Origin of the sequence: Chryseobacterium carnipullorum (assembly GCF_003815695.1) — a bacterium.
Lineage (GTDB): Bacteria > Bacteroidota > Bacteroidia > Flavobacteriales > Weeksellaceae > Chryseobacterium > Chryseobacterium carnipullorum.
This window is the reverse complement of the sequence record NZ_CP033920.1, coordinates 4,461,671-4,577,013: the sequence shown is the minus strand read 5'-3', so window position 1 is coordinate 4,577,013 and position 115,343 is coordinate 4,461,671. Positions and strand designations below refer to the sequence as shown.

The following is a 115,343-nucleotide window of genomic DNA, read 5'->3' as shown; positions in this document are numbered from 1 at the left end:
CAGGGGCATTTACCTGGGAAAATGTTGGACAGCAAATAGCCAACGGGCTGATCTCCGGTGGTGCTAGTTTCGCGATGGGAATTCTGTTAGATGGTCTTTTTGCCAAAAAAGAGAATATGGGGGATATGTTTCAGAAATTTGCAGACCAGATTGTTGAAAGACTTTCAGTAAAAATGCGGGAGATCGTAGATACTGCATTCTTCAAAGACAATATGCAGGAACTTATTAACCGTTCCAGATCATTGGAAACCCAGTATAGGGCATATCTGCTTGTTGAAGAACAAAATTTACTGGATGATATGGAAGAAGATTCATTTGAAATCAATCAAAAAGCAATGTCTTTACAGATGCCCGCCATTGGTATTTTTTGCATTCAAAAGGTTATACAGATTGCCATATTTGAAGAAAAAAAGAAATTCAACTCTAAATATCATCAGCTGATCGAAGTTGAAATCAATGATGCGGATAAATATATTCAGGATATGCATAGGTTAGCTATTCATAAAATTGATTCCGCATTTGTCTATGACCATAAAACCCAATACGGGATGGATGGTGAGATGGAAGCCAGTTGGGGGAACGTGTATTATGAAGGAAAGCTATTGGGTGTAGTAGACAAATTGGGGAAACATGGGAATCCATTAGATTCTGATGGCAAAAGTTTAGGCACCTACAAGTTTGAAAAATATCAGCAACTTGAAAAAGATATCATCAATCCGGCCAGGCTAATTATTAACAAACTGAAGGAAAATATAGTAAAATAGTCATATTATTATAAACAAAAACCTTAGAATAAATTTTCTAAGGTTCTTTTATTTTCAAATAGAATGGATTGGTATTTTTTAGCTTAATACCTCACATGCGACAATGCAAATCACCCACGGACATCTTTTTATTCCCGGTGGTGGGCAGCATGCTTCGGAGCAACTCAACGCTCCACCATTAATACTCTTCAACTGATCTCTTGAAATTTTCTTATAATTTTTCATAATAAAGTAATTAGGTTAAAATTAAATTTAAGGCTGGTTTCCGCCACCACATCCGTCGTATGGCATGCATTGCCATTTTCCGCTGATCAGGCACAGCTGGCCACCCGGACAGTTGATGCCTCCTTTTATTGCTTTCATTTCCTGTCTTTCGACTTTCTTTAAATTTTTCATATGAATAGGTTTGGTTCTGTTCGAAATTAATAAATTTTTCTCAACTAAAGGAAATAATTCTTAATAAATTTATTTTTAATGATTGGGCTTATGTCATCATAAAAGTTGATAATGCGTTTCAGGAAAGTATTTTGGCTGATTAATTATTCAATAGGAGACCGGTAGAATTATTGATTGAAAAAGTATAAACGACACTCAAAACCATAATCAATTGATTTGTTTTTTTGTGTAATATTGAATGAGATGACCAATTATGTATTTTAATTATCGATTTTCCATATGGTATCATACAGTCTGTTTTACCGTCACTTTATCCACCATAAATTTCATTTCGGTCAGGTGATTTTCTTTGTCAAAGGCCATATCAACTGTTTATTTTTTGTATAAAATTACGTAAAGCTTCAGTATTGATTTAAAAATACCATTTCGTCTGGTATTTATATAAGAAAGAGGGCTGAAAAATAGCCCTCTTTTATTGTTTAGTAATGAGTATCTGAGAATATAGGTTAGTTCCGTAAAAACTGACCAATATCTGCAGAATCAAAAGTAAAAGCAGATTGGTTTTCAGATTTATCTAGTTTTTTACTGATGGTCAGCGCCCATAAAACCAATTCTTTACAGAAGTTCTGATCTTCCACGCTTAATTCTGAAGCATTTTCCTCAACCACGGTTACCAATGGGGTAATGCTGTTGAGTTTAGCATAGAATTCTTCATCTGTATCAGAATAGTTCAGTTCCAGATGGTTTTTATTAAACCATTTGATCAAGTCGGTGTACGGTGTTTTTATCCCTTCTTTTTCCAGTTTGGATATCCTTGGGAATATACTTTCAAACTGGATCATAACTGCCTGGTCAATTAATATTTTCGCGACATAATCTGCGCCTTCCTGCTCACCTTCATACACCAATTCAATTTTTCCTGTAATTGATGGGATAATCGACATAAAATCCAGCAGACGAACCGTTGTTTTTTCAGCATCTGACTCTATCAAACGGAGTTTTGCCGCTGCAACAAGATTTTCCATAGCGCTGATGGTAAGACGTGCACTTACGCCACTTTTAGCATCTACATATTCACTGTCACGGGCTGCAAAAGCCACTTCTTCTAAAAGATCCTTTGCTAAATCTGGAATTTGTATCTGTGAAAGATCTTCAGATGAGATCATCGCTTCCTGTTCTGTAATCTGTCTTGCCAGAGCAATGGTTGGTGGATAGTGGGTGAAAATTTGTGATCCGATTCTGTCTTTCAGCGGGGTCACAATACTTCCTCTGTTGGTATAATCTTCCGGATTCGCGGTGAACACAAACTGAATGTCAAGAGGCATTCTCAACTGAAATCCGCGAATCTGAATATCACCTTCCTGCAGAATATTGAATAGGGAAACCTGAATTCGGGCCTGTAAATCCGGAAGTTCATTCAGAACAAAGATAGAACGGTTGGCACGGGGAATCATCCCGTAATGTAAAACACGCTCGTCAGAATAAGGAAGTTTTAATGTCGCTGCTTTGATCGGGTCTATATCGCCAATTAAATCCGCAACATTCACATCCGGTGTAGCCAGTTTTTCAAAGAAACGGTTCGAGCGGTGTACCCACGAAATCGGAGTTTCATCACCAAGTTCCTCAATAAGATCTCTCGCATATTTTGAAATAGGCTGAAAAGGGCTGTCATTAATTTCAGATCCTTTTACAATCGGCATGTATTCATCTAGAAGGTTCACCATACTTCTCGCAATTCTGGTTTTGGCCTGGCCGCGTAATCCTAAAAGGTTGATATGATGACCGGCAAGAATCGCTTTTTTTAATTGAGGGATGACCGTGTCTTCATATCCCCAAAGCCCTTCAAATACAGGCTCTTTAGCCTTAATCCGGGCAATCAGGTTTGCCTGGATTTCCTGGTTAATGGTTTTGTCGGTATAGCCGGATTTCTTTAATTCTTTAAATGTAATATCGTTTTTCATTTTCTTTTTAAGTACTAATAATTATCTGATGGACTATTGATAAATCTCAAATTTAAAGTCTGTTATCTATTATCTATTATCTATTATCTGACGTCTGTTATCTGACATCTGAAATCTATATCCTCTTTATTCTGTTTTTCTCGTAATCTTCAAAAATCATTTGCCCTAAGCCGGAAAGTCCTGTTAAAAAGGCTTTTCCCTTATTCTGAGCCGTAAAAGCTTCCACAAATTTACGCAGATAAGGATCCTGGGCGATCATAAAGGTTGTGATGGGGATTTTAAGTTTTCGGGCTTGTGCTGCTCTGTTCAGACACTGCGAAACGATCATTTCATCCAGGCCATTACTGTTCATGTAAAATTCTCCGGTAGGAAGTTGAATACAGCTTGGTTTTCCATCTGTAATCATAAAGATCTGTTTGTTGGTATTTCTTTTTCTGCGGAGAATATCCATTGCCAGTTCTAGTCCGGCAACCGTATTGGTATGATAAGGCCCGACTTTTAAATAGGGGAGATCTTTAATTTTTATCGGCCAGGCTTCATTTCCAAAGACAATAATATCGATGGAATCTTTAGGATATTTCCTGTTAATTAATTCTACCAGCGCCATGGCTACTTTTTTGGCGGGAGTGATCCGGTCTTCGCCATATAAAACCATAGAGTGGCTGATGTCAATCATCAGGACGGTGCTCATTTGAGCTTTATGTTTGGTTTCCTCTACAATAAGGTCATCCTCCGTTAGTCGCAAATCAGAAATTCCATTATTGATCTGTGCATTCTTCAGGCTTTCTGTCATATTTACGGTGGACAGATCATCTCCATACTGAAAAGAACGGTTTTCACCATCACGCTCATCACCAACGCCCGTTTTTGTGGTTCGATGATTTCCCATGCCGCTTTTTTTCAGTTTTCCAAAAATCTGATCCAATGCATATTCACGTAAAGCTGCCTCCAGTTTAGCCGTTAATACATTTTTGCCTTTCCCCGCTCCTGAATTACCTTCTTTAGGATCGTCTTCTTCCTTGATATATCCTCTTTTTTTCAGGTCTTCCTCAAAATCCTGAAGCGAATATTCATCGCTGAAAATATCATATTCTTTATCGAGCATATCAAGCCATTCAAAGGCTTCCTCAATATCACCGGAAGTATGGGTAAGCAAATCTTTGAAAACATCAAAGACCCGGTCAAAATGAGAAATATCTTCCGGAATGTGTTTACTGAACGTAAATCCTTTTTGAATATTAAAATCTTTATTTTTCATAAGATGCTGCTGCTGTTATCAGTTAACCTGATTTACTTTATTTAAGCATACAAGTTAGCGAAATATCACATCAGGACCCGCTCAGGAAAATAGAAAATACTAATGACAGCGATATGAAATGACCTATAGCTTCAACGAGCATTAACCAGTGCGGACTTTTCGTAGGGAAGATCATTAAAGACTAGTCAACATAGGCATGGATTTTATTATAAAGAAAACTCCTTGGATTAGTTCTCGTAATCAGTTCCAGCTCATGATCGGTCAGTCTCCCGGCAGTATCTGCCCACATCTGTTTATCACTCTTCTGACTGCGGACTACATAAAAATCGCTGCCATAAAGAATTCTGTCACTGATGCCACTGTCCTTTTTCAGAAGCGATTTTAGCATCGGAAATATTCGGTCATCATGAAGGATATAGCTGATGTCTGCATAAACATTAGGATATTGTAACATCATACTGTAGATAATGGCAAACCAGGTGTTATGACGCCACGAATTTTCCAAAGCCGTAGGAATGAAATTGATTCCTTTACCCTGCGGAGTTGTAAAGCCGTTTTCAGAAAGATAACGGTCACGTTCCATATATTTAGCCCATTCATCTTCGCCACCGAAATGTCCGAAACAAATTTTCAGTTCGCTGAGATTCTTCTTAAGGGGCTCATCCCGGTTCGTATATCCGAATAGTGAATTCAATGCCTCGTCATTATAATGCTCAAGCAACAGTTTCAGATAATATTCGTCCAGCAGGCACAGGTAATTCAGCGGATGGGTAAAATTATTAGAGAAATCACTATTGTTAAGTTCATAGAGTCTTAAAGGTTCCCGCTTTCCTTTTTCTCCCGTAGACTGTAAAAATACAGGATGGCTGTTCCATTCTTTCTTTTTATTTCCGCGATAATAGATGGTGCCTTTAATACAATGATTCAGTACAGGGATTTGGTTTTCACACGCCCATAACATCAGGGGAAGCAGATCTTTGTCAAAAGGATAATAGCCAAGGGCAGGGTAGGTTTTAATTCCTCTGAAATCCTCTTTGATGATACAGTTTTTCATCTCATCAAAATAGGTGCGGTCATCATTGATCCTGCGCGGATCAGCAAAGACAAAGGGAATACAGGTTTTAGATTTGATTCGCTTAAGAGCCTTGAGTTCATTAAGCTGATTCATATAGTTTGATGGAGGTGTACCGGCTTCCATATAATCCATATCCATAGGAAGAACCACGAAACGGCCATCAGAAGGATATTGCTTTTCCAGCATACGGAAGATGGTCATTTGTTTTTTATGAAACGCAAACCTGCCGATACTGATATAACGCTTCAGATAGGCTGAGGTTTCCGATCCCGGTAAAAACCGCAGAAACTGAAACAGACTTCTGGCTATAAAGATCACCAGATTTCGTCCCGATTTACTGAGTACAAAGAGCAGCAGCACAATCAAACACCTTAATATGATCTGTTCAGGCGAAGGCAAAAGAAAAATACGCTGCATAAAAGTACTTAACTCTTCCACATATCCAAACCAGGCATGGTCATTAAATTTATCGGAAAGAGTTCCAAAAAAAAGAATAAGAAGAGTGTCTAAAGTTAAAATCATTCCAATAGGAAAGGTAATATAAGGAACTTTCTGAAGAAACCAGGTGATGCCGAAACGAAGGGATTGCCATTTTTTATAGGGACGCTGATACCTCCATTTGGCCGGAATTTTATAGTACCATCTGAAATACCCTACAATCAGTTTTATAGTCAGTACAAATCCAAGTCCCAGCGGCAAAAGCTTTTTACCAAGAAATGGCGGAATATGTTCCCCGGTAAAGGTGTGGGTATGACAATTAATAAAAGGAGGTCTTTTTTCAGCAGATGAATTTTGCGTATGCAGAGGTGTTTCCGGTAGTGTTGGGATACTCATTATTCAGGGGTGTTCGTTTTGCGCACAATTTACAAACAAATATTCAATCTGAATTCTCTTTTTTATTGTCGTTGTTAAGTCACTGAAAGGGAGTTTTTTTTTTGTCCTAAAATTCGATGGCAGAGGGCTGGCTGTTTTTGAAATGGCGTTTTGATCCTGTCATTTATTGATTTTTCTGAGGGCCTGCAGGAATGAAATCAGGAATATAGGCATGCTCATTCCTCAATATCTGAACTATCATTTTGGGTAGCGATAAAATTTTATAAACCTCCTCTTTCCTGAAGTCATCATTTGTTATTTATAAAACCTAACCAAAAGAGGTGATAGGGGTGGAAAGAGGAGGAGGTAAAGTATCCAGAATGTTGTCGATCATCAGATTGGACATGAGGCCAATCTGCACCAGTGTTATTGATATTATTTTGCTCTAATTCTATTTCTTACTGGGCTTTATCCTCTGAATGTTTTTAAGTTGTTTATATCGGTTGGAAGAAATCTGATCTGGGCAGGCTGTTATTCCATTATTTTTTGCTGCTCCTTGGCTGTCTTAATTCCTGCATTGCCAAAGGAAATTGTGTAATGTGATCAAAAGGATTATTGATATTGTTTTGTTTTCATGCAGTCTGTTTTTTTATCTTTTGTTCCTTAGCGCCAGAGGACAGAACACCAAGAGGAGTCCTTTTTCATACCAAAAAATGCTTTTTCCATTTGGTAATAGTGTTTCTGCTGAGCTTAAAATAAAGAGCGGTTTGAATGTTATTTAAACGGTTAGTCTTCTGATAGTCTAAAATCTGGAGTATCGTAGATTGGTCATAAGAACGGTGTTTCTGATTGGGGATTTTGTCCTTTTCACTGTGGTTTTTGAAAATAATACTGTTGAGTCGGATCACATCCAGTGTGGAGAGGTTTTCCTTTTGCAGTAAAAGGACGCATTCGTTTTTCTTTTCAGGATGCTTGTAGAGAAGGATATCATTGAAAATTCTTTTATAATCCGGGACCGTTATTTTTCGTATTTCTTTATCCATCTGTGTAATGTTGATTTAGGGATCCTGTATTCAGTAATGATCTCCTCTTTAGTCTTTTTTTCAGTACGTACTAATTCTAATATGAATTCGATAATCTCCGGAGTATAAATATTCTTCCGGATGTTGAGCTGAGTCTTATTAACCACTTTACTGGGTGGAGTGGAGGGTGCATATAATATTAAATGCTGCGTATAAATTCTGAAAAAATCATATTCCAGTATTTTACAGAATTGAAGCAAAAGATCGGAGTCTACTGTTTCGGCTTGCAACAGGCTGTTCATATCCTTATCTGTGCAACCCATATCAGCAGAGAGATCAGAAACTTTTATTTGTAATGATTCCATCCGATTTTTTATCAAATCGCCAATATGTATGTTTTTAAAATCCATGAGTATTTTTTATAACCAATTTTCCTCATCTTATTTTAGCAGTATTAATTTTTCATAATCATAGTCATCTCATACTGCCGTGTAGAAAATTTCAGAGAATAGCTGGAAATTGTTGAGATTGAGGGTGCTGCACTTGCTGTATTATGTGAGCAAATTTATAGTATATTTTTTCTGTAACAGTGTTTTTGAGTTACTACAAAATCACTACAAAATGACTACAAGATGGTATTTAGTGTCTGTTTTTACTGTACTTGTGTTTTTTAGACGCTGATACTCTGTATAAATTGATTGATATCTAAATTACTCTGGATTCCCAGTTTCTTTTTCAGCCTGTATTTTTTGGTGTGAACTGTTTTTTCTTCTACATAGGTGTATTTGGCAATCTCTTTGTTGGAGAATCCCAACCTGATCATAGCAGCTAATATGATTTCAGATTTAGAAATGGAAGGATTGATAGCAATGATTCTTTTCGTAAATCCCGGATAGGATTTGTTAAATTCACAGATGAATCTACCTTCACTTTTGAGTAATTCTACGATTTCTGTACTGGTAATACTTTTATATTTTTCCTGGGGAGTATAGCTATTTTGTCGACATTTTAAATAGTGTGATAATAAAATATCATTGATTAATTTATTATTCAGTGCCATTCTTTTGTATTTTCTGTTAGAAAGGGTTGATTTAAAAAGAAAAAGAATGAGATAGTATAGGATGTATGTTGTTGAAATAGTGATGGATAAGAATAATAATAAATGCGGTTCTTTCATACAGTGTCAAAATTTTCGCGAATTTATAGACTTAGGTAAAAAGAACTTGGTAAATGTGTACTACAAAATCACTACATTTTCATTTCTAGACATTATTCCTCAAAATTTTGAATAAAAATATAAAGATCGTGTTCAGATGGCAGCGATATTTTTTTCCTTAAACGGTACTTCTTCATATAGATCGTTTTTGTTTCCACGAAAATGTATTTTGAAATATCTTTACTGCTCATGTCCAGAAAAATATAGGTTGCTAAATACAAATCCGACTTGGTCAGATTTGGGTATTTCTTCAGTAAATTTGAAGTAAATTTGGGGTAATGATCCTGAAATGTCTTAAAATATAAAGGATTATTCGTTTTTACCATCTCAACCAGGGACTGGTTGATCTCTAGTTTTTTATGAGTCAGGATATATTGATTTTCTATCAGTTTTTTGTTAATTCTTTCAATTTTATTTTTTTCTGTCCTGTTTTTGTATAAAATGTAGAAAAACGACAGGCCCACCATAAGAAATGAACCCATTACGAAATAGCTGTTTTTAGATATTTTGGTATGTTCATCATTGACTATTGTTTCAATCACCTGATCCATTGTATTTTTAAAATTAGTGTGAATAGAATCATTAATGATCAAATACTTATTAGAATACAGATGATACTGGGATCGATCATTGGTATTTCTGTAATTCTGCTTAAGTAATAAATAGGTTTCTCTGATGAAATGTTTCCTTTTTAAAGATTCCCATAACCGTAATGAATAATTGCAGTACGCAATGCTTGAATCATAGTTTTTCTTACAGAATAAAATCTTTGCTTTTTGAAGATAAAGGAATGCTTTGTTATCGGGACTAGGATCGATATTCACCATCTTTTCCGACTCCAGAATATAATGATCTGCTGAATCTGTTTTTTTTAATTTCTCAGCATGAAATGTTCCTATCCTGGCAGAGTTCTGAGGGGTTTTGTGTATGGAATGATTCATTTTGAGGTAATAAATCATTGAGTCATATTCTTTTCGTGCTTCAAAAATATCAATCTTATAGGTATTAATCAGGCTTATTTTTTTTGACCTGAGTTTCTGATTCTTGATTTTTCCGGCAAAGTAGTTTCCCTTATTAAGGTAGTAGATAGACTTCGAATACAGACTGCAGTATCTTAGAATTTCACCGTATTCTGTGTAATAGCCCGATAAAAGATAAGGATCATCTATTGAACCCAAGTAAGTTTCTAAAAATTTTAGTTCTTTAAAACTTTGGTCATATTGATCCAGGTCACAATATAATCCGGCGTTCAGCAAGTGTCCGTTAAAAATTCCTTTTTTGTAATTAATTTTTGATGAAGCCTTAATTAAGATTTCGTTATAATGTATCGCATGTAAGAATTCACCTTTTAATCTGTACTCTTTGTTTTTAATGGTGTACAAACTGTCGATTTTTTTTTCAGTAGCTTTTGTAAAAATGAAATAGAATAGGAATAATATTGAAAAAAAAATCTTGTGAGTCACCGCTTTGAGTTTAAGAGTAAAATTATTATAAATTGAGTGAAAAAAAGAATAGTACATTAATGTTTTTATTAATGGATTAATACGATAATTATTTATATTGATTTAGTGAATTATTAGTATATTTATACAGCGAAAATCTACCTATGGTTAATTATTTATTAGTGAAAAATTTGATTGAGTTATCCGAAATTTTTGAAAATCAAAATAAATCAGGGCTCTATGATAATGACATCAATGGTTTTTTAGAATGGACGAATAAAGAATTTAAAACTAAAGTTGCTTCAAAAGTGGAAGAACCGGACTGGGAAGGCAAAGAAGAGGGGAGAACTCCCGAAAGTGTCATTTCCACTTTATTGGTTCATCTTAACAGATATGCCAAAATGTATTCAAAGTCAGCTATTTCCGGTTCAGGTTTTACAACCCAGGAAGACTTTATTTATCTCATCAATCTTAAGGCATTTGGTGCGATGACCAAAACCGAGCTTATCAAAAAGAATATCCATGATAAACCGGTGGGTAACCTTATCATCAACAGGCTGATCAAACAGGGTTGGGTGGAGCAATGCAGCTCCAGCACCGATAAAAGAGCCAAAGTGATAAAAATCACGGAAAAGGGATTGCTTTCACTTGAAAATCAGATGCATAAAATACGCCAGGCTACTCATATCGTAACGGGTGATCTTCACTATTCTGAAAAGATGGAGCTGATTCGAATTTTAGACAAATTAGATAAATTTCACCATCCTATATTTTCCAGAAACATTGATGCCGACCATCTCATCGATAGGGTTTACAGTGAATATCCGGTTGGAAAAAACTGATGACAGGAAATTGTACAGATGCGTCAGTAAAGCACACATAAAAAGGTAAAGAACTTAAGGAGTTCTCTAAAAACCTTTATGCCAGCTGGGTTTTGATACTGTAATATTAAAAGTCTGCATGTTATAGGCAGACTTTTAATAATTGTATTTTTGAAGTCATGAGATAATCAGATTATCCATCTTAATCATTGAGTTCCTGTTATTTTTTACTATTCAGCAGCTCAATAAGTTTTTGAGCAACCGCGATTGAGGATCCCGGGTTTTGTCCGGTAATCAAATGTTCATCCTGTAAAACATAGCTGTGCCAGTCCTCAGTTTTGCTGTATATTCCTCCCAATTTTTTCAATTCGTCTTCTACCAGATAAGGAACGATGTTGGTCAATTGAACAGCTTCTTCTTCTGTATTCGCAAATCCGGTCACTTGCTTTCCTTTCACCAATGGAGATCCGTCCTCGTTTTTTACGAATCTTAGGACTCCGGGAGCATGACAAACGGCTGCTACCGGCTTACCTTTCCTGTAAAAAGCTTCAATCAGAGCAATAGAATTTTTATCATTGGTAAGGTCCCAAAGTGGTCCATGACCTCCAGGATAAAAAACAGCGTCGTAATCTTCTTCATTTACGTCACTAAGTTTCAACGTGTGTGAAAGTTTTTCCTGCAAAGCTTCGTCTGCATCAAAACGTTTGGTTGCTTCTGTCTGAAATTCCGGAAGTTCACTTTTGGGGTCAAGAGGCGGTCTGCCACCCAGTGGTGAAGCCAGGGTAACTTCTGCACCTCCTTCCGTAAGTGCGTAGTAGGGAGCTGCAAATTCTTCTGACCAGAAACCTGTTTTAAGTCCTGTATCACCTAACTGATCGTGTGATGTAAGTACAATAAGTACTTTAAAAATGGCTGTATTCATTATTTTTAATTTTAAAATTGATAGACTATTTTGTATTGGCAGTTACTTTATTGAAAGCAAAAGATACCTATTACTGATGTAGAGAAAAACGTTCCAACTAAATAATATGAATTTTCGTATCCCTCTATTTTTTCCTGTCTGTAAATAACAATACGAAGTTGAGGCAAAAAGAGGAGATTATGGTGTGACCTACATCACTTTACCGGAAGCAGGTGCTTTTTTGTGATATAGATCACTTTTTAGGATTGGTACAGGCGGCTTAAAGTCTCTCTTGAAACTCCCAGATAGGCTGCAATTAACTGTTTGGGAACAAGATGATACAATTCAGGATGTTGCATCATCAATTCTTCATACCGGCTGCGTGCATTATTATTCAAAAGAGAAAGGATTCGTTTTTGTAATCCCACATACCCTCTGTTGGAGCGCCAGCGCAGAAAATGCTCTATTTCATGGATTTCCCTGCAAGCCTTTTCCCTGTCTTCGCTGTAAAGGCACAAGGTATGGGCGTCTGCCACACAATCTACACTGAAAGATGCTTTTTCATCATTGTACAGGGCATTATAATCCGAAGCCCACCACATACGTGTTGCAAACTGGAGAATATGCATTTTCATACTGTCGTTCGTATAAAATGTTTTTAAGCAACCGTCCAGAACAAAATACTCTTGATCTACTTCATCACCTTCCCTGATCAGGGTTTCCCCTTTTTTAAAAGATTGAGGTTTAAACAAAGAAAAGAAATAATCAAACTGCTCATCGGTAAGATCGACGACTTTATTAATATGGGTTCTCAGAATTTCTTTTGCATTCATATGATGATACTATTATACAAATATACTTGATGTTGACATTTGATGGACACATTTCCTGTGATATATGGAAAAATTGTGTTTCGAAATGTAATAAAACTAAGATGGAAATTTCATATCTTTTATCAAAAATCCCTTTACTGAAAGAAATTCTCAGGTTCTATGAATTATGATTAAATAAAGCAAGATAAATTCTCTCTGTTTTATGAGGTATTTGCTATTATAATAAGACAAAAATTACTTTAACTTTGTAATTAAATGATAGAGATCCATTGCTCAGCTTTTGGCAGTGCTGTATGATCATATAAATAAAACTAAGGGCCAACAGACTTAAATAATCAGAAAATTAATTTAGCTGATAAATAGATATGAAAAGTAAATTCTTAAATTTTAAATTGAGGAAGATTGTTCATTACTCATTGATCGCTTGTATTCTATTGATACAGGTTATTATAGCCGTCTTTTTTTATAACGAATTTGTCAATGAAAAGAAACTGAATTTTATCAAAGAGCGACTGGAAGAAAGCAGAGCGTTGGGTGGATTGACGGATGATTCCAGAAAAGATTTCATGGATGCCCAAAATCACCTTCAAAAATACATGATCAGCCAGGATGATAAAGATCTCAAATTATACTTTCAGTCCATGCGAAAGCTTAAAAGCAATTTTGATAAAATAGGCGAATACGAAAGCATAAAACCAAGATTGAAAAGTAAACTGGCTTTACAGGAAAAAGATACGTTGCAGGTTAATAGACTGAAAACATTAATAGATTCTGCTTATCAGTCTTCTCTGAACCCTCCGGCAAAGGTGGATGACAAGCCTTATGAACTTAAAAAATATAAAAATAATTTCGATAATCTGAATATAGAAACCCGTACCTATTCCGATACCATTAAGAAGAAAGGCTTTATGGGACGTTTGAAAGATGCTTTTTCGGGAAAAGTGGAAGTTCAGAAACAAAGTACGGTAATCACCCTGACCAACAATAAAACGGTAGATCTGTCCAACATAAAAACTGAAATGGATAATACCATAAAATCTATGGATAAACATTACTCAGATGAAGTGAGAAAGGTTCAGTCTGATGCTGTGAAACACCAAAGAGATAATGCTCAATTTTACAGTAATTTTAGTAAGTTGTTGGTTTACAGTAATGGACTGATTAATGTCTATGAAAATGCCATCAGAGAATTTAAATCCGAATTGGAGAAAGAATACAACAAGCAAAGTTCAGACAATAATAAATTAAGAAAATATCTGGTCCTGGGATTAATGGTCTTAATGTTCATTGTATCCATTTTGATCATGTATTTTACAAGAATGGCGTTTATTTATGAGTTCAAATTAAATGCAGCCAACGGAGAGATCAAAAAGAGTCTTACTTTTAAAAACAGAATTCTGGGAATGCTGAGCCATGAACTCATGTCGCCGTTGAAAATTATTAATATTTTTATCGATAAGATCAACAGAACGACAACGGATGAGACTACGAAAGACTATCTGAAATCTATCAAATTTACCAATAGCACCTTGCTGATACAATCTAAACAGATTTTAGAATATACGAGAAATCAGGAGACCGAAAATAAATTGATCAATACCGTCTTTAATGTTAAAGATGAAATAAATTCTATTGTTAAAGCCGTTAAGCCTTATATCGAAACCAGAAATAATAAATTTATGGTGACGGACAGAATACCTGAAAACCTGATCGTCAATTCGGATCCTATCAAAATCAACCAGATCTTTATGAACATTCTGGGGAACGCCAACAAGTTTACAGAAAACGGACAAATTGATCTTACCATCGCCACAGAAACGATTGATGATCATAGAATTAAACTGACCGCAACAGTAGCGGATACAGGGGTAGGAATATCAGATTCTGATCTGGAAAAAATCTTTGAACCTTATTATCAGGGAATGATATCCGAAGAAATTGATAATTTTGGCGCAGGTTTGGGATTAAGTTTGTGTAAAGAAATTATAGAACTATTCAACGGTAAAATATCGGTTTCCAGTAAATTACACAAAGGAACAAAAGTAACATTCAGTATTAATTTAAATATCAATAATAATGGGAATTCCAATTGAAAATAAGGAGATCGTATTCCTTTTAGCGGATGATCACAGTATTGTACGCCAGGGGATGGAGATCCTGATTGATGAAATTGTTCCCAATTCCAAAGTATATCATACTTCATCTTTGCTGCAGATTGTAGAACTTGTAAAATCAAAAGAAATTGAAATAGCCATCATTGATGCTCACTTTCCGGACGGCAATAGCCTGCATATTTTACCGGAAATGAAAAATGCAAATCCTCATATTAAAATTTTAGTCTTTACCGGACTTGAAGAAGATCTGCATGTGCTAAAATTTATAAAAGCAGGGGCCAACGGATATGTCAGCAAATTAAGTGAAGAGGAGCAGATCAGACAGGCCATCTCAGATATGGTACACAAAGGCGAGTATTTTTCTGCCGTTTCCCGTAATTTAATGGTACAGTTTGTTCACAATCCTGAATTAATTAATCCTCTTAGCCGCCTGACGAACAGAGAACTGCAGATTGCAGAAATGTATGCCGATGGACTGGGGAATCTTGAAATTGCCAATCAGCTGGACATTAAGCAGAATACCGTCAGTACAATTAAAAAAAATATCTTTGATAAATTGAAAATAGAAAACCTCGTTGAGTTGATTGATTTGGTCAAAACCCATCATAAAATTTAAGTTTTCTAAAGTTCAACCTTTTCCTTCTTTGCCGGATAAATTATAGTGTCGATAAACTTCTAGGCTTTTATCGATATATATCGATGCTTCATGTGGCGTATTTTATTCTGCAATGTTGTTACTTTGTACCAGAAATAAAAACCAAATGAACACCGCACAGGAATTGAAAATACTTTAGTTTTTTTAATCCCTGGCCAACTGAAAAAAGAAGGTAGCTGTAAAGTAACACAGTATAGCTGCTTAAAAACGAAGTGATGAAATTAAAATAAGTGTATCTGTAACCTTGGCCGGACTTCTTGAAAGCCACTCTTAAAAAAACACAAAATTACAATAGAGAAGTCAAATGGGTGGGTAGGTTATTTAATACAGAAAAAAAGGGGTTGTCCAAAAGGGGTAACCTCTTTTTTGTTATAAGAGTTTCTTCGTATTTTATTCAGTCTTTTTTTCGATAAACATCTAGGCTCTTATCGATATATATCGATGCTATTTGTTCGGCAATTAATCAGGTAAAGTTGTTACTTTGTACCAGAAATAAAAACCAAATGAACATCGCACAGGAATTGAAAATACTTTAGTTTTTTTAATCCCTGGCCAACTGAAAAAAGAGAGTAGCTGTAAAGTAACACAGTATGGCTGCTTGAAAACGAAATGATGAAATTAATATAAGTGTATGCATAACCTTGGCCGGACTTCTCGAAAGCCGCTCTTAAAAAAACACAAAATTACGATAGAGAAGTTAAATAGGTTCATAGGTTATTCAATACAGAAAAAAAGGGGTTGTCCAAGAAGGGCAGCTTCTTTTTGTTTTTTAAGAGGGTTTGAAAATTTTCGGGAAAGTTTAAACGATAAATGAAATGACAAGGATGTAAAATTCTGGAATCATTTTTATTGTAAAAACCACATTTCAAAAGAACTTCCTTCTTCCTCTGAATGGTAGATTAGATAACCTCCATGGGCTTCCATAATGCTTTTCGAAAGTGTTAAGCCAATTCCCGAACCTCCGTCTCTTGTTGTAAAAAACGGAAGAAATATTTTATTTTTAATTTCATTCGTAATCCCTGAACCATTATCTGTTAATGTGAGAATAACCCGGTTGTTTTGTGACTTTATGGACGTTTTGATCATCTTTTGTTCCTTTTCAGAGACCGCAAAGATAGCGTTGAGATAAAGGTTGATAAGGCTTCGCTCAATCATTTTCACATCTGCAGAAACAAAATGTTCTTCCAGATCCAAAACCAGCTGAATATTATTCTTTTCAAATTCGTGCTTTAAAAAATTCACTGCAGATTCCGTAATTTTTTTAAGAGAGACATTTCTCAAAATTGGTTTTGGCAGTTCTGCCACCTGACGGTAATTATCAACAAAATTGAGGAGCTCTTTGGATTTTGAAGTGATGATCATCAGACTTTCTTTCATTTCTTCCTGATCTTCCTTACTCACCGTATCCTGATTACTGATGTATTCAAGATTCTGGATAAGACTGTTCACGGGAGTTAATGTATTTAAAAGTTCATGAGAAATCACTTTCATGAGGTTGTTCCAGGCCAGTTTTTCTTTTTGTTCAATGATTTTCTGAACAGATTCTAAAGTGATGATATAGAAACTATGCTGAACATTTTTCACCTGTTTCGTTCTCAAGGAAAAAGATTGCTTTGCATTTTGACGGATGGAAATATCAAGAAAGTCCTGTGAACTTTCATAATTTGTCTCCTCAATAATCCGGTAAAATTCAGGAATTTTACTGGCATACAGTTTCCATGAGTTATATTTTGGAATTTCAAGAATATTCAGGAAGGTAGGATTCACATAAAAGACTTTCCACTCCTTATCTGCTTCTGATAAAATCATCAGACCGATATCCATTTGATCTAAGATACTCTCATATAGTAGTTTATAGGAAGATAGGGAAAGGTGCTCGTTTTTACTCTGATAATATAATTGTACACTGCTGTTTATTAATTCAGAACCTTCTTGTTTGGGAAATAATGAAAAATCTTTTTTGATGATGGATTGAACGATCCTCTCTGTTTTTGCAATTTGAGATAAAAATGAAGAATTTACTAAAAGGATTAAAATTAAAGTCAGGGTAGAAAAAAGAAGCACATTAATCCACTTTTCGATCAGGAAAAAATGATAGCATAAAATTCCACTGGCAATAGCAAGTGATAGGTAAATGAAGCGGAGGTAATTATTTTTACTCATTGAAATCTAAAGATACATCAAATTATAATCCGAATTTTTCCATCCTTCTGTATAAAGCAGCTCTCGAAAGTCCCAGATCTTCAGCAGCCAGAGAGATGTTGCCCTGATGCTTTTTCAATGCTTTTTTAATCAGCATTTCTTCCATTTCTTCAATATTAAGATTGGTGATCGTGCTTTCCTGTTCTTCCAGCTGAGGCATTAACAGCTGAAGATTTTTATCATTGGATAAAATAACACTTCTTTCGATACAGTGGTCCAGTTCGCGGATATTTCCCGGCCAGGGATAATTTTTGAGCTGAGATAAAAGGGTTTCTGATAATTCTAAATTCGGCTTATGGTATTTCTGTTTGTAGCGGTCTAAAAAATAGATCGCAAGTAGATTGATATCTTCCTGTCTTTCCCTCAAAGCCGGAATATTAATTTCCACTGTATTGATTCTGTAGTATAAATCCTGACGAAACCTATTTTCTGCTACCGCTTTTTTCAGATTTTCATTAGTGGCAAAAATAAAACGAACATCCAGTATCCTTTCTTTCGTCTCCCCAATTCTGGAGAGTTTTCTGTTTTGGATCAGGCTCAGCAGTTTAGTCTGGAGCTGAAGCGGCAGATTGCCTATTTCATCCAGAAAAACGGTTCCATTCTGTGTATTTTCTATTTTTCCGGCATAATCCTGATGTGCATCTGTAAATGCTCCCTTTTTATAACCAAATAATTCAGCCTCAAAGAGATTCTCGGAAATACTTCCCAGATCAATATGTACAAAAGGCTCATTTTTCCGGTCGGACTGCTCATGAATAGACTCCGCCAGAACGTATTTTCCCGTCCCGTTTTCACCCAGAAGAAGAATGTTGGCATCTGTAGGAGAGACCTTTTTTATCTGATCAAGGATCTCCTGCATTTTTTGTGAATGACTGTCCAGCTGATACTGATTGCTTTTTTGATGGATATTTTCCCATTGGCTCAGCTTTTTGTTTTTTCGTGAAATATCCACGGCAAGATTGACAGAAGCATACAGTTTTTCATTATTCCATGGTTTGAGGATAAAATCAGACGCTCCTTTTTTTAACCCCTCAATGGCCAGTTCCACTTCACCGTAAGCCGTCATCAGAATGACAGGAAGTTGTGGTTCGAGTGTTTTTATTTCATTCATCCAGTACAGACCATCCTGACCATTTTCAAATCCTTTTCGGAAATTCATATCCAAAACAACAGTATCGATCTGGTGTTCAACGATGAATTTCAGAATTTTTGCGGGATGGCTCAGGCAGCTTACCTCCGTGAAAAATTTCTTCAGCCAAACCCTTGCAGAAAATAAAATATCTTCATTATCATCTACAATCAATATATGAGCTTCTTTTTTACGCATATTATTTTAAAAAAAATTAATTAAACAGAGAACTCATCACACAAAATTAAGGCTTAAGTGTTCATTTTCGCACAAAAAGTGTCCGATAATGAACAGTTTTTACAAACCGTCTTAACGCTTTATTTCAGATTGTCAAAGACTTACAGATTTATAATTTACTGGCATCTGGATTGTGTAATTAATTGTAAGCAAACGAGTTATCTTATTATGGATACGAAAATAGTAAAAAAGAAATCTAAATTGAAAATTGTTTTAGTCGGATTGACAATAATAGTGGCAGGATCACTGTTCAGTCTGTATTTTGTCAAACAAAAAAAAACGTATAATGTTTCAGCGGAAGACATTCAGATGGAAGAAGTCACCCGGGGAAAGTTTGAAGATATGCTGATGCTTACCGCGCAGACCCAATCTCTTAATTCCTCTCTGGTGAATGTTTTGGAAGGAGGAGCCATCAAAGAAATATTTGCCGAAGACGGACAGATTCTGACGAAGGGGCAGCCCATTGCGCAAGTCTATAATCCCAACACAGAATTTAATTATCTGAATCAGGAAACAGGAATCATGCAGCAGATCAGTCAGATGAGAAGTACACTTCTTGAACTTAAAAATCAGGAATTCGCTCAGGACAAAGAACTGTTACAGTCTCAGAATGATTACAATACGGCTTTACAGTCGTTTAATCTACAAAAACGTCTTTATGATGCTCAAATCGGAAAAAAGACAGATTATGATATCAGCCTGCAGAATCTAAATTACCAGAAACAAAGAAAATTAATCGTAGAAAATGGAGCTTTTAATGAAAAAAAATCCAGAAGCTCGCAAATATCTGCGGTGAATTCTTCAATCAGTCAGATGGAGAAGAGTCTTCAGATCCTGCATTCCAATAAAAATAATTTCCTGATCATGGCTCCCGCTTCGGGAAGGCTGTCATCATTTAATGTTTCGATAGGTGAAAACCTGACCACCGGACAGAGTATTGGTAAAATCGATTTGATGGACGGCTATAAATTAGTGGCAAAAGTAGATGAATACTATATCAATAAACTGCAAAACGGAATCAAAGGAAGTCTGGATAACGACAGTAAACAGTATAGCGTGATCATCACTAAAATTTTACCGGAAGTAAAAGACGGACAGTTTTCTGTGGAACTTAACTTTACAGATGTAAAACCACAAAACCTGAAAATAGGGATGACTTTTGGCGTTAAAATGAAACTTTCCGCAGATACCCAAAGTGTCATGGTTCCAAAAGGTAACTTTTATAAAGATACGAACGGAAAATTGATCTTTGTAGTGAAAGGAAATAAAGCAGAAAAAAGAAACATTGTTTTAGGCCGTGAAAATCCTTTATTTTACGAAGTAGTTTCAGGATTAAAAAGCGGGGAAACAGTGATTACATCTGACTATTCAGATATTAAAAAATATGAAATCCTTGAGATTAAAAACAATAAATAATTAACCCTCACCTTTAAATAAGAATCAAAATGATCAATGTTCAGAATCTTTCTAAAATCTACAAAACTGAAGACGTACAGACCAATGCTTTGAATAACATCAGTCTTCATATCAATGAAGGGGAATTTGTAGCCATAATGGGCCCTTCAGGCTGTGGAAAATCTACATTTCTTAATATTCTCGGCTTGCTGGATGATGCCTCTGCAGGTTCTTACAAATTTGCAGATGTGGAAACTGTAAAAGCAGGAGAAAAAAAGAAATCCGCTATCCGAAAGAAAAATATAGGTTTCATTTTCCAGAATTTTAATCTGATCGATGAGCTGAGTGTGTATGAAAATATAGAATTACCATTAATCTACAACGGAGTTTCCTCTTCTGAAAGAAAAAAAAGGGTAGAGGAGATTATGGAGCAAATCAATATCGGTCACCGGGCAAATCATTATCCTCAGCAGCTTTCAGGAGGACAGCAGCAGAGAGCAGCCGTAGCAAGAGCGCTGGTTACGAAACCGCAACTGATTCTTGCCGATGAACCTACCGGAAATCTTGACAGCTCCAATGGAAATGAAGTCATGAATCTTCTCGCAGAACTTCATAGAGAAGGGTCTACCATTATCATGGTAACCCACTCTTCTTATGATGCAGGTTTTGCTTCCAGAATTGTTAATATGAAAGACGGTGAAATATTTAATGAAGAACACGCTTCCCAGAGAAAAGATATTTTTGAAAAAGCGGAAGCTCAGGAAATCCGGTAGTTAGACCATTCTTTAACTCATTATATTGTCAAAAACTAGTAACCGTGGAAGCTCAGCTTCTTTGATGTCAGGTGTATTTTCAACCTGAATACGGTTGGAAATATGCCTTCATCAACTACAAAATTATACGATCATGCTAAATAACTGGCTTAAAATAGCTTTCATCAATTATAAAAAAAACTGGTTGTCTACTGCAATCAATTTATTCGGACTTACGGTAGGTCTTACCGGCTTTATGCTGATTCTGCTGCATTGGAATGATGAAGAATCATTCGAAAAATGGAATCCTAAAAAAGATCAGATTTACTATTTCCAAAGTTACTACAAGACAGATAATTCTTACGGGAATAATATCTCTGTTCCCATGGCAAGACGGGCCAAAGAAGTAATTCCGGGAGTAGAGGATTATGTTTTGTTCAATGGTTCCGGAATAGGACTTAAAATGACGACTAAATACAAAACAGCCTATCAGCAGGAAGGAATGACCGGGACGGAAAGTTTTTTTAACTTCTTTCCTTTCAAATTGGTTTCTGGAACCTATAAAAATGCTTTAAAAGGAGAGGGCGTGATTGCGTTGTCTACTATTGCGGCTAAAAATCTTTTTGGTACCACCAATGCCGCCGGAGAAAGCGTCAAATTTGACGGAAAAAATTATGTCGTTACGGCAGTTTATGAGCTGCCGAAAGATAACAGCCAGATTAAACCGCAGTTTATCATCAACCCGGTACAGCAGATTAAAGATGATGAAAAGAACTGGGGTAATTTCAATTACGGCTGCTTCTTTATGCTTAAAAAAGGAACTAATATTGACGATTTACAACAAAAATTTTTAAAAGAGATTTTTGAGTACAGAGCGAAGCTGGACAAAGATTCCTCCGGAATGACACCTCAGCAATATCTGGATCTCTATGGCCCTACCGGGAGTGTATTTACTCCCCTTGACGAAATAAAGCTTCATGCAAAAGCATCATGGTTTGGAAGCCCTGACTTTAAAACCATCATGATATTGTTTACACTTTCTGTCCTGATTGTTGTTTTATCGGCTATTAACTTTATCAATCTGAAAACCGCGCAGGCTTCTCAACGTGCTAAAGAGATCGGCGTAAGAAAAGCCATTGGAAGTACAAGATCCAATCTGATTGTTCAGTTTTTGATGGAAACCTTTGTGATTTGTATCGCTTCTTATTTGCTTTCACTGGCTTTAACGGAACTTCTATTACCAAGTTTCAACAAGTTTTTTGATAAAGAAATGAAGATGAATGACTGGCATATCTATTTCGATTCTTTCGTGATGGTTATTCTGGTGACATTAATCTCCGGATTGATTCCGGCTATGTATCTGTCCAACTTCAAAGCGATAGAAACCCTCAAAGGAAATTTCGCAAGAAGCAAACATGGAATTTGGCTCAGAAACGGAATTCTGACTTTACAGCTGATTATTTCCTCATTCTTCATTATTGGCGGACTGATTGTCAATCAACAGGTGAAATATATGATGAATAAAGACCTTGGGTACAGCGGTAAGCAGATTTTGATAATTAACTTCAGTGAATCTAATCCAAAATCATGGCTGAAGTATGAAAGACTTAGAACAGAGATGAGCAAAATCCCGGGCGTGGCTGAAGTTTCTTATGGTGAAATAGTTCCCGGAAGCAACAGGTCCAGCAGTTCAAATGTGGATTTTATGGATAAAAGTATTCAGGCTCAGCATGGATCTATGGACTACAATTACCTTCAGTTTATGAATGTAAAACTTAAAAAAGGCCGTTGGCTGGATCCGAATCTTTCATCTGACACCATCAACAATGTGTTGGTTAATGAAGCTTTTGTAAAGAAATTCGGATGGAATGATGACGAAGTTTTTAAGAATGAAATCCGCCCGGGATTTGACACCAAAAAATATAATATTGTAGGCATTGTAAAAGACTTCAATATCAGAAGTTTGAGAACCGCAATAGACCCCGTTATATTTTTTCATTACAAGGAAACAGAATGGAAAAGATTAAATGTCTATAATATTCAGCTTAAAATAAAACCTGATGATATTGACGGTACTGTAAAAAGAATTAAAAAATACTGGTCAGGATCAGTAGAACCTGGATATCCTTTCGACTATTTCTTTGTGGATCAGAAATTTGCCAAAACCTTTGAGAAATACAAGAGACAGCAGACCCTTTTCACCATTCTGAATGCGATGGTACTCATGGTGGCATTACTAGGGTTATTTGCATTGTCTTCACTCATGATCGAACAGAAGCTGAAAGATGTAGCGATTAAAAAGACATTAGGAGCTTCCGATGGAATTTTAATTATGGGGCTGACAAAACAATTCCTATGGATTACCTTAGTGGCTGTTCTTATCAGTATTCCGATCAGTTACTACCTCATGAACGAATGGCTGAAAGATTTTGCTTACCGTATTGATATGCCGGTCTGGCCATTCATGATAAGTCTTGTTGTTCTCCTTGTTTTAACATTTGCAGTAGTGAGTATTAAAGCCTATAAAGCGACAAAAGTAAGTCTTGTGAAGTATCTTAAATATGAATGATATTCATTCTGAGTATTTATTTTTCTTTAAAATCCATTTAAATTAATCTTCTGCATGAAAAATTTTATTTTCATATTTTTTGTCGGGCTATTTCCTGCGCAGCAATCATGGAACCTTCAGCAATGTCTGGATTATGCTGCGGCCAATCATCCGCTGGTAAAACAGGCAACGGTAAACATTAAAAAAAATGATCATCAGATTGCAGCCTCAAAAGGAATGTTATTACCTTCTGTAGAGGCTGGAGTAGATCATAGTTATAGTTTTGGCTCTTCCATTAATCAGTCCAGTAACCAGAGAGAAGTACTCAATACACAATACGACCAGTTAAAAGCTCAGGCCAATATTGAGCTTTTCAACTGGCGGAATTATGTGACTATTTCTCTTTCAAAACTGAACAAAGAAACCAGTTCTTACAGACTTAAGAAGGCTCAGAATGATGTGAAATTGAATGTCATTCAAAACTTTTTCAGCTACCAGAACAGTAAAAGCTGGCTTAATGTTCTGGAAACTCAGATTTCTGGAATGGAAGAGCAAATTAAACGAACAGAAAAAGAAGTGGAAATTGGAAGCCGCTCAAAAAGTGATATCTATGACATAAAAGCCAATTTAGGGACGTTGCAGGAACAATGGGTAACGGCAAAAAATCAACGCGACCTGGCCAAAATTAATCTTCTTAACGCTTTAGCCGTCACTCAGGACTCTGTAGATTTTGTGATGAATAATGAGTCGGCTTTAGCGGAAGAAGACTTTGATTATTCTGATTTTACCAAAAGATTATTAGAAAATAATCCCGCCTACCAGACCGTTCTTGCAGAAATCAAAGCTCAGGAAAAAATGGTAAATCTTGCAGCCTCAGCCTATTTTCCAACCCTTAACGGAAGCTATAGCTGGTCTACTTTTTATAACAAATCTTTAAATAATAATGTTTCTACCATCAGTTTTTCTGACCAGTTGACCCAAAACAAAAACCAGTCGGTGTTTTTTGGACTTACTATTCCTATTTTTAATAAGCTTCAGGTCAAAAACAATGTAGAAGTTGCAAAATTGAATGTCATCAATTCCACTTATGATAAAGAATTGATTGTCAATAATCTGATCCAGACCATTAATTCCATCAAAGCCCAGTTTTTAAATGCTCAGGAAAAGTACGGCCTTTTAGAATCTAATTTTGAAAACCAGAAACTCTCTTTTCAGAAATCAGAGGAAAAATACAAAGAAGGCCTCATGGATGCGTACACCTTCTTTGTGGTGAGAAACAATTGGCTTCAGGCCAATTATAACCTGATCAGCAGTAAAAATGACGTCATTCAGCAAACGGAATTGCTGAAAGTACTGAAAACCGGATTATAAGATCTTGACAAGTTCGATGAGCTGTATAGGTTCACTCATCAGCTCATCCATTTGTACTGCAAAGTTCTTAAAATGAACAGTCTCAATATGGAAGTCAAATGCTGCTTTGTCTCTAAAAGCTTCATGCATATAAAAGGTACCTTCATGATTTTTATCCTCAAAAAGAATATAATAAAGGCATCCCGGTTCGCTTCGTGTAGGATTGATAAGTTCCAGCAAAGCTTCTTTTAATGCCGTTCTTTTTCCTTCTTTAGCTTTTAAAACGGCTGTTGATGTAAATTGTTCGTTGATCATTATATTTTAATTATATTATTAATTGTTTTTTTTGAATCTTCATTTTTTGTAACCACTGCCGGTGAATGCACGAGAATTTCTCTTTCATGGAGGAATCATCGAAGATTTGCCGCGGTGGTTAAAAAAAATTAAAGTACAGGTCTTCTGATTAAAGTTTAATCCTGTAAATAAAATAAGGAGGTTTTCCCTGATCCGATTGTCCGGAAAATGCCGTTGTCGTATTCAGTTGATTCACGGAAATATATAAATAGCCGTCTTGAGAAACCGCTACATTATCCGGCCATTGCAATCTTCCGTCTTTAACGACTTCACTCAATTGTCCGTTAGGATCCAGCTTACTGATGCTGTGTCCGCCAAGATTGGTAATGTAATGATTACCATACTGATCCGTAGCAGCGCCATCACTTACAGGCTTATCTCCAAACTTTTGAATAGCATTACCGATGATCTTGTCATCAGCATTTCCACGGAAAAGCTTTGCAGGAACCTGATACCAGGAAGTACCGTTCATTGATCCAAAGAACAGGGTTTCCCTGTCATGAGAAAGGGTAATGGGATTAACGGCTACACGGGATGGTTTTCCTCCAAAATCGATTACTTTTCCATCAATGATCATATCTACATCTTCGGATTGTAAAGCTTTGTGACCGCTAAACCTTCTTGCTTTTTTCGTTTTCAGGTTCAAAGCGATAATGCCTGGATTAGCAATATCTGCAAGGTAAGCCCATCCATTTTTTTCGTCGATAGCTACGTCCTGCACAAAGCTTCCCTTAGGCGCAATGTCAGCAGGCAATTCAATTTTTTCCGTCACCATATTTTTCTTCAGATCAAAACACCACAGGCGGGTTGTTCCAAGTTCAAGACCCATGTCGATCATCCATAGACGGTTTTCTTTATCTACCGCTACCCCAAGAGGAGTATCGAACTTTTGATGATCTGCCTTACCTCCGTTTTTTTGAAGTTTTTCTGAAGGAAACGGAACTGGCTTACCGTTTACAATTTCTACAAGCTGCTGTTTAGGTGATGCTAAAGGATGAATGGTTGCAAAGACACGCCCGTCGCGGCTTACCGCCACATTTCCAGGCCTCACCTCATTGAACTGCGCAACAATTTCAAGGGGATTTCCCTGTTGCTTAAGATAACTGGCCGTTCCGTCTGTCCAGTCCTTACGCACCGGAGTGAAAAAGTCCAGGTCCTCCGTACCGTCTTCCAGGCAGAAAAACTCATGGGTGATGCCTCCAGGGATGATTAGCACACCGCCAGCTTTGACAATATGTTCTTTGTTATTCATCAAAACCCTTACACTGCCTTTCGTAATATAAGTTACCTGCTCATTAGGGTGCTGATGCGGCGGAACGTGCGCCCCTTTGTCCATTTTCCAGAATGCAAAAGTACTTTCCGCTCCCGAAACCCATTTGCGCTGTAAGCCTTTACCTACCTGCTCCCAGGTTCCTTTATTGAAATCCGTCTGCAGGACTTTTTGCTGTGCAGAGATTACACTGAAGGAAATCAGAGCCAGTGGTAAAAGAATTGATTTTCTTGTCTTCATTAGATTGAACATTTATTTTTTAATTAATTTAATACTGTGCTTTTGCTTCAGAAGTTGTCCAGGTTCTCTGATAGCCTTTATCGTTGCTGTTCGGAAGTATCACTTCGTAAGCATTTTTCTCGTCGAGCTGAACGGTAATTTTTGTATTGGAAAAATTTCCTTCTACCATATGTCCACCGCTCTTTTTATCATCTGATATAAAATGGAAATGAAACGGTGATAAATCCAGACCACCTGCATATCCGGGATTGTAAAAACCTACAAGAGTTCCCCTGATGTTCTGTTTTTTATACAGCGGTCTTGTTTTCATGAAAGAAGCAATACCTGTCGTATCCTTTTCATCTACTTTGATAGCTCCGCCTAAGGTTATACTTGTGAAAGAAGCTTCAACTTTTACGGCATAAAACCGATTGCGGGAAGGTAAAATCTTTAGTAATTTTTGCTGAAAGTCTGCAAAAGTACTGATGTGTTCCATCACAAAGGCCTGATCTTTTCTGAAGAAAGTAAATGAACCGAATGGGACTTTTCTTTGCTCATCCGCCATCTCAACGGAACCGTCAGTCGCTATTCGGAATATATTGCCGTCCAGCGCGATCAGCTCGCCATCCAGAAAATTATAAGTGCCCAATCCGAAGTCTCCTTTTTGTCTGAGTTCCTTCACGGTGACATCACCGGTATACACTCCGTTTCTCATGGCATCCATGGAAGAGTAGTGGTAAATTTTATCTTCAGTCTGCTGTGCATGCAGTGAAACTGAGAACATAGATAACAATGTTATCCTTAATAATGTTTTTGTCATAAATCAAAATGTCTATTTGATGAAGCAAAATTATACTGATTTTTAGCAGATTATTGGTATATTGTTTCTATCTTTTTGTATATTTTTGCCCTGTAGATAAAATGCCATTTGTATGAACCGCGATGTATTATACCAACCTTACAGCATTCACTTTGAAACCTTAGATGTTTTTCCGGAAAAGGAAAGCAGGAAGAATTTTTTTGAACTTGTTTTTATTTTATCTGGAACAGGGCGCCATTGTATTAATAAGCATAGCTTTTCGTATTCAGCCAATCATATGTTTCTGCTGACGCCTCAGGATTGCAGTCAGTTTTGGATCGATAGTACAACTAGATTTTTCTTTCTGCAGTTCAGCAATATCTATTTAACAGACAATCGTATTTCAAAGGAAAATATCAAGAGGCTTGAATTTATTATGGAAAATGCCAATCACAAACCCGGCTGTATTCTAAAAAATCAAAGTGATAAAACCCTCATCCGTCCGATGGTAGAGGCATTGATAAGAGAAGCGGTTAACAGAGATGTTTACCACAGTGATATCACTGCTCAGCTGGTCAATACCCTGATTGTTCTTGTAGCCCGTAATATTGCCAAATACCTGCCTCAGAAAATAGATGAAACTTCCGAGTCACGCATCATCAACATCTTGAATTATATTCAGAGCAATATTTACGAACCCGAAATGATCCGAACGGAAAGTATCAGCAAAGCTTTTGGATTTTCAGAAAATTATCTGGGTAAATATTTCAAAAAACACAGCGGCGAAACCCTGCAGTCATACGTTAATAATTATAAAACCACCCTGATAGAGCATCGGCTGAAACACAGCGACAAAAGAATCAACGAAATTGCAGATGAACTGGGGTTTACGGATGAAAGCCACCTGAATAAATTTTTTAAAGCTCAGCGCGGGAAAAGTCCGAAAGCTTTCAGACTGGAATTTGTAGAACAGTAAACCAGACATTTCAATACCCGTTACAGGGCTGTTTCAGTTGCTTTAATAGGTATTGAAATATCTGGAAAGTTAGTGGGACTGAGAGTAGAATATTTTTATGCAATAAACTGTCCTGACGAAAAGTATTCGGGAAATACCGATGTCAAGGTTTTAAGCATGACATGGGTCGTACAACAGTCCCTAAACTCGCTGTTTTAGAACTATATTATTTATTTTCTTTATCAACTCAGGTTATTTATTTTAAAAGTGGATAATCAGTATAACCTCTTGCGTCTCCACCGCCAAATAAAGTATGCGGATCTGTAATTGAATTGAGTGCAGCATTTTTTTTCACCCTTTCAGGATAATCCGGGTTGGTTAAAAATTTTCTTCCAAATCCTATAAGATCTGCCCAGTCGTTTTGCAGTAACTCTTCACCTTCTTCTGGCGTTTTATTGCCCGTAGCGATAATTGCATTTTTGAATTTCTGTCGTAAGTTTTGTCTGAATGTAATTGGTATAGCGGGAGCATCATCCCAGTCTGCTTCACAAAGGTGAAGATAAGCTATATCCAGTTCATTTAATCTTTCGGTGGCCAGCATAATAGTATCCAGAATCTCAGGATCATCCATATCTTTGAATTTAATAAAAGGAGAAAGTCTTACGCCTGTCTTTTCTTTACCAATAGCACCGGTAACAGCCTGAGTAATTTCAAGCAGGAGTCTGATCCGGTTTTCTTTACTTCCTCCGTATTCATCAGTTCTTTGATTGCTGTTGTTTCGCAGGAACTGATCGATGAGATAACCGTTTGCTCCATGGATCTCCACTCCGTCAAAGCCTGCTTTCATAGCATTGATGGCTCCCTGTTCAAACTCTTTAATCACATTCGCAATATCGGCTTTGCTCATTTCTCTCGGTTTCTCTACGGGGATAAATGTAGCATCACCATTGGGGGCTCCATCAAAAATATACACACTGGTATTGGCCGCAATAATGGGAGAGGGAGCGATGGGCTGTAAACCATTGACTCTTGAAGATGAAACCCTTCCTACATGCCAAAGCTGTAAAAAGATTTTCCCTCCTTTTCTGTGAACTGTTTCGGTAACCTGTTTCCAGCCCTCAACCTGTTCATCGGAATAAATTCCCGGGGTTCTTGAGTATCCCATTCCCTGCATCGAAACTTGTGTAGCTTCGGTGATGATTAATCCTGCTGAAGAACGTTGTCCATAATATTCAGCCATCAGTGTGACTGGAGCGTGACCCGTTACCGATGCACGACTTCTTGTCATGGGTGCCATTACAAATCTGTTTTTAAGTTCAATCGAATTTAACTGATAAGGTTCGAAAATTTTTGTGATCATAAGATTTTGTTGTATACTATTTATTGAACAAAATTGAACATTAAAGGATTAAAGAATGCTGTAAAAAAACATTCTGTTTTTGTAATAATCCATCAATAGATAGATAGATAGATAGATAGATAGATAGATAGATAGATAGATAGATAGATAGATAGATAGATAGATAGATAGATAGATAGATAGATAGATAGATAGATAGATAGATAGATAGATAGATCACTTTACCTGAATTGTTAATGGTGATTATGATCAATTGTTATTTTTTGAATTGAAGTTAAGTCTCTTTTTTATTAAGATATATCTATTGCGCTGTCTTTAAAGAGGATAAAAGATTTCGTCTGTTAAAGCACCTTTCAGGCCGATGAACATTAGAAATAAATACATAATTTCGCACGATGAGAATAGTTTTATTTGCATTGTTATGCTTTCCTCTTTCCTTTTTCTCACAGACGGCGGCAAAAGTAGTTGGGATTTCAGACGGAGACACAATCACGGTTTTATTGGATGGGAATGTTCAAAAAAAGCTTCGGCTGGCAGAGGTAGACTGTCCCGAAAAGAAACAGCCTTTTGGAAAAAATGCCAAACAGTTTACATCAGATCAGGTTTTTGCTAAAAAGATCAGATTTACAGAAACGAAGAAGGACCGCTACGGAAGATCTATAGCGAAAGTCTATTATGATAACGGGAAATATCTTTCAGCTGAAATTATAAAAGCAGGATACGGATGGTGGTATTATAGTTACTCCAAAGATGCAGATCTTGGAAAGATGCAGGAAACAGCCAAAGCCAGAAAGCAAGGTTTATGGCAGGATAAAAAAGCAGTTTCACCCTGGGATTTCAGGAAAGAGCAGCGTGAAAAAGCCAAGGCAAAGAGGCTTCAGAAACAGATGGAACAGCTTTCTGTGATAGACCAGAAATAATCTAAAGCTTGGCAGAATCAGCAGATAATGAGTGGAGAATTTCATGCCATCTTAAAATACACCATTTCGGCGATATATAAAAACAGAAACCGCTGCATAAAGAGCAGCGGTTCCCATATAATAAACATAATAATAAACTAAGATTCTGTCTTCAACAGCCCGAAGCCAGACGTTGCAGGTTCTTTTCCGAAAAGGCATGAAAAAATATTCTGGAACTCATGGATGTATTTGCATCTGATGGAGTTGCCGTATATTTTCAGCCCTTCCATTATTTTTTTAGAACTCAGGTCAAAGTCGTATTTTATAAACGTTTCGGGTCTTTCATAACGAATTCTCTGTTCTGAAATATACGTTCTTAAAAATCCAAATTTTTCAAGCCATTCCTCTGTAATCTGGATTGGTTTGATAGAGTCTGCCGGAACTGAAATACTATGAAAATCATTTTCAATTTTTACAAAATAATCATGGTTTGCCCCATGAAATATTTCAGTAATGGTGTACGTTTGATTTTTGTAATCAACTAAGTTTTTAATTTTAAGATCTGCTGCGTTCATAATATTGTGAGTTAAAAAGGTGTGTGGTCATTTATATACTTGCAAATATTATGCCCAGCATTATAGTAACTCCATTCCGCTTTTGAATATTTTGTTAATTTTTTCCATCAATAATGAATTATATGTTAAAATATTGCAGTTTTTTCTTAAAATTACGATATAATAGAAAATAAGTGTGGTACCTGTGTGGTATTTATTATTTGTTAAATAGTTTTAATATCTTTTAAATCCTGATTTCTGGTGGCCAATATAAATGAAACTACTACAGAAAAAAGCAGAACCGTTATAAAAATAGTCCAGGAAAATGCGTGAAGAATATATCCGGTACCCGTTCCAAGAATGCTGGATCCGAAATAATAAAAGAGCCAGTAGATAGAAGTGGCAGAAGATTTTCCCTGTTTGGCATGTAGCGCTGTCATCTGGCTGGCCATCGTATGAGCTGCAAAAAAAGCCAGGGTAAACAGACCCAGTCCGAAAATAACAACATAAATATTCTCTGAAAGCAACAATACCGTTCCGGACATCATAAATAGTACAGAACCTTTCAGGATAAAATTACGACTGAATTTTTTTGTTAATCTGCTGGTAATCATCGTGCCGAATACTCCGAAAATATACATGAGAAATATAAAGGCAATCACAAAATGACTTAATGAAAAAGGCTGATCTTCCAATCTGAACGTCAGGTAATTGTAGACACTCACGAAAGTACCCATCAGCAAGGCTGCAATAAAGTATAAACGAAGCATGTAGGGATCAGTGAAAAAATGCCCCATCTGTTTTATTTTGAGGGAATAATCTATTTTTTGTGGATGAAAGAATTGAGATTGCGGAAAAAATTTCCAGAAAATAATACCCAATATCAGGCTTTCTACTCCAATGATGAGCACAGCATTTCGCCACCCGAATTCTCCAGCTAATATCGTTGCCATTATTCTTCCGCTCATTCCGCCAATGGTATTGCCACTGAGGTACATGCTGATGGCGAGCGCAACCACAGAAGTATGTACTTCTTCCGTAAGATAAGCAAGCGCAACTGCCGAAACTCCGGATACTACAAACCCTTTTAAAACTCCTGTTGCAATAAGCAGACTGAGACTTGGCATCCATGCTGAGATAATGGTGAGTAAAGCAGATGAGATCAGTGAAAAGATCATCAGATTTTTTCTCGAATAGCTGTCTGCCTTGAACGCAAAAAACAGCAGTCCGGCAGCCATACCAATGGTAGAAGAAGATACCAGCAGGGAACTGTCTCCCGCCGTGGTTTTGAAATACTCTGCCACGGTGGGAAGCAACGGCTGAAAAAGATAAAGCTGCGCAAAAACAGAAAGTCCAGAAAAGAAAATACAAAGTTTTATCAATCGGAAACGTTGGCTTCCTTTTTCCGCTTTTTCAGATAGATTCATGATTTTTTTACAATTAAAAACACTCAGGTTTTTATAGAAATTAAAAGTCTTGTAAAGTTCATGATATTTTTTTAAACATGAAAACGCTTTGCTCGATAAAGTATATTGGCAAAACCAATCATAGAGACATTCTGCTGATGTATTCCGAAGGAGTGGTGCCTTCAATCTGCTTAAAGACCCGGTTGAAAGTAGACTGATTGGAAAATCCGGCTTCAGTGTAGATATACATCAAAGTTATTCTTTCCAGATCATTTTCATCAAGGAGTTTTTTTACACAGTTGATTCTGTACAGATTGAGATAATTATTAAAATTCGGGTAACCTTTGTATCGGATGGCTTTTGAAATATAGCTGCTGTTGATGTTCATTTCTACCGCTAATTTTGAAATATTGAAGCTCACATCCTTATAAAGATGCTTTTCCTTCATCAGGTTTTCAATTTTTTCAAACAGTTCCTCAGAGAAAGTGTCATGCTCCACCAAAGTGGATGCGGTTTTCTCTTCGGTCTGTAATTTTGCTTCTATTTCATTATAGATTTCTACCCGTTTGATCTTATCTTTAAAATAGAGCAGAAGTGCTATTACAGCAACATTGGAGATCACCAGAAAAGTATCACTTATCCTGATATCTTCAGGACTTTGTTTTGGGAAATCAAATGCAAAACTTCTATTGATCAGGTAGCCCATTAAAATATTAAAAAGTACATACAAACTATAAATAAGCACATACTTTCTTGTGAAAAAAACATAAGCTGCCAGTGGAATGGGGATCAGCCACATAAAACTGGCTACCGAATAGTTCCAGAAAGCCAGCATAACATAGAAATTATACAGAGAAGCCAGAATCATATATCCATGCACCAGGATGTCCACAGAATAACTTTTACGGATGATAAGATACGTGTACGTGATAAAAAACATCCCACCGTACAAGTACCACGACATGGTTCTGTAGGGAGTGATAAAGGTAAACTTCAGAGCAAACAAAAAAAGAATGACATTCATTAAGATAATATAATAGTGGATCAGTTCTCTTTTGTACTCTTCAATTCTCTCAGTTTTTATGTTTTTTTTTATTGTCATTTATGTTTAGAGGATCATTATATTTTATTTCTATACCTACATGAGTGGTCAAGTATTAAAAATGACTGGACTAAGTGATTCTTTTTTACTGTTTTCTTGGTATCTATCTTTTGTTTATTATTCTTTACTGATAAAGTTGATTCATTGCGGATCACTTGCGTTACTATTTATTAAAAAAAATCAATGACAATTGAGCTGTCCTGATATAAATTAATGTTTTGACCGTATTTTGTGGTATAAACAAAAGACAAATATAATTAAAAATGAAGAAAGTAAAATGATCTCCTGGACCTGTTTTTACAGGGGGTCTGGTTTAATCTGGTATTCATTAATAGTTATCTGGAATTACTTTGAAGATAATTGTACACGCATGTAATGACATCTATTACAGATCTCTTTTGATGTTAAAAAAAATGTCATTCCAACAATAGAAGCTGACAGATAAAATAAGACGTAAGCAGGCGCCAACCATTTCAGCATTAAAACGGGACTGTATCTTGAAAATACAACATACAGTCCCAATTTTTAGAATATAAAAACTGTTGTGGGATGTCTATCTTAATGCATCATCTCATGCACCTTGATAAGCTCTGCAATGTTGGAAACATTGAGCTTTTTAAAAATCCTCTTTTTATAGGTGCTTACAGTAGACATCTGAATCTCCAGTTTATTCCCGATTTCAAGATTTCCCGTGCCGCTGGCCAGAAGTTTAAAAATCTCATATTCACGGGACGAAAGCTTCTCAGCAGGATTACTTTTTTTATTCTGGATAATAAGCCCAATGAGTTCAGCAGGATAATAATAGCCCTTTTCTATCACAGATCTTACAGCTTCTTTAATTTCTTCTTCACTGCTCTGTTTATTCAGGTAGCCTTCAGCACCTTCCCTGATATACTGGATGGCGACATCTTTGTCATATCTTGAAAATACAAGAATTTTTAAACTTTCCTGTATGCTTTTAAGTTCAGGTATCATTTTTTTGTACTTGGTTCCCTGCATATCAATATCCAGCAGGAGAAGATCACATGGGTGGTTACTTAGATGGTTTTTTACCTGATCATAATTTTCTGCAAAATCTATTTTAAATTGTGGGTAGGCGGAATCTAACACTAAAGCAGTTCCTGCTCTTACTACATAGTGAGCATCAGCAATTAAGATTCTTTCATTCATATAAAATGGTCTTTAATAAGAGTTGTTTCAACGATACTTCCTTTGGGATGGCGGGAGGTAAAATTAATTTTGACAGATGTGAAAACATAGGCAGCATCCGGGCTTTTCCTTTAAAAAAAGGATTTTTAAGCTTTCGATTGTTTAATAGGCTGACGTAGGTATTGATCTGTTCAGAAATAATTTCCGCTCTCGTATCGGTGGTTATTGGGGTTAGTTTTTGTTTGTTTTCGTTGATATAAAGTTTGAACGCTCCATCAGGCATCTTTTGTAGAAATCTGTTGCTTTCGGAAACTTTTTCGGACAAGAAGCCATGACCGTTTTTGACAATGGCCTTTGTGCTGGGGTGCGGTAGTCCGTTGTCAGTAATGGTCCACGTGAAAGGATGACGCTGTATGTAAATGTTTAAAAACAGAATTACAAAAAACAAGGTCCAGGTTTTCATATAGGCATAAATGATCTATGCTTTCCGTTTGATTAGTACGGAGATGTATTAATAATAGTCATTGTACAAGCCGAAGTTCTTTTAAATGTTGGGAATAACTGAATCCATTTCTTTTTCATTAATATTTCTACGTTTTGTGTCTTGTCATTAAACAGATGGGTTCTGAGCTGTAAAAATAGTGATTTTATGCACATAAATTATCATAGTTAAAGATATTTGATATGAATTTTATCTAGTTAAACAAGAGAAATAAACGGAAATTTTTGTAGAAAAAATTCTATATGCTATATAATTTTAATCTACAGATTTTATTTCATCGTTAGTTGAAAGAATTTTATTTCTGAAACCAGTGATGGCCGTAACCTCAATTAACCGGGATATTCTGAAAACAGAGATGCAGGGCCGAAGGAACGATGAACTGTCTTTAGATTTAGGCTTCTCTGTTGAAAATATCAGGTATCTGGCCCCAAATCAGGCTCTATAAACAAAAAACCTCCCAAAAAATGGAAGGTGAATAAAAATTGACTGTATATTGAATAAAAATTGAATCGCTATTTATTGTTTTCAAGCCATTTCAGCCTTCGCTGATCAGGAAGATGCTTTACTTTAAAACCTTCAAAAACTGCCGTGAAACCATTTCCGTCCGGACAGGCGGCCATCAGACCAACCATCACCGGAGTATTATCCTGCAGATAAGCGTTGCGCATCATAGTATAATTTTTATCATCAAAAGAATAAAAAACCTCCACAGCATCAAGTCTCCGTACTGCTTTTATCCATACTGCGGGAGGTGCTTTATCAAGTGCGATCACACTCCAGTCACTGGTTCCGTGCGTAACCACTGTACTCAGGTTATACTTTCCGTCTACAAATTCAATGCCTGCCTTGATGTAGTTTTTCTCATCTGTTCTCAGCATAAGACCCATCTGGTCAAACCTCGCTTTGTAGTTTCCGGTGATCTTTACTTTTGCCTCAAATTCTCCACCATACGTCGTATAGTAAAAAGGCGCATCATCTACAGTGAATCCATAATGGGAAATTCTCCAGTAATCACTCTGCGGAGTGACTGACATCGATAAACTGTTGTTTTTAATTTCCCATTTCTCAGGTTCATTGAACCAGTTCATTTTTTCCAATGTCTGTGCAAAGGTCTTCTGGACCAGGAAAATAGCACAAAAACTTAAAGCCAATTTCTTCATTTCTCTTTAGCTGGGCGTAAATTGTTATTTTAGCAAAAGTAGTATTAAACCCATGTTTCGCCAATACTGATAAATAACCATTTATGGAAATCATAGAAAAACTGAACAGCCGGCTTCTGCATACAACGGCCGGAAAATGCCAGCTGGATATAGAACTGTATAAAAAGAAAGCACTGATGTATGCGCAGATGGAAGGGGCTGTATCCGTATTAAGCGATATGCAGGCTGACAAAAGCTATGTGTATAAATCAAAGGCTGCTCTTGAATTGGGTTTAAGTACAGAACAAAATCCGGCAGAGATCCATTCTATCTGGGAGGAAGAAATCATTAAAAAAATTCATCCCGATGACCGGCTCAAAAAATACATCCATGAAATGCGTTTTTATGAAATGATGGATTCTCTGGATATCGATATCAGAGCAGAGTACTGTGTTCTCTCCAAAATCAGGATGAAAAATAAAGATGATGACTATATTTTGGTAAAACACCGGATGTTCTATATCTATTCTCCAGATAACGGAAAATTGAGATTCACATTCTGTCTTTATCAGTTGGCTCTTGATCGGGCACTTCCTCTGGTTTCCAATTTTATGATTATTAATACAACACGGGGAGAGGTGGTTGTGAAAGACAAACTGGATTATCAAACTATTTTGTCTCCCAGAGAAATTGAAGTACTAAAATATGTTGGTGAAGGCTATGCCAGTAAACAAATCGCCGAATTTCTTTCTATCAGCATTAATACCGTAAGCAGACATCGTCAAAACATCCTTGAAAAACTGAACGTGAAAAATTCAGTGCAGGCATTTAAAGACAGTTTCTATTGATCAGATGATATTGGTAAAAGAAGATCAGAGAACTGGGAATGCGGAATTTGAAAGGGAAATTAGCTTTTATTCAATAAGTTATATTGACTACAAGAGATGCTCTGTTTCATTACAGCAATCCGAAAAGTTCACCATGTTTTTATTATTCTTATCTTTAAATTTATAGATTAATATTTTACGATAAACCAATGAGGATCTGGAAATGAAAAGAAGTGAAGAAATTACCATACAATATTTTGATTTTCTCGAGAAACACATTCAGGATGTAATGTCCGGAAGAGCTCCTGAATTTATGGAACTCAATGAAATTGCCGGTGAGCTTGCTGTGTCCCATAAACACCTTACAGATACCATTAAAAAAGAAAAAGGGCAGCATCCGTGTTATTTTTATGATGAAAAAATCATCAGTGAAGCCAAAGCTATGATTGCAAATTCAGATCAGTCCATTGCAGAAATTGCAAGACTGTTGACGTATGACCCGTCCAACTTCTCCAAATTCTTTAAAAAGATCACCGGGATCACACCGGGACAGTTTAGAAAGAACAGTAAATTATAATCATACAAGTCTCGGTAAGTTTTATTTGGAAATAAAAAAAATATGGGCAATAGTCTTTTTGATACCCGGGAATTTTAGTGAGATTTAAGCCCTTTCAATAAAACCAGAAAATAAGATTTTAGTAATGAGGCGATTGTGGAAAAAATGGCCTTTTTTTTGTGATTTGTTTACCTGTATTTATTTATTGTTATGTTTTTTTTGTTAAATTTAGATTCATTAAAAAAAATAACTAACCATAAAAGCTCAGTGTGAATATATTTATGAAGTTAAATAATTTGATTATCAGATTATAAGGTTAAATGTCTTATATGGTGTATAATATTTAATATAATAGATAGATTTTACAAGCTTTAAATAATCATATATTTGTTTCTTCAAACAACTAATACTAACAACTAACACTAACAATTATTAAGGATGAGTATCAATTTTGAAACAGCAACATTTAAAGATTTTGAGAATATTTCAGACTATGATATTGCTCAAAGAGCGAATTACTTTTATGAATTTCTGGACCATATGAAATCTAAAGGTCACATGAATTACAGACTGAAAAATACCTCAGGAACCAATGCAACATTAAATATCAATATTGCAAACCAAAATAATGAATACGTAAGTTTTGTCTCCAGTGATTATCTGGGATTTACACAGCATCCAAAAGTAAAACAGGCTGCTATTGAAGGGATTGAAAAATACGGAACAGGTACAGGAGCATCACCCCTTATTGGTGGATATTTTGATTACCATAGTGATATAGAAAAAAAGATTGCCGGATTTTTTGGAAGAAATGAAGAAGAAGTTGTACTTTTTACTACCGGATATGCTGCTAATAGTGCTACTTTGCAGATTCTGATGCAGAAAGAAGATATAGCAATCTTAGACATGGGTGTGCATGCCAGCGTACATGAAGGATGTGCTTTTACAAATAAAAAAACATTTCCTCACAATAATTTGGAAGCTTTGGAACACATTTTGAAGGTATGTGAAAATACGTACCGTACCAAACTTGTTATCGTAGATGGAGTATACTCTCAGGAAGGAGATACTTCACGCGCTAGCGAGATATATGCTCTTGTGAAAAAATACAATGCCTATATGATGGTTGATGATGCACATGGTGTAGGAGTGATGGGGAAAACCGGAAGAGGAGCCCTTGAAGATGATCATTTATTAGATAAGGTAGATTTTATAACAGGAACGTCCAGCAAGACTTTTGGTAACCTGGGAGGATATGTGATTGCTAATAAAAAAATAGCATCATTCCTTAAGTTTCAGTCAAGACAGCATATTTTCTCAGTAACACCACCCCCTTCTTCTTTTGGAATTTTAAAAGCAATTGATTTGATTGATGAAGAACCATTCTGGAAAGACAGATTATGGGATAATATCAATTATTTTAAAAAAGGGCTTAATGATTTAGGTTTAGATACCGGCATTACCTGCTCAGCAATTATTCCGGTGAAAATAGGAGATCAGAATAAAATGTGGGATATTGGCAGAATATTGCTTGAAGAAGGAGTATATACAAATCCGATTATGTATCCTGCTGTAGCTAGAAAAGATGCGCGTATAAGAATGACTGTAACAGCGCGGCACAAAAGAGAGCATCTTGATAAAACACTTAATGTTTTTGATGATATAAATAAAAAATTGCATATTGCAAAAAAATAATAAATTATGCCTAGAAAAGTAGTGCAAGGGCCCATTAGGGACAAAGAAAAGACAAAGCAAAAACTGCTCGCAGCAGTTGGTAAAATTTTGAGAGTAAAAGGATACTCTGGTCTGAAGGTAAGTAAGATTGCAGCAGTAGCTGGTTTCGATAAAAAGCTTATCTATGAGTACTTTGGAAGTACCGATAAGCTTATTGATGAGTATATAAAATCTCAGGATTACTGGAGCAAATTCAGACCGGATATTGAAGAAGAAGTGCAGGTGGGTAAAGGTAAAGAATCTTTAATTCAAGGAATTCTTATGCAGTTTGAAAGCCTGAAGAAAAACAAGGAACTACAAAAAATTATTCTTTGGGAGCTTTCTGAAAGTAAGCCTATACTGAAAAATATATTAAAGCAAAGAGAAGAGGTAGCTGCCAATTTATTTGAAAATGTAACAGATCCTTATTTCGGAGAAAATGCGACAAACGTAAGAGCAATGCTAGCCTTGATAGCAGCGGGAGTCTACTATCTGAACTTGTTTCCTGCATACAACGGAACAGAATTCTGTGGTATTGATATGAGAACAGATGAAGGAAGAGGTGAAGTTGAAAAAGTGATCGTTGAGATTATTGAACATTACTACAAAACAAAAAAAGCAAAAGATTAATTATTAAAAGTTTTCCAATTTTACCTAAATTCAGTTTTTGTTGATATTTGAAAACTTTTAATTTTCAGATTAAAACTATATTTCTTATTTTTGACCAATGGAAAATTTTATCGTATCTGCAAGAAAATATCGCCCCCAACAGTTTGACACTGTCGTAGGGCAATCTCATATTACGGATACGCTTGAACACGCTATTGAAGAAAATCAGCTGGCCCAGGCTTTGCTTTTCTGCGGTCCAAGAGGGGTAGGTAAAACTACCTGTGCAAGAATTCTTGCCAGAAAGATCAATGAAAAAGATGGTTCTGTTTCAGAAGACGGCTTCGCCTACAACATCTATGAACTGGATGCGGCGTCCAACAATTCCGTGGATGACATCAGGGAACTGATAGATCAAGTCCGCTTTGCGCCTCAGGTAGGTAAATATAAAGTCTATATTATCGATGAGGTGCACATGCTGTCTTCTGCAGCCTTCAATGCTTTTCTTAAAACACTGGAAGAGCCACCTGCGCACGCCATTTTCATTTTGGCGACGACAGAGAAGCATAAAATAATCCCTACGATTCTGTCACGTTGTCAGATCTATGACTTCAAAAGAATTACCATAGAAGATATTCAGGGACATTTAAGAAACATCGCTCAGAAGGAAAATATCCGGTATGAAGACGATGCGCTTTATCTGATTGCTCAGAAAGCTGACGGTGCTTTAAGGGATGCACTTTCCATTTTCGACCGGCTTTCTACTTTTTCCCAGAAAAATATCACACTGGCCAAAGCTGCCGAAGTTCTCAATATTCTGGATTACGACCAGTACCTCAATATCGTGGACCTGGCCAAAGAGAATAAAATTCCCGAAGTCCTTTTTGCTTTTAATGATATTGTCAAGAAAGGCTTTGATCCCCATATTTTCATTGCAGGATTAGGAAATCATTTCAGAGATCTGATGATGGCACAGAATGCAAGAACAATAGAACTCATTGAAGTCGGGGAGAGGACAAAGGTGAAATTTGTGGAGCAAAGCCAGAAATGGAATGCCCAGCAGCTCATCGACGGCGTTGAAATCTGCAACCATGCGGATATCAATTATAAAAACTCCAAAAACCCAAGACTTACAGTAGAAATTGCTTTGATGCAGCTGTCCTCGCTGACAGCTAATTTAGGCGATACTAAAAAAAAAAGTTCCTAATACTGGCCCCGTTTCTCAGTGAGAAACAGGAATTGAAGATCATCCAGGAAAAAGCTCCTGAGAAAAAAGAAGTCAAAGCAGAAAAACCTGCTCAGGCTGAAATAGTTCAGGAAACTACGGTTAAAACAACCAAGCCGCTGTCAAGACAGGGGATCACTTCAGGCTTTAGCATCAATTCTTTCCTGAACAAGGAAGAGAAAGAAGTGAAAGAGGAAACTGTAGCCGTAAAAACAGAAAGTCTTCCCAAAAACCATTTTACAGAAACAGATCTGCAGATGGAATGGAACCTGATGCTTAAGCAGCTTCAGAAACGAAGTAGTTTCATTTTCAATGCGGTAAAAGCATTTAAACTCGTCAAATCCGGAGAAAATACGATTAAAGTTTTATATCCTTCAGATTCTGCCAAAGTGGAATTTGATAAAATTGCCGGAGAATTCTTTAATCATTTCAAAACAAAGGTTCACAACCATGCCATTGAAGTAGATTACCAGCGCGACTTCGATAGCCTCAAGATTGAAGTCGTTACCAAAAGAAAAATATTCGAAAAATTTATTGAAAAAAATCCGGTTTTAAAGGATCTTGACGATCTGATGAAATTTGATCTGACATAAGTTTTTGTATTTATCTCAATTTTTTTTTGTCAGACTGAGTTTTTTTATATCTTTGTCAAATAATTTTGTGAAAAATAATTTTTTGACAAAAACAAATTAGATTTAAAAAGCTAAATAAACAGAAGTTTCAGAACTCAAGTGGAAAAAGTATTACTCCCATATCTGTCTCATTTTGCACCCGCTAATTACTTTAGCGGTTATTTTAGTTTTTCTGCTTTCTATTATAGAAATTTCAGAACGTATTATCGATTTTATTGGTACTGCTAACTGAATTTCTTTCCAAAAAATACAGGAGGATTAAAGTCCTTTTATTTTCCTGATTCCTTTAAACCATTTTTGAACGGCATTTTTTGAAAAGAATTATAAAGTAAATTTTATAATGAAAGGACTATTGCTGTTAATTTGAAAAATATAAAAAAACAATAAATTTAAAAGTATGAATTTAAACGATGTAAAAAACGAGTGGATCAATGAGCTTTCTCAGCCATTAATGATCGCGGGACCATGCAGTGCGGAAAGTGAAGCTCAGATGCTTGAAACTGCTAAAAGAATAAGAGAAACCAACGCTAATGTCTCTGTTTTCCGTGCAGGAATCTGGAAGCCCCGTACCAAACCAAACGGTTTCGAAGGAGTAGGAGTAATCGGTTTAAACTGGCTGAAAAAAGTAAAAGAAGAATACGGATTTAAGACCGCTACAGAAGTAGCCAATGCTCACCACGTGTTTGCTGCCCTGGAAGCAGATGTAGATGTTCTTTGGATTGGGGCACGTTCCACGGTAAACCCGTTTACCGTTCAGGAAATTGCGATGGCTTTAAGAGGAACAGATAAACCCGTATTTGTGAAAAATCCTGTCAATCCGGATCTTGCTTTATGGATCGGTGCTTTGGAAAGACTTTTAGGACAGGATATTAAAAACCTGGGAGCCATCCACAGAGGATTTTCAACCTACCAGAAAACAAAATACAGAAATAACCCCAACTGGCAGATCGCCCTTGATTTCAAAAGCCAGTTTCCCAATATTCCAATGCTGATCGACCCTTCCCACATCTGTGGAAACAGAACCGGTCTTGCAGACATTACTCAGGAAGCATTAAACGTAGGATACCAGGGAGCCATCATTGAATCGCACTGCAATCCTGATGAAGCATGGAGCGACGCTTCACAGCAGATCACTCCTGAAGTATTGGCAGAACTGATTGGCAACCTGAAAGTAAGGAATTCAGGACTGGCAGGTTTTGATAATGAAATGGGAAGACACAGAACCCTGATCTCTGATCTTGACTTCCAGCTGATCGAACTTCTTTCACAAAGAATGAAGATCTCTGAAAAGATCGGTAAGCTTAAAAAAGAGAACGATATCGCGATCTTCCAGCCTGAAAGATGGAAAGTGATCACAGAATACGCAAATCAAAAAGCCAAGGAAACCGGAATGTCTCATGAATTTATTGAGAAAGTTTTCAAAGCCATTCATGAAGAATCTATTGAAGTACAGAACAGTATTATGATTGACAGACAATAAGTCATACTTTAATACAATAGTTAATAAGCAACAGGGCTTAGGAAATAGGGAAGAGTTTACTCAGATACCGAAATCCTAAGCCCTAATTGCTTATCTTTGCAGCCAATTATCATATGAAAGGAAAAATCATTAAATCTACAGGCAGCTGGTATCAGGTCATGGAATTCGAAACCAATACAATTTTCGAAGCCAGAATCCGCGGCAAATTCAAACTCATCAAGACAAGGCTTACCAATCCGCTTGCTGTAGGAGATTTTGTGGAATTTCAGTTAGAGCAGGATGACGTAGCCTGGATCACCAAAATAGAACCCCGTACGAATTACCTGATCAGAAAATCTGTCAACCTTTCAAAAGAAGCCCATATCATTGCCTCCAATATAGATCTGGCCTGCTTCATCTTTACCCTCAAACATCCGGAAACTTCACTTGGATTCCTGGACAGATTTCTGGCTTGTTGTGAAGCGTATAATATTAAACCTTTGCTCTTATTCAATAAAATTGATGTTCTGAACGAAGAAGAGATAGAGCTTGTTAAGGATATAGAATTCCTTTATCAGGAAATAGGGTATGAGACTTTAGAAACTTCATCCTATTCCAAACTGAACTTCAACCAGCTTCAGGATCTCCTTAAGGATAAAACCTCTGTATTCTTTGGGCATTCAGGATGTGGAAAATCTACATTGGTGAATGCGTTACAGCCCGGATTGAATTTAAAAACTTCTGAAATTTCAGACTCTCACCTGAAGGGAAAACATACGACAACCTTTGCGCAGATGCACTTCTGGGATTTTGGCGGAAATGTTATTGATACACCTGGGGTACGTGAGTTTGCTATGATTGACATTGAAAAAGAAGAAGTACAGCATTATTTCCCTGAGATCTTTAAGAAGAGGGAAGAATGTAAATTTCACAACTGTCTTCATGTCAATGAACCTAAATGTGCCGTTCTTGACGCTCTTGAAACCGGAGAAATTCAGTATTCCCGCTATGCGAACTACATAAAATTGATGGAAGAGGCTGAAGAAGCGACCAGGCAATAGAAATATTCCAAATGTAAAATCGGATTTTAGTAATCTGCCGGATTAAAATGATTAATCTGAGAAATTGTCCTATCCTTATTTAGGGAAAGAACTTTTGTCACATATCCAACCTCTTCCTGTAAGATTTTTGGTCAATCAATTCAAGAGGGATCAGTCGGATCTGAATTCCAATCTTTGAATTTGATTCTGAAAAAATTTTGCTTTTAAAAAAAATCTGGTTTTTTACTCACAAAAATATTTCCACATCTACAATAACTCCACTTTTTGTCTGCGTTTTTTCTGCCAGATAAGTATTTTTTTGTCATTCCGATTTTCCTCAGAAATTAAAACTGAAAAAATAAATTTATTTCATTGATTGAAATAGAAGCAATAGTGTATTAATATGATTTTAATAGGTTTTAAAAATTATCAAATTCGCAATTTATTATTCAGATTATTACAAATAAAAAACCCAGCCGAAGCTGGGTAAAAACTAATAACCATGAAAACTCAAATTAAACATGAGAATCGTAATAGAATTAACAATTTCTGTGCCAAAAATTTTTCTGCCTTTGTTAATAAAAGTTATTTTTATGTTAAAAAAAAATTAAAATAAAAATCAAAGATATTTTTTGTAATTTTGCGCCATTAAAAAAATATACATTTATGTCTAACATTACATTCACTATGATTAAGCCTGATGCAGTAGCAGACGGACATATCGGTGCTATATTAGGTAAGATCGCAGAAGGAGGTTTTAAGATCAAAGCTTTAAAATTAACTCAGCTTACTGTAGCTGACGCTAAAAAATTCTATGAAGTACATGCTGAAAGACCATTTTATGGAGAATTGGTAGAATTCATGAGTTCAGGTCCTATCGTAGCTGCTGTTTTAGAAAAAGACAATGCAGTTGAAGACTTCAGAACATTGATTGGCGCTACCAACCCTGCAGAAGCAGCGGAAGGTACAATCAGAAAAATGTTTGCAAGAAGCATCGGAGAAAATGCGGTTCACGGTTCAGATTCTGACGAGAACGCTCTTATTGAAGCTCAGTTCCATTTTTCAGGAAGAGAGATTTTCTAAGAAAATATCCTTAAAAAATATAAAACCAGAGAATTTTCTCTGGTTTTTTTATGCCAAAATGTCTCGAAATAATATTTTACAGGTTGTTTTCTATAGCCCCAACCTTTTCCCTGTACAATTCTACAGGATCATCAAGCAATATAGCGATTACTGTCATATTTTTGTCAAGCCTTTGCTTTGGAACATCTATATAGATAATTCCAGGCGTGTCACTCCAGTACAGTTTATTATAAATTGAATGACTGATGATAGATCCCTCACCCACAATTCTGATTCTTGAAATATTATTTTTTATTCCTTTTAATGCTATTGGACCTGTAGGAGTTCCTTCTACAAAAAGATAGAGGGTTTTTCTGTCTTTTGACAATGCACTCATTCCAGGGTAATGTCCTGCTGGCAATCCTTTTCCGGTTTCGTATAAAGCTTCCGCATGTTTGCTGATCCATTGCAGGGTTTCAGGATTGGTTTTGGCTGTTTGGGGAATTTTCATGTCCTGTCCGTCGCTGGTAAGACCCGATCCATTCAGAAGATTGTTTCCGCTGTGAAGAAGGTCTGCCATATCATAAGCTGCGATTCTGGTGCTTTTGTTTTCAAGAATAGTCGTGAGAACTTGTCGATCCTTTTTTAAGTTTTCCATCAGGGCAGGAGGATTTTTGAAGACAAGCTCTACTATGGTAACATCCTGATCAAATGAAACCTTAGATAAATCAATGATAACAGTGCCTTCATTGCTAAAACTGAAATTAACTTTAGCATCACGCTCACCAACAATTTTCACCGCATCCGGTTTGTTAGCCAAACCATATACCTTTACGAAATCCTTAGCTTCTTCAAGATACAGGAATATAGATTTTTTGGTTCCTGCGACAGAAGATTTTCCTTTAAAATTCTCAAATGGAAGTCCGCGGGTTGTTCCATAGATGGCTTCTTTGTTTTTTGAGGTCCATCTTCCCAGATTTTTCAAAATTTCAATCTGTTGCTCAGGAAGGGTGCCGTCAGGTTTTGGTCCTATGTCTAGAAGTAAATTTCCTCCCATGCTGATCACATCTGCCAAAGTTCTCACGATCATATTAGGTGTTTTATAATGATGATCATCAGGTTGATATCCCCATGAATCATTCATTGTATAGCAGAGTTCCCAATATTGACTTTGTGGACTTAGGACAGGGATTCCCTGTTCAGGAGTGTCATAATCCCCGTGATTGTTAAGCCTGGAGTTAATGATGATCCCGGGATTGTATTTCTTTAGGATGTCTAATGTTTGAGGAGCTTTCCATTCTGTGGAGGAGTGTTCCCAATCCCCGTCGAACCATAACAGGTCCGGATGATATTGTGAAGAAAGCTCACTTAACTGGGTTTGGTAATAATGGATAAACTGTTCCCATCGCTTCGGATCATTTTTGATTTCGTACCGTTTTTTTGTTCTTGTGTGAATGTCATAATAGGGATGGCTCCAGTCGGGAAGAGAAAAGTAAAGTCCGGTTTTCAGTCCTGAGTTTTTAAGACTGCTGACAAAAGGGGTCAAAACGTCTTTTTTTGCCAAAGAATGAGTGGGTATTGTCACTGCTTTTTCGGCTTTTGAGTTCCAGAGTGAAACGCCGTCATGATGTTTGGTTGTTATTACTGCATACTGAGCGCCAGACTTTTTGATAAGCTCAGTCCATTCATCAGGATGATATCGGGAAGCTGAAAATCCGTTCAGCTGTTTCATGTAATTTTCATGGTTAATGTAATTATTGAAGAACGACCACGATTCAGAAATTCCATCCACCGAGTAGATGCCCCAATGGATAAAGATACCAAGTTTAGCATTTTTAAACCATTCCATTTTGCTGTTGTCAGGTGATTCGGTCTGTGCGTTAATGGTATATGATGATGCTATCAATCCTAAGAAAATGGCTTTGATCAACCTGTTCTTCATGCTCCTTTATAATTTAACGTTAAATATAAATAAAGGATATTACATTTTAGGATAATTAGAGTGATTCTGATTTTTTGTATTAAAATATCAGCAAGAACTTTAAATTTTAAAATGTCCTCTCGTAAATTGTTATATTTTTAGCATAATCATGAATGGAATACTTATTGTAAGTTCCATTAAAAAAAGAATATGAAAATTCCAGCATTAGTAATGGCCAGTTTATTGGCCGTAAGTGTATCGGCACAGACTACAAAACCTGTTAAAAAGGCGAAAAAACCGGCCAGTAAAATAAAGAAAGCAGATTCTCCGAAGTCCATAAAGACTGCTGAAACAAAGTTTGTTCCCAAAAAAGATACGATTCTCAGAACTGGTGGCGGCTGTCCTGCCTGTGGAATGGGATAATTTATGAGTAAGCCTTTATTAGGATTATCAATGATGCCGGAAGCAGATTTTGTTTCCGCGATACTTCCTCTTCTGCAGAATAATTCTGTGGATGTTTTGGAATGGTCTTTTGACACCTTCTATGATGTTAATGAGCCGGAATGGCTTTCGGGATTACTGGATTTTTATGCAGCCAATAACCGGCTTTTGGGACATGGCGTTTATTATTCCCTTTTTGATGCCAGATGGAATGAGAGGCAGGAAATATGGCTTAAAAAATTAAAAAAGGAATGTGCCAATCGAAAATACAATCATATCACCGAACATTTCGGGTTTATGAATACTGAAAATTTTCATCAGGGGGTTCCGTTGCCTGTTCCAATGCATCCCTTAACCCTTCATATTGGAAAAGACAGGCTTAAAAGACTTCAGGATGCTGTTGAAATTCCGGTTGGAGTCGAAAATCTTGCTTTTTCTTTTTCTATAGACGATGTGAAAGAGCAGGGAGTTTTTCTGGATCAACTCGTAGAAGATATTGAAGGTTTTCTTATTTTGGATCTTCATAATATCTACTGTCAGTCATGCAATTTTGGAGTAAGCATGCAGGAAATTATAAAACTGTATCCACTGGAGAAAGTGAAAGAAATCCATCTTTCCGGAGGAAGCTGGCAGGAAAGTGCTTACGCAAAGAAACCAGTCAGGAGAGATACCCATGATGACCGTATTCCCGACGAAATAGTAGAGATGTTGCCTGAAGTATTATCCCAATGTCAAAACCTTGAATATATTGTTATCGAAAGGCTTGGGCATACCTTATGTGCTGAGTCTGATAAGCTTTTCTTTTTTGCTGATTTTAATCGGGTCAAAGAAATTATCAGTAAGTCTGAAGATCGGTCTGAAGATAAGAAAGTTTGGAACAGAAGAATTGGAGTGGATTCGAAACCTGTAGAAGATATGGTGCTTTATGATGAACAGATAAAATTGACAAAGATGCTGTTTGATGAGAGTAGTGTCGCAAAAGTTAAGAATGAAGCGTTTCAGTATTTCAAACCCGAGAACTGGGATGAAGAAATGATCATGACCGCACAGCAAATCATCAAAAAATGGAATCCTTACTAGGATTTTTTTTGTTTTATATCACAAATCAAAATATATGAAAATGACAACGGTATTTTTACTCATTACTGCCGTACTTACGGCTTTGATCGCCGGGCTTTTCTATGCCTACTCATGTTCGGTCGTACTCGGACTGGGAAAACTTTCTGACACCGAATATCTGAAATCTATGCAGAATATTAATCGGGAGATTCTTAATCCCGTATTCTTTATGAGTTTTATGGGAACTGCCGTGTTGCTTCCTGTAACCACTTTTCTGTTCCGTGGTGAGTCATCTGTTTTTATCTTTCTTTTATTGGCTTCTGCTGCTTATCTGATCGGTGTATTTGGGGTGACCATTGTGGGAAATGTTCCTTTAAATGATATGCTGGATAAGTTTGATATCAGCAGTTCGACAGTAGAAGCTATTAAGCAGATGCGTGAAAGTTTTGAAAACAGATGGAATCTTTTGAATACGGTCAGAACGATATTTTCAGTCATAAGTATCGTTTTGGTAATTTGTGCCTGTATCTGGCGCAAAGAATTACCTTAATTATTTCCGGGATTAAGTAGAAATACCTAATGGAGATTCAGTATTTCTACGGATGTGCCGTATGTATTTTTATTTGCAATTTTACGTCAGCAATAACACAAGGAATCTTAAGCATTAAATCTTATAACAAAAAACTAATAACCACATAAGCTCAAATTCCGCAAGAAGAAAGGCAGCCCTCAGGAGTTGCCTTTTTCTCTTTTTTAGTCATTGTATACCATCAAAAATAGGGCAATAACTCATCTTAAAACAGTGTTTTTCCTGATGTTTTACCTCCCGGTTATTTTAATCTTTGTGCCATTAATGATTAAAATTAAAACCAATGAAACATTTAGAAGTTTTTTCTACTTTGAGATCGCTATCTCGTAAAAGTCTTTGTATAGCAATGGCCTTGAATTCAGTATTCTTAATAACAAGCTGCAGTAAGAATGATGATGAATCGATTCCTCAACCTATCGTCTATGCAGAAGAGAATCCATTAGCTAAATATCAGGAAAATGCAGGATTTACAATGACCACTAATTTTATCAATTCAGGAAATTATGAATTTGGTCTCGTGTTTTCACCGAATGTAAAAGGAAAGATCAATGCAATTACACTACGGTTGCCGGATGTAAATCCTGATTTAAAGGTGACAATATGGGATTATACTGCTAAAACGGTGCTGAGGACGGAAATGGTAAATGTGTCAGCTTCAAACACTTTATTCACAAAGGTTATTGCAGAATTAGCTCTGGAGAAAGATAAAAAGTATGTGATTACAATGAATTCCAATGACTGGTATAAAAAGACCAGGCCAGATAATAGTAATGCGGTATATCCAATCACTGCAGGCAATATTAAATTTCTGGAATACCGTTGGCTGAGTACTTCATCCCAGATTTTTCCTACTAATATTTCGCTTAATTACAATGGAGGTGATCTGAGTTTTAATTTTCAGCAGGTAGACTAGTAACCATTGTTTTACTAATAAATCAAAGGCAGCTTATCGGGCTGCCTTTGGTAGGTAAGTACTTGTTAAGTTCTTAGATTTTCAGCAATTCAATCGTTCTTTCCGGACTCTCTGCAGAGAACACTGCATTTCCTGCCACAAGAACATCAGCGCCTGCTTCGAATAGTTTTGAAGCATTTTCAAGATTGACACCACCATCAATTTCGATCAGTGCCGTTGAATTGTTGCTCAGGATAAGATCTTTAGTCTCTGCAATCTTTTTATACGTGTTTTCAATGAATTTCTGTCCTCCAAATCCTGGGTTTACACTCATTAAAAGTACAAGATCTACATCAGCGATGATGTCCTCAAGCATCAATACCGGAGTGGAAGGATTCAAAACTACCCCAGCTTTTGCCCCTCTGCTCTGGATGTGGTGTATCGTTCGGTGAAGGTGCGTGCAAGCTTCATAATGTACAGAAATAAGGTCTGCACCGTGATTGATGAATTCATCTACGTATTTATCCGGCTCAACGATCATTAAATGAACATCTACAAATTTTTTAGCGTGCTGCTGAACGGTCTTCATTACGGGAAAACCAAATGAAATGTTGGGAACGAATCTCCCATCCATCACATCAATGTGGAACCAGTCTGCCTGAGAATTGTTTAGCATTTCAATGTCTCTTTGCAGATTCCCGAAGTCTGCGGATAAAAGGGAAGGAGCGATAAGCTTCGTTTTCATTTTTACTTTTATATTAGATATTTAGAATCAGGAACCAAGAGTCAAGAGCCAATACCCAAGAATCAGGACTTTTTAAAGGTAGGAGACATTTGAATAGCTGCCCATTTACATCTTGTATCTTGGTTCTTGTGTCTTTTCGTCTCTTAATGATACTTCAGTTTCATCTCCGGTTTAATCTTCAGAAGCGTTTCGTAAATCAGTTTGATCACGTTGCCTACGTCTTCTTTAGATACCATTTCTACCGTTGTATGCATATAGCGCAAAGGTAGGGAAATTAGCGCACTTGGTACTCCACCGTTGGAATGGGCGAAAGCATCAGTATCTGTTCCAGTAGCTCTGCTGGCGGCAGCTCTCTGGAAAGGAATTTTCTTGGATTTTGCAGTATCAATGATGAGTTCTCTGATGGTATGATGAATGCTTGGAGCAAAGAAAACCACAGGTCCGTCACCGCACTTTTGGTCACCTTCTTTTTTCTTCTCAATCATTGGGGTAGTGGTATCGTGGGTAACATCTGTTACGATAGCAATATTGGGTTTAATGGTATCTGCGATCATGTCAGCGCCATACAATCCCACTTCTTCCTGTACAGAATTCGTGATATACAGTCCAAAAGGAATCGATTTTTTGTTCTCCTTTAAAAGTCTGGCCACTTCTGCGATCATAAAACCTCCGATTCTGTTGTCCAGTGCTCTGCAGACAAAATATCTGTCATTCATTTCAAAGAATTCGTCTGGGTACGTGATCATACATCCTACATAAATTCCCATTTCCTCCACTTCTTTCTTGGAAATGGCTCCACAATCGATAAAGATATTTTCAATTTTAGGAGTAGGTTCATTCTGATTGGACCGGGTATGAATGGCGGGCCATCCGAATACGCCTTTTACAATTCCGTTTTCACCATGAATATGTACCACTTTAGAAGGCGCGATGGTCTGATCTGAGCCACCGTTTCGGATAACATAGATCAATCCGTCATCTGTAATGTAATTCACGTACCATGAGATCTCGTCAGCATGCGCTTCAATCACTACTTTAAATTCGGCCTCGGGATTGATTATCCCATAGCATGTTCCGTAATGATCTACTTCGATTGTATCTACATACGGTCTGATGTAGTCCATCCAGATTTCCTGGCCTTTGTGTTCGTAACCTGTTGGAGAAGAGGTGTTTAAATATTTTTCTAAAAATTTTAAAGATTTCTTTTCAAATTTCATAAAAAGGAATGATTTTTGCGTTTAATTTTTGTTATTATAAGTGTAAAAATAATGAATTTTAGTAAGATTGTCTGTCTTTTTATCTTCTTTTTTGGAGTCAGTGTTTTTGGTCAGAAGGATTCTATTGTTGCAAAACCTCTCAATCAATATCCTGCGGAATCATTGAAAGTAGATGAGTTCGGTAATAAATATTATTATGACGAACGTCAGAAGATGAAGGTTTATGAAATTAACGGCGAGCCGGTGGTGGTGCTGGATGAGCTGGTTTTGGTGAATAAACCGAGGTTTAATAACCAACTGGATAAAAATTACTACTATTTCCTTAATAAAAAGCTGAACAGAGTCTATCCGCTGTTTGTTACTGCACTCCAGCAGTACAGAGATATTCAGGCTGATATGAACGATATGGACAGTAAAGCAAAAAGGAAATTTGTAAAAGAAAGACAGAATATGCTTGCCGATCAGTATAAAAAGCAACTGAGGGATCTTACCACAACGGAAGGCCAGGTTTTTGCCAAGCTCATGAACAGAGCTACCGGTAAGAATGTATATGAGATCATTAAAGAACTTAGAGGCGGATGGAGTGCTTTCTGGTGGAATGTGAAAGGAAAAATGGCAGATATTGACCTGAAAGACCAATACAATCCTCATAAGAACAGAACAGATGAGTTTATTGAATCTCTGCTGCAATCCAACTGGAACTCAGGCTATCTGCAGCCTTATCCGGGAGCCGGAGATTTTAAAGTCAGAAAATAAATATAAAATTCCTGTAAATTATTTACAGGAATTTTTCTTTTAACTTATCGAATACTATTTTATCTACCGGAAGCGGAAATGGATTATCCGGTCTGTCGATGTCTATCCATTCTGTTCTTTCAATACATGGATCCAGAATAAGGAAGTCTTCTTCAGTGGTAATGTTGACGATATAATATATGGTAAGCAACTGCTCATTTTCTCTGAAACGGGAAACCAGAAAATCTTCCTGGGTATAAAGGTGTTCCACAACTTCGATCTTTACATTCAGTTCTTCATCAAATTCCCTGTGAAGACATTCCAGAAGTCCTTCTCCAAATTCTAAACCGCCTCCCGGAAACTTCATTAGGGGTTCACCTGCATATTCTTCAAAAAGGGTCAGTACTTTTCTATCTTTTACTGCGCACGCATATACTCTAATGTTGACCTTATCAATCATATATAAATAATATTTTGTATCGCTAAAATAAGGAAATAAGTGGAAAAGGCGAAACCCAAAAGATAAATTTGCCATTCCCTGCTTGGTTCTTTAAGATTTAGCTTCTGCCTCTTCTTCGTTGTTTGATTCGTTTTCTTTGATTTCCATCTTTACGGCATTCATCATCTCTCTTTTTCCCGGAGGTCCCTGTTTTTTTTCCACTTTAAAATTAAGATCCTGAAGAATTCTTCGTACACTTCCTTTTGAAGAGTAGGTTGTTAATAAACCGTTAACGGACATTTTGTCGGAAACCATTTCAAAAAGCGGTTTTTCCCACAAGTCAGGCTGTACTCTTGCACCAAAGCAGTCGTAATAAACCAGATTGATTTTCGGTAAGTCTATGTCTTTCAGGGAGAAGAAGTCGCATTCGATCTTTTTAAGATGAAAACCTTTAATGATTTCAACCGATTTTCCCCAGTCTGCCTGATGAATTTTTTGATAAATATTTTTAAATTCGGGGTTATCAAAATGCTCAAAGTAGGCGAGATCATTAATTTCGGATTCATTTATGGGGTATTTTTCCAGAGAAAAATAGTTGATGACATGATTTTTGTCAGTTTTTAAATATTCATTAATTGTCACCAAAACATTCAAACCTGTTCCAAAACCGAGTTCTAAAATATTAATTTTATAATCATTTACCTGATTTAGTCCATTTTTGATAAACACATGTTCTGCTTCCTGGAGCGCTCCATGATGAGAATGGTAGTTTTCGTTTAAATCATTGATAAACAATGTTTTACTACCGTCGTTTGTGGTTTTAATCTCTCTTTTCAAGCTATTTTTTTGTCAAATTTACTCCAAAATTTTTATATTTAGAAAATTATGTTAAATTTGTAGAACATCGTAAAAATTTTTAAAAATGATAATTCAAAAAACTGAAAACTCCAGACTTTCGGAATTCGATCCGAACAATTTTTCATTTGGAAGTACTTTTATTGACCATATGGTGATATGTGAGTATGAAAATGGAAAATGGGGTGATGTAAAATTGGTTCCTTACGGTCCTATACCATTTACACCGGCCATGATGGGTGTAAACTACGGACAAGCTTGTTTTGAAGGTATGAAAGCTTATAAAGACAAAGACGGGCAGGTTTTCCTTTTCAGGCCAGAAAAGAATTTTGAGCGTATCAACAAATCAGCAACTCGTCTGGCAATGCCTGAAGTAACTGAGGAAATGTTTTTGGACGGATTAAAAGCATTGGTGGACGTTGACAGAAACTGGATTCCACAAGGAGAGGGAATGTCATTATATATAAGACCATTGATTTTTGCTACGGAGGAAGCTTTGAAAGCAAGAGTTGCCAATAAATATATGTTTGCTATTGTTGCTACACCAGCGAAAAGTTATTATTCAGAGCCGGTTTCTGTAAAAATTTCAGATCATTATTCAAGAGCAGCCAACGGAGGAGTAGGTTCAGCAAAAGCAGCAGGTAACTATGCCGCTTCTTTCTATCCTACACAGCTGGCTATTGAAGAAGGATACGAGCAGATTATCTGGACGGATGATGCAACTCACGAATATTTTGAAGAAAGTGGTACCATGAACGTATTCGTAAGAATTAACGATACTATCTACACGCCGCCGACTTCTGAAAAAATCCTTGACGGGGTAACAAGAGACAGCTTCATCCAACTTGCTAAGAAAAGAGGAATTGAGGTGAAAATAGAGCCTGTAGCAGTGAAAACGGTTGTAGAAGCTCAGAAAAACGGAACGTTGAAAGAAGTTTGGGGAGTAGGGACAGCGGTTGTAACTACCGTATTCCAGGCTTTAGGATATGAAGGCGTAAAACTTGAACTTCCAAGATTATCAGATGAGGAAAGCTATGCTGCAATCCTTAAAAAGGACCTTACAGATCTTCAGAACAACCTGAGCGAAGACTCTTTCGGATGGAGAGTAGTCGTTGAAAAAGACGTTCTGGAAACGGTTTAATTTTAACATGATTTGATTCAATAATACGACCGGCAGAAATTTATTCTGCCGGTTTTTTTTATTTTCTCGCTAAATATTGGTAATTTTTCAGAAAATTTAGAATACGATGCAATTGATGAAATTCAAATTACCTCTTGGTCTGCTTTCGGTTATCGGCGTTTTAGCTTTTTCCTCATGCAGTACTGATGATGATACAGAGCAGGCGGTAAATGACTCGGCCACAATAACCGTAGAAAATATAATTGATAGTAAAGCACTGACCCAATTCGGAACGTTCAAGAATGCGGGTTCATCCCCTGTTCTTAATCCGGGAGAATCTACTTCTTTTAGCTTTTATGCCGGAAAAGGTCAGACCATAAGTTTTGCGGCGATGTACGGAAATAGCAATGATCTGTTTTTCGCTCCTGCCAATCCTGGAATAAAATTGTATCAGGACAATGGTGATCCGGTAACCGGAAATGTTTCTTCACAGATCAGACTTTGGGACAACGGGACCCGTGTCAATGAAACTCCAGGACCCTCAGTGAATCATCCTGGAACAGTGGAAAATCCGATAAAGAATGTGGCTGAAATTGCATTAAGTGTTCCTGCCTCCCAATTGCTGAAAGCTGAGTTGACCCATGACGGAGGAACCAAGTTCACTTTGAAAATCACTAATACCTCAGGCGGGACAGCCAATGAAACACCTGTCAGTGCAGGAGTATGGGCCGTATCCCATATTTCAGGGAATACGCTTGTAAAAGAAGATCCAATTTTTACGCCGGGTAAATTATCAGCTAACGGATTGACCGATCTTGCTGAAACCGGAAAAACAACCACTCTTGAACAGTATCTTACAGGTATTACTGGACCTAATTCTCCGTTTTCACCAGTATTGGTCGTAGTATACAGCGGCAATGATAATCCTATCTTTAAAACCGGAGAAAATGACCGCGGACAAGGCCTGAAGGAACTTTCCCAGCAGGGAAATGCAGATGTGCTTGCAGCTTTTCTTAAAACCCAATCCGGCATTAAAGAAGTATATGTTCTTAAAGATCCTGCGACAACTGTTTTGCAGCCCAGAATCAACGGGAACAATGGTGGTAAAGCTTCCCAATCCATATCCGCTAGAAAAGGAGATCGTATTGCACTCGCAACGATGTACGGGCAATCTAATGACTGGTTCGTTGCATCAGTCAATAACGGAGTAGATGGTTCAACGAGAGGAGATATCTCTTCTATCATGGGGCTTTTTGATAGTGGAACACTACAGAGCTCTTTCCCGGGCGCTCATATCGGATCTCAGCCGGCGCAGGCTGAAAGCCAGCCGGTACAGCAATTAGCCAATCCCAATCCGTTTACTACTCTTCCTGCCGTACCACAGATGATTAAAGTGACTATCCAGTAATAGATCAATACCAAAGCATATAATCACCTCTTTGTGGGGTGATTTTGTTTTAAATAAGTCATTAATTCAACCACAAAAGAGACAAAAGTTTTTAATGTTAAACACTTCAGAACAGTTTTAAAAGTTTTACCATCGTGAAAACAATAAGATCACAAAAGCAGAAAATCAAAGATTTTCATAAGAACGTAAGTGTACTTACTGTGCGAAATCTATTCAACTTTAAAAATTACTAAAGTGTTTTCTAAGCTTTTGTGACTTTTGTGGTTAAATTTTTTTTAATCTTTAAATCTCCCATAATCTCATCCTCCTGAAATACTTCATCATTTTCTCCAAAATTTTTTAAAACCGATTGAACAATATTTCCCCGAAATGCGTATTTTCGCAAAAGTTTATGAAAAAATTACTCTTCATATCAGCAGTAAGTTTGTTAAGCTGCAACCGGAATGCGCCCACAGCACATCCTTCCGTAGGCGGAGTGTTGAGTCAGAAAGATCTGGATGTTTCCAAGGAAAGGATGAAGAATCTGAATACCATAGAACGAGGCCAGATTCAGGATTGGATCACCGGACAGTCTGTGAAGTATTATCCTACACAGCTTAATTACTGGGTAACTGTTGAAGGTTTTGATCAGAGAACAAGAAGAGCGGATGATACGCCGATCTCTTATTCCTACGATCTGTATGATTTTGACGAAACCAGGATCTACGATAAACCTTTTGAAAGAAGAGATGCCAGATTCGGGCATTTTGATGAACTGAAAGCGGTAGAGAATGCTTTGCGTTTTATGCATGATGGAGAGGAAGTAACGCTTTTGGTCCCTTCTTCACTGGCCTACGGGACTTTTGGAGACGAAAAGAATATAGACAACGATATACCATTGATCATAAAATTAAAAGCTCTATAAATAATGAAATTGTTTAACAAGAATATAATTCTGGCAGCGGCAAGTATCTCGCTGATGAGTTGTACCCCAATCTATAAAAAAATGAACGTAGACAAAGAAACTTACGAAGGTCTTAATGACGGACTTTATGCAAATCTTCAGACTTCTAAAGGAAACCTGATCGTGCAGTTCGAAGACAAAAAAGCACCGGTAACTGTAGCCAATTTTATTGGTCTTGCAGAAGGAAAAATAGACAACAAAGCTAAAGCGAAAGGAGTTCCTTTTTACGACGGAACTATTTTCCATAGAGTGATCAAAGATTTCATGATCCAGGGAGGTGATCCTCAGGGAACGGGAATGGGAGATCCTGGATATAAATTCGAGGACGAGAAAAACGACCTTAAGCATACAGGTAAAGGAATACTTTCTATGGCCAATTCCGGACCCAACACCAACGGTTCTCAGTTCTTCATCACTGAAGTGGCTACTCCTTGGTTAGACGGAAGACACACGATCTTTGGAAAAGTAGTGAAAGGTAACGATGTCATCGATGCAATCGCTAACGTAGAAAAAGGAGCTCAGGACAAGCCTAAAACAGATATCGTTTTAGAGAAAGTTTCTGTTTTCGGAAAAGGGGATGCTTACAAGAACTACGATGCGGCAAAAACTTTCACGGAAGGAAAAGCTAAAATCGCAGAAAATAATAAAGCATATATCGCTAAAGAAGAAGCTGACAAAAAGAAAAAAGAAGAGGAATTCAAAGCTAACCAGGAGAAAATGGTCGAAGACCTTAAAGCTGGAATGCAGAAAACTGAATCGGGATTATATTACAAGATCACAAAAACAGTGGCAGGGGCAAAAGCTCCCAAATCTGGTGATAATGTATCTGTACACTATGCAGGTAAATTAATCGACGGGACAGAATTCGATTCTTCATTCAAAAGAAACGAGCCTATTGAAATTCCAATCGGAATGGGAAGAGTAATCAAAGGATGGGATGAAGGAATCCTGTTGCTTAAAGAAGGTGAAACAGCTACCTTATTGATCCCACCAGCAATGGCGTACGGAGAAAGAGGAGCAGGAGGGGTTATCCCACCAAACGCCTGGTTGATCTTCGATGTTGAGCTTGTGAAAGTACAGTAATTGAAAATTTAAAATATTGAAAGCCGTCCGGAAGGATGGCTTTTTTTATACTCCAATTTATAATCCAAATCATATAAAATTATTGATTGGATAGTTTTAATTTTAATACAGTAATGAAATTTCCCTACTTTCGTATAAAGTTATTTCATGAAAAAAATCCTCTACACGCTTCTCATTCTCTCCACAACCACTTTTTCTGCTCAGGGAAAGAAATTCTTCAAAAGCGGAGAGGCACAGCTTCAAAATCCCGTAGAAAAGATCAACCTTAGATATGCCAATGATCTCCCTTTTGTGCAGGTAAGCATCAACGGGAAATCCTATAATTTTCTGTTTGATACCGGAGCTCCGACCGTCATTTCTACAACAGTCTATGCTGAATTGGGATTAGAGAAAAAACATAAAAGTACGGTAAAGGATTCTCAGAAAAATAAGCACGAACAGATTTTTACCATTTTGCCTGAAATGACCGTAGACCAGGCTGTTTTCAAAGATGTAGGTGCAGTGGTGATGGATTTCAGTGTTTCGGAACTGAGCTGTTTCAAAATAGATGGTATTCTGGGAGCCAATCAAATGGCAAAGCTTTTCTGGAAGATCAATTATTCAGAAAATTCACTGGAAGCTTCAAAAGACCTGGCTCAGTTTAATCCCGAAGATTATGATATTGTCATTCCTTTCAGTCCGAGAGTGCAAAAAACGCCTGTTGTAGAGACCGATCTGCAGGGCAAAAAGATCGATCTTACTTTTGATACCGGATTTTCAGGAAGACTAAAGATCACAGACAAGGCCTATGATGCCCAAAAAGCGCTGAAAAGCATAGAAGTCTATGGAACGAGTTCTGTCGGAGCTTACGGGGCCGGAAAGCCTGCTCCGGGGTATATTTTCAGAACAGCAGATCTGTCATTGGGGAATAAAAGCTTTTCTAACGAAATCATCGCTACCGGAAGTACAAGCCTCATCGGAAACGATTTCTTTAAAAACTTTATTTTCATCCTCGATTGGTCAGCAAACAAGATCTACATGAAGCGCATCAAAAACGAACCTGCCAAATTGGAATCTTTCGGCTTCGGATATAGATTTGTTGATGCCAAACCCACAGTTGCCTTCGTTTTTCAGGAAGAAAATTTCCCGCTGAAAATAGGAGATGCGATCATCAGTATAAACAATATAAATCTTGATCATCTGGACAAAGACGCTGCGTGCCATTATTTCCTTAACAGGGTAGAGAGCGGCCAGAATGCCATTCATGTAAAGATCATGAGAGAAGGTAAGGAAATGGAGATAAAGCTGGAGAAGAAGGAGTTTTTGGGAGTATAAGGTGGAGTTGGAGAGTGTAAGATTTAGGCGTTTCTCAGGTTACTCATATTTTATGATGTGGAATATGAAAATTTAAACCACCCCGTCAAAAATTCTTTGAATTTTTGCCACCCCTCCAAGGGATGGGAATTTGAGATTTCTCTGGAAATTGAAGTTGGTGTAACAGATTTTGTTATTTTTTCTTTTTTATGCTTATCTGGTCACAAAACAGATCGATGTTTTTAAGGTATGGAATGCCTTAGTGTAATTTAGTTTAAAATTTTACAAGCTTAAAAACAACTAGAACGTTTAAAAACTTTTGTGGTTAAAAAATATTTTAAAAACCGATGTTTTTGGATAAGTTATAAGATATCCAACAAAAAAACCGTTCAGCAATAGTGAACGGTTTTCTAGTAAAAATAGAAATTAAAATTATGCGTGTCTTGATTTCTTCCTCATCTGGGAAGAATTCATTTTTCCGGCCAGGGAGCTAATAAATACAAGTCCAAAGCCAAGATATGCCGCAAATGCGGTAAGGTATACTATTAAGCTGTTAAAACTAGGTTTTGAGGCATATACTAGTACGGAAAAAACGGCAAAACTTAACAAGAGCATAAGGCTCCAGATATTCATTTTTGCGGCATCTTCATTTCTCTTAAAAATCATTTCAAAAAAGTCTCTCATCATAATCACTTTTTAAGGGTTATACATCTGTTTTCCGTCCTTTCATAGAACGGTCCGGAATCACTTATTCCGTTATTGATTAAAGGGACATAGATCATTGCTAAAACCTTGCTAAGGTCATGATCAAATGGCCGTTTTATTGTTCAGTATCAGGGCATGCTTTATGCTACCCGGAAAAGTTTAATTAAAAGCAGTGTTGAATCCGGAAAGGGATTCATGAGCTTTATGACACCGTACACAGTACATCGTAAAAATGGAATTGATAAGAGGATTATCTCTTCCGTTGTATACGGTATCTAAAGAAAAAGGATCATATAAATATGATAAATAGCCTTTATCCGGCCCAGCGGAAACTGAAAATCCCGCGGCAACTTTTAATCATCGTTTGTGTTTGAATATTTTTTTTTTTCAATCATTTAGCTTGCGAATATCATGCCAAAGTGAATTTTTTAATGTAATTTTAGGCTTAAGTTGCTTTAAGTTCAAATAAAATTATCATTGATGACTCAGGACAGTTTGGAAGAAAATATACGGAGTATTGCTGTTCAACTTATACAATGGGCAGAATACCGATGCTGGAATAAAATTTCAGATCATCTGACTTTTATTGTTTCTGACTGTAATGAATTTGGCGAAAATTTTCGGGAAAGAAGAAAATTGAGGAATAAGATCAATAAATATAAAAGACCGATGCCATTAGATGCTGCTATTGAATTATTAAAAAAAGAATACCCGGATCTGTATGATATTAATCTTTACATTTTTAAAGCATTACACAAAGAAACGGTTATTGAAATTCAGTATTACAGAAAATCAAACGGGGAGCCTGATTATTATGAAAAAATAAAAGATCATCCGCCGATGCTTCACGCTAAGATTACACAGCCGGGGTATTCTTTGGAAGGAGAGAAGTTTGATATCAACTGGGAATCGGGTGGAGGATTAAGGCACTATTGGAAAAGTTTTCTTTATGAATTGAAGTACGGAAGAAAAATAAAGAAGGTAAAAAAAATAGACCACTGTCCCATTTAAAAACACAAAATTCTATTGATGGAATCACATTCCCCTCCTCCGGAGGGGTGGCAAAAATTCAAAGAATTTTTGACGGGGTGGTTTAAAAAATCCAATAAAGAAATCAACAAGTAAACTCGTAAGAATTAACTTGTTGACAAAATATTTAATAAAAAGCCTACCAGTTCTTATCAATCATATAAATAATCTGGGTCATGGCTGTAGCGCCCAAAAGAAGCTCTCTTCGATTCACCTTTTCAAAAGTATCTTCCTCCGTGTGATGGATATCAAAATACCTCTGGGAATCAGGAACCAGCTCAGCAGTAGGAACTCCCATATCATGAAGTGGATAGATATCCGTTCCCGAATATTTTCCTTCAAAATTGTAAACACCATAGGGTAGAAATAACCCCGTCCAGCTTTTGATCTGTTGTCTCTTTTCCTCATCCATTTCCAACGCGATGCCTCTTGGCGCAAAACCTCCCGCATCAGACTCTATCGCAAAAAGATGCTTTTCATTTTTTTCTTTAGCTGTTTTTCCATATTGAATCCCCCCTTTGACACCATTTTCTTCATTGGCGAAACAAACAACCCGGATCGTATGATTATTTTTAATTCCTAATTTTTTAAACGTTCTCAGGACTTCAATGCTTTGAACAATTCCGGCACCGTCGTCGTGCGCACCTTCCCCTACATCCCATGAATCAAGATGTCCTCCGACAACGATCACGTTCTGGTCTTTTTTTCCTGTGATTTCGCCGATAACAGAGTGGGAAAGTTTCTCGCCTTTCATACCACAGTTGGAATTAAGTTTTGCCGTTACTTTCTGCGTCTTTAATAGAGCTTCCAGTTCGTCTGCTGTCGTAGTGCCGATGGCTATTGCCGGAATCTTTAAAACCTGATCTTCATAACGCATTCCTCCCGTGTGAGGAACATCATCAAAAGCGGAAGACAGTGATCGGACAATTGCAAACTTTCCGCCTTTTTTAGCCGTTAATGAAGCTGCAGTTACCCTGTATTTTGCTGCATCGCTGTAGCCTCTGAATGTTTCCACAAAAGACTGACTGAAAGGGTAGTTAAAGAATACGATCTTATCCTTTACTTGATCCACGGAAAGCTTATCGTATTCCTCCATCGATTTCACGATAATGATCTCGCCTGATACATCTCTTCCGCCTGTACCTTCAGAGTTACCAAGCGAGAGCATTTTCAGGCCTTTCCATTTTCCATCTGCTGTTTTGATTTGCAGAGATTCCTTTCCTCTTGTCCATACGGGAACCATTACTTCCTGCAGCCACACCTTATCGGCACCCGCATCACGAAGTTTCTGTTCTGCCCATTTTACAGCTTTTTCGTAAGCTTCTGAACCACTGAGGCGGTGACCAATGTTTTTGCTTAAATCCCTTAGTTCTGTATAGCCTTTTCCATTGTTCAGTATTTCTGTGGAAATCTTGCTGAACTGGATAGAATCTTCTTTAGACTGGCCAAAAACAGCCATTCCCAGGCATAATAATGAAGTTCCAATTATCTTTTTCATAGTTTACCAGTTTTTATCGATCATAAAAATCAGCTGAGTCATTGCTGTAGCCCCCAGCAGAAGCTCTCTTTTATTGACTTTGTCAAAGGTGTCTTCCACAGAATGATGATAGTCAAAATAACGCTGGGTATCTACAACAAGCTCTGCCAGCGGAATATCAAGTTTTTTAAGAGGAGCAATGTCCTGTATCGCGTAGGTTTGATCAAAATCATAAATGCCGTAAGGAAGGAAATAGTTTTTCCACTCAAAAATCTGTCTTCTTCTTTGAGGGGGCATATCCAGTGAAAATCCTCTCGGTGAGTAGCCTCCGGAATCTGTTCCTAAAGCAAAAATATGTTTTTCATCTTTCTTTTTTACATAAGAAGCATACATCTCTCTTCCCTGGCCACCGTTTTCACTATTGGCATACAGGACAACCCTTATGGTATGGTTATTCGCCAATCCAAGCGCCTTGAAGGCTCTTAATACCTCAATACACTGTACAACTCCGGAACCGTCATCGTGAGCTCCTTCTGCAAAGTCCCATGAGTCAAGCTGAGCTCCCAGAACAATGACTTTAGCATCTTTATTGCCGGGAATTTCTCCAATAATATTTTGATTAATTGTTTCTCCTTTGGATTCGGCAGACATATTCAGTTTTGCCGTTACTTTCTGTTTTTTCAGAAGTTTTTCCAGTTCATCAGCAGATCTTACCCCAATGGTGACGGCCGGGATTCTTGCTTTGTCGTCCGGCTCATAATAGATCATCTTGGCGTGGGGTGTATCATCCGAAGCCGTGGTGAGTGATCTGATAATAAGGCCTTTGGCTCCTCTTTTTCCGATGACTGAAGCAGACAGCAGTCGGGATTTGGCTGTGACAAGATAAGAGTCAACGGTATTGATCACTTTTGGATCGAGAGGGGTGTTGACAAAGACGATTTTATCTTTTAACTGTAAAGATGTCAAAGCATTAAGCTCTGTTATGTCATTGATCAGTATAATCTCGGCAGTGAGATCTTTACCGCCTGTTCCTTCCGAGTTTCCAAAAGAGAGCATTCTGATATTCTTCCAGTCGCTGCTACCAGATTTGATCTGAAGAGATTCTTTTCCTCTGATCCATATAGGTACTCTGACGTCTTGTTTCCATATATTTTCTGCACCTGCTTCTTTAAGCTTTTTTTCGGCCCACTCTGTTGCTTTCGCATATCCTGGAGTTGCACTGAAACGGGGACCCACTCCTTTGGTAAGTTCACCAAGATTGTCGTACGCGGTTCCGTTGGTCATGATCTCATCCGAGATCTTCTTGAATTCATCCTGATAGTTGAACTTTGCCGTAGTAACCTTTTTCGCAGGTTTTTTAATTGGCTTTTTTTGAGAAAATAAAAATCCACTCAAAAAGAGTGGAAGTATAATGAAGATTTTTTTCATTTTTTATTTACCTTTCTTTTTCCGATGCTAAAAGTAGGGAAAAATTAGTAATTTATTAAGGTTTCATATCGTACATTAGCAGTGCTGTAACCAATTTAGGCTCAATGAAGGTACATTTTGGAGGCATGCTCAGTTTCAGATCTGAAATTTTGATCATATCGTTGAAACTCACAGGATAAATTCCAAATCCTACTTTTCCTTCTCCGTTGTCGATTTTTTCTTTTAAAGAATTAATTCCCTGAATGTTAGAGGTTCCTTTAGCATACGTAATTTTTTCCGAGCTGTCAGAATTCTCAATTTTGAGAATATTCTTAAAAATATATTTATCCAAAAGATGATGGTCAAGGTTATCCAGAGACATTTCCGTTGAACGGAGATCATGCTTTACGTGAAGCGAGTAGAATTTGCCGTCCAGATACATGGAAATATGGAATTTCTGAGAAGGGAAGTAAGATGCTTCACCTTTTTCATGAATCAGGAAATACTGATCCAGCTCCTTTAAAAATTCTTCACTTGAAAGGCCGTTCAGATCTGACAGGATTCTATTGTAATCGTGGATCTTAATGGATTGATTGGATACGATAAAACTGTACACAAAATTATACGCTTCGGTACCGTTATGTCTTTTGTTTTTCTCCTTGTGGTACTTTGCATTCAATGCGGTAGAACCAATTCTGTGGTGCCCGTCCGCAATGTAGAAAGAGTCAATCTGGTCAATGACTTCTTTGAACTGCTGAAGTTTCAGACGGTTGTCTATTCTCCAGATCTTGTGTCTGATCCCAATAGAATCTACATGATTGAAAATAGGAACATTCTTCTCTTCATGATTCATCAGAAGTTCAATCTTGGAATTGGAAGGATAGGTAAGCAGTACAGGTTCTGCCTGCAGATTTACTTTCTCCAGATAATGAGCCAGTTTTTCCTTTTTCTGAGGAATGGTGCTCTCATGTCTTTTGATCTTTCCGTTCCAGAAATCTTCAATACTTGCTAATCCAAGCAAGCCTCTGAAAATTTGTTTGTTGGGGTAGATTTGCTCATAAAGATAATAAGCTGAACTGTCCTGGACCAGTTTTTTTTCATCCAGAAGCTCTTCAAACGTTGATCGGATCTTTCTTAAATTCCGGTCAATATCTTTAGATTTACTTACAACATACGGCTTAATCATGTTGATGTAAGTATTTTCAACTTGAGCTTTCTCTGCGATCTCCTCCTGGGTGAAATTGTCCAGCGGATGGGTAGGGAAAGTACTCTCAAAGTCTTTATGAGGTCTTATTCCACGGAAAGGTTTAAAAACAGGCATATTTTATCTTATGGTTTCTTTTTGTAGCTTAATAATTTGTTCTGCAAGTTCTGCGCCGATTTTTTCCTGGGCATCCACTGTATTTCCGCCTACATGAGGAGAAAGGGATAAAGCAGGGTTCATCAGTAAAGGAAGTTCCGGACTTGGTTCGCTTTCAAACACATCCAGTGCAGCTCCCGCTACTTTTTCGGATTCGATGAAATCAATAAGGGTTACTTCATTGATCACACCTCCTCTTGCCGTATTGACGATGTAGACGCCGTCTTTCATTTTTTCAAATTGAGGCGTGTCTATAATATATTCATTTGTTTTTGGTGTATTGATGCTGATGAAATCCGTGTCTTTAAGAAAAGCATCCATATCGTTGGTAGAAGTGATCTCAAAATTCAAACTCTGTCCGTCGAAAAAGTCCAGGGTAAGAACTCTTGTCTTTGGATTTTTTGTCAGTACTTTGATTTTCATTCCTAATGCTATTCCCATTTTTACGACTTCCTGCCCGATACTTCCAAAGCCGATCACTCCAAGTGTTTTTCCTGAAAGTTCATACGCTTTGCTGAATGACTTTTTCATAGCCTCGAAGTGAGTTTCTCCCTCCAGCGGCATCAGTCGGTTCGATTCGTGAAGGAATCTTGCCAGGGCGAAAAAGTGTCCGAAAACAAGTTCGGCTACTGATTTTGAAGATGCCGTAGGGGTATTGATTACCTTGATCCCTTTGCTTTTGGCATAATCTACATCAATATTGTCCATGCCTATACCACCGCGCCCGATGATTTTCAGGCTTGGGCAGGCATCGATGATGTCCTGTCTTACTTTCGTCGTGCTTCTTACCAAAAGAATATCTACGTTATTTTCATTGATAAAATTGATAACGTGATTCTGAGCCACTCTGTTGGGCAAGACTTCAAATCCTGCTTCTGTAAGGGCCAGTTCTCCTGTTTTCGAGATTCCGTCGTTTGCTAAAACTTTCATGTGTTATGGTCTTAATAGATGGTAGAGATAAGATGTTAGAAACTAGACTTTAAAGTATGATATCCGGCATCTGAAATCCTTAGATCTTTTTAATTTTTTGGGCCGTCTAATATAAGTTATTTTATTGACTTCATAACGTCCACCAGAACCTGCACGCTTTCAATTGGTAAAGCGTTGTATAAGCTTGCTCTGTAACCTCCAAGGCTTCTGTGTCCGTTCAGTCCACTAATCCCTGCAGCCTTCCATGCGTTGTCAAATTCTTCTTTTTTGCTTTCGTCTTTCAATTGGAAAGAGACATTCATTAATGAACGGTCTTCTTTTACACAGAACGTTTCAAAAAGAGGGTTATTGTCAATTTCATCATATAAAAGTTTTGCCTTCGCTTCATTTCTTGCTTCTGCTGCTGCAATTCCTCCGTTATTTTCAAGATACTGTAGCGTAAGGAGAGAAGCATATACAGGGAAAACCGGAGGGGTATTGTACATCGATTCTTTTGAAATATGCTGAGAATAATCCAGGATAGACAACATATTTTCTCTACCTGTTTTTCCAAGAATTTCTTTTTTGATCACCACCAAGGTTACACCGGCAGGTCCCATGTTTTTCTGGGCTCCGGCATAGATAAGATCAAATTTGGAGAAATCCAGCTGTCTTGAGAAAATGTCAGAGCTCATATCACAAACCATCAAAGTATCTACTTCAGGAAAAGATTTCATCTGAGTTCCGTAAATCGTATTGTTTGAGGTGCAGTGGAAATAATCGTATTCTGAACCTACCGTATAATCTTTTGGAATGAAAGAATAATTGTCTTCTTTGGAAGAACCTACTACATCCACAGTTCCTAATTTTTTAGCTTCTTTAACAGCACCGGCTGCCCATGTTCCTGTGTCAAGATAAGCCGCTTTACCGCCTACTTTCAGCAGATTGTAAGGAACCATCGCAAACTGAAGGCTTGCACCGCCTCCTAAATAAAGTACTTCATAGTCATCACCAAGGTTCATCAGTCTTTTCACAATGGCACGCGCTTCGTCCATTACCGCAACGAAATCTTTGCTTCTGTGCGAAATTTCAAGAAGAGACAATCCAATCCCGTTGAAATCCAAAATAGCTTCTGCTGATTTTTCGAATACCTCCTGAGGTAAGATACATGGTCCTGCGCTGAAGTTGTGCTTTTTGCTCATATTTTTACTTTTTAGGTTGTGCAAGGTGGTTGGGCTTGCGGTTTATTATTGTTATTTACTAGATTTTTTGAGATTTAAAGGTAAAAAAACCGTCTCATAGTGGTGAGACGGAGCCTTTATTATTCACCGTGTAAGAACGCTTTTTTCTCAAGCAGCGCTTCTTCAGATTCTACGTGATCTTCATCAGGAACACAACAGTCTACCGGGCAAACTGCTGCACACTGAGGTTCTTCGTGGAATCCTTTACATTCCGTACATTTGTCTGTTACAATGAAATACACATCATCACTCACGGGTTCCTGCGGCGAATCTGCATCAACAGTAAGTCCTGACGTCATGGTCACTGTACCGGCCAGAGCGGTACCTTCAGAAGCTTTCCAATCTACGGCCCCTTCATATATGGCATTATTTGGGCATTCCGGTTCACAGGCACCGCAATTAATGCATTCATCAGTTATTTTAATAGCCATCGCTAATTTTTTTTAAATTTGCACAAAATTACAAAATATTCCCCAATTTAAAAGTAATTATGAATATCGAAAATCAAGTTTTAGGACTTATTAAGTTAAGCGAGTATATAAAAGAGTATTTAACAAAGAATCCGGAGGATGATAATGAGACTGATACAGAGTTTGAATTATTACTCAAAAGGTCTGAAATAGAAAACCCATGGTTTACTATTGATAATCAGAAATTTGCTCTTCAGGAGTGGGCCAATCTGCTTACTCAGGAAAATATAAATAACTGGATCAGAAACTATTCCGTTTCTAAGGTTTCAAAAAGAGTAGGATTGATCCTGGCCGGAAATATTCCTCTGGTGGGATTTCATGATGTGGTTTCCGTTGTTTTGAGCGGGCATATTCCATTGATCAAACTATCTTCAAAAGATAAACTGATGGTTCCGTTTCTTCTTGAAAAATGGAATGAGTTTTCGGGAGACGCCGTTCAGTTTGAATTGGTTGAAAGACTGGAAAATTTTGATGCTGTGATTGCAACAGGAAGTAATAATACGGCAAGATATCTTGAATACTATTTCAAAAATCATTTAAGCATCATCAGAAAAAACAGAACTTCTGCAGCGGTTTTAAAAGGGGATGAAACGCCTGAAGAGCTTCAGCTGCTGGCTGAGGATATTTTCAGATATTTCGGGCTTGGATGCAGAAATGTGACAAGAGTTTTTATTCCGGAGGATTTTGTAATCGACAGACTGTTTGAAAGTTTTGTAGGATTCCAGGATATCATCAACCATCACAAGTATGCCAATAATTATGATTATAACAGGGCGGTTTATCTTCTGAATCAGGATAAATTCTGGGACAATAATTTCGTGATGATGAAAGAAGATGAAAAACTTTTCAGTCCGCTTTCTGTGATCAATTTCAGCAGATATTCATCTTTGGATGAAGTTAAAAGTTTTATTGCTGAAAATGAAGAAAATATTCAGTGTATTGTCGCAAAAGAAGAACTCGGGTTGGACTCCATTCCTTTTGGAGATGCACAGCACCCTTCTCTGGATACTTATGCGGACAATGTAGATACGATGAAATTTTTGGAATTGGTCTGATTTTCGTATCTTAACTCACCGATTTACCCAATAACAGATAGATTATGAAAAAAATATTGTTAGGACTTACAATGCTTGCCGCACAGCTGATGTTTGCTCAGAAAGTGACCGGCGTGAAGGTTGAAAAAGTTCAGAAAGAAGCTCCGGCACAATTGAGCAAAGAGAAGATTAGTCTGTACAATGACAACTTTCTCAAGTTTGTCACAGCACTTAAAGATTCAGACCGGCCTGCCGTTGATTTGCTTCTTTCAGAAAAAGTAAAGGAAATCGTGACGGATGATGTCCTTAAAAAAGTAAAGGAAGGTTTTGATGTCAATAAAAAGCTGGAGATTTTAAAAACAGGCTATCATAAACTAATGGACGGGTCCAATTTGCCAAGCATTCATTACAAATATGCAGGAGATTCTTCTTCAAAGGAAGTGATTATGGCTGTGTTTGAAGAGGATGGAAAGATCCTTGGAGTGATGCCGGCGAAAAAAGAAAAATAATTTTATAGTAGAAAAACAAAAAAAATACTAACTATGATGACAGATGTCTTGGTTGCCCATTCCTCAGATATGGAAAAAGCAGCTTTTTACAGAAAAACGTATTTGCACGTTGCTTTATCAATTCTCGCGTTTATTGGGGTTGAAACTATTTTATTAAAAACGGTTCCTGTGGAAATCATTGCGATGATGTTCGGACAGAAATACACTTGGTTGCTGATCATTGGTGTTTTCTGGCTGGCTTCGATGTTAGCGTCTAAATGGTCGCTTTCTCAAAGCAGGACTACACAGTATTTCGGGCTTGGATTTTATGTCATTCTGGAGGCTGTTATTTTTATGCCAATGCTTTATATTGCTGCCGGAATGCAGGGTGGAGGGAATATTATTTTCCAGGCTGCCATGCTTACAATTGCTATGTTTGCAGGCCTTTCATTAATAGCATTTACTTCTAAAAGAGACTTTTCATTCTTAAGAAATATCATTATTATCGGAGGTTTTCTTTCGATAGGATTGATTGTGGCAGGAGCTATTTTCGGCTTCAACCTGGGTCTTTGGTTCTCAGTAGGAATGATGGTTTTGGCTTCTGCAAGTATTCTGTATGAAACCAGCAAACTTAAGAATACCTACACTACGGGACAGTATGTGGGAGCTTCTTTACAGCTTTTTGCTTCTATTATGCTACTGTTCTGGTACATTCTGAGAATTTTAATGAGCAGAAGAAGCTAGTTTAAATGAAGGATGTAAAGTGATGAATGAAGAGTGGTAAATTCAGATTGAATCTCTTATCAATAATAATCCTGGTGATCGTTTCACCGGGATTTTTTATGCTCTTCTGAACTTTATAAACACAAATACCCACTAATTTTTTTTTCACAAATATCACTAATGTTGCGTGTCTGTTTGGTGTTATCAGTGCAAACCATTAGTGTAATTAGTGTTTAATAAACCTTAATAAATTCAACCCAAAAAATCCTGATGACATAGACTGCACCCCAAAGTTTAGACAAAATTAAACAATATTATTATATGAAAGAGTTCGGTACTGTACCGGACTCTTTCCTTTTAGATTAAGTCTTATCCTGTCGTTGTTGTAGTAATTAATATATTCCTTTATTTCCTTTTTGAGTTCATCAATTGTTTTAAATTTCTTAGTGTAGAACATTTCAGATTTTAAAGTCCCAAAGAAGTTTTCTATTACCGCATTATCCAGGCAGTTTCCTTTGCGGGACATACTTTGGATAATTCCTTTTTCTTTTAACAGATGCTGATAGGCTTTCATCTGATATTGCCAGCCTTGATCAGAATGGATAATGAGGTTTTCAGTATTCTTGATTTTTCTAAACCCCTTTTTGAGCATATTTATGACCTGTGCAAAAACAGGTCTTTCCGAGAGATCGTAACTCACGATCTCGCCGTTGTACAGATCAATTATCGGTGAAAGGTATAATTTACTGCCCGAGACGTTAAATTCTGTCACATCAGTGGCCCATTTTCTGTTGGGCAGATCTGCCTTAAAGTTCCTCTCAAGAATATTTGGCGCTATCCTGCCTTGCTCTCCCCGGTAAGATCTGTATTTTTTAACCCTAATGATACTTTTCAATCCCAGGGTCTTCATTAATCTCAATACCGTTTTATGATTGATTATAATTCCTTGTTGTTTCATGACCAAAGTGATACGACGGTATCCCAACCGTCCTTTATGCCTATGATAAATCTGTTTTATCATAGCTTTTACCTCTCCATATTTATCCTTTTTCTTAAGTACTTTCTGATGGTAATAAAAACTGCTTCTGGCCATACCTGTACAATCCAGAAGGACCGACAGATCATATTTTCGCCTTAATCCTTCGATGGCCTCTGTTTGTTCTTTTTGAGAGTTAAGGCGTCTAACTTTTTTAGAAAATCAATTTCGGCCCGCAGCCTTTCGTTTTCCAATAAAAGTTCTTCTTCTCGGGTTAATGGCTTATCGGACTTTCTTTTCTTACGTTTGTAATCGCTCATAATGCGGGGTCTTCCTTTGGGGGTATTCTTTAACCCTAAAATACCACTTTTTTCATAATCCCTTTGCCAACTCAACACAGTAGACTGCGCTGCGATATCGAATCGGATACATGCTTCCCTTTGTGAGAGATGTTCTGTTTCGATGGCTTTCAAAACTTTAATCTTGAAATTCAACGAGTAGCTCCTGTTTTTTCTTGGTTGTAGTCCCAAGGTTCCGTACTTGTTATAAAAACCGATCCACTTGCGCAGATTGCTTTCATTAAATCCTTTCTCTGTTGCTATAGATTCAATCGAACGATGAGAATTTTTGTGAAGTTTAATACATTCTAATTTGAAAGCAACGCTAAATTTTTCTTTTCTATACATAAAAAATGCCCCTAAAAAGTGTCTAACTTTTTGGGGGCAGTCCAACATTTTCACCGGGATTTTTTGAACATTCTTTAACGGAAATAAACAAAGGCAACCGCATCAGCAATGGCATATTACAGAAGCTTTGAAGCGCGTGTTGTGAATAATATAATTAAAGAATGGAGAAAATAGAGTATTGAGGAAAGCCTCAGTAGTATTGTTTTGAATCTTTTAATTATTATATCTTTAAATAATTAAATTTGAAAAACTATTTATCAATAGATCCTAAGACCTTCTGTGCAAAAGAATTTAGAGCATCTTTTTCGCTCATTCCGTTCTGAACGCTGGCGTGTACTTCCAAGGCACCGCAGATATTGGTGATCAGTTCCCCTGCAACATTTAAATCCTCTTCACTGGTTCCTCTGAATTCGCAAAAGCTTTCCAGTACTTCTAATGTTTTTTCAAGATTTTCAGGGGTCTGATTCTGATAAAACTGTCTGATTACGGGTAATTTCATTAGTGTAATTCGTTAAAAAGGTTAATTAAACTTTCAGCCTGGTTGCTCTGTACCTGGTTCACCAATTCACCGTTTTTAAATATTGCGAAAGTGGGAAGGTTGTCAACGGTTGCTAATTTTCTACTTTCAGGAAGTTTTTCAGCATCTACATACAAGAATGGAATTTCTTCGTTTTCTGCTGCTAATTTTTTAAATTTAGGCTTCATGATTCTGCAGTTTCCGCACCATGTTGCACCATATTGAACAACTACTTTTTCGTTGTCGTTCACGATATTCTGTAAAGTATCTTCTGTTAATTCTGTATACATAAGTTAAATTTTATGAAATTTAACAATGTAGCAATTGGATAATTTACCAGTGTAACAATTATAAAATATTGAAATTTCAGATATTGGTACATTGTTACACTAATATATTGTTACATTAAAACAATTGCTACATTGTTATAGTGTTTTGATTAGTTCTTAGCTAAGTATTCTGCTGTAGAAGTTCTGTCAGCTTTCATAGCATCTTTTCCTTCTTCCCAGTTAGCAGGACATACTTCACCATGTTTTTGAACGTGAGTGTAAGCGTCAATTAATCTTAAATATTCTTTCACGTTTCTTCCAAGAGGCATATCGTTGACAGACTCGTGGAAAATTTTTCCGGTTTCGTCAATCAGGTAAGTGGCTCTGTAGGTTACGTTAGAACCTGTGAAAGTTTCCTCTCCATCTTCATTATATTCGAAATCCTGATCTACGATTCCTAAGATGTTAGCCAGTTGTCTGTGAGTATCAGCTAAAAGCGGGTAAGTTACTCCTTCGATACCTCCGTTATCTTTTGAAACGTTCAACCATGCGAAGTGTACCTCATTGGTGTCACAAGAAGCACCGATTACTTTAGTGTTTCTTTTTGCGAATTCACCTAAAGCATCCTGGAAAGCGTGAAGCTCTGTAGGACATACGAAAGTGAAATCTTTCGGATACCAGAATAAGATTACTTTTTGTTGGTTTGAAGTAGCTTCTTCAAGGATGTTGATTCTAAGATCGTCACCCATTTCAGACATAGCATCGATCGTTACATTTGGGAATTTTTTTCCTACTAAAGACATAATTTTCTGTTTTTATATTAAATTTTCTGCTGCAAAGATATCAATATTTCATCTATCGAACAAATCAATATCGATAAATAAAATCTATAATTGTTTTTAATGGAACTATAGAAAAAAAGCCCTGAAATCAGAGCTTTTTGTTTACTTTATATTAATTTTTGTTGAGTCTGATTTTAATCTGTTAATTGAAAGGAGCCAGCACATCTTTGATGCGTTTCATCGCTTCTCTCAGATCTTCTTCGGATGCTGCGTAAGAGAACCTGATGCACTCAGGACTTCCAAAAGAAACACCTCCTACACACCCTACATGGGCATTTTCCAAAAGGAACATGGCGAAATCATCAGAATCTTTAATTTCTGTACCATTCAGGTTTTTTCCGATATAGTACGAAATATCCGGGAAGAAGTAAAAGGCAGCTTTGGGTAGCAGTACTTTAAATCCTGGAATCTCTTTCATCAGGTCATACACAAGATCTCTTCTTTTCTGGAAAGCATCGATCATGTATTTGTATTCAGAAGGATCTGTTTTCAAAGCAGTAATAGAAGCTCTCTGGGCTACTGTGTTCGCTCCACTCGTCATTTGTCCCTGAATCTTTTCACAAGCTTTTGCCAGCCATTCCGGACAAGCAGAATATCCTATTCTCCATCCGGTCATCGCAAAAGCTTTAGACATTCCGTTGATAACGGCAGTTTGCTCATAGATTTCCGGAAATTGAGCAATGGAAGTCGTTTTTGTTTCGTAGTTGATGTATTCGTAGATTTCGTCGGAAATAACGGTCACATGAGGATATTTGGCAATCACTTTCGCCATAGACTTAAGTTCGTCGTAGGTATAATATCCACCGGACGGATTACATGGAGAACTGAAAAGAATTGCCTTTGTTTTATCGGTAATGGCTTCTTCAAGTTGTTCAGCTGTTATTTTAAAATCAGTAACATAAGAGGTAGGAAGCATGACTGAATTTCCCCCCATCATCTTTACCATTTCATCGTAACTCACCCAATAAGGAGCAGGAAGAAGAACTTCGTCACCGTCGTTGATCACAGAAGCAAGAACATTTAAAATAGCTTGTTTGGCACCATTTGAAACGCAGATCTGTGATGGTTTATAATCTAAATTGTTGTCTCTTTTTAATTTATGAGCTACTGCTTCACGAAGTTCAAGAAACCCCGGAACAGGAGAGTAGTGGCTGTAATTTTGGTTGATGGCATCAAAAGCGGACTGTTTGATATTATCCGGCACGTCAAAATCCGGTTCGCCAAGAGTAAGACTGATCACATCAATGCCGGCGGCCTTCATTTCTCTTGCTTTATTGGACATTACGAAAGTCTGTGAGTAACCTAATCTCTTTACTCTGTCTGAAAGTTTATCCATATGGTGTTTTTGAATTTTAACAAATATATAATAAAAACGTTGTGCCCAGAAATAAAAGTGGTACCAGAAAAAAGATTTTTGTCAGGTTTTAATTTAATCATTAGAATTCGAAATAGTATGCTTCTGAATGCTTCAGCCGTATTTTCTTCCGAAAAAAGATGGGGCGGTGATGAATGGAGATTCCAAAGCAGGGAAAATGGAAATGCATCTTAAAGACGGTTATGTTGCCCAGCTGGATTACAATGAGCTTAAAAAAGCGGAGCCAGTATGCATGCTTTGCTTGCCAGAAAGCTTCGGTTATCCGACAATCCCATTGAAAAAGAATAAATAAAGAAATGAAGACTGCCGAAAGCGGTCTTTTTTTATCTCAAACGATATATTTACAAGTCTTTTGTCTCCTGTTAAATCGTATTCTAAAACGTAATCTTTGCAAAATAAGGATTGAAAAAAGGTTCTTAAAAGCCTATGTTTTGTATCTTTAATCCATCTTAGATTAATCCTATGAAATATACTCTTCTTGCCCTGTTGATTCCTTTTGTCGGATTTTCACAAACCCGTTCAAAAGATGATGAAATAAAGAAATATGTCTCTGAAGTGCGTTCAGATTCTTTAAAATCTTATATCAATACCCTTGTAGGTTTTCATACCAGACATACTTTAAGCTCTGTTGATGGTAAAGATCAGGGAATAGGAGCAGCAAGAAATTGGGTGCTGGGAAAATTTAGAGACTATGCAAAAAATTCCGGAGGAAGAATGGAGGTATACATCCAGCAGGAAGATATTCAGCCGGATGGAAAGAGAATAGATAAGGCTGTCAACCTCGGAAATCCTGTAGCATTTCTAAAGGGAACAGATCCGAATGATCAAAGAATTTTTCTGATTTCTGCCCATTTGGATTCGCGGGTAACAGATGTGATGAACAGGGTTTCATTTGCTCCGGGTGCAAATGATGATGGCAGTGGCGTAAGTGCAGTCATAGAATCTGCAAGAATTTTAAGCAGGTCTTCATTTCCTGCATCGGTCATTTTTGTTGCTTTTTCAGGTGAAGAACAGTCGTTGCTGGGGTCAAAACTTTTTGCGGATAAAGCCAAAAAGGAAAATTGGCAGATAGAGGCCGTCCTGAACAACGATATGATCGGAAATCCTGAAGCAGGAGAAACGGGTGAAGTCAATACCCGTACGCTCCGGGTTTTCAGTGAAGGGCTGTCATACGCCAAACTGGATAAAAAAGCAATGAATATCAGGAATCTGGGACTTGAAAATGACAGCGAATCCAGACAGTTAGCGCGGAATATTAAAGAAATTGCAGAGAAATATGTGAAAGGACTTGATATAAAAATGATTTACAGAAACGACAGATTTCTTCGTGGAGGAGATCATTCCAGCTTCGTCAATCAGGGATTTCCCTCTGTGAGGCTCACCGAATATTATGAAAATTATGACCATCAGCATCAGGATATAAGAGTGGAAAATAATAAGCAGTACGGAGATCTTCCTGAGTTTATAGATTACAATTATCTAAAAAAAAATGTAGCGGCCAATATTGCTGTACTGGCCAGCCTTGCCAAAGCTCCCTCAAAACCTGAACGGGTAGAAATGAAAGTTAAGGAACTTACCAATTCTACCAGTTTACAATGGGAGAAGCCCAAGTCAGGAATGCCTGCAGGATATTTTGTCCTCGCCCGGGAGACCGATAGTCCTGTATGGCAGAAAAAGATATTTACCAAAGAACGTTCTATTAAAATTCCCCTGTCAAAGGACAACTATATTTTTGCTGTTCAGGCAGTAGATAAGAGCGGGAATTTAAGTGTTGCCGTTATTCCCGGTATTGCCAAATGATCGGGTGTTATTGCAAGAGTGAATAAAGCCAGAACTGAACACTCGATTTGAATACAATAGAAATAAAACTTATTTTTGCAGATTATAATAATTCATATGGCAATATCGTTACTATTAAAATACTTTCCGGATCTTACAGAGAAGCAGATCGAGCAGTTTACCCAGTTGGAGAAACTGTACAATGAATGGAATGAAAAAATCAATGTGATTTCCAGAAAAGATATGGAATCGCTGTATGAAAAACACGTTCTGCATTCTTTGGGAATTGCGAAAATAATGGAATTTGCACCCGGCACAAAAGTTCTGGACATCGGAACAGGCGGCGGTTTTCCCGGAATTCCACTGGCCATCCTTTTTCCGGAGACCCAATTTACTTTGGTCGACTCTATTGGAAAAAAGATTACTGTAGTGAATGCAGTAGCAGAAGGAGTAGGACTGACGAACTTAACGGCGATCCACGGAAGAGCCGAAAAGGTAAAAGAAAAGTTCCATTTTGTGGTAAGCCGTGCGGTAACGCAGATGCCGGAATTCCTCAGATGGCTGAAAGGAAAATTTGAGAAAGAACAGATTAATCCCAAGCATAACGGAGTTTTATATTTAAAAGGCGGTGATCTTGCTGAAGAACTGGCTGGAATTAAATGTGAAATCTTCAACCTTAAAAACTATTTTGATGAAGAATTTTTCGATACTAAAAAAGTGATTTATGTATCAAAAGGTAATTTTAATTCTTAATTTTAAGTAAATTAAGGGTAAATTTTACTGAATTTTTATTAATAATCAGTAAATTAGAGGGTATGAAAAATCTTTTAAATATTGGATTGTCTGTATTGTTTTCAGGATTGGTGTTCATCTCCTGTGAGGATGATGATTACCAGACCGTACAGTCCATCGGTAAAATTAAGATAGACAGTGTGAAGATCATGCAGGATACAATGGATGTCAATTCAATACAGAGCATTAAAACGTATTCTACTTATCTGTCCGAATGTGAAGGGTTCTACGGATATGATTATATTCCTTCCAGTAGTCTGGAAAGGTCTGTTACCGCTTATAAATACTCTATTGAAGGTCAATGTGTACAGAAAGCTCATGTGGGAACAAGCCAGATCAATTTCAGCCCGCGCCAGAAAGGATCGTATACTTTTAAGTTCTGGAATGGTGGCAACAACTGGATCACCAAAACAATTGTAGTTGAATAATTAATAATGAAACTGATTTCACTTTTCTGTCTGCTTGCAGTGAATGTCTTATCTGGACAGAAGATCATCTGGCAGGAAGACCGGAAGCTTGTCTGGGATAATTTTAAAAGTCCGGTCAACAGGAAAGGTAATCCCGATGTGGTCGCCTATACCCATTGCGGCTGGGAATACTCTGTAGTAAAATCCAGTAATCCGAAGTCTCCGGTTAAAATTGTAATCACCACTATTTTTAACGAAGACAAATCGTGGAAAGATACCAAAAGAATCAACGATTATATTCTGCTGCACGAGCAAAAACATTTCGATATCGCGGAGCTATTTGCCAGAAAATTCAGAAAAGAAGTAGAAGAGAAGATCAAAACCTCCGGTGATTACGATAAAAATTTTAAAGCAATTTACAGCACAATCATAAAAGATTATAAAAACTTTCAGATGTCCTATGACAAAATTACAGAACATGGGATGAATAAAGAAAAGCAGGCAGAATACAATGCCCTCATCACTGAAGAAATAGACCACTTAAAAAGTTACAAAACCTCTTGAAATTCCTCAATAAGATCATCCACGAGCTCCTCGCTCAAAATCCGGACCTCTCGGACTTTAATATTGTTCTGCCCGGAAAGCGTCCCATCGTATTCATCAGGCAGATTCTGGAAGAGAATAACTATTCAGGATTTCTTCCCAATTTTTTTACCGTAGAAGAACTGATTGACAGGATTGCAGATAAACAGCCGGTTCAGGGGATCTCTTTATGGCTTTTTGCCTATGATGTCTACCGTAACCTGGGTCTTATCCCGAAGGATGATTTTGCCGACTTTTTAAAGTGGTTTCCGACCCTTCAGAAGGACTGGGATGATATCCTGAAATTCTCTGATAGTGATGAAGCCGTGCTGCAATATATGTTTGATGAAGAACGTATTAAGGAATGGGCTCAGGATTTGGGAGAAGATGATGATGTTCCCCGGAAAAAATTCCTGAACTTCTGGCAGAACATGAATATTTTTCTTCCCGTTTTAAAGAAGAAATTACAGGAGAAAAACTGGGCAACTTCCGGAATGATCCACGAAACTGCTAAAGCAAAGATTGTAGATTTTGCCAAAAATACTTCAGAACATTTTGTCTTTTGTGGCTTCAATGCCTTTACGCCTGTGGAAGAAAAGCTGGTTAGAAGCCTGCTACAGTGGAATAAGGCGCAGTGCTTCTTTCAGGCAGACCGCTATTATTTTGATGACGAAAGACAGGAAGCAGGAAAATTCCTCAGAAATCATAAAACATGGAAAGAATTTGACGATACAAGGGCTTTTCATTGGATAGAAGACGATTTTAACCAGCCAAAAAATATAAAAGTATACGAAGTTTCGGGAAATGTGACGCAGACTAAAGTGTTGCCCGAAATTTTTAAGGAAATTGAAAATAAAACCTATTCCAATACGGCGGTAGTATTACTGGATGAAAATCTTCTTCCTGCCAGTTTGGATGTAATGTACGGTGTTGATAACCTGAATATTACCATGGGTTTCCCTCTGAAAAATCTTTCTTTTTCCAATGCCGTAAAACAGCTTTTCTATCTTCAGAAGCAGCTGGAGAAAAACAAATCTTCTTATTACTACAGAGATATTTTTCCGATCCTTGAAGAGCTTCCGAAATCAGCTGAGGATGAATTGATTATCAGTAATTTCAGGACAAAAATAGAAGAAAGGAATATTGTTTATATCTCAAGAAAGCTTTTAGAAGAACTTCTGAGCGGGCTTTCCTATTATAATCTTCTTAAAAAAGCTGACCACACGGGTGTGTATCTGGATATGCTGATCAGCTTCTGTCGTGATATCAAATGGCTTAAAATAGACGATATCCAGTACGAAAATGTTTCTCACTTTGAGAATGCATTCAGGATTATTAAAAACCAGCTGAGTCCTTATCACTTTGAAATTAAAATGGAAACCCTGGAAATCCTGATCAATCAGCATGTCAATTCTGAAAGTATTGATTTTCAGGGAGAACCCCTCCGAGGTCTTCAGATCATGGGACTTCTGGAAACCCGTCTTTTAAATTTTGAAAATGTTATTATGCTGTCTGTGAATGAAGGGAAACTGCCTTTGGGAAATTCGCAAAATACCTATATCCCATTTGATATCCGAAGGTATTTTGACCTGCATACGTTTCTGGAAAATGATAGTATTTACGCCTATCACTTTTACAGGCTGATCCAGGATTCTCGGAATGTTCATCTGCTGTACAATGCACTCAGTTCAGGAGTGAATACAGGAGAAAAGAGCCGTTTCATTACTCAGATCGAAATGGAGAGCTCTCATCCGATTGAACACCTCATTATTGAAAATTCTTCCGAGCCGATCGCTTCAATGCCGATAGAAATACCGAAGACGGAAATTGTCATGGAAAGGCTTCAGAAATGGAAAGAGAAAGTATCCGCTTCACATCTTACCAGCTACCTTTATAACCCGATCGATTTTTATCTTTCCAAGATATTAAAGACCTCTGAAACGGATGAAATAGAAGAAGAATTGTCGGTGAAAAACTACGGAAATTTAGTTCATTATTCACTTCAAGAAGTATATGAGATACTTAAAGGTAAAATTTTAAAGGAAAAGGATTTACAGAATTCAATTAAAGATATAGATCAATATATTAATGTAGCTATCGAAAAGCTAAAGCATCAGCCTGAGTTCTATGAAAAAGGAATGAATTTCATCCACAGAGCGATTGCTAAAAAAGTAATTGAAAATGTGTTGAGGCATGATCTTGAATTGGTGAGAAGTGGCAATACGCTTGAGATTTTAGACATAGAGAAGAGATTTGAAAATGTGGACTTTTATCTCGATGGGAATGACAAAATTTCATTTTTAGGATTTATTGACAGGATAGACCGCCTGAACGGGACTTTAAGAATCATTGATTATAAAACGGCAAAAATTAAAAATCTTACGGTAAAAATTGATGAGAACAACGTGACGGATTATTTTCATAACAGTGAAAGAAAGCAGGCGCTTCAGTTGTGTATTTACCATTATGTGGTACAGAATCTTCCCGAGTTCTGGGGACTTCCCATTGAAACAGGAATATGGAGTTTTGCAGAGGCTAAAAAGGGAGTGGTTTCGCTTCAGTTTGATAAAGGAACTATTGATGATGCGATGATGTCTGTAAAAAATCTTATCCTTGAAATCCTGAATCCCGATCTTAGCTTTATTGAGAATATTAAATCGTATTCCAATTAAAAATGCACCCCATTGCTGGAATGCACTCAATTTGAAATGAAGAATATACTAGTGTTATCGTATTATAGTTTTACTTTTTTGTTGACTGTTTTTCCGTCAGTATCCATCATCTGAACGATATAAATTCCTGATTCCAGACTATTAGATTCAAATTCAGGTTGATTGACTTCCTGCTGAAGAATCAATGCTCCGGAAATACTGTAAATGCTGATGTTTTTAATACCATGATCTGCTCTGGCTACAACCTGGCGATTTTTAGTGAATATCTCATTTTTATTGGCTAATGATCGGTCGTCTTGTGATTTTTTAAACTGTAGATTGTAATATTGAGTTACGATTTCAAAGGTATTGTTTTGATTGTCAATGTCTTTTGTCTCGATTCCTCCGTGAGCTGCATACTGTTCCTGAGAAACTGTTTTAAGTAAATTTTTATTGGCATCAAAAATATTGACAGCGATCAATTCTTCCTGAGGAAGTTTCAGTTTTAAAATCCCGTTGTTTTCGGATTGTATGATCTCATTTTCAGGAACTTCTATCGGGGTGTTCTTAACATAAGGAATTAATTTCTGATTATTATTTTCCTGTACTTTTAAAAGATAAACACCATCTTTTAATGTCGATAGACTGCTTTCTATCCCTGATTTATTAGCTGTTTTCTCCTGATTGAAATCTGTAATTTCAACCAGCTGCATATTTCCAAGATCCGGTTTCAGCTGGGAAGAATAGAGTGAAACAGTTTCTGCCGGCTTATTTTCCTGTTGTTTTGAAGACAATATAGCCCATTGATTCAAAAGACCACCGCTTCTAAGAGTATTGAATTTCGCATTGGATGCCAGAGTAAAAGGAACAATGCCTCCCACATGGCCTAAAGGTCCCCAGTAAAAAGAATCCAGTTTATATTTGTTCAGATCCCACCAGGCGTAATAGCCACGCTGTACATCAATTGTTTTAGAGGTGTTTTCCGGTGGAATAGCTAAGTCTACCGTAGAATGTCCCAATGTCATAGGCGTTTTGTTGTACCAGTCATAAACATCCTTAGGTTTCATGCATCGTCTGAGATTATTGTTCGGATTATTGGTGACATCGTTGACGAAACTCTGGGTGAAAAGATTCTGCCAGATCACCGGACCCCAAAGAAGACCTCCGTTATCCTGAACGACGTGGTAATTGTATTTATCAAGATATTCCGGTGAAATGACCTCTGAAATGCTTGTGTTATAGGTTTTATAGCCTGTGTTGTTACAGGTATGGAGTACATTGGCAAGGAAAGAGGTGAACGGATAGAAATCTTTTTCCAAAACGCCTTTGTTTAACGTAACCCCTGAAAAATCATAAGGTCCGTCTCCCATATAAGCATACTTGAATTTCAAATTGGCGGGATTGGAAACATTCAGCATTTTTAAAGTGGACATGGCCGCGTGCGCGCCTTGAGAATAGCCTGCCAGAAAGTATTCATCGTACCGTTTTATTCCTTGTTGGGCAAGAACCTTATTGGCAGCTGTGACGAAATCTATTGTTGCTCCGGCTTCAGTAGCGTAATCTACATAGGGATGAACTCCATCTCCAGTCCCCATTCCTACATAATCAGGAGCCATCAGAATATAGCCATTGAGTACATAAGAAAGTTCGACGACAAATCCGGCTGTTAAAGCTCCTTTAAAGTTAGAAGGGACATTATCCCTGCTGTCTGTAGTTCCGTGATCAGATACGACTGTAGAGAGCTTAAAATTCACGTTAGGGTACATCAGGAGTCCTGTTGCTTTTACCAAAACATTTTTTTCATTCTTAGTATAGTAAGTAATTTTGTATCCTTTAAGACCTACATTGAACCCATTGAGATAACTAACGAAGTCCGGAGCGTTCTGCTCCCCGAGACTGTTAGCTATGAAATTAGCAACGCCCTGTGGGGTTAAATCCAGTTTCTGTTCAACGTTTACAAGATCTCCTGCCTGTTGGGCTAAAAAGAACGGTGCTGTTAAACCAAATAAAAGCATCGAGATTTTTTTCATATCAATATTTTTTAGTGATATTAAAGTAGATGTTTTTAATAAAACTATAATAATATTAATGGATCAATAATTATTCATTGAATATAAGTTCCCCGGAAAGTGAGTAAAAGAAGGAGTCCTGCCATTCGGCCGGACTCCTGTTCTGTATATTTTGGGCTTTTAATTAGAAAGCGTTGATTCCTGTAATATCTAAACCGGTAATCAATAAGTGTACGTCATGTGTTCCTTCGTAAGTGATCACGGATTCAAGGTTGGCGGCGTGTCTCATCATTGGGAATTCACCCATGATTCCCATACCGCCAAGGATTTGTCTTGACTCTCTTGCGATATCGATAGCCATTTTCACATTGTTACGCTTAGCCATAGAAATTTGTGCAGGACTTGCTTTGTGGTCATTTTTAAGATTTCCCAACTGAAGACATAACAATTGTGCTTTTGTGATCTCTGTTAAGAATTCTGCCAGTTTTTTCTGCTGAAGCTGGAAAGAACCGATTGGTTTTCCAAACTGTCTTCTTTCCTTAGAATACTGAACCGCTGTACAGTAACAGTCAATCGCGGCACCAATGACACCCCATGAGATTCCATATCTTGCAGAATTCAGACAAGATAAAGGTCCTTTCAACCCGGTTACTCCCGGAAGTAAGTTTTCTTTAGGAACTTTTACATCATTGAATACCAGTTCTCCGGTTTTCGATGCTCTTAAGCTCCACTTATTATGCGTTTCAGGCGTGGTAAAACCTTCCATTCCTCTTTCAACGATCAGTCCCTGTACTTTTCCTTCTTCATTTTTTGCCCACACTACCGCGATGTCGCATACCGGAGAATTGGTGATCCACATTTTGGCGCCGTTCAGAAGATAGTGGTCACCCATATCTTTGAAATACGTTTCCATTGAACTTGGATCAGAACCGTGGTTAGGCTCCGTTAATCCAAATGAACCGATCATTTCTCCTGCAGCAAGCTGAGGAAGATACTTTTTCTTTTGCTCCTCAGAACCAAATTCATTGATAGGAAACATTACCAGCGAGCTCTGTACTGAAGCAGCAGAACGTACTGCAGAATCACCTCTTTCCAGTTCCTGCATAATCAGACCGTAAGAAATCTGATCTAACCCTGAACCGCCGTACTCAACAGGAATATATGGACCTAAAGCCCCGATTTTTCCCAATTCTTTCATTAAGCCCGGAATATCAGTATGATTTTGCGCGGCCTGGTCAATTTGCGGCATTACAAAACTCTCCACCCAATCTCTTACCGATTGACGGATCAGTTTGTGTTCTTCAGTAAGTAAAGCATCAATTCCGTAGTAGTCTGGAATGCTTGTAAGAGGATAATATGACATGATTTTTTGATTTGCCTAAAAGTAAGACTTTTCGTGTGGTTTGAAAAATTTTTTTGAAAATCTTTATTGTCTTTGATTTTCAACAAGATAAAACTGTATCATAAGTGTTTCAGCAAAAATATTGCTTCCTAAGATTCCTCATCATTGGAGATAGGATACTGATTCGCAGCATTGTGTACCTTGCTTTTGAACTTATACAGATAAGGAGCCTTGTTGGCAGATCCGTCATACAATTTCTCTAACCTGTCCAGTATGTTTAAACTTAATATCTTGCGCTGAAAATTATTTCTTCTGAATTTCTGACCCAGAATAGTTTCATACAGAGACTGAAGATCTTTCATGGTGAACTTCTCAGGAAGAAGATTGCTGGCTGCCACCTCTGTATTGATATTCATACGAAGATATTCCAGCCCTGTTTCTATGACTCTGTCATGATCAAAAGCCATTTTCGGAAGATTATCTACCTCAAACCATTCACAACTTTCGTTGAAAGCATCCGGAAAAGTATTGGCAATAGAGAAGTCGATAAGGCTGCAGTAGCCTACCGTAATAAACCGCTGGAAAATCCAGTGGTCTTTAGGAACCTCAATTCCTTTATTATTGAGAAGAATCTGATGGACGTTATTCTCTGTACGGTCTATTCTCCCAAACGTATGGAACTGTTTTAAGAAAAGATTCTGAAGATGGGTTCTTTCATACAACACTCTCGCAGCAGCTTCGCGAAGATCTTCATCATTGAAAACAAAACCTCCCGGAAGCGACCACAGATCCAGATCATGATACTTTAAAAGCAAAACCTTCAAAATATTATTGTGAAAACCAAATATCGTGCAGTCAACAGATACGTGTGCTACAAAATCTTTTGTATCAATAAGTTCCTGAAGGGTTTCTTTATTTTTTGTGTCTTTGATTTTCATGGGAGTAAAAATAAAATTATTTTCTATAATTTCTTTCCTGCGAGCCTAAAATATATTAAACTCACCGTAAAAAGCACAGAGACAGCAAGTAATATATACAGCGGATAATAGTTTAACAGCTGTTTTCCGAACAGGACAGACATAATAATAGAACTGACAGAGCTGCCCAGTGATGAAAAAATCACAATCAGGGAAGTAAACAGGTTGATTTTCTCTTTGTCAACTTTTGCAATCATTTTTGAATTGATAACAGGGTAGAGGGGTGACAGAAAAAGACCAATGACAGGAAATAAAAACAAAATGATACTTGAATTGACAGAATCAAAATACTGGATTCCCAAGATAGCCAGAAGCACGGCTATAATTAAAGAAACACACAAAACATAATATCTTGATAATGAGAATCTCTGGATAATATTAGCGGTGACTGTTCTACCTGCATACGAAAAAAGAGCAAGGAAAGAAGTGGCCTGCAAAGCAAAGAATGAATTGACATTCAGATGGTTTTTATAAAAGGAGGGAAGCCATGAATTGAACCCCTGCTCTACAAACACAATAAAGAAAACTACCGCAAGAAATGCAATTGTTGCCGGCTTTGCAAATACCGAAAGTTCAGAAATGAGACTCTTATTCTCTGTTTTTTTAGCTTCTGAAATAGTTAATCTTGAAAATAAAAATATCGTCACTGCGCAAAGCACTGCTATAGAAAGGAATCCAAATTTCCAGAATTCAGAATAGCGACTCGAAATCAGCCAGCCAAAACCTGTATTGACTACAAAAATTCCCGCCATAAATGTAGCTTCCACACTGTTCATCATTTTGGCCAGAGACTTTTCATCCGAAATATTATTCCGGATAATTCCGAAGACACAGATTTTTCCAACGGCGAAACAGGTTCCTATAATCGCAAACCAAACCTTATAAAACCAAAAATCTTCTACAAAAGGAAGCAGACAAGAGCAGATTCCAACGATAACAAGAGCAGAAATAAGGGCACTTTTAGTCCCTGTTCTACTGATGAAATTCACTGCAAAAAGTGAAATAAATGCAATCGGAAGATCTTTGAATGATTCCAGAAAGCCTAACTTTTCGTACGTTATTTTTGCTTCCGAAAGTTGAAGAATCACAATGCCCATGCAGTTCAGGACCATAGAGAAAATAAGAAAGGTCAGTTTCAAGGGAAGAGAGATTCGGGAAAGCTTGGCTGTCATTTTGGGGATTTTTTTATTCGTTTTTTAGGATAATTTTATGAATTATGAAGCGGATGTATGCCTTTGAACTCCCAAAAATAAACGAAAAATTAAAATAATTATGAATACAATGTTAATTAATTAAAAAAAAATATATTTTTATTGTCTCAATTTGAGAATTAAAAACTAACTGTATATGAATCTAAGAATATCAAGAAGCCTCGGGGTGGTTGCTGTGCTGTATTTTACAGCGAATTTCAGTGCGCAGACCAAGGTGAAAGATTCCGTTCCGAAAGAGAAGGCAATAGAAGAAGTTGTTCTTGTCGGGTATGGATCAGTAAAGAAACAGAACCTTACAAGTGCAGCTTCTGTTGTAAAGGCAGATGCTTTTGAAAACAGACCTCTTTACAATGTAGGCCAGGCAATGCAAGGCCAGGCTGCTGGTGTAAGTGTTGTACAGGCTTCAGGAAAGCCGGGAGCGAATATTGACATTAAAATCAGGGGAAACAATTCTCTCGCGTCATCGGTGAGTCCTCTGTATGTTGTTGACGGTATCCAGACCACAGATGTTAGCGGAATTAATACAGATGATATTGTAGATATGACAATCCTAAAAGATGCGTCATCTACTGCCATCTACGGGATCAGCGGTTCTTCAGGTGTTGTCATCATTACAACGAAAAGAGGAAAAATAGGGAAACCTCAGCTGAACTTTAATGCCTACTGGGGATTTTCTAAAGCGATGAAAAATATTGACGTCCTTAATCAGGAACAATATAAATCGTTATTAAGCGATATTAAGGTGAACGGAGGCGGAGATTATATTTCTACTGCAAATAACCCACGGTATGCAGGCATTAATACCGATTGGACAAAAGAGGTTTTTCAGACAGGTTTTGATCAGAATTACAATGTAAACTATTCTTTCGGCAATGAAAATATTAAAGCATATGCTGCACTCGGATATCAGGATATTGACGGAATAATAAAGCCTTCAAGGTTTCAGAGGACTTCAGCAAAGCTGAATTTGGACGCGGTGATTCTTCCCTGGCTGAAGCTAAACTCATCGGTGAATTACTTTATAACCAATCTTACCAATACAAACGACAATCTCAGTACAGCAAGAGGTGGTGTTGTTTTAAGTGCCTATAATACACCTACTTTTCTGCCGGTATATGGAAATCAGGTCAATATGAGTCCTGGAGATGGGGAAATATATGATGCAACCGGAGCAATAAAGGACGGGTATAAACCGGGGCAGTTTGCACCTAACCCTTATCAGTCATCATGGGAAAATCCTGTTGCTTATCAATCCAGAAAAGATAAAACTCTTTCCCAGAGGTTTTTAAGCAATTTGGGACTTGAGGTAAGACTTTTTAAAGATCTTACATGGAAGCCATCGATCTCATTTGATATGATAGATTCAAGAAATACTAAATTTGTAGATGGATTTCAGACAAGCTACGGACGGTCTAAATTTGGTATAGGATCTCAGGAATTCAGCCAGTTCCAGGAATATAACTTTGAAAATACATTAAACTATACCTTTAAGAGAGGAGTACATGATTTATCTGTACTTGGAGGGGTTCAAATCAATGAAAGAAATTTTCAAAGCAATTATTTTGGCGGAGATAATTTCCCGGCAGATACCTTTAACTTTAACTATGATCTGGCCAAAAATCAAAGCTATGATATCCGTAAAGAGATCCTAAGACAGGTTTCGTTTTTCGGAAGAGCACTTTATACACTTAACGGGAAGTACACAGTGATGGGGGTATTCAGAGAGAATGCAAATTCAGCTTTGGCTCCGGGAAATAAATGGGGATTCTTTCCAGGCGTTTCGGCTTCGTGGGTAATTTCAAAGGAAAACTTTCTTGCAGACAGTAAACTAATCAGTGAACTAAAGCTTAGAGCCGGATGGGGGAAAACAGCTAATGCATCAGCGATTCCTGCCTATTCTCATTTCAATCTTTATAATCCGTTCTGGAATAATGGAGTCCCGGTTTTTGTTAATTCCCAATCTGACAGTGGAGATCTGACCTGGGAAACTACAACAGATACCAACTTAGGATTAGATCTTGGAATCCTTGATAACAGGATCAGATTGAGTGTTGATGCTTATCAGAGAAAAACTGATAACTTAATATCTCCAATTAAATTGGGAACCTATGAATTTCAGATCTACAGAAACATTGGTTCTCTTGAAAATAAAGGATTAGAGTTTGCTCTTAATACAGTGAACATCAAGAATGAAAATTTCACATGGAATACTTCATTTAATATTTCATTTACAAAAAATAAGATAACTAATATCAGTTCATTTCTGAACACAATTCAAGCTGCAAATGTAGAAGGAATGGGAAGATTGGTTAGATTTGAAGAAGGGCAGCCCCTCGGAATGTTTTATGGGTATAAAGTTTCGGGAGTCAATCCTGAAAATGGAGATCAGATGTATGTGAATGCCAGCGGAAATGTTGTAGCCTATACCGATCTTAAACCTGAAGACAGAAGGTATATTGGCAATCCTAATCCTGATTTTACTTTTGGATTCAGTAATAATTTTAAATTTAAAAACTGGTATCTGGATACGCTGATCACTGGATCGGTAGGAAATTACATTTTCAATGCTACAAGGTTTGACCTCGAAATGATGAGTGATTATAAAAATCAGTCTACAGCAGTATTGGACCGCTGGACAACGCCAGGCCAGGTTACTGATGTGCCGAGAGCATATTCTGCTTCTGCACAGATCATCTCAGACCGGTTTATAGAAAACGGATCTTATCTGAAGTTAAAAGCAGTTACAGTAGGGTACAATTTTATGAAACCTTTTAAAGGTGTCAATAAGCTTAATTTATACGTGACAGGGCAAAATATCTTTACCATCACAGATTATTCAGGGATGGATCCTGAAGTAAATGCATTCAGTCCTAATAACGGAACTGTAGGTGCCGAAAGAGCCGTTTTTGGGATAGATTATGGAACATACCCTCAGGTAAGAACAATCATCGTTGGGCTAAAAGCTAACTTCTAAATTATTTACAATGAAAATCAATAAAGCAATATATTATCTATTGGGAGCATCAGCTCTTATGATGACCGTTTCCTGTAATGACTTTCTAGACACAGAACCCATTACAGAGCAGGCAATTTCTATTGAAAGTCCTTTGAAAACAGCCGGAGATGCAGAAAACAGGATGAATACTATTTATTCAGCATTTGGTAATGAATACTGGCAGCTTGATTATGCAATGAATGGTGATGCACAGACCGATAATGCTTACGCGGGAGCGGATAACGTACAAAGCTTTCAACAGGATGAATACCGCATCATTGCGACCAATTCCAACGTAGAAAGAGACTGGAAATACTTATACGGTTTTATCAATGATTGTAATATGATCCTGAATTATGTAGATCAAATCAATGATCCGGCACTCACAACGGCAAGAAAAACCGAAATGAAATCCGAAGCTGCGATAATGAGAGCATTATATTATTTCCATGCCGTACAGCTATGGGGAGATATTCCTTTGGTGACAAAAGCTGTAATAGGAGTGAATTCCGGCAATTTTGATGAAGTGTACAGCCAGGTTTATCCGGCAAGAAAAACAGTTCAGGAAGCCTATGATATGATTATTGCAGATCTTGAAGGTGCCCTTGCCAATGCTCCGGCAGGAAGTGAAAAATACAGAGCCAATAAAAACCTTGCTTACGGATTGTTGGCGAAAGCTAATGCATCTAAACCAAATCCGGACTGGGCAAAAGTAAAACAGTATGCATCCAATATTTCAGGGGTAAACCTACTTCCGGTCTATGATCAGCTTTTTGACGGTCTGCATGAAGGAAATTCAGAATCTATTTTCGAAGCCAACGGGAATGCTGGGAGTGTATGGGCCTGGGGTTCTTCCATGTTCTTAGGAACCGACTGGAAAAAATTCAACATTCCTTCCAACGATCTGGTTAAAACTTTTTCAGATGCAGGAGATACTCAAAGGATGAATAGCTCGATTAAATTTTCACCGGTGGCATGGTCAGATAATTACTGGCCAAGTACCAACTATCCTTTTATGTACAAAATGAGAAAGATGGACGGGACACAGAATTTCTACATTATGAGGTATGCAGATATCCTTCTGTTAAAGGCAGAAGCAGTGTAAGAACGGCAGATTATACAGGAGCAGCAGGATACATTAATCAGGTAAGAACCAGAGCAGGTTTGTCTTCTGTAGCGGTAACCTCTGAAACGGACGGAATTGCTAAAGTAATGGCGGAAAGAAAACTGGAACTGGCTTTTGAAGGACAGCGATGGTTTGATCTGAAAAGAACAGGAACTGCTGTTGCTATTCTTTCCAAGCAGAAAGACGGAAACGGAAATATACTTCCGTATGCTGCAAGTATCAATCAAAACAGGCTGCTTTGGCCTATTCCGCAAGGACAGAGAGATAACAATCAGAATTTAACCCAAAATCCAGGTTATTAAAATATGAAGTTTCACAACTTATATAGTTTCTTTTTTAAAGGTACCTCGCTGCTTTGCGGCGTGGTACTTTTTCCTTTATCGTGTGCATCCGTTGGATCAGGTAAAGAAAGTGAAGTTCAGTCATGGCTCACCAGAGGCAATGAAAGTATAAAATTACAGCAGCAGACTCCGGTCAGATTTGTGAAAAATGCCAACAACTGGCAGAATATTGAAATTGATGATACTCAAAAGTTTCAATATGTTGACGGTTTTGGTTACACCCTCACAGGAGGCAGTGTAGAAGTAATCAACAGACTTTCGTCTTCAAAAAGAAAAGCTTTGCTTCACGAACTTTTTGGAAATGATAAGAACTCTATTTCTATCAGTTACCTGCGATTAAGTATCGGGGCTTCTGATCTGGATGGAAGAGTTTTCTCTTATGACGATCTTCCGGAAGGACAGACAGATCCTTCACTTTCAAAATTCAGTCTGGCTAATGACAAGGATCTGATTGCTATGCTGAAAGAGATTCTGGCCATTAACCCCAAAATAAAAATCATTGCAGCACCATGGTCACCTCCGGTTTGGATGAAAGACAATGGAAAATCAAAAGGAGGAAGCCTAAAACCTGATTTTTACAGAGTTTATGCCGACTATTTTGCAAAATATATTCTGGGAATGAAAAAAGAAGGCATTACCATTGATGCCGTAACGCCTCAAAACGAACCTCTTCATCCGGGAAATAATCCTAGCCTTTTTATGCCCTCTGATCAGCAGAGAGATTTTATCAAAGGTCACTTAGGTCCTGTTTTTAAATCCCATAATATCAAAACAAAAATTGTAGTCTACGATCACAATTGTAATAAACCGGAATATGCCCTTGATATTCTGAAAGATCCGGAAGCCTATCAATATATAGACGGTTCAGCCTTCCATTTATATGAAGGTGATATTTCCGCTTTAAGCACGGTGCACAACGCGTTTCCCGATAAAAATTTGTATTTTACCGAGCAGTGGACGGGATCGAAAGGGACTTTTAACGAAGACCTGAACTGGCACGTTAAAAACGTAGTGATCGGTTCAATGAGAAACTGGAGCCGTATCGCTTTGGAATGGAATGTAGCGAATGATCCTCAGTATCAACCTCACACAGACGGAGGATGTACGGAATGTAAAGGAGCCATAACAGTTTCTGACAGTGAAAATTTCACCAGAAACGTTTCCTATTACATCATTGCGCACGCTTCCAAATTTGTTCCTGCAGGTTCTCAGCGTATTGCTTCCACACAGACAGAAACACTTTCTACGGCGGCATTTAAAACTCCGGCCGGAAAAACAGTATTGATTATCCAGAACGGAAACAGTACGGATGAAAGTTTTAATATCAAATATAACGGAAAGACTGCTCCCGTTATCCTTTCAGGAAATTCGGCAGCGACTTATGTTTTTTAATTTAATATCATGAAAAGAGTTTATTTCTTACTGGCATTTTCAGCATTGGGAATGAATGCTTACGGGCAGAAAACGGTTGATCAGAAGGTAGCAGAACTGCTGTCTAAAATGACCCTGGAAGAAAAGGTTGGGCAAATGGTCCAATACAGCGGATTTGAATATGCCACAGGACCTCAGCAGTCTAATTCCGCAGCAGTTTTGGAAGAAATAAAGAAAGGCAAAGTAGGCTCTATGCTGAATGTGGCGGGAGCAGAAGAAACGAGATCTTTTCAGAAGTTAGCCCAGCAATCAAGGTTAAAAATACCTTTGCTGTTCGGGCAGGATGTTATTCACGGTTATCGTACAACTTTTCCTGTCAACTTAGGTCAGGCGGCAAGCTGGGATCTTGGGATGATAGAAAAGTCAGAAAGAATTGCGGCTACTGAAGCTGCGGCTTATGGGATTCACTGGACTTTTGCGCCTATGGTAGATATTGCCAGGGATCCGAGATGGGGAAGAGTGATGGAAGGTTCAGGGGAAGATACGTACCTGGGAACACAGATTGGTTTGGCAAGAATCAAAGGATTTCAGGGAAGAGGTTTAGGAAGTCTTGATGCGGTAATGGCTTGTGCCAAACATTTTGCTGCGTACGGTGCGGCAGTCGGCGGCAGAGATTACAATTCTGTTGATATGAGTTTAAGACAACTTCATGAAATCTATTTACCGCCATTCAAAGCAGCAGCAAATGCCGGAGTAGCGACATTTATGAATTCATTCAATGATATCAACGGAATTCCAGCCACAGCCAACCCATACATTCAGCGAGAATTGTTAAAAGGAAAGTGGAATTATAAAGGTTTTGTGGTTTCGGACTGGGGAAGCATCGGAGAAATGATTCCTCACGGTTATGCTAAAGATGCCAATGAAGCTGCTGAAAGAGCCATTCTTGGCGGTAGTGACATGGATATGGAAAGCCGCGTTTATATGACGGAGCTTCCAAAACTGGTTAAAGAAGGAAAAGTAAATATAAAATTTGTAGATGATGCGGCGGGAAGAATTTTAGCCAAAAAATTCGAGATGGGGCTCTTCGATGATCCCTACAGGTTCAGCAATGAAAAGAGACAGAAAGAGCAGACCAATAATCCTGAAAATAGAAAGTTTGGAAGAGAATTTGGTTCCAAAAGTATTGTTCTTCTTAAAAACCAGGGAAATATTCTACCGCTTTCTAAGACCGTGAAGACCGTTGCCTTGATCGGACCTTTCGGAAAAGAAACAGTGGCAAATCACGGTTTTTGGTCTATTGCATTTAAAGATGACAACCGAAGAATTGTTTCGCAGTTTGACGGCATTAAAAACCAGCTTGATAAAAACTCAACCTTATTATATGCAAAAGGCTGTAATGTAGATGATCAGGATAAATCTATGTTTGCAGAAGCCGTGGAAACGGCAAAAAAGGCAGATGTAGTGATCATGACATTAGGGGAAGGTCATGCGATGAGCGGAGAAGCAAAAAGCCGAAGCAGCATTGGCTTTACCGGAGTTCAGGAAGACTTGCTTAAAGAAATTGGCAAGACCGGAAAACCAATCGTTTTAATGATCAATGCCGGAAGACCTCTAATCTTCAACTGGGCTGCTGATCATATTCCTGCCATCACTTATAACTGGTGGCTGGGAACCGAAGCAGGTAACTCTATTGCTGATGTTCTTTTCGGAGCTGTGAATCCCGGCGGGAAACTTCCGATGAGCTTCCCGAGAGCAGAAGGTCAGATTCCTGTTTATTACAATCATTACAATACCGGAAGACCTGCAAAAAACAATACAGACAGAAATTACGTTTCAGCGTATATTGATCTTGATAATGATCCTAAGTTTCCTTTTGGTTACGGATTAAGTTATACAGATTTTAAATATGATGATATGGTTTTAAGTTCAGTGAACCTTAAAGGAAATCAGACATTGACGGTTAGTGTGACGGTTTCCAATACAGGAAAATATGATGGAGAAGAAGTAGTACAGTTGTATATCAGAGATCTTTTTGGGAAAGTAGTAAGACCAGTGAAAGAACTGAAAGGTTTCCAGAAGGTACTCATTAAAAAAGGAGAAAGCAGAAAAGTAGATTTTAAGCTGACTCAGGAAGATCTGAAGTTTTTTGATGAGGATCTGAATTTTGACTGGGAAAGTGGAGAATTCGATATTATGGTCGGAACCAGTTCTCAAAATGGACAAACGAAAAGAATTAACTGGACGAAATAGAAATTCTGCAGAAAAGAGTTTTAGCAAAATTTATTAAAAATAGTACAGGTTTATCAAATCCTGATGTATGAAAATCAAATTCAGAAATATTATTCAGCTTTGTACAACAGGACTATTCGTATTTTCCTTTGTCAGTTGTGTTTCAAACAAGACAGATGCCCGGAAAAAACTGGTATGGAGTGATGAATTTAATGGAAAAGGGCTTCCAGACTCATTAAAATGGAACTACGATGTAGGAGGAGACGGCTATGGAAACAATGAAGATCAGTTTTATACCAAAAACAGGCTGGAGAATGCCAGAATGGAAGGCGGCAATCTGGTGATTGAAGCCAGAAAAGAAACCTGGGGAAAGAATGCATATACTTCCGCAAGGCTTTTAACCAAAGGAAAATTCTCATTCCAGTATGGAACAGTAGAAGTGAGGGCAAAACTTCCTAAAGGCCGGGGAACATGGCCCGCCATCTGGATGATGAGCGAAAATATGAAAGAATGGCCGGACGATGGTGAACTGGATATTATGGAACATGTGGGCTTTCATCAGGGGTATGTTCATGCTTCGGTGCATACCAAAAAATACAATCATATTCAGGGGACGCAGAAAACGGATACTCTGATGATGAAGGATGTGAGTGAAAAATTTCATGTGTATAAAGCAAACTGGACTCCGGAAAAAATAGAGGTATTTATCGATGGGCAGAAGTTCTTTACCTACGAAAATAAGGAAAAAACCTATGAAGCCTGGCCTTTCGATCAACCGTATTTTCTTATTTTAAATCTGGCGGTAGGCGGTTTCTGGGGTGGAAAAGAAGGAATCGATGATCGTATTTTTCCACAGAAGTATTATATAGATTATGTAAGAGTTTATCAAAATAAATAATGAAGCGAGGGCAGGTGAGTCCAAAAACAGAAAGAAAAAGATTATGAAAAAACTAATTGTGAGCTGTCTTACAGTGGGAGCATTATTAAATATCAATGCACAGAACTACTGGAAGAAGAATACAGGTAAAACGGCAAAAGTCATTTTAACCAATTCTAAAACCAACGAAAAGATGGCGGATAAAGGAGTGGTTAAATTTGAAAAATTTGGTCAGCCTAAAGAAACAGATGCCTGTATATTTGTGGATCCGGATTTCAAATACCAGAAACTGATTGGAATAGGCGGTGCCATCACGGATGCATCTGCTGAAACCTTTTATAAAATGCCAAAGAATAAGCAGAAAGAAATTCTGGAGGCTTACTTCGGAAAAAACGGACTGGGTTACACGGTAGTCCGTACCAATATGAATTCATGCGACTTCTCCAGTGATTCTTATACTTATGTGGAAGACAATGATATGGCTTTAAAGACCTTCAATGTTGCCCATGACGAAAAGTATAAGATCCCGATGATCAAAGAGGCTCAGAAAGCGATAGGAAAAGATTTCACTTTTTACTTCTCTCCTTGGAGTCCACCAGCATGGATGAAATCCAATAAAAGCCTGTACAAAGGAGGAAGACTGGAGAATCAGTATTACCAGACCTGGGCAGATTATTATATTAAATTCATTAAAGAATACGAAAAAAGAGGAATCAATATCTGGGGATTGACGGTACAAAATGAGCCGATGGCGACACAAAGCTGGGAGTCATGTATCTATTCTGCGGAAGAAGAAGGTGAATTTCTTAAAAATAATTTAGGGCCAACACTTTGGAAAAACGGTTATAAAGACAAAAAAGTAATGATCTGGGATCACAACAGAGACCTGATTTACCAGAGAGCAACAACGACTTTAAGCGATCCTGAAACTTCGAAATATGCCCACGGAATCGGGTACCACTGGTATGAAACGTGGAACAACAAAACACAGCTTTTCGATAATTTAGCAGAAACACAAAGAGCTTTTCCTGATAAATTCCTGGCGTTTACAGAAGGATGTAAAGAACAGTTCAAGATGTCCGGAATTTATGATGTAAGTCTGGGAGAATTGTATGGAAAAAATATGCTTAATGATTTCAACAAAGGAACCGCTTTATGGACAGACTGGAATGTCCTTCTGGATCAAACCGGAGGCCCCAACCATGTCGGAAACTTCTGTTTTGCCCCTATCATTGCAGATACCTCAACAGGAGAAGTTCATTACACGTACGAATATTACTATGTAGGTCACGTTTCAAAATATATTAAGCCCAATGCTCAGAGAATCGGAAGTTCTTCTAACAGAGCAGCTCTTACCTCCACTACTTTCATGAATGAAAATGGTCAGTTGGTGACGGTTATCATGAATGATTCCGAAAATGATATTGAAACGAATCTGTGGATTGAAGGAATGTCTGCCAAGCTATCGGCACCTGCCCATTCTATACAGACCGTTATTTTATAGCTTCATATTGATTATTTTTTATAGAACCGGCGGCCTCGTAGAGGCCGCCGGTTTATATTTGATATCAATACATCAGAATGATTATTTACTTTCAGCGTCATATTTGTCTACAACTTTCTGAGATACCCCTGTATTGCTGAAACCTCCGTCATGGAAAAGATTCTGCATCGTTACTTTTTGAGTAAGATCAGAGAACATACTCACACAATAGTTGGCACAGTCAAGAGCAGTAGCATTTCCTAGCGGAGACATATCATCGGCATATCCTAAGAAACCTCCGAAACCTTTCACGCCACTTCCTGCCGTAGTAGGAGTAGGAGATTGAGAGATGGTGTTGACACGTACTTTTCTTGCGCCCCAATAATTTCCGAAAGATCTTGTGATGCTCTCCAGATATGCTTTGTTGTCTGCCATATCATTATAATCCGGGAACGTTCTCTGAGCTGCGATATAAGTAAGGGCAAGGATGCTTCCCCACTCATTCATACAGTCTTTTTCCCACGCAACACGCATTACTTTGTGGAAAGAAACAGCGGAAATATCCCAGCCTTTTTCCAACCAGTCGTAATTCATTTCAGTATAATGCTTTCCTTTTCTTACATTTACGGACATGCCTATTGAATGAAGGATAAAATCTATTTTACCATATTTTGCAATAGCAGCATCAAAAAGTTTTTCAAGATCTTCCACAGAAGTAGCATCTGCACCTATCACCTCAGAACCTGTTTTTTCTGCTAAACCATTAAGTTCTCCCATTCTCAATGCAATAGGAGCGTTTGATAAGATAAATTCAGCACCTTCTTCATGACATCTTTCTGCAACTTTCCACGCGATAGATTGCTCATTAAGGGCTCCAAAAATAATTCCCTTTTTGCCTTTAAGTAGACCGTATGACATAATTTTTTAATGTTTATTAAATACAAATGTAGCAATAATTTGTGTTTGCGTCATAATAAAAAAGGAGCCTAATTGATTTAAGGCTCCTTTTTTTTGAAAATATTTATATGACTGAAATTTTAATTCGTTTTCTTATTCCATTCTGCTTTTACATCTTCTGCTGCATCCTTTGTTTTTTCCCATGCATCATTAGCTTTATCTTTAATGTCATCCCATGCATCAGAAGCATTGTTTTTTACTTTATCAAACCAATCTTCCTGACTTGCCTCCTGATCATTATCTCTTTTTTCATTGATATAATCTTTAGCTTTGTCTGCAAGATCTTCTATTTTCCACTTTGCATTTTCTGCTGCATTCTTTAAAGAATTCTCTGTGTTGTTTACTGCATCTTCCGCTTTGTTGTATTCTGAATTGTTCATAATAATAATATTTTATTGTTTGTATACCAGTAAATAAACAAGAACCATTCCTAAAATAAAAGCCTACTGTTAAATTTTTCTTAATATTTTGTTATAATTTTCTAAATCACAATTTCATTGTACATAAGTATAGTATAATCAGGAAATAAGACAGAGATGATCAGGAAGTGAAGAATTGTACAGAAGGATTAGTGAAAACAGTTCAGGAATTAGATATTATAAATAAACTATTTTGAAGTAAAAGGGTCCTGAAAGGCTCAATACAAATAGTTCACATGCTTTATCATATAGATATGGAATTTTTTTTTTGATTCATGCCATCTGCCATAATTTTACTCATCTATGCAAGCCTTCATAATAGCTAATGATCATGTCAAAACCTTTTTCGCCAGATCCTTTATAAATTATTTTTTATTCAATTTTAAGTGATGTTTTTTAGAAATAGTGTAATTGTAACTTACGACTTACGCATTTGAATACGCGCAAAACTGCTATGGGAGGGACTTAATATTTAGTTAATAGAGGAAAAATGTTTCATTTAATAGTGACTAAAGGCTTGTTTAATCACTATTAAGTGTATTTATTTATGGATATGATAAAAAAATAAGGTGTTTTGTTAAAAATTCGTATATTTGCACCCTCTAAAAATAGACTATCAACAATACCATGTTATCAAGACAAATTAAAGCTCAACTCATTCTTCTTCTTTCAGGATTTACTATTTTAATTCACGCACAGGTGGGGATTGGTACTCCGAACCCCGATCCATCGGCTATGTTACAAATCAATTCAAAAAATAAAGGAATACTTCTTCCCAGTGTTGCCTTGGTATCATCCACAGATCAGATAACTGTTCAAAATCCGGCGGAAGGATTGATTGTTTGGAACAATGGATCGGGAACTTTAGCAGAAACGGGTTTTTACTACTGGAGCAAATCAAAATGGAATATGATTTCTACTACTGCATCCAATAGTGGTAACGGAACCAATGGGGGAGTAAGTCCAATGTCGGTTTGGAATAGTTCAGCCACCAATAGCGGAAATTCCGGAGGGGTGAATACCAATCTGTCTTTGGGAACCAACACGTCTGATGACCTTGTTTTTAAAGTTAACTCTACATCGGTAGGAAGATTAGGGGTAAATAATTCTATAAGCTTTGGAACAGCAGCGAATGCGGCACAGAATGGTATTGCTTTAGGGAATTCGAGCAGTGCTTATCAGGGAATTGCGATCGGGACCAATACTTCGGTTACCGCCAATGAATCAGTAGCGCTGGGAGCTAATTCTAAAATTTCAGGATACCAGTCAACAGCAGTAGGTTATAATGCGAAAGTAACGGTGAATGAAGCCACAGCTGTAGGAAATAATGCAGATGCCTCTGGATTCCAGTCTCTGGCATTGGGATATAATGCTAAGACAACGACCAATGACGCCACTTCTGTAGGGAAAAACTCAACAGCATCAGGATTTCAGTCCACAGCCGTAGGATATAATGCAAAGACGAATACAAACAGTGAAACAGCCGTAGGATATAATACAGTAACGAACAACCAGAATTCAACGGCAGTAGGATCGGGAGCGAATGCTCTGGGCCAGTTTTCGACAGCAGTAGGGTACGGAGCTGTCACTTCACAGGCCAATGCAATTGTTATTGGAAATAATAATGCCAACGTGGGAATTGGGACCGCAACACCTAATACTTCAGTAAAAATAGATGTCAACGGACAATATAAACTGGGTGAAAAGGGGAGTATACAAAAAAACCAGATCAGCTTTGAAGCATGGCCGTCGGTTTCTGTAAACAACTTAGCTGCTGGAAAATCTGTAACCCTGGAGATTGCTATTCCGGCTAATCTGCAGCCAGGTTCTGCAAGAGCTGCGATCGTGGTTTCTCCGGCAGGAGATTTTGCAGGAAATACTTCTTTTTCGATATCCAATCCAAGGATGACGTCTACTTCAAGTGTGACCATCAATCTTACCAATATCTCTGGAAATACGGAAAGCCTGTACTCGGGACATTTTTATGTGATGATTAATGAGTTCTAGCAGAAAAATATGAGATTTACACAATCCATTGAAATGGGTGAATGTGTATGATGAATTTTTCCTTTGAGATTCATTGATGCGTTTTAATTTTCCCACAGATTTTATTAATAAGATACGTTTTGATATCTACAATTGACAGGTGAAAACAATGAATGCATACAAAATTAAGTTTCTATCTTGTCAAAGATGGCACCTGCTTTTAATCTTACCTATTTAAATTTTTTTAAGAAGAGTAGTTGAGTGCTTCATCTCCCAGGATATTTCTTATGGTCACCGCTTTGTTTACGGTTTCGTCTGAGATTTCAATTTTCTCCCCTAAATCTATTAATATTCCTTTATTATAATTAATACTATTGACGCTATCGGGAAGATGAATTTTTATATTTTTATCTTGAAAATAGGTCAGGTAACCAATCCATAAATTTTGTCCGCTTGTCTTAACTTTTCTTCTGAATTCGTTTGAAATAACGACCGCGTAGACTAAATCTCCAGACTTTTCTAAAGATTCTATTAGTTTTATAGAAAAATCTTTTGTGAGCGTTTTAAGAAATTCATCAGAAAATTCAATATTAATTAATGCCGTTTTATTTTTTTCAGATGCTCCTTGAGTGATGTTGATAGAAAGATCACTTGTTTCACTTTTATCTTTACTCAGGTAGAGTAGCGTGTTAAATCCTATCCAACTTTTTGAATTTTCATATAAATTTTTATCCTGTTCATTATCATTCTGAAAACGTCCTCTGCCGGGTTATATATTAATATTTTATCAAGATTTTGGACACTGAAGTTAGCGAGGTTATTTTCAAAATAAAATTTGGAATTGGTGCTGTCATCCCATATTGAAACCATTTTCAGATCACTGAATATGTTTTTTAGGTTGACAACAATGTTTTTGCAATAATTGATAAAGTCATGGGCAGACATTTCTCTATTGGTCAAACGGGTAATTACTTTGATTTTTTCCATATTTAATTTATTTAGGTACAACAATAACATCAATATCTATATTAGCATCATCAAATAAAATCTTTTGCTTGGGTATAGACATAGGTCATTCCAGTGTTGAGCCTTCAGGATGATTGTCTGTGTATGTCAAAATTAAAAGGTCTCAATCTGAAACCTTTTGATGTAAATAGTATGGTAAATCTCATCGATATTCCTTTATTCGGTCATCTAAAGATAAAAGTTTATTGATACTTTCATCATTGACTAATATGCTAACATAACTGTCGCTGTCAATATCTAAGTTTAAAAGCTGATAACCGGATTTTTCTATTTTTTCATTAAGAAGGGGGAAAAAGGATCCGGCTTCCAAATGATAGAGATCCTGATCTTTTTCAATGTCTATGGATACACTTTTATTTTTTAATAGTATTTCAGTCTGGTTTTTAGCTGTGCTGTAATCCTCTTTCCAATCGATCTCAAATGCATATCCGCTTTCAATAAGTATATCTACCATTGCCAGCCACAGATAATCATCTGTTAGATCGAGGAAACGAGGGTTGTTTTTTAAATAAATTTCAGGGTTTTCATTGATTTTCAATAATTTTCCTGTGAATTTAATAGTATCTCTTCTATCCATTGTTTTTTATATTATCAAATTTAGGTTAGCTAAAATTTCATTTTGAAGATTAGTTTTGCTTCCATTTTATCAATAATATTGTTCCCGGACAGGTGTTTCATAATGTTTCCAATATCTACTTACAGCCTCTCAGGCTTTGTATCTCTTTCTTCATTCTAAATGTTATTTAAACCGTTCTTAAACACTGCATCTTTTGATATTTCCAATAAAACCCTTAATGAAAGCACCCAAAGCATTAATCATCCTACTGAATAATGGATCCCAGTTTTAAATTACCAGTTAAGACGTTATTTTGGTTTGAGTATAATCTCATACTAGCTCCCTTGCTGTAAAAAATATAACGGAGTGTCAGGATAATTGGGGTTTTCTCCCGTCCATAACTCTAATCCTTCAAAAAATTGATGGTCGTCATCTTTCAATTTTTCATGGACCTGATTATGAATTTTAAACAAGAGTTCAGCAGTTGTGAAAAATTGTCCGTTATCTGCATTTAAAAGAAAATCAGGTTCTACGATATCTTCAATACTTTGGTCCCAATATTCGTATTGTATCGCAACTTTATTGGCTTTAAGAATTGGTAAATCTAAATCTTCAGAAAAAAATTCTCCTCTTATTTCCTCATTGTAATTTTTTAAAGCTAATCTGAAATTTTCAATTGTTAAGAATTTTTGCTTACCAAAATTCCAAAGTATATTTTGTGAAATTTTGTTTTGATATTCCATAAATTACTTATAAAAACGTTTTAAATCAAAGCCATACTTTAATGCTAATTCATAATAAGATACATCTGGATTTTCATCAATTGTCTGATAAATTTCTTTCTGTAACAGCGGTAAACTTCTAATATCTGAGAATTTGAAATAATTATCCATTATATCATCTTTATCTGATATTAAATCTTTTCTGTTAGAAATGTCTAAGGTTGCTATTTCTAAATAGTAAATTTTCCCCAAAGTTGGAAAAATTTTAATTTTATCGTAAGCATATTCTGTAGATAAGTTGGTTTTAATAGCTAATTCCCCAACTGTGAAAAAACAAGTACTTTCAAAGTTTTTTAAAGTCTCCGGAAAAGAGACTTTTTCAGGGTTAACCAAAATATTATCAATAATTTGTATATCTTGTTTTAACAAATCTCTTTTTGAAATAAAGGTTGAACGTATTGCGGTTTCATAATTATTGATAACTAATTCACTAGAAATATATTTGTATGTTTCTATCAATACACTTTCCTTGTGCCAATCTAAATAATTATGCATTTGTCCACTTCCATTATACTGGTTTTTTACGTCAAATAATACTCTTCCAAAATAATACTCGGTTGAATTTTCAATTTTAATAGCGAAAATATCGCCTACTTTAATGTCTTTTTTCATTGTTTAACAAGGATTATGTAAATTTTTATATTTATCAAATTTGGCTTTTGTAATCTCATTTCGCCCATTTTCTAAGTTAGGTTTACCACCGTTTTTCTCCATATAATGCTGTTCCCAAACAGAAGCTTCATAGGGATCCCAATTTCCGGAATGGACTTCCCGAATATCATAATGTTTGTTCCACTCTGCTCTATCTATTTTTTTGGTATTTTCAGATTTTAAATGTTCATCAAATCTATCTCTAACATCAGTTTTCTCCGTTTGTCCCACATATTTTATTAATAATGTATGTTGTGCTATCTACAGTTGACAGGTGAAAACAATGAATGTATAAAAATTAAGGTCCTATCTTGTCAAAGATGGGACCTGCTTTTAATCTTACCTATTTAAAATTTTTTAAGAAGAGTAGTTGAGTGCTTCATCTCCCAGGATATTTCTTATGGTCACCGCTTTGTTTACGGCCTCGTCTGAGATTTCAATTTTCTCCCCTAAATCTATTAATATTCCTTTATCATAATTAATACTATTGACGCTATCAGGAAGATGAATTTTTATATTTTTATCTTGAAAATAGGTCAGGTAACCAATCCATAAATTTTGTCCGCTTGTCTTAACTTTTCTTCTGAACTCGTTTGAAATAACGACCGCGTAGACTAAATCTCCAGACTTTTCTAAAGATTCTATTAGTTTTATAGAAAAATCTTTTGTGAGCGTTTTAAGAAATTCATCAGAAAATTCAATATTAATTAATGCCGTTTTATTTTTTTCAGATGCTCCTTGAGTGATGTTGATAGAAAGATCACTTGTTTCACTTTTATCTTTACTCAGGTAGAGTAGCGTGTTAAATCCTATCCAACTTTTTGAATTTTCATATAAATTTTTATCCTGTTCATTATCATTCTGAAAAACGTCCTCTTCCGGGTTATATATTAATATTTTATCAAGATTTTGGACACTGAAGTTAGCGAGGTTATTTTCAAAATAAAATTTGGAATTGGTGCTGTCATCCCATATTGAAACCATTTTCAGATCACTGAATATGTTTTTTAGGTTGACAACAATGTTTTTGCAATAATTGATAAAGTCATGAGCAGACATTTCTCTATTGGTCAAACGGGTAATTACTTTGATTTTTTCCATATTTAATTTATTTTGGTACAACAATAACATCAATATCTATATTAGCATCGTCAAATAAGTCTGCTAGTTCATCTGCTTTTGCTTGGGTAGGAACATGCCATTCAAGTTTTGAGCCTGCTTCTTGAGCAATTTCAGCATCTTTTCTGGCAGAATCTAACATTTGCTGTCTTCTCCTTCTGGCCCAGTCGCTATCTCCTTTAGGTGGCCATTTATCCCAATCTTTAGAATCTTGAAGAGTATTTGTTTCAGGATCATATCCGTCAAATTTTTTCTCTCCACTTTTCATTTTGTCGGTTTTGACTACATATTCTGTATTATCTGGTGCCCCAGTAGTTTTTTTCTGATAGTCTGCTCCCTTTTGGGGGGAGTGTCTATTTTCCCACGTTCCAGGACCACCATCACTTTCTCCAATTCTATATGTAGGTTTTTTTACTACTTGTTCAGCTATTTCATCTATACTTCCATCTGTAACCTTAGCAATATTTCCCCCCTCTTTTTTGGCGAGCTGTTCCATGGTCTCTGCAATCCCTCTTTTGGCTCCTGCTTCTGCCACATCATCTGCACCTTTTTTCACACCTTGTTCTACAGCTTCCCCTACAGTTTCTTTAACTGTTTTTTCTACCACTGCCTCAGCTCCTTCTTTTAAAACGGTCTTTCCGGCTGTAGCAGCCAATGAGGTTCCCCCGGTATAAACAGCAGCAGCGGCATCAGGAATAAATTCCCCAACAGTAGTACCTATGGTTCTCGGGTTTTCAGCAACCCAGCTTGCAGCATCTTTGGTTCCTTCCCAGGCGGCGCTTCCGGCATCTGCCCAGTTTTGTCCGTCACTGGCCCAGTTCCAGGCTCCTTCTGCCGCATTGCTCCAGTTGTCTCCCTTGCTGGCCCAGTCCCAGGCATTTCCAACACCTTCGGTAGCTGCATTCCATCCATCACTTACCATTCCACCCAATGCTTCAGCAGTACCCACAGGGTCCTGACCCACCTGATAAAGTGTTTCGCCTAGCCCCACGACACCGTTTACAGCTCCTTCTACCAGCCCAGCCCCCAGGTCATTGAACCAATCTCCTACACCTGTTACCGGTTTCATCCAGTCCGGAAGCATCTGATCACGCATGTCACGGTTTTTTTTGTTTTGCTCGGCAATCCAGTCAAATCCTTCCTTGATATAGTCGGAAGGCATTTTTCCTTCTCCAACGCCATAGGATACAGCAGCAGCTCTGTCAAAAAAGATATTGATCTTTCCACCAAATATACAATTACAAAAAGAATCTTCCAACAGCATGCGGCTGCCATTGATCTTTACCCCATCTTTTGGTTCCTGCCATCCTGTAACAATGGTGGGTAAGCAGGAAGCGCCTGTTGCCCATTTCAAAGGGTTGGTGCAAAGTCCCATAGGTTTAATATTGAAAAAAGGAAGGAAATCCAGTTCCGATGCCATAGGAACACTGTATATGGTGGTGTTTTTATTGTTGCTTACCCGCAGGGTAGAGGGGCTTGTTCCTTTGTCGCAAGCTAAAAAAGCACCTTCGGGTACGTATTTTTTTGCCATAATGCGATGGTTTAGAGGTTAATTTTATCTGAGCTTAGCATTACATTTTTCAATCTTCTGAAACTATTTTCCAGTTGATTAAGGTTTTCCCGGGTTTCCAGAAAAATCTTACCCGGAACTTTCAATAGTTCCGAAACTTTACAATTCTCGATAGAGCATACGTAGTCTCCGTCCGCATACAGGTACCATTCTTTGGAAACCGAAGTCTCCAGAATCCTCTCATCATCAAAAAGAAGATAATACCGGTCGTTCTGGAATACAATATCAAGCAAGGGAATGGTCATGAGCTATCGCTTTTAAGATGTTTTTTTCCTCACGATACAATGTGCCGGGAATCTGCGCCAGGCTCATACACATGCTTTGTTCAGACCAGGGCCATTCTTCCAGAAGATAACGTTCTATGTAATTAAGCTGCAGGAGAGTTGGAACCCGGGGACGATTCTTTAAAATACGGATCATCGCCGTTACTTTATCCTGTGCAAAATTGTTTTCATCAATACTTCCTTTCACATCGATCTGGTATCTTCCGTCTTCCAATTTTGAAATTCTCTCTTCTGTAGTAATAGGAACACTTTTAGCGGCAATAAAGTTGGGAAGTTCACGATATCCTTTAGTGATCTCATTCTTTTTAAACTCCCTGAAATGAATGCCGGGGAAAAGCAGCTGGTAAGGCATTGCAAAGCGTAAGGCTTGCGCAAGGCGTTCACCATCTTCCAAAAGTTCTTCTACACCCTTAATAAAAATCTCACGATAGTGTTCATTCCTGTGTCTTAGATTTATTTTGGGCTTTAATTCTTTCCATTTGTTCCGGATATCATCCAGGTTGATAATCGTTCCAAGCTGTCCGTTTTCATTCAGAGTGCAGACAATCTTTTCTCTAAGCTGATGCAGGTCTCCGATCCATTTGTACATTCCCTCTTTATTGGATTGTTTATAAAATGGTATTTCAACTGTAAAAACAGGCTTTTCATAATCTAGAGAAGTTAAGGTGACCTTGAGTTCAGCTTCAATAAAGTTTTCATTTCTGAGCCCCTGAAACTGATACCTTTCTTCTCTGAGAAAAGTATATTTTCGATGTTCTCCTCTGTTTTCTTTAGTAGTCTGCATCATTATCCTTTATTGATTTCTACATCTGCCCCTTTGATATTGGTAGGTCCTGAAGATGAAGTATTAATTTTTGCTGCATTGATATTAATATCACTATCGATCTTAATTCCTGGATTGGCAGCGGCTTTTCCAAGCTCGGTTGTCGTTTTACCAACAACTTTCACATTCAGTCCTTCTATTGTAATATCTCCTCCTGTGGTCATGGTGATGGAACTGCTCCCTGTTTTAATGGTGATGGTAGTGTCACATTCCAGCGTGATGTTTCCGGAACTGTCCATTTTAAGCATAGAATTAGCCCCTCCACCTTCTTTTCCGCCTACGTTAATGGCACTTACGCTGCCCACATTGACCGTGTTATTATTTCCTACTGTGACTGTTTTATTATTATTGGCGTTGGTTGTTGCATTTCCTGCTCCGTCAAACTTCATATTCGCTCCTCCCTGATCGGTCAGGAATACAGATCCTGCACCGTCATCTAATTCCAGTTTATTACCGCTTCGGCTGCTTAAACTTTTAACGTTATTGTTTTGTCCGCCGCCACCGCCAACTCCACCATGAAACATTCCTCCCATTACAAAGGGCCGGTCCGGATGCTGGTGTACAAAATTGACAACTACCTGATCTCCAACTTCAGGAATAGCCATAAAACCACGGTTTTTACTTACTTTATCGCTTCCGCCTGCATCAGGAGTCATGACCCGGATAAATTCTGTAGTATCCGGTCCGTTTTGCCAGTCAAACTGAACCTGTACACGACCCTGATTTAAAGGATCGGTATTTGAAATAACTTTAGCAAACTGAGGATCTGCTTTTGGCATTTCAAATTCAGGACGGGGCATAAATCCTGTATCTGCGGCGATGGCTTCAAAGTTCCCAGTATAATAGCCTCTTCCATCCACCTCGTGACTCACCTCCGTAATCATAAGCTTGGTGAAATAAGCCGTCTGATTGGTTTCAGACTTTCGCATTTCTACATCTGCGGTACATCCCGGGTATAAGAATGGAACGCTGGTTGTTCCCGAAGTGATAAATACATTCACCGCCTTACTTCCTGCTGTCCCTTTCTGTGAGGCATCGATATCCATAAAGGTGGATGCCTTGATTGGGGCAATCCTTAAAGAAGGTGTGGTAAATGTCTTTTGGGATATTTCATAAGCCCTTTTCGCAATATCTGATGAATGGTTTATTTTTGAACTTCCTGTCGTGAGTTTTTCATTTTTACTGCTGTTGTAGCCGTAAAAGCTTGGATTGACATGCTGCGCTTTCATTTTAATTTTAATATCATGAACGCTGCTTCCATACACCAGCTGTACAGGTTTTTCCTGTGGTGGCAATTTTCCGAAATGAAGAACTTCGCCATCATAATAAAACTGTTCGCCATAGGCTTCTGCAATTCTTGCGAGATAGTTGTAATGGGTTTCTTCATACTGCGAGCTGTAGGAAACATTGCCATGCTGGGAATCTACTCTGAAATCGAATTTATTGGAACCAAGGCCTTCTTTGATGACCCAGTCTGCAATACTGTTCAGGCTGATCTCCTGTTTGCCTCCAAAACTCTGGATATGCGGTGCTGCATCCAGGAGCAAAGTAGGGCTGTTTCCCGTAAGGACAATATTTCCAAGACTGCCTTTGTCCTGACTGAATCCTACTTCTGTAATGACCCCTACAAAGTTTCTTTCCGGACTTTCTTCTACATCTTTATATTTAAAGACTACAGTCAATCTCTTCCCTAGAAAATTCTGGGCCTGCTCAAGATTGTGATTTTCTGCGTCTCCCAGAGTATCATGGGCAAGCGTTAAATTGAATTCATGATGCTTAACAGCACTCTGAGTCAGTTTAAAATGCTTGAAATGCTTGATGATTTTGCCTTCAATAATGATTTCCAGCTTGACAACACGATTGATGCCTAAAAGTTCGCTTGTGGGAATAGAGCTTGCATTGTGGATTTTGGAGGTAGGTTGTTCCGTCCAGATTTTATTTTCTGAAACCAGTGCTGTATTATTCTGGGCAACTTTATTCATGAAATTATCAGCATAGGAAGCTGTCTGTCCGACGGTCTGTGCTGTTTTTTTTATTGTATCAGCCTTTTTTACAGTTTCCCTGGCCAGGTCTGTAGGGTCTATACTTTCCAGATTTTTTTTAGATTTTGAAATCTGGTTTTTGGATGATTGATTGTCCTGAAACATAACATATTTTTTTCTGATTAGTGTAGGTAAACATTCGCCTTATTAACCGGTCTGTATCCTTTTTTTATCACTCACTTCAGATGGAAATACTTTCTGTTTGAAGTCAGTATTGAATCTCTTTTGTAAGTAATTTAACCTTCTTTTTTTTGCATTATTTATCGGTAAATCCCTTTCTGTATATATTTTAAGATATAATTAACATTTTGTTTTTGTTGATTTAACATCCTGAAATACAGTTTGTAATATTGGTGTTAAAATCACATCGATGTGAAACAAATATAAGAAGCTGTGATCCTAATCAGAAAAAATTGAAAGACTATTTTACTTTTTGTCGTACTTCTACTACTAACACTTGTTAGGTTTAAAATGAGACAGAAAATAAGGTATTCATTCATCTTCGTGTATAGAAAGTGTATGATAGTTTAAACTTTAATTGGGCTGAAAGATTAAAATGAGGAAGCTGATTCGGGAGAAAGGTTATTGTCGTAAGAAATATTAGCCAGATTTTTATTCCTGTATCTTCCAATTCTTGATCTTAATTTAATAAAAATGAAGGTCAGAAAAATAAAATTATTGTGAACCCTGTAAATTCATTTAATTTTGTTAACAATTTACTTTGGTTCTCAAGATCAATAGTAGAAGGAAAATTAGAACATACAATTGAAATTTATGAAGAGAATTGGAATTATAGGTTTCGGCTGGCTGGGATCCAGGATCGCCGCTTCGATGTCGGGACAATATCAAATATATACTACTGCAACTACAAAAGATAAAGTGGAGGATCTTTCTGCAAAAGGATTCAATGCCTCCCTGGCAAGTTTTCCTGATTTTCAGTTAGAAGAAGAAATCGCGCAATGGAAAGAGATTAAGGATATAGATGTTCTGATCATTACCATTCCACTTTCAGGAAAAAACTGCTGCGCAAGTTCATTGTACAATAGAGTACAGCATTTATTTTCGTTTATCGGTGATTTTGATGGACAAATATTTGTGATGAGCTCTACAGGTGTCTATCCGGATATGGCCGGAGAATACAGCGAAGAAAGTCTTTCTTCTGATGAGGTTCCGGGAGAGAGAATGATCAGAAACAGATATCCGCAGGTTAATATTTTGAGGTTGTCCGGGCTGATGGGAGATAACAGGCTTCTTAAAAATTACAACATTTCAAATCTGCAGGCTCCGGTAAATCATATTCATTATGAAGATATTTCGGGCGTCATTGAAAAAATGATCGAAACAGGATCAGAAGGGAAACTCTATAATGTGACTGCTCCACAGCATCCGTCGAAAGCCCAGGTGATCAACGCTCAGAAAAATCTGCCGTCTCCTGATGAATCAGTAGGTGAGGGCAAAATAATACTGCCCACAAAATTAATTTCAGAATTAAATTTTGGATTTAAACATCCGGATCCGCGGGAATTTCATTCATGAAAATCGATGGGGTGAATCAATTTTCAGGAATCATCTATCGTCTCTTTTTTAAACCCCAACCTTATAAATTTTTAAAAGCTGTAAGGTTGGGGTTAAATTTTTTATTTAATGATTCTGTCCAATACCCAATCGATCAGGTTTTTCTCGGAAGCATGATGGTCTGCGGAGAATTCTCCTCGTCTTCTGTTCGCAATAACGTTGTTTACCGTAATAGCTTTATGTCCCAACAGTTTTGAAAGTGCGTAGATCGCTGAGGTTTCCATCTCAAAATTAGTTACTCCAAGATCATTCAATGTTTCCAGAAACTTATCATCAAATGCTTTTAAACGAAGTTCTCTTCCCTGAGGAGCATAGAATCCCGGGAAAGTAGCTGTATTTCCGTGGTATTTGGCATCTTTATAGTATTCTCCCATTTCTTCTGCCCAGTCTGAGAAGTAAAGCATCGGCTTGATCTTTGCGTAAGGGAATTTCTCCATGAAGTTTTTTGAAAATTCGTTTTCAAAGCTATAGTCCTGATAGAAATGCATCAGTCCGTCAAGACCCACAACATTCTGGGTGACCAGCATATTATCAACCTGAACGTCAGGGTTAACACTTCCACAGGTTCCCATACGGAACAATTCAAGTGCCTTATGTTCTGTTTTAAATTCTTTATTTTTAAGATCGATATTGACCAAAGCATCAAGCTCGTTCATGACAATATCGATGTTTTCGGTTCCGATACCTGTAGACATTACGGTAATTCTTTCTCCACGCAATGTTCCGGTGTGAGTGTAGAATTCTCTTTTATTTTTTTTGATGTCTACTTTATCAAAATATTTTGAAACTTTTGCCACTCTGTCCGGATCTCCCACAAGGATGATCTTATCAGCAATATCTTCAGGCAGAAGATTTAAGTGGTATACACTTCCGTCATCATTCAGAACCAGTTCTGAGGCAGCAAGTTTATTTAGCATAACTTATATTTTTTGTTGTTTAATTAATGAAAATAGCGTCTTTATAAGGTGACCCGGCCAATTCATAGATGGTGTCATATTCTTCTATAATTCTTTTTTGTCCCTGAAATATTTCATAGACCGTAATCATCGTCTTTTCGAAGTTTTTAGGATCTTTCCTCTGGGTGGTGATTTCGTAAAACTTGTCTCCTTTTTTAAGGACAGAAACCATTTCTTCTTTCGTGGAATTGTTGGAATCCATCATACCCGGAAAGTCCATTACAACGTCTTTCAGATCTGTATATTTTTTATAGGGTTTTGTCACTCCGTTGGAATAGACGTAAACGTTGGGGATTGGTTGATCCTGTTCAAGCCGTATCAGGTAATAATCATTACCTTTCTTTTCTGCATATACAGCCATTTCTTTTTTCTGCGAATAGGCACAGATGGAAAGAAAACCTGCCGCAAAAGCAAATAATACTTTTGTTTTCATATTAATATTTTGTTTAATCTGCTGAAATTGATGTTAAAAAAAATCCTCTCCCAATATCTTTCGTCATCATTTTTTAAACCGGCATGAAGAAGTCAGTCCTTTTTAAGTAGAATGAATTTGATTTCGGGGTTTAAAATTAATAAAAATATTTCTAATTGTTATGGATGACAGCATGAAGATCGTCGTTGAAAATGATGGAAGCCAAAAGCAGAGCTGGTCACGGGATTTTTTCTTCTTTCAGAGCTCGTTTTATCAAATTTTACGTTGACTTCAATAAATTCCCGTCGAAAATAAGTTCCAGCCTCTATTTTACTGTAAAATATAAACATTTTTTAATCTGGCCTTAAACTTAACATAACATGGGAACGCTACTTTTGCCGCTAAAAATTCATGAGATTGTATCCGTTGCTAGCTGTGATTGTGTTGATAGGTTTTGCTGTCATGTCTTTTAACCCCATTGATAAAGGAGGAGAAAATGAAAATACTTTTGTCAATAAAGGGTTGTCCGATTTTAAAAACAGGCTTGAACAGCTGAAATCAGACGTCTACCAATTCTCAGAAGATAAGATTACTGTTGAAGAACTCAGAAATTCCCTAAGCACTACGAGAAATTCATTTAAAGAAGTCGAATTCTATATTGCTTACCATTATCCGGAATTTACAAAAACCCATCTTAATGCGGCTCCGCTTTTTCATATAGAAGCAGCAGGAACGTCCTCTTACACTTTGCCACCGGAGGGACTTCAGGTTTTAGATGAACTGATATTTTCAGATGAGGCCGGAGACGAAAAAGAAAAGATCAAGACTATTACAGACTTTCTGTACAATTCCTATTCAAGTTTTTACCTGAGTGCTGTAAAGAATGGTTTAAGCCGCGGAAATAACAAGACACTGCCTCTAAGAGTCGAGTTAATAAGAATCTACACTCTTGGAGTAACAGGTTTTGACACACCCGGTTCCCTGAATAGTTCTGAGGAAGCCGGACATGCGTTTACAGGAATTAAAAAATACCTCAACAGCGATACCTATTTTAAAAACTATAATGTGCAGAAAGCCAATCAGATTCTTACTAAAGGGATAAGTTATCTTGCAACCAATAAAGATTTTGAAACTTTTGACAGAATTGAATTTTATAAAAAATATATTCAGCCTTTGTATGAAGAATTCGGAAAGTGGGACGGAAGAGAAGATGATCTTAAAGAGTTTTCCGGCTGGAATATAAAGAGTAAGAATCTATTCAGCAGTGATTTTCTAGATCCTTATTTTTATACTCTGCTCAAATCTCCGGAAGATAATGAAGATCTCCGGAATCTCGGAAAATCTATTTTCTATGATCAGAATTTAAGTCAAAACGGTAAAGTGAGTTGTGCAGCCTGCCATCTTCAGGAAAATGCTTTTACGGATCTTAAAGCAAAATCGCCGAGCAATGTGGAGGGAAAAACAGTACTAAGGAATTCACCCTCTCTTTATAATGCAGTCTTTGCCAAAAGATTTTTCTATGACCTTCGTGCTTTTTACCTGGAACAGCAGGCTGAACATGTGATCTACAATAATGATGAGTTCAATACCAGCTATGAAGACATCATCAAAAAATTAAAAACAAAACCTGAGTATAAAAAAGCCTTTCGTACAGCTTTTGGAGATGGCAAAATAAACAAAGAAAATTTTTCCAAAGCCCTTAGCTCTTATGTAGCTTCCCTGTATTCTTTTGATAGTGATTTTGACCGTTTTATGAGAAATGAGAAAGATGTTTCAGATGATGTTAAGAAAGGCTATAATTTATTTATGGGCAAAGCCAACTGTGCCACATGCCATTTTGCCCCTCATTTCTCAGGTTTGGTACCTCCGTTTTTTAATGAAAATGAATCTGAAGTTTTAGGAATAACGAAGAAACCTGTCAGCCAGCTTCCTGTAGAATTAGATTCCGATCTTGGGAGAGCCAACAGTCCTGTGAAAAAAGAAAAATCATGGATCTATGATTACTCCTTCAAAACGGTTACGGTAAGAAATATTGCCCTTACAAAGCCTT

General features: G+C 37.3%; 108 protein-coding genes (2 of these 108 running past the window's edge). 49 read left to right on the top strand and 59 right to left on the bottom strand.

Annotated features, from left to right (window positions below; genetic code table 11):
- Positions 1-764, top strand: partial view of a hypothetical protein gene (locus EG346_RS20925; protein ID WP_123881297.1) — the 3' portion only. It extends 34 nt beyond the left edge of the window; the window shows 764 of its 798 coding nt (coding positions 35-798); its start codon lies beyond the left edge, outside the window; it ends in the stop codon at positions 762-764.
- Between the two features lie 78 nt (positions 765-842).
- Here EG346_RS20925 and EG346_RS25525 read toward each other — a convergent pair whose 3' ends face one another.
- The 9 genes from EG346_RS25525 to EG346_RS20890 all read right to left on the bottom strand — a co-directional run bounded on the left by EG346_RS25525 (position 843) and on the right by EG346_RS20890 (position 9,887).
- Entirely contained in the window at positions 843-989 is a 147-nt protein-coding gene (locus EG346_RS25525; RefSeq protein ID WP_407919893.1) for a bacteriocin-like protein, read from the bottom strand.
- A gap of 27 nt (positions 990-1,016) precedes the next feature.
- Positions 1,017-1,160 carry a bacteriocin-like protein gene (locus tag EG346_RS24930; protein WP_164466250.1) on the bottom strand — a complete coding sequence of 48 codons (144 nt, stop codon included), beginning with the start codon at positions 1,158-1,160 and terminating at the stop codon, positions 1,017-1,019.
- Positions 1,161-1,666: 506 nt separating this feature from the next.
- Positions 1,667-3,121 carry a sigma 54-interacting transcriptional regulator gene (locus EG346_RS20920; RefSeq protein WP_123881295.1) on the bottom strand — a complete coding sequence of 485 codons (1,455 nt, stop codon included), beginning with the start codon at positions 3,119-3,121 and terminating at the stop codon, positions 1,667-1,669.
- A gap of 115 nt (positions 3,122-3,236) precedes the next feature.
- Complete coding sequence (locus tag EG346_RS20915) at positions 3,237-4,379, bottom strand: vWA domain-containing protein (RefSeq protein WP_073335958.1); 1,143 nt, start codon at positions 4,377-4,379, stop codon at positions 3,237-3,239.
- 181 nt (positions 4,380-4,560) lie between these two features.
- Complete coding sequence (locus EG346_RS20910; RefSeq protein WP_123881293.1) at positions 4,561-6,288, bottom strand: amidohydrolase family protein; 1,728 nt, start codon at positions 6,286-6,288, stop codon at positions 4,561-4,563.
- Positions 6,289-6,968: 680 nt separating this feature from the next.
- Complete coding sequence (locus EG346_RS20905) at positions 6,969-7,310, bottom strand: transposase (protein ID WP_073335954.1); 342 nt, start codon at positions 7,308-7,310, stop codon at positions 6,969-6,971.
- Entirely contained in the window at positions 7,286-7,654 is a 369-nt protein-coding gene (locus EG346_RS20900) for a hypothetical protein (protein WP_228423856.1), read from the bottom strand. The genes EG346_RS20905 and EG346_RS20900 overlap by 25 nt, the downstream gene beginning before the upstream one ends.
- A 305-nt stretch (positions 7,655-7,959) precedes the next feature.
- Positions 7,960-8,466, bottom strand: a complete 507-nt coding sequence (locus tag EG346_RS20895) for a helix-turn-helix transcriptional regulator (protein ID WP_123881291.1) — start codon at positions 8,464-8,466, stop codon at positions 7,960-7,962.
- A 92-nt stretch (positions 8,467-8,558) separates the two neighbouring features.
- Positions 8,559-9,887, bottom strand: a complete 1,329-nt coding sequence (locus EG346_RS20890) for a hypothetical protein (protein WP_123881289.1) — start codon at positions 9,885-9,887, stop codon at positions 8,559-8,561.
- 242 nt (positions 9,888-10,129) lie between these two features.
- Between EG346_RS20890 and EG346_RS20885 the strand changes: the two genes are divergently transcribed.
- Positions 10,130-10,789, top strand: coding sequence for a MarR family winged helix-turn-helix transcriptional regulator (locus EG346_RS20885; protein WP_228426240.1), 660 nt, complete (start codon positions 10,130-10,132; stop codon positions 10,787-10,789).
- Positions 10,790-10,988: 199 nt separating this feature from the next.
- Here EG346_RS20885 and EG346_RS20880 read toward each other — a convergent pair whose 3' ends face one another.
- Both EG346_RS20880 and EG346_RS20875 read right to left on the bottom strand, forming a co-directional pair.
- On the bottom strand, positions 10,989-11,690 hold the full coding sequence (locus EG346_RS20880) for a type 1 glutamine amidotransferase domain-containing protein (protein WP_123881285.1): 702 nt from the start codon (positions 11,688-11,690) through the stop codon (positions 10,989-10,991).
- A gap of 239 nt (positions 11,691-11,929) precedes the next feature.
- A complete protein-coding gene (locus EG346_RS20875; protein ID WP_073335934.1) occupies positions 11,930-12,502 on the bottom strand; it encodes a Crp/Fnr family transcriptional regulator in 573 nt (190 codons plus the stop codon).
- A gap of 365 nt (positions 12,503-12,867) precedes the next feature.
- Between EG346_RS20875 and EG346_RS20870 the strand changes: the two genes are divergently transcribed.
- Both EG346_RS20870 and EG346_RS20865 read left to right on the top strand, forming a co-directional pair.
- On the top strand, positions 12,868-14,595 hold the full coding sequence (locus EG346_RS20870) for a sensor histidine kinase (RefSeq protein WP_123881283.1): 1,728 nt from the start codon (positions 12,868-12,870) through the stop codon (positions 14,593-14,595).
- Entirely contained in the window at positions 14,579-15,232 is a 654-nt protein-coding gene (locus EG346_RS20865; RefSeq protein ID WP_181876080.1) for a response regulator transcription factor, read from the top strand. Before EG346_RS20870 ends, EG346_RS20865 begins: the two co-directional genes overlap by 17 nt.
- Positions 15,233-16,117: 885 nt before the next feature.
- Here EG346_RS20865 and EG346_RS20860 read toward each other — a convergent pair.
- Positions 16,118-17,434 carry a sensor histidine kinase gene (locus tag EG346_RS20860; protein ID WP_073335929.1) on the bottom strand — a complete coding sequence of 439 codons (1,317 nt, stop codon included), beginning with the start codon at positions 17,432-17,434 and terminating at the stop codon, positions 16,118-16,120.
- 22 nt (positions 17,435-17,456) lie between these two features.
- The gene (locus tag EG346_RS20855; RefSeq protein ID WP_123881282.1) at positions 17,457-18,800 is read right to left on the bottom strand and encodes a sigma-54-dependent transcriptional regulator; all 1,344 of its coding nucleotides are present in this window, start codon (positions 18,798-18,800) and stop codon (positions 17,457-17,459) included.
- Positions 18,801-19,007: 207 nt separating this feature from the next.
- On the opposite strand from EG346_RS20855, the gene EG346_RS20850 reads away from it, so the two are divergent.
- The 4 genes from EG346_RS20850 to EG346_RS20835 all read left to right on the top strand — a co-directional run bounded on the left by EG346_RS20850 (position 19,008) and on the right by EG346_RS20835 (position 24,905).
- Entirely contained in the window at positions 19,008-20,255 is a 1,248-nt protein-coding gene (locus tag EG346_RS20850) for an efflux RND transporter periplasmic adaptor subunit (RefSeq protein ID WP_123881279.1), read from the top strand.
- Positions 20,256-20,284: 29 nt separating this feature from the next.
- Positions 20,285-21,007 (top strand): ABC transporter ATP-binding protein, encoded by a 723-nt coding sequence (locus tag EG346_RS20845; protein ID WP_123881277.1) that lies wholly within the window; start codon positions 20,285-20,287, stop codon positions 21,005-21,007.
- 133 nt (positions 21,008-21,140) lie between these two features.
- Positions 21,141-23,555 (top strand): ABC transporter permease, encoded by a 2,415-nt coding sequence (locus EG346_RS20840; RefSeq protein ID WP_123881275.1) that lies wholly within the window; start codon positions 21,141-21,143, stop codon positions 23,553-23,555.
- Positions 23,556-23,609: 54 nt separating this feature from the next.
- Positions 23,610-24,905 carry a TolC family protein gene (locus tag EG346_RS20835; RefSeq protein WP_123881273.1) on the top strand — a complete coding sequence of 432 codons (1,296 nt, stop codon included), beginning with the start codon at positions 23,610-23,612 and terminating at the stop codon, positions 24,903-24,905.
- On the opposite strand, the gene EG346_RS20830 is transcribed toward EG346_RS20835, so the two are convergent.
- The 3 genes from EG346_RS20830 to budA all read right to left on the bottom strand — a co-directional run bounded on the left by EG346_RS20830 (position 24,900) and on the right by budA (position 27,547).
- Positions 24,900-25,199 (bottom strand): putative quinol monooxygenase, encoded by a 300-nt coding sequence (locus EG346_RS20830; protein WP_073335917.1) that lies wholly within the window; start codon positions 25,197-25,199, stop codon positions 24,900-24,902. The two genes, EG346_RS20835 and EG346_RS20830, sit on opposite strands and share 6 nt — an antisense overlap.
- Positions 25,200-25,347: 148 nt before the next feature.
- Complete coding sequence (locus EG346_RS20825; RefSeq protein WP_123881271.1) at positions 25,348-26,748, bottom strand: L-dopachrome tautomerase-related protein; 1,401 nt, start codon at positions 26,746-26,748, stop codon at positions 25,348-25,350.
- 28 nt (positions 26,749-26,776) lie between these two features.
- Complete coding sequence (gene budA / locus EG346_RS20820; protein ID WP_123881268.1) at positions 26,777-27,547, bottom strand: acetolactate decarboxylase; 771 nt, start codon at positions 27,545-27,547, stop codon at positions 26,777-26,779.
- A gap of 112 nt (positions 27,548-27,659) precedes the next feature.
- On the opposite strand from budA, the gene EG346_RS20815 reads away from it, so the two are divergent.
- Positions 27,660-28,502, top strand: a complete 843-nt coding sequence (locus tag EG346_RS20815; RefSeq protein WP_073335913.1) for an AraC family transcriptional regulator — start codon at positions 27,660-27,662, stop codon at positions 28,500-28,502.
- A gap of 235 nt (positions 28,503-28,737) precedes the next feature.
- Here EG346_RS20815 and EG346_RS20810 read toward each other — a convergent pair whose 3' ends face one another.
- A complete protein-coding gene (locus EG346_RS20810; protein ID WP_123881266.1) occupies positions 28,738-29,841 on the bottom strand; it encodes an alkene reductase in 1,104 nt (367 codons plus the stop codon).
- A 395-nt stretch (positions 29,842-30,236) separates the two neighbouring features.
- Between EG346_RS20810 and EG346_RS20805 the strand changes: the two genes are divergently transcribed.
- Positions 30,237-30,761 (top strand): thermonuclease family protein, encoded by a 525-nt coding sequence (locus tag EG346_RS20805; RefSeq protein ID WP_123881264.1) that lies wholly within the window; start codon positions 30,237-30,239, stop codon positions 30,759-30,761.
- Positions 30,762-30,898: 137 nt separating this feature from the next.
- On the opposite strand, the gene EG346_RS20800 is transcribed toward EG346_RS20805, so the two are convergent.
- From EG346_RS20800 to EG346_RS20775, 6 genes are all read right to left on the bottom strand, one after another.
- Positions 30,899-31,315 (bottom strand): hypothetical protein, encoded by a 417-nt coding sequence (locus EG346_RS20800; protein ID WP_073335907.1) that lies wholly within the window; start codon positions 31,313-31,315, stop codon positions 30,899-30,901.
- Between the two features lie 203 nt (positions 31,316-31,518).
- The gene (locus EG346_RS20795) at positions 31,519-32,721 is read right to left on the bottom strand and encodes an MFS transporter (protein ID WP_123881262.1); all 1,203 of its coding nucleotides are present in this window, start codon (positions 32,719-32,721) and stop codon (positions 31,519-31,521) included.
- A 118-nt stretch (positions 32,722-32,839) separates the two neighbouring features.
- On the bottom strand, positions 32,840-33,802 hold the full coding sequence (locus tag EG346_RS20790) for a helix-turn-helix domain-containing protein (protein ID WP_123881260.1): 963 nt from the start codon (positions 33,800-33,802) through the stop codon (positions 32,840-32,842).
- Positions 33,803-34,360: 558 nt separating this feature from the next.
- Positions 34,361-34,972 carry a response regulator transcription factor gene (locus tag EG346_RS20785; RefSeq protein WP_123881259.1) on the bottom strand — a complete coding sequence of 204 codons (612 nt, stop codon included), beginning with the start codon at positions 34,970-34,972 and terminating at the stop codon, positions 34,361-34,363.
- A complete protein-coding gene (locus EG346_RS20780) occupies positions 34,965-35,414 on the bottom strand; it encodes a hypothetical protein (protein ID WP_123881257.1) in 450 nt (149 codons plus the stop codon). Before EG346_RS20780 ends, EG346_RS20785 begins: the two co-directional genes overlap by 8 nt.
- 551 nt (positions 35,415-35,965) lie before the next feature.
- Complete coding sequence (locus EG346_RS20775) at positions 35,966-36,613, bottom strand: DUF1349 domain-containing protein (RefSeq protein WP_123881254.1); 648 nt, start codon at positions 36,611-36,613, stop codon at positions 35,966-35,968.
- Between the two features lie 83 nt (positions 36,614-36,696).
- On the opposite strand from EG346_RS20775, the gene EG346_RS20770 reads away from it, so the two are divergent.
- The 9 genes from EG346_RS20770 to EG346_RS20730 all read left to right on the top strand — a co-directional run bounded on the left by EG346_RS20770 (position 36,697) and on the right by EG346_RS20730 (position 45,733).
- Positions 36,697-37,440, top strand: a complete 744-nt coding sequence (locus EG346_RS20770; RefSeq protein WP_123881252.1) for a response regulator transcription factor — start codon at positions 36,697-36,699, stop codon at positions 37,438-37,440.
- A 202-nt stretch (positions 37,441-37,642) separates the two neighbouring features.
- Complete coding sequence (locus EG346_RS20765; protein ID WP_073335894.1) at positions 37,643-37,996, top strand: helix-turn-helix domain-containing protein; 354 nt, start codon at positions 37,643-37,645, stop codon at positions 37,994-37,996.
- Between the two features lie 417 nt (positions 37,997-38,413).
- The gene (locus EG346_RS20760; protein ID WP_073335892.1) at positions 38,414-39,670 is read left to right on the top strand and encodes an aminotransferase class I/II-fold pyridoxal phosphate-dependent enzyme; all 1,257 of its coding nucleotides are present in this window, start codon (positions 38,414-38,416) and stop codon (positions 39,668-39,670) included.
- 6 nt (positions 39,671-39,676) lie between these two features.
- Complete coding sequence (locus EG346_RS20755; protein WP_073335890.1) at positions 39,677-40,318, top strand: TetR/AcrR family transcriptional regulator; 642 nt, start codon at positions 39,677-39,679, stop codon at positions 40,316-40,318.
- A 97-nt stretch (positions 40,319-40,415) separates the two neighbouring features.
- Positions 40,416-41,501: a DNA polymerase III subunit gamma/tau gene (dnaX, locus tag EG346_RS20750; protein WP_123881250.1), complete on the top strand. Its 1,086-nt coding sequence runs from the start codon at positions 40,416-40,418 to the stop codon at positions 41,499-41,501.
- A 32-nt stretch (positions 41,502-41,533) separates the two neighbouring features.
- The gene (locus tag EG346_RS25205; RefSeq protein WP_228426228.1) at positions 41,534-42,112 is read left to right on the top strand and encodes a DUF8439 domain-containing protein; all 579 of its coding nucleotides are present in this window, start codon (positions 41,534-41,536) and stop codon (positions 42,110-42,112) included.
- Positions 42,113-42,548: 436 nt separating this feature from the next.
- Positions 42,549-43,631: a chorismate mutase gene (locus EG346_RS20740; RefSeq protein WP_073335886.1), complete on the top strand. Its 1,083-nt coding sequence runs from the start codon at positions 42,549-42,551 to the stop codon at positions 43,629-43,631.
- Positions 43,632-43,744: 113 nt separating this feature from the next.
- The gene (gene rsgA, locus EG346_RS20735) at positions 43,745-44,671 is read left to right on the top strand and encodes a ribosome small subunit-dependent GTPase A (protein WP_123881248.1); all 927 of its coding nucleotides are present in this window, start codon (positions 43,745-43,747) and stop codon (positions 44,669-44,671) included.
- 645 nt (positions 44,672-45,316) lie between these two features.
- Positions 45,317-45,733 carry a nucleoside-diphosphate kinase gene (locus EG346_RS20730; RefSeq protein ID WP_034687444.1) on the top strand — a complete coding sequence of 139 codons (417 nt, stop codon included), beginning with the start codon at positions 45,317-45,319 and terminating at the stop codon, positions 45,731-45,733.
- A 76-nt stretch (positions 45,734-45,809) separates the two neighbouring features.
- Here the strand turns inward: EG346_RS20730 and EG346_RS20725 are convergent, their stop codons facing one another.
- On the bottom strand, positions 45,810-47,654 hold the full coding sequence (locus EG346_RS20725; RefSeq protein ID WP_123881246.1) for an alpha-L-fucosidase: 1,845 nt from the start codon (positions 47,652-47,654) through the stop codon (positions 45,810-45,812).
- Between the two features lie 189 nt (positions 47,655-47,843).
- Here EG346_RS20725 and chrA point away from each other — a divergent pair, with 189 nt between their 5' ends.
- The 4 genes from chrA (at position 47,844) to EG346_RS20705 (ending at position 50,635) form a co-directional block, all read left to right on the top strand.
- Positions 47,844-48,056, top strand: coding sequence for an MNIO class RiPP chryseobasin precursor ChrA (chrA, locus tag EG346_RS20720; RefSeq protein WP_123881244.1), 213 nt, complete (start codon positions 47,844-47,846; stop codon positions 48,054-48,056).
- Positions 48,057-48,059: 3 nt separating this feature from the next.
- Entirely contained in the window at positions 48,060-49,154 is a 1,095-nt protein-coding gene (gene chrH / locus EG346_RS20715) for an MNIO family chryseobactin maturase (RefSeq protein ID WP_123881242.1), read from the top strand.
- 40 nt (positions 49,155-49,194) lie between these two features.
- Positions 49,195-49,683 carry a chryseobasin maturation helper ChrI gene (gene chrI / locus EG346_RS20710; protein ID WP_228426219.1) on the top strand — a complete coding sequence of 163 codons (489 nt, stop codon included), beginning with the start codon at positions 49,195-49,197 and terminating at the stop codon, positions 49,681-49,683.
- Between the two features lie 322 nt (positions 49,684-50,005).
- The gene (locus tag EG346_RS20705; protein WP_123881238.1) at positions 50,006-50,635 is read left to right on the top strand and encodes a DUF4082 domain-containing protein; all 630 of its coding nucleotides are present in this window, start codon (positions 50,006-50,008) and stop codon (positions 50,633-50,635) included.
- 73 nt (positions 50,636-50,708) lie between these two features.
- Here the strand turns inward: EG346_RS20705 and rpe are convergent, their stop codons facing one another.
- Both rpe and chrP read right to left on the bottom strand, forming a co-directional pair.
- Positions 50,709-51,359 (bottom strand): ribulose-phosphate 3-epimerase, encoded by a 651-nt coding sequence (gene rpe, locus EG346_RS20700; protein WP_072923387.1) that lies wholly within the window; start codon positions 51,357-51,359, stop codon positions 50,709-50,711.
- Between the two features lie 143 nt (positions 51,360-51,502).
- Positions 51,503-52,576, bottom strand: a complete 1,074-nt coding sequence (gene chrP / locus EG346_RS20695; protein WP_073335876.1) for a chryseobasin maturation metalloprotease ChrP — start codon at positions 52,574-52,576, stop codon at positions 51,503-51,505.
- Positions 52,577-52,627: 51 nt separating this feature from the next.
- Here chrP and EG346_RS20690 point away from each other — a divergent pair, with 51 nt between their 5' ends.
- On the top strand, positions 52,628-53,332 hold the full coding sequence (locus tag EG346_RS20690) for a DUF4294 domain-containing protein (RefSeq protein WP_123881236.1): 705 nt from the start codon (positions 52,628-52,630) through the stop codon (positions 53,330-53,332).
- A 22-nt stretch (positions 53,333-53,354) separates the two neighbouring features.
- Here the strand turns inward: EG346_RS20690 and EG346_RS20685 are convergent, their stop codons facing one another.
- A complete protein-coding gene (locus EG346_RS20685; protein ID WP_123881234.1) occupies positions 53,355-53,771 on the bottom strand; it encodes an NUDIX domain-containing protein in 417 nt (138 codons plus the stop codon).
- Positions 53,772-53,861: 90 nt separating this feature from the next.
- Complete coding sequence (gene mnmD / locus EG346_RS20680; RefSeq protein WP_123881232.1) at positions 53,862-54,587, bottom strand: tRNA (5-methylaminomethyl-2-thiouridine)(34)-methyltransferase MnmC2; 726 nt, start codon at positions 54,585-54,587, stop codon at positions 53,862-53,864.
- 85 nt (positions 54,588-54,672) lie between these two features.
- Here mnmD and EG346_RS20675 point away from each other — a divergent pair, with 85 nt between their 5' ends.
- The 5 genes from EG346_RS20675 (at position 54,673) to EG346_RS20655 (ending at position 60,473) form a co-directional block, all read left to right on the top strand.
- Entirely contained in the window at positions 54,673-55,746 is a 1,074-nt protein-coding gene (locus tag EG346_RS20675) for a branched-chain amino acid aminotransferase (protein WP_073335868.1), read from the top strand.
- A gap of 115 nt (positions 55,747-55,861) precedes the next feature.
- Positions 55,862-57,133: a spondin domain-containing protein gene (locus EG346_RS20670; RefSeq protein WP_123881230.1), complete on the top strand. Its 1,272-nt coding sequence runs from the start codon at positions 55,862-55,864 to the stop codon at positions 57,131-57,133.
- Between the two features lie 391 nt (positions 57,134-57,524).
- Entirely contained in the window at positions 57,525-58,037 is a 513-nt protein-coding gene (locus tag EG346_RS20665; RefSeq protein WP_123881228.1) for an FKBP-type peptidyl-prolyl cis-trans isomerase, read from the top strand.
- 81 nt (positions 58,038-58,118) lie between these two features.
- Positions 58,119-59,159 (top strand): peptidylprolyl isomerase, encoded by a 1,041-nt coding sequence (locus EG346_RS20660; RefSeq protein WP_228423857.1) that lies wholly within the window; start codon positions 58,119-58,121, stop codon positions 59,157-59,159.
- Between the two features lie 147 nt (positions 59,160-59,306).
- Complete coding sequence (locus tag EG346_RS20655) at positions 59,307-60,473, top strand: retropepsin-like aspartic protease (protein WP_123881227.1); 1,167 nt, start codon at positions 59,307-59,309, stop codon at positions 60,471-60,473.
- A 411-nt stretch (positions 60,474-60,884) separates the two neighbouring features.
- Here the strand turns inward: EG346_RS20655 and EG346_RS20650 are convergent, their stop codons facing one another.
- Positions 60,885-61,139 carry a hypothetical protein gene (locus tag EG346_RS20650; RefSeq protein ID WP_123881224.1) on the bottom strand — a complete coding sequence of 85 codons (255 nt, stop codon included), beginning with the start codon at positions 61,137-61,139 and terminating at the stop codon, positions 60,885-60,887.
- A gap of 498 nt (positions 61,140-61,637) precedes the next feature.
- Here EG346_RS20650 and EG346_RS20645 point away from each other — a divergent pair, with 498 nt between their 5' ends.
- Positions 61,638-62,168: a hypothetical protein gene (locus EG346_RS20645; RefSeq protein WP_123881222.1), complete on the top strand. Its 531-nt coding sequence runs from the start codon at positions 61,638-61,640 to the stop codon at positions 62,166-62,168.
- A gap of 157 nt (positions 62,169-62,325) precedes the next feature.
- Here EG346_RS20645 and EG346_RS20640 read toward each other — a convergent pair whose 3' ends face one another.
- From EG346_RS20640 to EG346_RS20615, 6 genes are all read right to left on the bottom strand, one after another.
- Complete coding sequence (locus EG346_RS20640) at positions 62,326-63,684, bottom strand: M20/M25/M40 family metallo-hydrolase (protein WP_123881220.1); 1,359 nt, start codon at positions 63,682-63,684, stop codon at positions 62,326-62,328.
- A 3-nt stretch (positions 63,685-63,687) separates the two neighbouring features.
- Positions 63,688-65,091: a M28 family peptidase gene (locus EG346_RS20635; protein WP_083564144.1), complete on the bottom strand. Its 1,404-nt coding sequence runs from the start codon at positions 65,089-65,091 to the stop codon at positions 63,688-63,690.
- Between the two features lie 55 nt (positions 65,092-65,146).
- Complete coding sequence (locus EG346_RS20630) at positions 65,147-66,391, bottom strand: DUF1015 domain-containing protein (protein WP_073335848.1); 1,245 nt, start codon at positions 66,389-66,391, stop codon at positions 65,147-65,149.
- Positions 66,392-66,394: 3 nt separating this feature from the next.
- The gene (locus tag EG346_RS20625) at positions 66,395-67,360 is read right to left on the bottom strand and encodes a D-2-hydroxyacid dehydrogenase (RefSeq protein WP_073335846.1); all 966 of its coding nucleotides are present in this window, start codon (positions 67,358-67,360) and stop codon (positions 66,395-66,397) included.
- 116 nt (positions 67,361-67,476) lie between these two features.
- The gene (gene serC, locus EG346_RS20620) at positions 67,477-68,541 is read right to left on the bottom strand and encodes a 3-phosphoserine/phosphohydroxythreonine transaminase (RefSeq protein WP_123881218.1); all 1,065 of its coding nucleotides are present in this window, start codon (positions 68,539-68,541) and stop codon (positions 67,477-67,479) included.
- Between the two features lie 119 nt (positions 68,542-68,660).
- A complete protein-coding gene (locus EG346_RS20615; protein ID WP_073335842.1) occupies positions 68,661-69,011 on the bottom strand; it encodes a 4Fe-4S binding protein in 351 nt (116 codons plus the stop codon).
- Positions 69,012-69,070: 59 nt separating this feature from the next.
- On the opposite strand from EG346_RS20615, the gene EG346_RS20610 reads away from it, so the two are divergent.
- Genes EG346_RS20610 through EG346_RS20600 form a run of 3 tightly spaced genes read left to right on the top strand, consistent with a single transcriptional unit; the run spans position 69,071 to position 71,316 of the window.
- On the top strand, positions 69,071-70,105 hold the full coding sequence (locus tag EG346_RS20610) for an acyl-CoA reductase (protein ID WP_123881216.1): 1,035 nt from the start codon (positions 69,071-69,073) through the stop codon (positions 70,103-70,105).
- A gap of 44 nt (positions 70,106-70,149) precedes the next feature.
- The gene (locus EG346_RS20605; RefSeq protein WP_123881214.1) at positions 70,150-70,593 is read left to right on the top strand and encodes a peptidylprolyl isomerase; all 444 of its coding nucleotides are present in this window, start codon (positions 70,150-70,152) and stop codon (positions 70,591-70,593) included.
- 33 nt (positions 70,594-70,626) lie between these two features.
- Positions 70,627-71,316: a Bax inhibitor-1/YccA family protein gene (locus EG346_RS20600; RefSeq protein ID WP_123881212.1), complete on the top strand. Its 690-nt coding sequence runs from the start codon at positions 70,627-70,629 to the stop codon at positions 71,314-71,316.
- 283 nt (positions 71,317-71,599) lie between these two features.
- Here EG346_RS20600 and EG346_RS20595 read toward each other — a convergent pair whose 3' ends face one another.
- From EG346_RS20595 to EG346_RS20570, 6 genes are all read right to left on the bottom strand, one after another.
- The gene (locus tag EG346_RS20595; protein WP_123881210.1) at positions 71,600-72,442 is read right to left on the bottom strand and encodes an IS3 family transposase; all 843 of its coding nucleotides are present in this window, start codon (positions 72,440-72,442) and stop codon (positions 71,600-71,602) included.
- The gene (locus EG346_RS20590) at positions 72,430-73,005 is read right to left on the bottom strand and encodes a helix-turn-helix domain-containing protein (RefSeq protein ID WP_228426784.1); all 576 of its coding nucleotides are present in this window, start codon (positions 73,003-73,005) and stop codon (positions 72,430-72,432) included. Before EG346_RS20590 ends, EG346_RS20595 begins: the two co-directional genes overlap by 13 nt.
- A 202-nt stretch (positions 73,006-73,207) precedes the next feature.
- Positions 73,208-73,456: a DUF6952 family protein gene (locus EG346_RS20585; RefSeq protein WP_034727575.1), complete on the bottom strand. Its 249-nt coding sequence runs from the start codon at positions 73,454-73,456 to the stop codon at positions 73,208-73,210.
- On the bottom strand, positions 73,456-73,764 hold the full coding sequence (locus tag EG346_RS20580; protein WP_073331523.1) for a thioredoxin family protein: 309 nt from the start codon (positions 73,762-73,764) through the stop codon (positions 73,456-73,458). The genes EG346_RS20585 and EG346_RS20580 overlap by 1 nt, the downstream gene beginning before the upstream one ends.
- A gap of 149 nt (positions 73,765-73,913) precedes the next feature.
- Positions 73,914-74,546 carry a peroxiredoxin gene (locus EG346_RS20575; RefSeq protein WP_073331520.1) on the bottom strand — a complete coding sequence of 211 codons (633 nt, stop codon included), beginning with the start codon at positions 74,544-74,546 and terminating at the stop codon, positions 73,914-73,916.
- A gap of 181 nt (positions 74,547-74,727) precedes the next feature.
- Positions 74,728-75,921 (bottom strand): pyridoxal phosphate-dependent aminotransferase, encoded by a 1,194-nt coding sequence (locus EG346_RS20570; protein WP_123881208.1) that lies wholly within the window; start codon positions 75,919-75,921, stop codon positions 74,728-74,730.
- A gap of 127 nt (positions 75,922-76,048) precedes the next feature.
- Between EG346_RS20570 and EG346_RS20565 the strand changes: the two genes are divergently transcribed.
- The 6 genes from EG346_RS20565 to EG346_RS20540 all read left to right on the top strand — a co-directional run bounded on the left by EG346_RS20565 (position 76,049) and on the right by EG346_RS20540 (position 82,192).
- Positions 76,049-76,252: a hypothetical protein gene (locus tag EG346_RS20565; protein WP_123881206.1), complete on the top strand. Its 204-nt coding sequence runs from the start codon at positions 76,049-76,051 to the stop codon at positions 76,250-76,252.
- Positions 76,253-76,422: 170 nt separating this feature from the next.
- Entirely contained in the window at positions 76,423-77,760 is a 1,338-nt protein-coding gene (locus tag EG346_RS20560; protein WP_123881204.1) for a M20/M25/M40 family metallo-hydrolase, read from the top strand.
- A 96-nt stretch (positions 77,761-77,856) separates the two neighbouring features.
- Complete coding sequence (rsmG, locus tag EG346_RS20555; RefSeq protein ID WP_123881202.1) at positions 77,857-78,492, top strand: 16S rRNA (guanine(527)-N(7))-methyltransferase RsmG; 636 nt, start codon at positions 77,857-77,859, stop codon at positions 78,490-78,492.
- Between the two features lie 62 nt (positions 78,493-78,554).
- Complete coding sequence (locus EG346_RS20550; protein WP_073331505.1) at positions 78,555-78,959, top strand: hypothetical protein; 405 nt, start codon at positions 78,555-78,557, stop codon at positions 78,957-78,959.
- 6 nt (positions 78,960-78,965) lie between these two features.
- Entirely contained in the window at positions 78,966-79,502 is a 537-nt protein-coding gene (locus EG346_RS20545; protein WP_123881200.1) for a DUF922 domain-containing protein, read from the top strand.
- Positions 79,499-82,192, top strand: coding sequence for a PD-(D/E)XK nuclease family protein (locus tag EG346_RS20540; protein ID WP_123881199.1), 2,694 nt, complete (start codon positions 79,499-79,501; stop codon positions 82,190-82,192). Before EG346_RS20545 ends, EG346_RS20540 begins: the two co-directional genes overlap by 4 nt.
- 62 nt (positions 82,193-82,254) lie before the next feature.
- Here the strand turns inward: EG346_RS20540 and EG346_RS20535 are convergent, their stop codons facing one another.
- The 4 genes from EG346_RS20535 to EG346_RS20520 form a co-directional block, all read right to left on the bottom strand.
- Positions 82,255-84,201, bottom strand: coding sequence for an alpha/beta hydrolase family protein (locus tag EG346_RS20535; RefSeq protein WP_123881197.1), 1,947 nt, complete (start codon positions 84,199-84,201; stop codon positions 82,255-82,257).
- Between the two features lie 163 nt (positions 84,202-84,364).
- A complete protein-coding gene (locus EG346_RS20530) occupies positions 84,365-85,543 on the bottom strand; it encodes an acyl-CoA dehydrogenase family protein (protein WP_073331492.1) in 1,179 nt (392 codons plus the stop codon).
- Positions 85,544-85,671: 128 nt separating this feature from the next.
- Complete coding sequence (locus tag EG346_RS20525) at positions 85,672-86,460, bottom strand: NUDIX hydrolase (protein ID WP_123881195.1); 789 nt, start codon at positions 86,458-86,460, stop codon at positions 85,672-85,674.
- Between the two features lie 23 nt (positions 86,461-86,483).
- Positions 86,484-87,671: an MFS transporter gene (locus EG346_RS20520; protein WP_228426217.1), complete on the bottom strand. Its 1,188-nt coding sequence runs from the start codon at positions 87,669-87,671 to the stop codon at positions 86,484-86,486.
- A gap of 175 nt (positions 87,672-87,846) precedes the next feature.
- Here EG346_RS20520 and EG346_RS20515 point away from each other — a divergent pair, with 175 nt between their 5' ends.
- The 7 genes from EG346_RS20515 to EG346_RS20490 all read left to right on the top strand — a co-directional run bounded on the left by EG346_RS20515 (position 87,847) and on the right by EG346_RS20490 (position 98,156).
- Positions 87,847-90,684 (top strand): SusC/RagA family TonB-linked outer membrane protein, encoded by a 2,838-nt coding sequence (locus EG346_RS20515; protein WP_123881193.1) that lies wholly within the window; start codon positions 87,847-87,849, stop codon positions 90,682-90,684.
- Positions 90,685-90,694: 10 nt separating this feature from the next.
- Positions 90,695-91,810, top strand: a complete 1,116-nt coding sequence (locus tag EG346_RS20510) for a RagB/SusD family nutrient uptake outer membrane protein (protein ID WP_228426214.1) — start codon at positions 90,695-90,697, stop codon at positions 91,808-91,810.
- A 59-nt stretch (positions 91,811-91,869) separates the two neighbouring features.
- Positions 91,870-92,133, top strand: a complete 264-nt coding sequence (locus EG346_RS25390; RefSeq protein WP_262511591.1) for a RagB/SusD family nutrient uptake outer membrane protein — start codon at positions 91,870-91,872, stop codon at positions 92,131-92,133.
- A 3-nt stretch (positions 92,134-92,136) separates the two neighbouring features.
- A complete protein-coding gene (locus EG346_RS20505; RefSeq protein WP_123881191.1) occupies positions 92,137-93,564 on the top strand; it encodes a glycoside hydrolase family 30 protein in 1,428 nt (475 codons plus the stop codon).
- Between the two features lie 9 nt (positions 93,565-93,573).
- Positions 93,574-95,796, top strand: a complete 2,223-nt coding sequence (locus tag EG346_RS20500; protein WP_123881189.1) for a glycoside hydrolase family 3 N-terminal domain-containing protein — start codon at positions 93,574-93,576, stop codon at positions 95,794-95,796.
- 67 nt (positions 95,797-95,863) lie between these two features.
- Positions 95,864-96,673: a glycoside hydrolase family 16 protein gene (locus EG346_RS20495; protein ID WP_123881187.1), complete on the top strand. Its 810-nt coding sequence runs from the start codon at positions 95,864-95,866 to the stop codon at positions 96,671-96,673.
- Between the two features lie 43 nt (positions 96,674-96,716).
- The gene (locus EG346_RS20490) at positions 96,717-98,156 is read left to right on the top strand and encodes a glycoside hydrolase family 30 protein (protein ID WP_123881185.1); all 1,440 of its coding nucleotides are present in this window, start codon (positions 96,717-96,719) and stop codon (positions 98,154-98,156) included.
- Positions 98,157-98,237: 81 nt separating this feature from the next.
- Here EG346_RS20490 and EG346_RS20485 read toward each other — a convergent pair whose 3' ends face one another.
- Positions 98,238-99,053 (bottom strand): enoyl-ACP reductase FabI, encoded by an 816-nt coding sequence (locus tag EG346_RS20485; RefSeq protein ID WP_034750924.1) that lies wholly within the window; start codon positions 99,051-99,053, stop codon positions 98,238-98,240.
- A 119-nt stretch (positions 99,054-99,172) separates the two neighbouring features.
- Positions 99,173-99,472: a hypothetical protein gene (locus EG346_RS20480; RefSeq protein ID WP_073331465.1), complete on the bottom strand. Its 300-nt coding sequence runs from the start codon at positions 99,470-99,472 to the stop codon at positions 99,173-99,175.
- Between the two features lie 666 nt (positions 99,473-100,138).
- On the opposite strand from EG346_RS20480, the gene EG346_RS20475 reads away from it, so the two are divergent.
- Positions 100,139-101,518: a phage tail-like protein gene (locus EG346_RS20475; RefSeq protein ID WP_123881183.1), complete on the top strand. Its 1,380-nt coding sequence runs from the start codon at positions 100,139-100,141 to the stop codon at positions 101,516-101,518.
- 675 nt (positions 101,519-102,193) lie between these two features.
- Here the strand turns inward: EG346_RS20475 and EG346_RS20470 are convergent.
- From EG346_RS20470 to EG346_RS20425, 10 genes are all read right to left on the bottom strand, one after another.
- Positions 102,194-102,484, bottom strand: coding sequence for a hypothetical protein (locus EG346_RS20470; RefSeq protein WP_123881181.1), 291 nt, complete (start codon positions 102,482-102,484; stop codon positions 102,194-102,196).
- A gap of 181 nt (positions 102,485-102,665) precedes the next feature.
- Complete coding sequence (locus tag EG346_RS20465) at positions 102,666-103,100, bottom strand: DUF6630 family protein (protein ID WP_123881180.1); 435 nt, start codon at positions 103,098-103,100, stop codon at positions 102,666-102,668.
- Between the two features lie 314 nt (positions 103,101-103,414).
- On the bottom strand, positions 103,415-103,822 hold the full coding sequence (locus EG346_RS20460; RefSeq protein WP_073331449.1) for a hypothetical protein: 408 nt from the start codon (positions 103,820-103,822) through the stop codon (positions 103,415-103,417).
- 3 nt (positions 103,823-103,825) lie between these two features.
- A complete protein-coding gene (locus EG346_RS20455) occupies positions 103,826-104,473 on the bottom strand; it encodes an Imm26 family immunity protein (RefSeq protein ID WP_073331448.1) in 648 nt (215 codons plus the stop codon).
- Between the two features lie 3 nt (positions 104,474-104,476).
- Positions 104,477-104,743: a hypothetical protein gene (locus EG346_RS20450; RefSeq protein ID WP_073331446.1), complete on the bottom strand. Its 267-nt coding sequence runs from the start codon at positions 104,741-104,743 to the stop codon at positions 104,477-104,479.
- Between the two features lie 126 nt (positions 104,744-104,869).
- Positions 104,870-105,613 carry a hypothetical protein gene (locus tag EG346_RS20445; RefSeq protein ID WP_123881178.1) on the bottom strand — a complete coding sequence of 248 codons (744 nt, stop codon included), beginning with the start codon at positions 105,611-105,613 and terminating at the stop codon, positions 104,870-104,872.
- A 7-nt stretch (positions 105,614-105,620) separates the two neighbouring features.
- Positions 105,621-107,162 carry a PAAR-like protein gene (locus EG346_RS20440; RefSeq protein WP_073331441.1) on the bottom strand — a complete coding sequence of 514 codons (1,542 nt, stop codon included), beginning with the start codon at positions 107,160-107,162 and terminating at the stop codon, positions 105,621-105,623.
- Between the two features lie 11 nt (positions 107,163-107,173).
- Positions 107,174-107,446 (bottom strand): hypothetical protein, encoded by a 273-nt coding sequence (locus tag EG346_RS20435; protein WP_076510091.1) that lies wholly within the window; start codon positions 107,444-107,446, stop codon positions 107,174-107,176.
- Complete coding sequence (locus EG346_RS20430) at positions 107,427-108,272, bottom strand: hypothetical protein (RefSeq protein ID WP_123881176.1); 846 nt, start codon at positions 108,270-108,272, stop codon at positions 107,427-107,429. The genes EG346_RS20435 and EG346_RS20430 overlap by 20 nt, the downstream gene beginning before the upstream one ends.
- Positions 108,272-110,455, bottom strand: coding sequence for a type VI secretion system Vgr family protein (locus EG346_RS20425; protein WP_123881174.1), 2,184 nt, complete (start codon positions 110,453-110,455; stop codon positions 108,272-108,274). The genes EG346_RS20430 and EG346_RS20425 overlap by 1 nt, the downstream gene beginning before the upstream one ends.
- Before the next feature lie 669 nt (positions 110,456-111,124).
- Between EG346_RS20425 and EG346_RS20420 the strand changes: the two genes are divergently transcribed.
- Positions 111,125-111,886, top strand: coding sequence for a Rossmann-fold NAD(P)-binding domain-containing protein (locus tag EG346_RS20420; RefSeq protein WP_123881172.1), 762 nt, complete (start codon positions 111,125-111,127; stop codon positions 111,884-111,886).
- Between the two features lie 101 nt (positions 111,887-111,987).
- Here the strand turns inward: EG346_RS20420 and EG346_RS20415 are convergent, their stop codons facing one another.
- Together EG346_RS20415 and EG346_RS20410 are read right to left on the bottom strand one after the other, a co-directional pair.
- Positions 111,988-112,842 carry a nucleoside phosphorylase gene (locus EG346_RS20415; RefSeq protein ID WP_073331432.1) on the bottom strand — a complete coding sequence of 285 codons (855 nt, stop codon included), beginning with the start codon at positions 112,840-112,842 and terminating at the stop codon, positions 111,988-111,990.
- Between the two features lie 19 nt (positions 112,843-112,861).
- The gene (locus EG346_RS20410) at positions 112,862-113,314 is read right to left on the bottom strand and encodes a hypothetical protein (protein ID WP_123881170.1); all 453 of its coding nucleotides are present in this window, start codon (positions 113,312-113,314) and stop codon (positions 112,862-112,864) included.
- A gap of 390 nt (positions 113,315-113,704) precedes the next feature.
- On the opposite strand from EG346_RS20410, the gene EG346_RS20405 reads away from it, so the two are divergent.
- Positions 113,705-115,343 carry the 5' portion of a cytochrome-c peroxidase gene (locus tag EG346_RS20405; RefSeq protein WP_123881168.1) on the top strand. 191 nt of this gene lie beyond the right edge of the window, so only the first 1,639 of its 1,830 coding nucleotides appear in the window; it begins with the start codon at positions 113,705-113,707; its stop codon lies beyond the right edge, outside the window.

Bases quoted from the DNA above. Each gene is read 5' to 3' on its own strand.
- EG346_RS20920 (WP_123881295.1), bottom strand. From the start codon at position 3,121: ATGAAAAACGATATTACATTTAAAGAATTAAAGAAATCCGGCTATACC.
- EG346_RS20630 (WP_073335848.1), bottom strand. From the start codon at position 66,391: ATGCCTGTTTTTAAACCTTTCCGTGGAATAAGACCTCATAAAGACTTT.
- EG346_RS20520 (WP_228426217.1), bottom strand. From the start codon at position 87,671: ATGACAGCCAAGCTTTCCCGAATCTCTCTTCCCTTGAAACTGACCTTT.
- EG346_RS20915 (WP_073335958.1), bottom strand. From the start codon at position 4,379: ATGAAAAATAAAGATTTTAATATTCAAAAAGGATTTACGTTCAGTAAA.
- EG346_RS20850 (WP_123881279.1), top strand. From the start codon at position 19,008: ATGGATACGAAAATAGTAAAAAAGAAATCTAAATTGAAAATTGTTTTA.
- EG346_RS20490 (WP_123881185.1), top strand. From the start codon at position 96,717: ATGAAAAAACTAATTGTGAGCTGTCTTACAGTGGGAGCATTATTAAAT.
- rpe (WP_072923387.1), bottom strand. From the start codon at position 51,359: ATGAAAACGAAGCTTATCGCTCCTTCCCTTTTATCCGCAGACTTCGGG.
- EG346_RS20530 (WP_073331492.1), bottom strand. From the start codon at position 85,543: ATGTCATATTATCCTCTTACAAGCATTCCAGACTACTACGGAATTGAT.
- budA (WP_123881268.1), bottom strand. From the start codon at position 27,547: ATGACAAAAACATTATTAAGGATAACATTGTTATCTATGTTCTCAGTT.
- EG346_RS20500 (WP_123881189.1), top strand. From the start codon at position 93,574: ATGAAAAGAGTTTATTTCTTACTGGCATTTTCAGCATTGGGAATGAAT.
- chrP (WP_073335876.1), bottom strand. From the start codon at position 52,576: ATGAAATTTGAAAAGAAATCTTTAAAATTTTTAGAAAAATATTTAAAC.
- EG346_RS20515 (WP_123881193.1), top strand. From the start codon at position 87,847: ATGAATCTAAGAATATCAAGAAGCCTCGGGGTGGTTGCTGTGCTGTAT.
- EG346_RS24930 (WP_164466250.1), bottom strand. From the start codon at position 1,160: ATGAAAAATTTAAAGAAAGTCGAAAGACAGGAAATGAAAGCAATAAAA.
- rsgA (WP_123881248.1), top strand. From the start codon at position 43,745: ATGAAAGGAAAAATCATTAAATCTACAGGCAGCTGGTATCAGGTCATG.
- EG346_RS20840 (WP_123881275.1), top strand. From the start codon at position 21,141: ATGCTAAATAACTGGCTTAAAATAGCTTTCATCAATTATAAAAAAAAC.
- EG346_RS20465 (WP_123881180.1), bottom strand. From the start codon at position 103,100: ATGGATAGAAGAGATACTATTAAATTCACAGGAAAATTATTGAAAATC.
- EG346_RS25525 (WP_407919893.1), bottom strand. From the start codon at position 989: ATGAAAAATTATAAGAAAATTTCAAGAGATCAGTTGAAGAGTATTAAT.
- EG346_RS20445 (WP_123881178.1), bottom strand. From the start codon at position 105,613: ATGGAAAAAATCAAAGTAATTACCCGTTTGACCAATAGAGAAATGTCT.
- EG346_RS20805 (WP_123881264.1), top strand. From the start codon at position 30,237: ATGAGAATAGTTTTATTTGCATTGTTATGCTTTCCTCTTTCCTTTTTC.
- rsmG (WP_123881202.1), top strand. From the start codon at position 77,857: ATGGCAATATCGTTACTATTAAAATACTTTCCGGATCTTACAGAGAAG.
- EG346_RS20640 (WP_123881220.1), bottom strand. From the start codon at position 63,684: ATGAAAAAGATAATTGGAACTTCATTATTATGCCTGGGAATGGCTGTT.
- EG346_RS20845 (WP_123881277.1), top strand. From the start codon at position 20,285: ATGATCAATGTTCAGAATCTTTCTAAAATCTACAAAACTGAAGACGTA.
- EG346_RS20740 (WP_073335886.1), top strand. From the start codon at position 42,549: ATGAATTTAAACGATGTAAAAAACGAGTGGATCAATGAGCTTTCTCAG.
- EG346_RS20625 (WP_073335846.1), bottom strand. From the start codon at position 67,360: ATGAAAGTTTTAGCAAACGACGGAATCTCGAAAACAGGAGAACTGGCC.
- EG346_RS20570 (WP_123881208.1), bottom strand. From the start codon at position 75,921: ATGGATAAACTTTCAGACAGAGTAAAGAGATTAGGTTACTCACAGACT.
- EG346_RS20440 (WP_073331441.1), bottom strand. From the start codon at position 107,162: ATGGCAAAAAAATACGTACCCGAAGGTGCTTTTTTAGCTTGCGACAAA.
- EG346_RS20650 (WP_123881224.1), bottom strand. From the start codon at position 61,139: ATGATGAGAGACTTTTTTGAAATGATTTTTAAGAGAAATGAAGATGCC.
- EG346_RS20615 (WP_073335842.1), bottom strand. From the start codon at position 69,011: ATGGCTATTAAAATAACTGATGAATGCATTAATTGCGGTGCCTGTGAA.
- EG346_RS20510 (WP_228426214.1), top strand. From the start codon at position 90,695: ATGAAAATCAATAAAGCAATATATTATCTATTGGGAGCATCAGCTCTT.
- EG346_RS20580 (WP_073331523.1), bottom strand. From the start codon at position 73,764: ATGTATACAGAATTAACAGAAGATACTTTACAGAATATCGTGAACGAC.
- EG346_RS20785 (WP_123881259.1), bottom strand. From the start codon at position 34,972: ATGAATGAAAGAATCTTAATTGCTGATGCTCACTATGTAGTAAGAGCA.
- EG346_RS20770 (WP_123881252.1), top strand. From the start codon at position 36,697: ATGGAAATCATAGAAAAACTGAACAGCCGGCTTCTGCATACAACGGCC.
- EG346_RS20895 (WP_123881291.1), bottom strand. From the start codon at position 8,466: ATGAAAGAACCGCATTTATTATTATTCTTATCCATCACTATTTCAACA.
- EG346_RS20905 (WP_073335954.1), bottom strand. From the start codon at position 7,310: ATGGATAAAGAAATACGAAAAATAACGGTCCCGGATTATAAAAGAATT.
- EG346_RS20655 (WP_123881227.1), top strand. From the start codon at position 59,307: ATGAAAAAAATCCTCTACACGCTTCTCATTCTCTCCACAACCACTTTT.
- EG346_RS20460 (WP_073331449.1), bottom strand. From the start codon at position 103,822: ATGGAATATCAAAACAAAATTTCACAAAATATACTTTGGAATTTTGGT.
- EG346_RS20575 (WP_073331520.1), bottom strand. From the start codon at position 74,546: ATGTCTTTAGTAGGAAAAAAATTCCCAAATGTAACGATCGATGCTATG.
- EG346_RS20505 (WP_123881191.1), top strand. From the start codon at position 92,137: ATGAAGTTTCACAACTTATATAGTTTCTTTTTTAAAGGTACCTCGCTG.
- chrA (WP_123881244.1), top strand. From the start codon at position 47,844: ATGAAAATTCCAGCATTAGTAATGGCCAGTTTATTGGCCGTAAGTGTA.
- dnaX (WP_123881250.1), top strand. From the start codon at position 40,416: ATGGAAAATTTTATCGTATCTGCAAGAAAATATCGCCCCCAACAGTTT.
- EG346_RS20800 (WP_073335907.1), bottom strand. From the start codon at position 31,315: ATGAACGCAGCAGATCTTAAAATTAAAAACTTAGTTGATTACAAAAAT.
- EG346_RS20685 (WP_123881234.1), bottom strand. From the start codon at position 53,771: ATGATTGATAAGGTCAACATTAGAGTATATGCGTGCGCAGTAAAAGAT.
- EG346_RS20675 (WP_073335868.1), top strand. From the start codon at position 54,673: ATGATAATTCAAAAAACTGAAAACTCCAGACTTTCGGAATTCGATCCG.
- EG346_RS20480 (WP_073331465.1), bottom strand. From the start codon at position 99,472: ATGAACAATTCAGAATACAACAAAGCGGAAGATGCAGTAAACAACACA.
- EG346_RS20495 (WP_123881187.1), top strand. From the start codon at position 95,864: ATGAAAATCAAATTCAGAAATATTATTCAGCTTTGTACAACAGGACTA.
- EG346_RS20435 (WP_076510091.1), bottom strand. From the start codon at position 107,446: ATGACCATTCCCTTGCTTGATATTGTATTCCAGAACGACCGGTATTAT.
- EG346_RS20665 (WP_123881228.1), top strand. From the start codon at position 57,525: ATGAAAAAATTACTCTTCATATCAGCAGTAAGTTTGTTAAGCTGCAAC.
- EG346_RS20485 (WP_034750924.1), bottom strand. From the start codon at position 99,053: ATGTCATACGGTCTACTTAAAGGCAAAAAGGGAATTATTTTTGGAGCC.
- EG346_RS20830 (WP_073335917.1), bottom strand. From the start codon at position 25,199: ATGATCAACGAACAATTTACATCAACAGCCGTTTTAAAAGCTAAAGAA.
- EG346_RS20730 (WP_034687444.1), top strand. From the start codon at position 45,317: ATGTCTAACATTACATTCACTATGATTAAGCCTGATGCAGTAGCAGAC.
- EG346_RS20425 (WP_123881174.1), bottom strand. From the start codon at position 110,455: ATGTTTCAGGACAATCAATCATCCAAAAACCAGATTTCAAAATCTAAA.
- EG346_RS20690 (WP_123881236.1), top strand. From the start codon at position 52,628: ATGAATTTTAGTAAGATTGTCTGTCTTTTTATCTTCTTTTTTGGAGTC.
- EG346_RS20825 (WP_123881271.1), bottom strand. From the start codon at position 26,748: ATGAAGACAAGAAAATCAATTCTTTTACCACTGGCTCTGATTTCCTTC.
- EG346_RS20585 (WP_034727575.1), bottom strand. From the start codon at position 73,456: ATGAAATTACCCGTAATCAGACAGTTTTATCAGAATCAGACCCCTGAA.
- EG346_RS20645 (WP_123881222.1), top strand. From the start codon at position 61,638: ATGACTCAGGACAGTTTGGAAGAAAATATACGGAGTATTGCTGTTCAA.
- EG346_RS20470 (WP_123881181.1), bottom strand. From the start codon at position 102,484: ATGGAAAAAATCAAAGTAATTACCCGTTTGACCAATAGAGAAATGTCT.
- EG346_RS20855 (WP_123881282.1), bottom strand. From the start codon at position 18,800: ATGCGTAAAAAAGAAGCTCATATATTGATTGTAGATGATAATGAAGAT.
- EG346_RS20705 (WP_123881238.1), top strand. From the start codon at position 50,006: ATGAAACATTTAGAAGTTTTTTCTACTTTGAGATCGCTATCTCGTAAA.
- EG346_RS20760 (WP_073335892.1), top strand. From the start codon at position 38,414: ATGAGTATCAATTTTGAAACAGCAACATTTAAAGATTTTGAGAATATT.
- EG346_RS20865 (WP_181876080.1), top strand. From the start codon at position 14,579: ATGGGAATTCCAATTGAAAATAAGGAGATCGTATTCCTTTTAGCGGAT.
- EG346_RS20815 (WP_073335913.1), top strand. From the start codon at position 27,660: ATGAACCGCGATGTATTATACCAACCTTACAGCATTCACTTTGAAACC.
- EG346_RS20870 (WP_123881283.1), top strand. From the start codon at position 12,868: ATGAAAAGTAAATTCTTAAATTTTAAATTGAGGAAGATTGTTCATTAC.
- EG346_RS20600 (WP_123881212.1), top strand. From the start codon at position 70,627: ATGATGACAGATGTCTTGGTTGCCCATTCCTCAGATATGGAAAAAGCA.
- EG346_RS20415 (WP_073331432.1), bottom strand. From the start codon at position 112,842: ATGCTAAATAAACTTGCTGCCTCAGAACTGGTTCTGAATGATGACGGA.
- EG346_RS20660 (WP_228423857.1), top strand. From the start codon at position 58,119: ATGAACGTAGACAAAGAAACTTACGAAGGTCTTAATGACGGACTTTAT.
- EG346_RS20755 (WP_073335890.1), top strand. From the start codon at position 39,677: ATGCCTAGAAAAGTAGTGCAAGGGCCCATTAGGGACAAAGAAAAGACA.
- EG346_RS20880 (WP_123881285.1), bottom strand. From the start codon at position 11,690: ATGAATACAGCCATTTTTAAAGTACTTATTGTACTTACATCACACGAT.
- EG346_RS20535 (WP_123881197.1), bottom strand. From the start codon at position 84,201: ATGAAAAAAATCTCGATGCTTTTATTTGGTTTAACAGCACCGTTCTTT.
- EG346_RS20810 (WP_123881266.1), bottom strand. From the start codon at position 29,841: ATGATCACAAAAATTTTCGAACCTTATCAGTTAAATTCGATTGAACTT.
- chrI (WP_228426219.1), top strand. From the start codon at position 49,195: ATGACAACGGTATTTTTACTCATTACTGCCGTACTTACGGCTTTGATC.
- EG346_RS20795 (WP_123881262.1), bottom strand. From the start codon at position 32,721: ATGAATCTATCTGAAAAAGCGGAAAAAGGAAGCCAACGTTTCCGATTG.
- EG346_RS20410 (WP_123881170.1), bottom strand. From the start codon at position 113,314: ATGAAAACAAAAGTATTATTTGCTTTTGCGGCAGGTTTTCTTTCCATC.
- EG346_RS20565 (WP_123881206.1), top strand. From the start codon at position 76,049: ATGCTTCAGCCGTATTTTCTTCCGAAAAAAGATGGGGCGGTGATGAAT.
- EG346_RS20420 (WP_123881172.1), top strand. From the start codon at position 111,125: ATGAAGAGAATTGGAATTATAGGTTTCGGCTGGCTGGGATCCAGGATC.
- EG346_RS20725 (WP_123881246.1), bottom strand. From the start codon at position 47,654: ATGAAGAACAGGTTGATCAAAGCCATTTTCTTAGGATTGATAGCATCA.
- EG346_RS20560 (WP_123881204.1), top strand. From the start codon at position 76,423: ATGAAATATACTCTTCTTGCCCTGTTGATTCCTTTTGTCGGATTTTCA.
- EG346_RS20430 (WP_123881176.1), bottom strand. From the start codon at position 108,272: ATGATGCAGACTACTAAAGAAAACAGAGGAGAACATCGAAAATATACT.
- EG346_RS20875 (WP_073335934.1), bottom strand. From the start codon at position 12,502: ATGAATGCAAAAGAAATTCTGAGAACCCATATTAATAAAGTCGTCGAT.
- EG346_RS20590 (WP_228426784.1), bottom strand. From the start codon at position 73,005: ATGTTGGACTGCCCCCAAAAAGTTAGACACTTTTTAGGGGCATTTTTT.
- EG346_RS20910 (WP_123881293.1), bottom strand. From the start codon at position 6,288: ATGAGTATCCCAACACTACCGGAAACACCTCTGCATACGCAAAATTCA.
- EG346_RS20775 (WP_123881254.1), bottom strand. From the start codon at position 36,613: ATGAAGAAATTGGCTTTAAGTTTTTGTGCTATTTTCCTGGTCCAGAAG.
- EG346_RS20455 (WP_073331448.1), bottom strand. From the start codon at position 104,473: ATGAAAAAAGACATTAAAGTAGGCGATATTTTCGCTATTAAAATTGAA.
- EG346_RS20635 (WP_083564144.1), bottom strand. From the start codon at position 65,091: ATGAAAAAAATCTTCATTATACTTCCACTCTTTTTGAGTGGATTTTTA.
- serC (WP_123881218.1), bottom strand. From the start codon at position 68,541: ATGAGCAAAAAGCACAACTTCAGCGCAGGACCATGTATCTTACCTCAG.
- EG346_RS20605 (WP_123881214.1), top strand. From the start codon at position 70,150: ATGAAAAAAATATTGTTAGGACTTACAATGCTTGCCGCACAGCTGATG.
- EG346_RS20545 (WP_123881200.1), top strand. From the start codon at position 78,966: ATGAAACTGATTTCACTTTTCTGTCTGCTTGCAGTGAATGTCTTATCT.
- EG346_RS20835 (WP_123881273.1), top strand. From the start codon at position 23,610: ATGAAAAATTTTATTTTCATATTTTTTGTCGGGCTATTTCCTGCGCAG.
- EG346_RS20475 (WP_123881183.1), top strand. From the start codon at position 100,139: ATGTTATCAAGACAAATTAAAGCTCAACTCATTCTTCTTCTTTCAGGA.
- EG346_RS20525 (WP_123881195.1), bottom strand. From the start codon at position 86,460: ATGAAAATCAAAGACACAAAAAATAAAGAAACCCTTCAGGAACTTATT.
- EG346_RS20670 (WP_123881230.1), top strand. From the start codon at position 55,862: ATGAAATTCAAATTACCTCTTGGTCTGCTTTCGGTTATCGGCGTTTTA.
- chrH (WP_123881242.1), top strand. From the start codon at position 48,060: ATGAGTAAGCCTTTATTAGGATTATCAATGATGCCGGAAGCAGATTTT.
- EG346_RS20550 (WP_073331505.1), top strand. From the start codon at position 78,555: ATGAAAAATCTTTTAAATATTGGATTGTCTGTATTGTTTTCAGGATTG.
- EG346_RS20790 (WP_123881260.1), bottom strand. From the start codon at position 33,802: ATGACAATAAAAAAAAACATAAAAACTGAGAGAATTGAAGAGTACAAA.
- EG346_RS20765 (WP_073335894.1), top strand. From the start codon at position 37,643: ATGAAAAGAAGTGAAGAAATTACCATACAATATTTTGATTTTCTCGAG.
- EG346_RS20780 (WP_123881257.1), bottom strand. From the start codon at position 35,414: ATGAAAACCTGGACCTTGTTTTTTGTAATTCTGTTTTTAAACATTTAC.
- EG346_RS20900 (WP_228423856.1), bottom strand. From the start codon at position 7,654: ATGGAATCATTACAAATAAAAGTTTCTGATCTCTCTGCTGATATGGGT.
- EG346_RS20860 (WP_073335929.1), bottom strand. From the start codon at position 17,434: ATGAGTAAAAATAATTACCTCCGCTTCATTTACCTATCACTTGCTATT.
- EG346_RS20610 (WP_123881216.1), top strand. From the start codon at position 69,071: ATGAATATCGAAAATCAAGTTTTAGGACTTATTAAGTTAAGCGAGTAT.